Annotated in this window: 107 protein-coding genes, 1 tRNA gene and 1 pseudogene (2 of these 109 running past the window's edge); 59 read left to right on the forward strand and 50 right to left on the reverse strand. The window is 70.4% G+C overall.

Annotated elements, in window-relative coordinates; translation table 11 throughout:
* Both ACZ3I4_RS25225 and ACZ3I4_RS25230 read right to left on the reverse strand, forming a co-directional pair.
* Positions 1-1,898, reverse strand: partial view of a glycoside hydrolase family 65 protein gene (locus tag ACZ3I4_RS25225; protein ID WP_465384470.1) — the 5' portion only. 466 nt of this gene lie to the left of the window's left edge; only the first 1,898 of its 2,364 coding nucleotides appear in the window; it begins with the start codon at positions 1,896-1,898; its stop codon lies off the left edge, out of view.
* 49 nt (positions 1,899-1,947) lie between these two features.
* Positions 1,948-2,961: a LacI family DNA-binding transcriptional regulator gene (locus ACZ3I4_RS25230; RefSeq protein ID WP_465384471.1), complete on the reverse strand. Its 1,014-nt coding sequence runs from the start codon at positions 2,959-2,961 to the stop codon at positions 1,948-1,950.
* Positions 2,962-3,229: 268 nt separating this feature from the next.
* Between ACZ3I4_RS25230 and ACZ3I4_RS25235 the strand changes: the two genes are divergently transcribed.
* Together ACZ3I4_RS25235 and ACZ3I4_RS25240 are read left to right on the forward strand one after the other, a co-directional pair.
* Entirely contained in the window at positions 3,230-4,198 is a 969-nt protein-coding gene (locus ACZ3I4_RS25235; protein WP_465384472.1) for a glycoside hydrolase family 6 protein, read from the forward strand.
* 166 nt (positions 4,199-4,364) lie between these two features.
* Complete coding sequence (locus tag ACZ3I4_RS25240; protein ID WP_465384473.1) at positions 4,365-5,117, forward strand: hypothetical protein; 753 nt, start codon at positions 4,365-4,367, stop codon at positions 5,115-5,117.
* A gap of 2 nt (positions 5,118-5,119) precedes the next feature.
* Here ACZ3I4_RS25240 and ACZ3I4_RS25245 read toward each other — a convergent pair whose 3' ends face one another.
* From ACZ3I4_RS25245 to ACZ3I4_RS25260, 4 genes are all read right to left on the reverse strand, one after another.
* Positions 5,120-5,992 carry an arylamine N-acetyltransferase family protein gene (locus ACZ3I4_RS25245; protein WP_465384474.1) on the reverse strand — a complete coding sequence of 291 codons (873 nt, stop codon included), beginning with the start codon at positions 5,990-5,992 and terminating at the stop codon, positions 5,120-5,122.
* A gap of 28 nt (positions 5,993-6,020) precedes the next feature.
* The gene (locus ACZ3I4_RS25250; RefSeq protein WP_465384475.1) at positions 6,021-6,338 is read right to left on the reverse strand and encodes an STAS domain-containing protein; all 318 of its coding nucleotides are present in this window, start codon (positions 6,336-6,338) and stop codon (positions 6,021-6,023) included.
* 55 nt (positions 6,339-6,393) lie between these two features.
* Entirely contained in the window at positions 6,394-6,807 is a 414-nt protein-coding gene (locus tag ACZ3I4_RS25255) for an ATP-binding protein (protein WP_465384476.1), read from the reverse strand.
* 140 nt (positions 6,808-6,947) lie between these two features.
* Positions 6,948-7,601: a fasciclin domain-containing protein gene (locus tag ACZ3I4_RS25260; RefSeq protein ID WP_465384477.1), complete on the reverse strand. Its 654-nt coding sequence runs from the start codon at positions 7,599-7,601 to the stop codon at positions 6,948-6,950.
* A 197-nt stretch (positions 7,602-7,798) separates the two neighbouring features.
* On the opposite strand from ACZ3I4_RS25260, the gene ACZ3I4_RS25265 reads away from it, so the two are divergent.
* Entirely contained in the window at positions 7,799-8,623 is an 825-nt protein-coding gene (locus ACZ3I4_RS25265) for a DUF4397 domain-containing protein (RefSeq protein ID WP_465384478.1), read from the forward strand.
* Positions 8,620-9,300 (forward strand): class F sortase, encoded by a 681-nt coding sequence (locus ACZ3I4_RS25270; RefSeq protein ID WP_465384479.1) that lies wholly within the window; start codon positions 8,620-8,622, stop codon positions 9,298-9,300. The genes ACZ3I4_RS25265 and ACZ3I4_RS25270 overlap by 4 nt, the downstream gene beginning before the upstream one ends.
* Before the next feature lie 11 nt (positions 9,301-9,311).
* Here ACZ3I4_RS25270 and ACZ3I4_RS25275 read toward each other — a convergent pair whose 3' ends face one another.
* Positions 9,312-9,764, reverse strand: coding sequence for a MarR family winged helix-turn-helix transcriptional regulator (locus tag ACZ3I4_RS25275; protein ID WP_465384480.1), 453 nt, complete (start codon positions 9,762-9,764; stop codon positions 9,312-9,314).
* A gap of 59 nt (positions 9,765-9,823) precedes the next feature.
* Between ACZ3I4_RS25275 and ACZ3I4_RS25280 the strand changes: the two genes are divergently transcribed.
* Positions 9,824-10,942: a polyprenyl synthetase family protein gene (locus ACZ3I4_RS25280; protein ID WP_465384481.1), complete on the forward strand. Its 1,119-nt coding sequence runs from the start codon at positions 9,824-9,826 to the stop codon at positions 10,940-10,942.
* A gap of 255 nt (positions 10,943-11,197) precedes the next feature.
* The gene (locus ACZ3I4_RS25285) at positions 11,198-12,439 is read left to right on the forward strand and encodes a multidrug effflux MFS transporter (protein ID WP_465384482.1); all 1,242 of its coding nucleotides are present in this window, start codon (positions 11,198-11,200) and stop codon (positions 12,437-12,439) included.
* A 129-nt stretch (positions 12,440-12,568) separates the two neighbouring features.
* On the opposite strand, the gene ACZ3I4_RS25290 is transcribed toward ACZ3I4_RS25285, so the two are convergent.
* Together ACZ3I4_RS25290 and ACZ3I4_RS25295 are read right to left on the reverse strand one after the other, a co-directional pair.
* The gene (locus tag ACZ3I4_RS25290) at positions 12,569-13,360 is read right to left on the reverse strand and encodes an alpha/beta hydrolase (RefSeq protein ID WP_465384483.1); all 792 of its coding nucleotides are present in this window, start codon (positions 13,358-13,360) and stop codon (positions 12,569-12,571) included.
* Positions 13,357-14,388: a LacI family DNA-binding transcriptional regulator gene (locus ACZ3I4_RS25295; RefSeq protein ID WP_465384484.1), complete on the reverse strand. Its 1,032-nt coding sequence runs from the start codon at positions 14,386-14,388 to the stop codon at positions 13,357-13,359. The genes ACZ3I4_RS25290 and ACZ3I4_RS25295 overlap by 4 nt, the downstream gene beginning before the upstream one ends.
* A gap of 247 nt (positions 14,389-14,635) precedes the next feature.
* On the opposite strand from ACZ3I4_RS25295, the gene ACZ3I4_RS25300 reads away from it, so the two are divergent.
* The 8 genes from ACZ3I4_RS25300 to ACZ3I4_RS25335 all read left to right on the forward strand — a co-directional run bounded on the left by ACZ3I4_RS25300 (position 14,636) and on the right by ACZ3I4_RS25335 (position 26,961).
* Positions 14,636-15,571, forward strand: coding sequence for a carbohydrate ABC transporter permease (locus tag ACZ3I4_RS25300; RefSeq protein ID WP_465384485.1), 936 nt, complete (start codon positions 14,636-14,638; stop codon positions 15,569-15,571).
* Positions 15,568-16,389 (forward strand): carbohydrate ABC transporter permease, encoded by an 822-nt coding sequence (locus ACZ3I4_RS25305; protein ID WP_465384486.1) that lies wholly within the window; start codon positions 15,568-15,570, stop codon positions 16,387-16,389. Before ACZ3I4_RS25300 ends, ACZ3I4_RS25305 begins: the two co-directional genes overlap by 4 nt.
* Positions 16,386-19,001 (forward strand): alpha-L-rhamnosidase, encoded by a 2,616-nt coding sequence (locus ACZ3I4_RS25310; RefSeq protein ID WP_465384487.1) that lies wholly within the window; start codon positions 16,386-16,388, stop codon positions 18,999-19,001. The genes ACZ3I4_RS25305 and ACZ3I4_RS25310 overlap by 4 nt, the downstream gene beginning before the upstream one ends.
* Before the next feature lie 20 nt (positions 19,002-19,021).
* Positions 19,022-20,281: an ABC transporter substrate-binding protein gene (locus ACZ3I4_RS25315; protein ID WP_465384488.1), complete on the forward strand. Its 1,260-nt coding sequence runs from the start codon at positions 19,022-19,024 to the stop codon at positions 20,279-20,281.
* A gap of 6 nt (positions 20,282-20,287) precedes the next feature.
* On the forward strand, positions 20,288-21,508 hold the full coding sequence (locus ACZ3I4_RS25320) for a glycoside hydrolase family 1 protein (protein ID WP_465384489.1): 1,221 nt from the start codon (positions 20,288-20,290) through the stop codon (positions 21,506-21,508).
* Positions 21,509-21,595: 87 nt separating this feature from the next.
* On the forward strand, positions 21,596-24,697 hold the full coding sequence (locus ACZ3I4_RS25325; RefSeq protein WP_465384490.1) for a family 78 glycoside hydrolase catalytic domain: 3,102 nt from the start codon (positions 21,596-21,598) through the stop codon (positions 24,695-24,697).
* 60 nt (positions 24,698-24,757) lie between these two features.
* Complete coding sequence (locus ACZ3I4_RS25330; protein ID WP_465384491.1) at positions 24,758-26,347, forward strand: carboxylesterase/lipase family protein; 1,590 nt, start codon at positions 24,758-24,760, stop codon at positions 26,345-26,347.
* 146 nt (positions 26,348-26,493) lie between these two features.
* Positions 26,494-26,961: a patatin-like phospholipase family protein gene (locus ACZ3I4_RS25335; protein ID WP_465384492.1), complete on the forward strand. Its 468-nt coding sequence runs from the start codon at positions 26,494-26,496 to the stop codon at positions 26,959-26,961.
* A gap of 277 nt (positions 26,962-27,238) precedes the next feature.
* Here the strand turns inward: ACZ3I4_RS25335 and ACZ3I4_RS25340 are convergent, their stop codons facing one another.
* A complete protein-coding gene (locus ACZ3I4_RS25340) occupies positions 27,239-27,649 on the reverse strand; it encodes a hypothetical protein (protein ID WP_465384493.1) in 411 nt (136 codons plus the stop codon).
* A gap of 174 nt (positions 27,650-27,823) precedes the next feature.
* Here ACZ3I4_RS25340 and ACZ3I4_RS25345 point away from each other — a divergent pair, with 174 nt between their 5' ends.
* On the forward strand, positions 27,824-30,094 hold the full coding sequence (locus ACZ3I4_RS25345; RefSeq protein WP_465384494.1) for an ATP-binding protein: 2,271 nt from the start codon (positions 27,824-27,826) through the stop codon (positions 30,092-30,094).
* Positions 30,095-30,101: 7 nt separating this feature from the next.
* Here ACZ3I4_RS25345 and ACZ3I4_RS25350 read toward each other — a convergent pair whose 3' ends face one another.
* On the reverse strand, positions 30,102-30,701 hold the full coding sequence (locus tag ACZ3I4_RS25350; RefSeq protein ID WP_465384495.1) for a TetR/AcrR family transcriptional regulator: 600 nt from the start codon (positions 30,699-30,701) through the stop codon (positions 30,102-30,104).
* A gap of 89 nt (positions 30,702-30,790) precedes the next feature.
* Between ACZ3I4_RS25350 and ACZ3I4_RS25355 the strand changes: the two genes are divergently transcribed.
* Positions 30,791-31,540, forward strand: a complete 750-nt coding sequence (locus ACZ3I4_RS25355; protein WP_465384496.1) for an SDR family NAD(P)-dependent oxidoreductase — start codon at positions 30,791-30,793, stop codon at positions 31,538-31,540.
* A gap of 12 nt (positions 31,541-31,552) precedes the next feature.
* On the opposite strand, the gene ACZ3I4_RS25360 is transcribed toward ACZ3I4_RS25355, so the two are convergent.
* Positions 31,553-32,395: a molybdate ABC transporter substrate-binding protein gene (locus ACZ3I4_RS25360; RefSeq protein ID WP_465384497.1), complete on the reverse strand. Its 843-nt coding sequence runs from the start codon at positions 32,393-32,395 to the stop codon at positions 31,553-31,555.
* A gap of 68 nt (positions 32,396-32,463) precedes the next feature.
* Entirely contained in the window at positions 32,464-33,168 is a 705-nt protein-coding gene (locus ACZ3I4_RS25365; protein ID WP_465384498.1) for a lytic polysaccharide monooxygenase, read from the reverse strand.
* Positions 33,169-33,532: 364 nt separating this feature from the next.
* Here ACZ3I4_RS25365 and ACZ3I4_RS25370 point away from each other — a divergent pair, with 364 nt between their 5' ends.
* Genes ACZ3I4_RS25370 through ACZ3I4_RS25380 form a run of 3 tightly spaced genes read left to right on the forward strand, consistent with a single transcriptional unit; the run spans position 33,533 to position 37,495 of the window.
* Positions 33,533-34,933 (forward strand): glycoside hydrolase family 43 protein, encoded by a 1,401-nt coding sequence (locus ACZ3I4_RS25370; protein WP_465384499.1) that lies wholly within the window; start codon positions 33,533-33,535, stop codon positions 34,931-34,933.
* 14 nt (positions 34,934-34,947) lie between these two features.
* Entirely contained in the window at positions 34,948-35,988 is a 1,041-nt protein-coding gene (locus tag ACZ3I4_RS25375; protein ID WP_465384500.1) for an arabinan endo-1,5-alpha-L-arabinosidase, read from the forward strand.
* A gap of 19 nt (positions 35,989-36,007) precedes the next feature.
* Positions 36,008-37,495, forward strand: a complete 1,488-nt coding sequence (locus ACZ3I4_RS25380) for a family 43 glycosylhydrolase (protein WP_465384501.1) — start codon at positions 36,008-36,010, stop codon at positions 37,493-37,495.
* A gap of 88 nt (positions 37,496-37,583) precedes the next feature.
* Here ACZ3I4_RS25380 and ACZ3I4_RS25385 read toward each other — a convergent pair whose 3' ends face one another.
* A complete protein-coding gene (locus ACZ3I4_RS25385; RefSeq protein WP_465384741.1) occupies positions 37,584-37,847 on the reverse strand; it encodes a GlsB/YeaQ/YmgE family stress response membrane protein in 264 nt (87 codons plus the stop codon).
* Between the two features lie 231 nt (positions 37,848-38,078).
* Between ACZ3I4_RS25385 and ACZ3I4_RS25390 the strand changes: the two genes are divergently transcribed.
* A complete protein-coding gene (locus ACZ3I4_RS25390; protein ID WP_465384502.1) occupies positions 38,079-38,918 on the forward strand; it encodes an SDR family oxidoreductase in 840 nt (279 codons plus the stop codon).
* Between the two features lie 85 nt (positions 38,919-39,003).
* Here ACZ3I4_RS25390 and ACZ3I4_RS25395 read toward each other — a convergent pair whose 3' ends face one another.
* Genes ACZ3I4_RS25395 through ACZ3I4_RS25410 form a run of 4 tightly spaced genes read right to left on the reverse strand, consistent with a single transcriptional unit; the run spans position 39,004 to position 41,151 of the window.
* Complete coding sequence (locus tag ACZ3I4_RS25395; protein ID WP_465384503.1) at positions 39,004-39,222, reverse strand: DUF2795 domain-containing protein; 219 nt, start codon at positions 39,220-39,222, stop codon at positions 39,004-39,006.
* Positions 39,223-39,274: 52 nt separating this feature from the next.
* Positions 39,275-39,580, reverse strand: a complete 306-nt coding sequence (locus ACZ3I4_RS25400; RefSeq protein WP_465384504.1) for a hypothetical protein — start codon at positions 39,578-39,580, stop codon at positions 39,275-39,277.
* A gap of 27 nt (positions 39,581-39,607) precedes the next feature.
* Complete coding sequence (locus ACZ3I4_RS25405; protein ID WP_465384505.1) at positions 39,608-39,982, reverse strand: DUF2795 domain-containing protein; 375 nt, start codon at positions 39,980-39,982, stop codon at positions 39,608-39,610.
* 44 nt (positions 39,983-40,026) lie between these two features.
* Positions 40,027-41,151 carry a baeRF2 domain-containing protein gene (locus tag ACZ3I4_RS25410; protein WP_465384506.1) on the reverse strand — a complete coding sequence of 375 codons (1,125 nt, stop codon included), beginning with the start codon at positions 41,149-41,151 and terminating at the stop codon, positions 40,027-40,029.
* A gap of 165 nt (positions 41,152-41,316) precedes the next feature.
* Here ACZ3I4_RS25410 and ACZ3I4_RS25415 point away from each other — a divergent pair, with 165 nt between their 5' ends.
* Positions 41,317-41,505 (forward strand): hypothetical protein, encoded by a 189-nt coding sequence (locus tag ACZ3I4_RS25415; protein WP_465384507.1) that lies wholly within the window; start codon positions 41,317-41,319, stop codon positions 41,503-41,505.
* Between the two features lie 68 nt (positions 41,506-41,573).
* Here the strand turns inward: ACZ3I4_RS25415 and ACZ3I4_RS25420 are convergent, their stop codons facing one another.
* Positions 41,574-42,167, reverse strand: coding sequence for a hypothetical protein (locus ACZ3I4_RS25420; RefSeq protein ID WP_465384508.1), 594 nt, complete (start codon positions 42,165-42,167; stop codon positions 41,574-41,576).
* A gap of 142 nt (positions 42,168-42,309) precedes the next feature.
* Here ACZ3I4_RS25420 and ACZ3I4_RS25425 point away from each other — a divergent pair, with 142 nt between their 5' ends.
* The 4 genes from ACZ3I4_RS25425 to ACZ3I4_RS25440 all read left to right on the forward strand — a co-directional run bounded on the left by ACZ3I4_RS25425 (position 42,310) and on the right by ACZ3I4_RS25440 (position 46,902).
* Positions 42,310-43,596, forward strand: a complete 1,287-nt coding sequence (locus tag ACZ3I4_RS25425) for an erythromycin esterase family protein (RefSeq protein ID WP_465384509.1) — start codon at positions 42,310-42,312, stop codon at positions 43,594-43,596.
* Between the two features lie 124 nt (positions 43,597-43,720).
* Positions 43,721-44,119, forward strand: a complete 399-nt coding sequence (locus tag ACZ3I4_RS25430) for a ChaB family protein (protein WP_465384510.1) — start codon at positions 43,721-43,723, stop codon at positions 44,117-44,119.
* A 15-nt stretch (positions 44,120-44,134) separates the two neighbouring features.
* Entirely contained in the window at positions 44,135-46,441 is a 2,307-nt protein-coding gene (locus ACZ3I4_RS25435) for a molybdopterin oxidoreductase family protein (protein WP_465384511.1), read from the forward strand.
* Positions 46,442-46,443: 2 nt separating this feature from the next.
* The gene (locus ACZ3I4_RS25440; RefSeq protein WP_465384512.1) at positions 46,444-46,902 is read left to right on the forward strand and encodes a hypothetical protein; all 459 of its coding nucleotides are present in this window, start codon (positions 46,444-46,446) and stop codon (positions 46,900-46,902) included.
* Between the two features lie 22 nt (positions 46,903-46,924).
* On the opposite strand, the gene ACZ3I4_RS25445 is transcribed toward ACZ3I4_RS25440, so the two are convergent.
* Together ACZ3I4_RS25445 and ACZ3I4_RS25450 are read right to left on the reverse strand one after the other, a co-directional pair.
* The gene (locus ACZ3I4_RS25445) at positions 46,925-47,704 is read right to left on the reverse strand and encodes a hypothetical protein (RefSeq protein ID WP_465384513.1); all 780 of its coding nucleotides are present in this window, start codon (positions 47,702-47,704) and stop codon (positions 46,925-46,927) included.
* Positions 47,701-48,222, reverse strand: coding sequence for a SigE family RNA polymerase sigma factor (locus ACZ3I4_RS25450; protein ID WP_465384514.1), 522 nt, complete (start codon positions 48,220-48,222; stop codon positions 47,701-47,703). The genes ACZ3I4_RS25445 and ACZ3I4_RS25450 overlap by 4 nt, the downstream gene beginning before the upstream one ends.
* Before the next feature lie 174 nt (positions 48,223-48,396).
* On the opposite strand from ACZ3I4_RS25450, the gene ACZ3I4_RS25455 reads away from it, so the two are divergent.
* Positions 48,397-49,203 (forward strand): RNA polymerase sigma factor SigF, encoded by an 807-nt coding sequence (locus ACZ3I4_RS25455; protein ID WP_465384515.1) that lies wholly within the window; start codon positions 48,397-48,399, stop codon positions 49,201-49,203.
* 10 nt (positions 49,204-49,213) lie between these two features.
* Here ACZ3I4_RS25455 and ACZ3I4_RS25460 read toward each other — a convergent pair whose 3' ends face one another.
* Complete coding sequence (locus ACZ3I4_RS25460; RefSeq protein ID WP_465384516.1) at positions 49,214-50,218, reverse strand: ATP-binding protein; 1,005 nt, start codon at positions 50,216-50,218, stop codon at positions 49,214-49,216.
* 245 nt (positions 50,219-50,463) lie between these two features.
* Between ACZ3I4_RS25460 and ACZ3I4_RS25465 the strand changes: the two genes are divergently transcribed.
* Positions 50,464-52,074 carry a methyl-accepting chemotaxis protein gene (locus ACZ3I4_RS25465; RefSeq protein ID WP_465384517.1) on the forward strand — a complete coding sequence of 537 codons (1,611 nt, stop codon included), beginning with the start codon at positions 50,464-50,466 and terminating at the stop codon, positions 52,072-52,074.
* A gap of 92 nt (positions 52,075-52,166) precedes the next feature.
* Here the strand turns inward: ACZ3I4_RS25465 and ACZ3I4_RS25470 are convergent, their stop codons facing one another.
* Genes ACZ3I4_RS25470 through ACZ3I4_RS25480 form a run of 3 tightly spaced genes read right to left on the reverse strand, consistent with a single transcriptional unit; the run spans position 52,167 to position 56,032 of the window.
* The gene (locus tag ACZ3I4_RS25470) at positions 52,167-53,699 is read right to left on the reverse strand and encodes an MFS transporter (protein ID WP_465384518.1); all 1,533 of its coding nucleotides are present in this window, start codon (positions 53,697-53,699) and stop codon (positions 52,167-52,169) included.
* Positions 53,689-54,378 carry an LppX_LprAFG lipoprotein gene (locus tag ACZ3I4_RS25475; protein WP_465384519.1) on the reverse strand — a complete coding sequence of 230 codons (690 nt, stop codon included), beginning with the start codon at positions 54,376-54,378 and terminating at the stop codon, positions 53,689-53,691. Before ACZ3I4_RS25475 ends, ACZ3I4_RS25470 begins: the two co-directional genes overlap by 11 nt.
* Before the next feature lie 40 nt (positions 54,379-54,418).
* Positions 54,419-56,032 (reverse strand): phospholipase D-like domain-containing protein, encoded by a 1,614-nt coding sequence (locus ACZ3I4_RS25480; protein ID WP_465384520.1) that lies wholly within the window; start codon positions 56,030-56,032, stop codon positions 54,419-54,421.
* Between the two features lie 96 nt (positions 56,033-56,128).
* Here ACZ3I4_RS25480 and ACZ3I4_RS25485 point away from each other — a divergent pair, with 96 nt between their 5' ends.
* The 3 genes from ACZ3I4_RS25485 to ACZ3I4_RS25495 are packed head-to-tail and all read left to right on the forward strand — an operon-like array spanning position 56,129 to position 57,490.
* A complete protein-coding gene (locus ACZ3I4_RS25485; RefSeq protein WP_465384521.1) occupies positions 56,129-56,467 on the forward strand; it encodes an ArsR/SmtB family transcription factor in 339 nt (112 codons plus the stop codon).
* A complete protein-coding gene (locus ACZ3I4_RS25490; protein WP_465384522.1) occupies positions 56,464-56,931 on the forward strand; it encodes an SRPBCC family protein in 468 nt (155 codons plus the stop codon). Before ACZ3I4_RS25485 ends, ACZ3I4_RS25490 begins: the two co-directional genes overlap by 4 nt.
* Positions 56,918-57,490: a TIGR03086 family metal-binding protein gene (locus tag ACZ3I4_RS25495; protein ID WP_465384523.1), complete on the forward strand. Its 573-nt coding sequence runs from the start codon at positions 56,918-56,920 to the stop codon at positions 57,488-57,490. The genes ACZ3I4_RS25490 and ACZ3I4_RS25495 overlap by 14 nt, the downstream gene beginning before the upstream one ends.
* 37 nt (positions 57,491-57,527) lie before the next feature.
* On the opposite strand, the gene ACZ3I4_RS25500 is transcribed toward ACZ3I4_RS25495, so the two are convergent.
* Positions 57,528-57,896 (reverse strand): SDR family oxidoreductase, encoded by a 369-nt coding sequence (locus ACZ3I4_RS25500; RefSeq protein WP_465384524.1) that lies wholly within the window; start codon positions 57,894-57,896, stop codon positions 57,528-57,530.
* Positions 57,897-57,914: 18 nt separating this feature from the next.
* Here ACZ3I4_RS25500 and ACZ3I4_RS25505 point away from each other — a divergent pair, with 18 nt between their 5' ends.
* Positions 57,915-58,511, forward strand: a complete 597-nt coding sequence (locus ACZ3I4_RS25505) for a TetR/AcrR family transcriptional regulator (protein ID WP_465384525.1) — start codon at positions 57,915-57,917, stop codon at positions 58,509-58,511.
* 261 nt (positions 58,512-58,772) lie between these two features.
* Entirely contained in the window at positions 58,773-60,815 is a 2,043-nt protein-coding gene (locus ACZ3I4_RS25510; protein WP_465384526.1) for a hypothetical protein, read from the forward strand.
* A gap of 9 nt (positions 60,816-60,824) precedes the next feature.
* Here the strand turns inward: ACZ3I4_RS25510 and ACZ3I4_RS25515 are convergent, their stop codons facing one another.
* Positions 60,825-63,131, reverse strand: a complete 2,307-nt coding sequence (locus tag ACZ3I4_RS25515; protein WP_465384527.1) for a bifunctional glycosyltransferase/CDP-glycerol:glycerophosphate glycerophosphotransferase — start codon at positions 63,129-63,131, stop codon at positions 60,825-60,827.
* Between the two features lie 191 nt (positions 63,132-63,322).
* Here ACZ3I4_RS25515 and ACZ3I4_RS25520 point away from each other — a divergent pair, with 191 nt between their 5' ends.
* The 4 genes from ACZ3I4_RS25520 to ACZ3I4_RS25535 are packed head-to-tail and all read left to right on the forward strand — an operon-like array spanning position 63,323 to position 67,324.
* Complete coding sequence (locus ACZ3I4_RS25520; protein WP_465384528.1) at positions 63,323-64,861, forward strand: phenylacetate--CoA ligase family protein; 1,539 nt, start codon at positions 63,323-63,325, stop codon at positions 64,859-64,861.
* On the forward strand, positions 64,858-65,304 hold the full coding sequence (locus tag ACZ3I4_RS25525) for a DUF4188 domain-containing protein (protein WP_465384529.1): 447 nt from the start codon (positions 64,858-64,860) through the stop codon (positions 65,302-65,304). The genes ACZ3I4_RS25520 and ACZ3I4_RS25525 overlap by 4 nt, the downstream gene beginning before the upstream one ends.
* Positions 65,301-66,368, forward strand: coding sequence for a hypothetical protein (locus tag ACZ3I4_RS25530; protein ID WP_465384530.1), 1,068 nt, complete (start codon positions 65,301-65,303; stop codon positions 66,366-66,368). Before ACZ3I4_RS25525 ends, ACZ3I4_RS25530 begins: the two co-directional genes overlap by 4 nt.
* A complete protein-coding gene (locus ACZ3I4_RS25535) occupies positions 66,365-67,324 on the forward strand; it encodes a hypothetical protein (protein ID WP_465384531.1) in 960 nt (319 codons plus the stop codon). The genes ACZ3I4_RS25530 and ACZ3I4_RS25535 overlap by 4 nt, the downstream gene beginning before the upstream one ends.
* Here ACZ3I4_RS25535 and ACZ3I4_RS25540 read toward each other — a convergent pair.
* The 6 genes from ACZ3I4_RS25540 to ACZ3I4_RS25565 form a co-directional block, all read right to left on the reverse strand.
* On the reverse strand, positions 67,235-68,488 hold the full coding sequence (locus ACZ3I4_RS25540; protein ID WP_465384532.1) for a SpoIIE family protein phosphatase: 1,254 nt from the start codon (positions 68,486-68,488) through the stop codon (positions 67,235-67,237). The genes ACZ3I4_RS25535 and ACZ3I4_RS25540 overlap by 90 nt on opposite strands.
* A 136-nt stretch (positions 68,489-68,624) precedes the next feature.
* Positions 68,625-69,689, reverse strand: coding sequence for a sensor histidine kinase (locus ACZ3I4_RS25545; protein WP_465384533.1), 1,065 nt, complete (start codon positions 69,687-69,689; stop codon positions 68,625-68,627).
* A complete protein-coding gene (locus tag ACZ3I4_RS25550) occupies positions 69,689-70,351 on the reverse strand; it encodes a response regulator transcription factor (RefSeq protein WP_465384534.1) in 663 nt (220 codons plus the stop codon). Before ACZ3I4_RS25550 ends, ACZ3I4_RS25545 begins: the two co-directional genes overlap by 1 nt.
* Positions 70,352-70,420: 69 nt before the next feature.
* A complete protein-coding gene (locus ACZ3I4_RS25555) occupies positions 70,421-71,662 on the reverse strand; it encodes a mannosyltransferase family protein (protein ID WP_465384535.1) in 1,242 nt (413 codons plus the stop codon).
* On the reverse strand, positions 71,659-72,633 hold the full coding sequence (locus ACZ3I4_RS25560) for a glycosyltransferase family 2 protein (RefSeq protein ID WP_465384536.1): 975 nt from the start codon (positions 72,631-72,633) through the stop codon (positions 71,659-71,661). Before ACZ3I4_RS25560 ends, ACZ3I4_RS25555 begins: the two co-directional genes overlap by 4 nt.
* A 158-nt stretch (positions 72,634-72,791) precedes the next feature.
* Positions 72,792-73,400: a class I SAM-dependent methyltransferase gene (locus tag ACZ3I4_RS25565; protein WP_465384537.1), complete on the reverse strand. Its 609-nt coding sequence runs from the start codon at positions 73,398-73,400 to the stop codon at positions 72,792-72,794.
* A 161-nt stretch (positions 73,401-73,561) separates the two neighbouring features.
* On the opposite strand from ACZ3I4_RS25565, the gene ACZ3I4_RS25570 reads away from it, so the two are divergent.
* Complete coding sequence (locus tag ACZ3I4_RS25570) at positions 73,562-74,983, forward strand: sugar porter family MFS transporter (protein WP_465384538.1); 1,422 nt, start codon at positions 73,562-73,564, stop codon at positions 74,981-74,983.
* 143 nt (positions 74,984-75,126) lie between these two features.
* Here ACZ3I4_RS25570 and ACZ3I4_RS25575 read toward each other — a convergent pair whose 3' ends face one another.
* Positions 75,127-75,666: a GAF domain-containing protein gene (locus tag ACZ3I4_RS25575; RefSeq protein WP_465384539.1), complete on the reverse strand. Its 540-nt coding sequence runs from the start codon at positions 75,664-75,666 to the stop codon at positions 75,127-75,129.
* A gap of 148 nt (positions 75,667-75,814) precedes the next feature.
* A complete protein-coding gene (locus ACZ3I4_RS25580; protein ID WP_465384540.1) occupies positions 75,815-76,321 on the reverse strand; it encodes a hypothetical protein in 507 nt (168 codons plus the stop codon).
* 253 nt (positions 76,322-76,574) lie between these two features.
* Between ACZ3I4_RS25580 and ACZ3I4_RS25585 the strand changes: the two genes are divergently transcribed.
* The 4 genes from ACZ3I4_RS25585 (at position 76,575) to ACZ3I4_RS25600 (ending at position 81,536) form a co-directional block, all read left to right on the forward strand.
* Complete coding sequence (locus ACZ3I4_RS25585; protein ID WP_465384541.1) at positions 76,575-78,134, forward strand: pectate lyase family protein; 1,560 nt, start codon at positions 76,575-76,577, stop codon at positions 78,132-78,134.
* On the forward strand, positions 78,131-79,114 hold the full coding sequence (locus ACZ3I4_RS25590) for a pectate lyase family protein (protein ID WP_465384542.1): 984 nt from the start codon (positions 78,131-78,133) through the stop codon (positions 79,112-79,114). The genes ACZ3I4_RS25585 and ACZ3I4_RS25590 overlap by 4 nt, the downstream gene beginning before the upstream one ends.
* A complete protein-coding gene (locus ACZ3I4_RS25595) occupies positions 79,114-80,037 on the forward strand; it encodes a pectate lyase family protein (protein WP_465384543.1) in 924 nt (307 codons plus the stop codon). Before ACZ3I4_RS25590 ends, ACZ3I4_RS25595 begins: the two co-directional genes overlap by 1 nt.
* A gap of 95 nt (positions 80,038-80,132) precedes the next feature.
* Complete coding sequence (locus ACZ3I4_RS25600) at positions 80,133-81,536, forward strand: alpha/beta hydrolase family protein (protein WP_465384544.1); 1,404 nt, start codon at positions 80,133-80,135, stop codon at positions 81,534-81,536.
* A gap of 18 nt (positions 81,537-81,554) precedes the next feature.
* Here the strand turns inward: ACZ3I4_RS25600 and ACZ3I4_RS25605 are convergent, their stop codons facing one another.
* Together ACZ3I4_RS25605 and ACZ3I4_RS25610 are read right to left on the reverse strand one after the other, a co-directional pair.
* Positions 81,555-82,931, reverse strand: a complete 1,377-nt coding sequence (locus ACZ3I4_RS25605) for a sensor histidine kinase (RefSeq protein ID WP_465384545.1) — start codon at positions 82,929-82,931, stop codon at positions 81,555-81,557.
* Complete coding sequence (locus ACZ3I4_RS25610; protein WP_465384546.1) at positions 82,928-83,593, reverse strand: response regulator transcription factor; 666 nt, start codon at positions 83,591-83,593, stop codon at positions 82,928-82,930. The genes ACZ3I4_RS25605 and ACZ3I4_RS25610 overlap by 4 nt, the downstream gene beginning before the upstream one ends.
* Positions 83,594-83,750: 157 nt before the next feature.
* Between ACZ3I4_RS25610 and ACZ3I4_RS25615 the strand changes: the two genes are divergently transcribed.
* The gene (locus tag ACZ3I4_RS25615) at positions 83,751-84,236 is read left to right on the forward strand and encodes a hypothetical protein (protein ID WP_465384547.1); all 486 of its coding nucleotides are present in this window, start codon (positions 83,751-83,753) and stop codon (positions 84,234-84,236) included.
* Positions 84,237-84,258: 22 nt separating this feature from the next.
* Here the strand turns inward: ACZ3I4_RS25615 and ACZ3I4_RS25620 are convergent, their stop codons facing one another.
* Complete coding sequence (locus ACZ3I4_RS25620; protein ID WP_465384548.1) at positions 84,259-84,771, reverse strand: peptidase M23; 513 nt, start codon at positions 84,769-84,771, stop codon at positions 84,259-84,261.
* Positions 84,772-84,964: 193 nt separating this feature from the next.
* Between ACZ3I4_RS25620 and ACZ3I4_RS25625 the strand changes: the two genes are divergently transcribed.
* The gene (locus tag ACZ3I4_RS25625; RefSeq protein ID WP_465384549.1) at positions 84,965-86,572 is read left to right on the forward strand and encodes a methyl-accepting chemotaxis protein; all 1,608 of its coding nucleotides are present in this window, start codon (positions 84,965-84,967) and stop codon (positions 86,570-86,572) included.
* A 15-nt stretch (positions 86,573-86,587) separates the two neighbouring features.
* Here the strand turns inward: ACZ3I4_RS25625 and ACZ3I4_RS25630 are convergent, their stop codons facing one another.
* Together ACZ3I4_RS25630 and ACZ3I4_RS25635 are read right to left on the reverse strand one after the other, a co-directional pair.
* A complete protein-coding gene (locus ACZ3I4_RS25630) occupies positions 86,588-87,313 on the reverse strand; it encodes a hypothetical protein (RefSeq protein ID WP_465384550.1) in 726 nt (241 codons plus the stop codon).
* Between the two features lie 23 nt (positions 87,314-87,336).
* Positions 87,337-87,762 carry a hypothetical protein gene (locus ACZ3I4_RS25635; protein WP_465384551.1) on the reverse strand — a complete coding sequence of 142 codons (426 nt, stop codon included), beginning with the start codon at positions 87,760-87,762 and terminating at the stop codon, positions 87,337-87,339.
* 194 nt (positions 87,763-87,956) lie between these two features.
* On the opposite strand from ACZ3I4_RS25635, the gene fgd reads away from it, so the two are divergent.
* Positions 87,957-88,955 (forward strand): glucose-6-phosphate dehydrogenase (coenzyme-F420), encoded by a 999-nt coding sequence (gene fgd, locus ACZ3I4_RS25640; RefSeq protein ID WP_465384552.1) that lies wholly within the window; start codon positions 87,957-87,959, stop codon positions 88,953-88,955.
* Positions 88,952-90,133, forward strand: coding sequence for an MFS transporter (locus ACZ3I4_RS25645; protein WP_465384553.1), 1,182 nt, complete (start codon positions 88,952-88,954; stop codon positions 90,131-90,133). The genes fgd and ACZ3I4_RS25645 overlap by 4 nt, the downstream gene beginning before the upstream one ends.
* 823 nt (positions 90,134-90,956) lie before the next feature.
* Here ACZ3I4_RS25645 and ACZ3I4_RS25650 read toward each other — a convergent pair.
* On the reverse strand, positions 90,957-91,499 hold the full coding sequence (locus tag ACZ3I4_RS25650; protein WP_465384554.1) for a hypothetical protein: 543 nt from the start codon (positions 91,497-91,499) through the stop codon (positions 90,957-90,959).
* A gap of 196 nt (positions 91,500-91,695) precedes the next feature.
* Positions 91,696-92,310 carry a hypothetical protein gene (locus ACZ3I4_RS25655; protein ID WP_465384555.1) on the reverse strand — a complete coding sequence of 205 codons (615 nt, stop codon included), beginning with the start codon at positions 92,308-92,310 and terminating at the stop codon, positions 91,696-91,698.
* 552 nt (positions 92,311-92,862) lie between these two features.
* On the opposite strand from ACZ3I4_RS25655, the gene ACZ3I4_RS25660 reads away from it, so the two are divergent.
* From ACZ3I4_RS25660 to ACZ3I4_RS25670, 3 genes and pseudogenes are all read left to right on the forward strand, one after another.
* The gene (locus ACZ3I4_RS25660) at positions 92,863-93,270 is read left to right on the forward strand and encodes a hypothetical protein (protein ID WP_465384556.1); all 408 of its coding nucleotides are present in this window, start codon (positions 92,863-92,865) and stop codon (positions 93,268-93,270) included.
* Between the two features lie 390 nt (positions 93,271-93,660).
* Positions 93,661-94,602 carry a hypothetical protein gene (locus ACZ3I4_RS25665; protein ID WP_465384557.1) on the forward strand — a complete coding sequence of 314 codons (942 nt, stop codon included), beginning with the start codon at positions 93,661-93,663 and terminating at the stop codon, positions 94,600-94,602.
* 181 nt (positions 94,603-94,783) lie between these two features.
* Positions 94,784-95,260, forward strand: a pseudogene (locus tag ACZ3I4_RS25670) (phosphotransferase); the annotation flags it as partial.
* 66 nt (positions 95,261-95,326) lie between these two features.
* Here the strand turns inward: ACZ3I4_RS25670 and ACZ3I4_RS25675 are convergent.
* Positions 95,327-95,866 (reverse strand): GrpB family protein, encoded by a 540-nt coding sequence (locus ACZ3I4_RS25675; protein ID WP_465384558.1) that lies wholly within the window; start codon positions 95,864-95,866, stop codon positions 95,327-95,329.
* 73 nt (positions 95,867-95,939) lie between these two features.
* Here ACZ3I4_RS25675 and ACZ3I4_RS25680 point away from each other — a divergent pair, with 73 nt between their 5' ends.
* From ACZ3I4_RS25680 to ACZ3I4_RS25710, 7 genes are all read left to right on the forward strand, one after another.
* Entirely contained in the window at positions 95,940-96,116 is a 177-nt protein-coding gene (locus ACZ3I4_RS25680) for a hypothetical protein (RefSeq protein WP_465384559.1), read from the forward strand.
* A gap of 220 nt (positions 96,117-96,336) precedes the next feature.
* Complete coding sequence (locus tag ACZ3I4_RS25685) at positions 96,337-96,750, forward strand: DUF7674 family protein (RefSeq protein WP_465384560.1); 414 nt, start codon at positions 96,337-96,339, stop codon at positions 96,748-96,750.
* Positions 96,751-97,499: 749 nt separating this feature from the next.
* Entirely contained in the window at positions 97,500-98,177 is a 678-nt protein-coding gene (locus ACZ3I4_RS25690) for a hypothetical protein (protein WP_465384561.1), read from the forward strand.
* A gap of 269 nt (positions 98,178-98,446) precedes the next feature.
* Entirely contained in the window at positions 98,447-98,968 is a 522-nt protein-coding gene (locus ACZ3I4_RS25695) for an HAD domain-containing protein (RefSeq protein WP_465384562.1), read from the forward strand.
* A 392-nt stretch (positions 98,969-99,360) separates the two neighbouring features.
* Complete coding sequence (locus ACZ3I4_RS25700) at positions 99,361-99,780, forward strand: chemotaxis protein CheW (protein WP_465384563.1); 420 nt, start codon at positions 99,361-99,363, stop codon at positions 99,778-99,780.
* Positions 99,781-100,028: 248 nt separating this feature from the next.
* Positions 100,029-100,156 (forward strand) — tRNA-OTHER (locus ACZ3I4_RS25705).
* Positions 100,157-100,354: 198 nt separating this feature from the next.
* The gene (locus tag ACZ3I4_RS25710) at positions 100,355-101,170 is read left to right on the forward strand and encodes an NAD-dependent epimerase/dehydratase family protein (RefSeq protein ID WP_465384742.1); all 816 of its coding nucleotides are present in this window, start codon (positions 100,355-100,357) and stop codon (positions 101,168-101,170) included.
* A 123-nt stretch (positions 101,171-101,293) separates the two neighbouring features.
* Here ACZ3I4_RS25710 and ACZ3I4_RS25715 read toward each other — a convergent pair whose 3' ends face one another.
* Complete coding sequence (locus ACZ3I4_RS25715; RefSeq protein WP_465384564.1) at positions 101,294-101,545, reverse strand: CPCC family cysteine-rich protein; 252 nt, start codon at positions 101,543-101,545, stop codon at positions 101,294-101,296.
* Between the two features lie 245 nt (positions 101,546-101,790).
* On the opposite strand from ACZ3I4_RS25715, the gene ACZ3I4_RS25720 reads away from it, so the two are divergent.
* Complete coding sequence (locus tag ACZ3I4_RS25720) at positions 101,791-102,186, forward strand: hypothetical protein (RefSeq protein ID WP_465384565.1); 396 nt, start codon at positions 101,791-101,793, stop codon at positions 102,184-102,186.
* 226 nt (positions 102,187-102,412) lie between these two features.
* On the opposite strand, the gene ACZ3I4_RS25725 is transcribed toward ACZ3I4_RS25720, so the two are convergent.
* The 5 genes from ACZ3I4_RS25725 to ACZ3I4_RS25745 form a co-directional block, all read right to left on the reverse strand.
* Positions 102,413-102,910 carry an NUDIX domain-containing protein gene (locus ACZ3I4_RS25725; RefSeq protein ID WP_465384566.1) on the reverse strand — a complete coding sequence of 166 codons (498 nt, stop codon included), beginning with the start codon at positions 102,908-102,910 and terminating at the stop codon, positions 102,413-102,415.
* 181 nt (positions 102,911-103,091) lie between these two features.
* Entirely contained in the window at positions 103,092-103,946 is an 855-nt protein-coding gene (locus ACZ3I4_RS25730; RefSeq protein ID WP_465384567.1) for an alpha/beta fold hydrolase, read from the reverse strand.
* On the reverse strand, positions 103,939-105,036 hold the full coding sequence (locus tag ACZ3I4_RS25735; RefSeq protein WP_465384568.1) for a glycosyltransferase: 1,098 nt from the start codon (positions 105,034-105,036) through the stop codon (positions 103,939-103,941). Before ACZ3I4_RS25735 ends, ACZ3I4_RS25730 begins: the two co-directional genes overlap by 8 nt.
* A 96-nt stretch (positions 105,037-105,132) precedes the next feature.
* Positions 105,133-106,089, reverse strand: a complete 957-nt coding sequence (locus ACZ3I4_RS25740; RefSeq protein WP_465384569.1) for an MBL fold metallo-hydrolase — start codon at positions 106,087-106,089, stop codon at positions 105,133-105,135.
* Between the two features lie 25 nt (positions 106,090-106,114).
* Complete coding sequence (locus ACZ3I4_RS25745; protein ID WP_465384570.1) at positions 106,115-107,794, reverse strand: NAD(P)/FAD-dependent oxidoreductase; 1,680 nt, start codon at positions 107,792-107,794, stop codon at positions 106,115-106,117.
* Positions 107,795-107,937: 143 nt separating this feature from the next.
* Here ACZ3I4_RS25745 and ACZ3I4_RS25750 point away from each other — a divergent pair, with 143 nt between their 5' ends.
* The gene (locus ACZ3I4_RS25750) at positions 107,938-108,378 is read left to right on the forward strand and encodes a nuclear transport factor 2 family protein (protein ID WP_465384571.1); all 441 of its coding nucleotides are present in this window, start codon (positions 107,938-107,940) and stop codon (positions 108,376-108,378) included.
* A gap of 69 nt (positions 108,379-108,447) precedes the next feature.
* On the opposite strand, the gene ACZ3I4_RS25755 is transcribed toward ACZ3I4_RS25750, so the two are convergent.
* Positions 108,448-109,641: an IS701 family transposase gene (locus tag ACZ3I4_RS25755; protein ID WP_465384572.1), complete on the reverse strand. Its 1,194-nt coding sequence runs from the start codon at positions 109,639-109,641 to the stop codon at positions 108,448-108,450.
* Between the two features lie 391 nt (positions 109,642-110,032).
* Here ACZ3I4_RS25755 and ACZ3I4_RS25760 point away from each other — a divergent pair, with 391 nt between their 5' ends.
* Entirely contained in the window at positions 110,033-110,839 is an 807-nt protein-coding gene (locus tag ACZ3I4_RS25760) for a helix-turn-helix transcriptional regulator (protein WP_465384573.1), read from the forward strand.
* Between the two features lie 314 nt (positions 110,840-111,153).
* Positions 111,154-111,932: the 5' end (the start) of a beta-ketoacyl synthase N-terminal-like domain-containing protein gene (locus tag ACZ3I4_RS25765; RefSeq protein WP_465384574.1), read on the forward strand. 1,540 nt of this gene lie beyond the right edge of the window; the window shows 779 of its 2,319 coding nt (coding positions 1-779); the start codon lies at positions 111,154-111,156; its stop codon lies off the right edge, out of view.

The following is a 111,932-nucleotide window of genomic DNA, read 5'->3' on the forward strand; positions in this document are numbered from 1 at the left end:
TGCGTGCAGGCCGACAGCGAGGAGTCCCGTACGGTGATGGGCTCGTAGTAATCGACGTTGCGCGCCTTCTGCTCGGCGGTGAACTCCTCGGGGCACCAGTGCATCGCCAGCACCAGGTCGGCCTGTTTGATCACCTGGCGGCGATAAAGCTGGAAGTACGGCGCGTGCAACATCAGCGGCTCGCCCGGGTGCTCGGGAGCGAAGTCCCACGGCGCGTACCGGGTGAACCCGGTGGACTGCTGGTGCACGCCGAGCCGGTCGTCGTAGGGCACGTGCACCGCGTCGGCGGCCGCCTGCCACGCCTGGGTCTCCTGCGGACGCACCCCGAGCCGGGCGGCCGCCTCGGGCCGGCGGGCGCAGGCGGCGATCGCCCCGCGCAGGTTGCGGGCCGCCATCAGGTTGGTGAAGAGGTTGTCGTCGGCGACCCCGCTGTACTCGTCGGGACCGGTGACACCGTCGACGTGCCAGACCCCGGCGGCGTCGTGGTGGCCGTGCGACACCCACAGGCGCGCCGTCTCGACCAGGATCTCCAGCCCGCACTCCTCGTCCAGCGAGTCGTCGCCGGTGACCTGGCGGTAGCGGTCGACCGCGCGGGCGATGACCGCGTTGAGATGCAGCGCCGCCGTGCCGGCCGGCCAGTACGCCGAGCACTCCTCGCCGTGGATCGTGCGCCACGGGAAGGCCGCACCGGCCAGGCCGAGCGTGCGGGCCCGCTGCCGGGCCTGACCGAGAATGCTGTGCCGCCAGCGCAGCGCGTCGGCGGCGGCGTGCGGGGCGACGTAGGTCAGCAGCGGCAGCACGAAACCCTCGGTGTCCCAGAAGGCGTGCCCGTCGTAGCCCGGCCCGGTCAGCCCCTTGGCCCCGATGGCCCGCCGCTCGGCCCGCGCGCCCGCCTGCAGCACATGGAAGAGGCTGAAGCGCACCGCCTGCTGCAGCACCGGGTCACCGTCGATCTCGACGTCGGCGGCGTCCCAGTAGTCGTCGAGGTAGGCGCGTTGCTCGGCGGCCAGACCGTCCCAGCCCGCGTAGCGCGCCCCGGTCAGCGCGCCGGCCACCTGGTCGCGCAACGCCTCGGGGGAGCGCGACGAACTCCACGCGTAGCCGAGGAACTTGGTGATGCGTAACCGCTGACCGGGCTGCAGGACGGTGACGACGGTGGTGCGGGCCCAGTCCTCGCGGACGTCGGTTTCCTCGTCGTAGTCGCCGGGCGCCTCGACGACATGGTCCATGCCCGCGCCCATCAGCAGCTTGCTGACCCGGGTGCGGTGCAGCAGCACGGCCCCGTGCTGCTCGGTGTCCTGGGCCACCGCGGTGAGCGGGCGGTCCAGAGCGGCCGCGACCCGGGGGTCGGAGGACTCCTGCGGCTGTTCCTCGTTGGCCACCAGGCCGGACTGCACGGTGATGCGCACCGGGTGGCCGACCGCCTCGACCTCGTAGTCGATCGCCGCCACCGCCCGCTGGGTGAAGGAGACCAGGCGGGAACTGCGGATCCGCACCCGCCGTCCGGCCGGGGACTCCCAGTCGACGACCCGGCGCAGCACCCCGTCGCGCAGGTCCAGGACGCGTTCGTGGCTGATCAGCCGGCCGTGCGCCACATGGAACGGCTCGTCGTCGACCATGAGCCGGACCAGCTTGCCGTCGGTGACGTTGACGAGGGTCTGGCCCTGCTCGGGATAGCCGTAGCCGCCCTCGGGATAGGGCAGCGGCCGCTGCTCGTAGAAGGAGTTCAGATAGGTGCCGGCGATGGCGTGCGGCTCACCCTCGTCGAGGTTGGCCCGCAGCCCGATGTGCCCGTTGGCCACGGCGAAGACGGACTCGGCCTGGGCGAGCCGGTCGATGCTCAGCGATGGCTCCCGCACCCGCCATGGCTCGACCGGGAACAGGGCATCGGCGATCATGGCACCTCCGGGTCGTCAGCACGTCAGGCCCGATCTTGCCATGGCGGGCTCAGGCCGAGCCGCGCCGGACCAGCCGGGTCGGCAGGATGAGCGACGTACGTTCCTGCCCGGCGATCAGCCCGAGCAGCATCCGGGTCATCTCCTGGCCCAGCGCCTGGATGGACTGGTGGACCGTGGTCAGCGGCGGATCGGTGCGCTCGGCGATCCCCAGGTCGTCGAAACCCACCACGGCCACGTCGCCCGGCACCGAACGGCCGGAATCGACCAGCGTGCGCAGCGCGCCCGCCGCCATGTTGTCGCTCGCCGCGAAGACGCCGTCGAGATCGGGGCAGCGCTCGAGCAGGCTTCGCATCGCCAGGGCGCCGGCGGTCTCGGTGAAGTCGCCCTCGGCCACGCCGTACGGGGTGAGGCCGGCCATGACCATCGCCTCGTGGTAGCCGCGGTAGCGGGCTTCGCCGGCCTCGCTGCCGGGCTGACCCGTGATGGTGACGATGCGGGTCCGGCCCAGGGCCAGGAGATGTTCGGTCGCCAGCCGGGCTCCGCCCAGGTTGTCCGAGTCGACGTACCACTGCGGCTCGACGTGCGGCGGTCGTCCGCCGTAGACGGCGGGCAGGCCGGCCTCGCGGACGATGTCGTTGAGCGGGTCGTCCTCGCCCATCGCCATGAGCATGATGCCGTCGACGCCGCGGGTGCGCAGCAGGTTGGTCAGCCGCGACCGCCCCCGCCCGGCGCTGGCCAGGGACAGCAGCAGGTGCAGATCGGTCTCCTCGAGCACCGCCGAGACCCCGACGATGACCTGGGCGTAGAACGGATCGGCGAACAACTCGGGATCGTCGTGGGAAACGGCGAGCGCGACGATCCCGGTCTGCTGGGTGGCCAGCGCCCGGGCCGTCCGGTTGGGCAGATAGCCCATTTCCTTGATGGCCCGCTCGACGGCCTCCCGGGTCGCCCGGCTGACGTGCGGCGCCTGGTTGATGACCCGCGACGCGGCGGACCGGGACACGCCCGCACGCTCGGCCACCTCGTCCAGAGTGGGTTGCCGTCGCGGTGCCGCTGCCGCCATGTGAATGCCTGTCTTCCTCGTCCCGGCGGCCATCCGGGTCCGCCGACCGCCGGAACAGGATATCGATGTTGGCCAAACTCTGGCGACGGCGCTGGAAGCGCTCCCGGGGAATATGCCGGATCGGGCGTCACTCCTTGACATATCCGGGGCGCATGCCGAGCATAGAATCGATATCCATGGATGATAAAGGCTGGAAGCGCTTCCAGTCCGTCCGTCCGGCTTCCCACCGAGGCCGGCGCGTTCCCCCAACGCTCTGGAGATCCACCTCATGAAACGACTCCTCCGTCCCCGCACCCTGGCCGCGGCCGTGGCGCTGGCGATCCCCGCCGTCCTGCTGGCCGCGCCCGCCGCCCACGCCGACCCGGTCAGCCAGACCAGCGGCTTCTACGTCAACCCGCAATCCAGCCCGGCGGCCTGGGTCGCGTCCAACCCCGGCGACGGCCGCGCCGCCGCGATCCGCACCCAGATCGCCCAGAAGCCGATGGCCAGCTGGTTCGGCAACTGGAGCGGCGACATCTCGCGGGCGGTCGGTTCGTACGTCGGCGCCGCCGACGCGGCCGACAAGCTGCCCCTGCTGGTGGCGTACAACATTCCCGGGCGCGACGCCTGCGGCGGCCACTCCGGCGGAGGCGCGGGAAGCGTCGCCGCCTACGACTCGTGGGCCGCCTCGTTCGCCGCCGCCATCGGCAACCGCCCCGCCGTGGTGGTGCTCGAGCCCGACTCCCTGGGCGACTTCAGCTGCATGAGCCAGGCCCAGATCAACGACCGGGTCGGGATGCTGTCGCGGGCCGTCGCCCAGTTCCGGTCCAAGGCGCCCAACACGTGGGCCTATCTCGACGCCGGCAACCCCGGCTGGATCGACGCCACGACCATGGCGCAGCGCCTCAACCAGGCCGGCGTCGCCCAGGCCCGCGGGTTCGCGCTGAACGTGTCCAACTACTTCGCCACCGGGCAGAACGCCGACTACGGCAACCGCGTCGCGTCCGCGTTGCGCAACTACGGATACAGCAAGCCCTTCGTGATCGACACCAGCCGCAACGGCAACGGCTCCAACGGCGCCTGGTGCAACCCGGCCGGCCGCCGGATCGGCACACCGACCCAGCTTGGTGGGGGAGCGGAGATGCTGCTCTGGCTCAAGACCCCCGGCGAGTCCGACGGCAACTGCGGCGTCGGCCCCGGCAGCACGGCCGGCCAGTTCCTGCCCGAGGTCGCCTACAAGATGATCTACGGCTACTAGCGAGTGGCTCGCGTACGGCTGGTCGTCCCCGGCCCTGGTGGCTCGGACCGGGGACGACCAGCATTTCCCCGCTCTCGCCGGGCCGCGCCGAGGTTGACGACTTGCGGCAGGGTGTGAGGATCCCCGGCCGCGGCTTCCGGGCGAGGCCCTCTGGCAAGATCGCGGCATGACACCTTCGCCGCGCTGGCTCAGCCGCTATCAAGCCGGGCAACGGGAGCAGGTCTGGCACGAGTTGCGTCAGCTCGGAGCCGCGACGCTCGAGCCCGAACAGGCCGGGGAGGCGCAGCTGGTCTGCGACGAGATGGCGCGTCGGGCCCGGCAGAACATCGAGGCGATCGTCGACCGCTTGCGCAGCGACGGTTACCGTTTTCACGCCAACGACGATGACCAGACGCCCGTACGACCCCATGCCGCACCGACCGCGGACGCGCCGGCCTATGTCGACTGGCTGGAACAACGGTTCGGCTCCGTGCCTATGACCCTGTCGTCGTGGGTGCGCATCGTCGGGGACGTCTGGTTGGTGGGCACGCACCCGGCGTGGGCCGGTTCGGCCGGCGCCGACCCGCTCGTGATCGAGCTGGAAGGGACCCGCTATCCCGCCGGGTCGTCGCCTCGCGCCTACATCGAGGACGAGTTGGCTGACTGGAAGGAGCGGCAGGCCGAGGACCCCGGGAACGATGTGTTCGTCCTCCCCGTTGCCCCCGATCGCTTCCACAAGGACAACGTCAGCGGAGGCGAGCCGTACGGGTTCGTCCTGCCGGACGGATGCGTCGACGGGCTCTTCAGCTGGGAGACGACCATGCCGTTCGTCTCCTATCTGAACTGGGTCTTCGGCGAAGGCGGCTTCCCGTGGCCGTCCGGTGACGACAACCAGTGGCCGGTGAGGCACCGGCTCGTCCGCGACCTGCTTCCGCTGTAGCCCTATGGGAGGTCGCGAGTGCTGACCCACTGGTCGTGAGCGTCCTCCAGCCGGCGCCACAGGGTGTCGCGTTCGGCGGGGGTGACGTCGTCGAGGGTGAGCCCGAACAGGTCGGCCAGCGCAGTGAAGTAGTCGTGCGGGTTCTCGAGAAGGGTGCGGCTCTCTGCTTGTCCCACCCGGGTCAGGGTGAGGCCGCGCAGGATGTCGGCGCCGGTGGCGTCGCGGCGCTGCGCGGTCGCGGTCCGGACGAAGCCGGACTCCGGTGAGGTGGACAGATGGTGATGGTGGCTCTCGAACGCCGACATGTCGGTGGTCTGCGACCGGAAATCCATGCCGAGGAAAGCGCCCCGGGGGTCGTGGTCGAACCGCCAGCCGCCGGGTTCGGCCCGGGACGGGCTCAAGGCGTACGTGAATGGTCCTTGCCGATATTCGCCGGCCGACAGCGGCAGTGGCTCGTGCAGGCCGTCGCCCATGCCCAGGTCGACGAGCCAGTGGCCGTGCGGCGCCTCCGGTGACGGCAGTCCCGACACGGTCAGGACCAGATGGTTGCCGGTGGCTCCGGCCTGATGCGCCGCGGTTGGTTGCACCCCGCCGACGTGCCGGTCGACCTGGTATCCCAGGGAGCGCAGCAGGAGAGAGAAGGCGCCGTTGAGGTGGTAGCAGTAGCCGCCGCGGCCTCGCAGGATCCGGTCGGCCGACTCCACCGGATCGACGCTGGTCGGCCGGTCGAGCCAGATTTCCAGGCATTCGTACGGTACGCGTTCCGTGTGGGCCCGATGCAACGCGTGCAAGGCGGCGACGCTCGGGGACAGTTCCGCGGGGCTTCCCAGGCCCAGCCGATGCAGATACCGCGAAACGTCGATGGGAGAGGCCATCGGTCGAGGGTATCGATCACCGGCAAGGTCAGCGGCAGAGCACTTCCGACAGGCCGGTGATGTCGAGAACCTCCTGGACCGTGCCGTGACCGTTGACGACGGTGAAGCCGCGCTGGACCGCGGCCGCCGCCTGGTAGCCCGCCACCAGGCCGGCGACGGCGTGGGAGTCGATGAAGCGGGTCTGGTCGAGGTCGACGACCACCCGCGTGACACTCGGCCGGCGCGCCGCGTCGATCAGCGCCCGGGAGAGAGTGTCGCCGACGCTCATGTCGAAGTCGCCGGACAAGCTCACGCGCAGGACACCGGCCGGCGCCTCCCGGTGCGAGATGGTGAAGGTGGTAGTCACAACCGGAGTGTCTACCACGTGGGTATGACGACGGCGGACCGTGACCGTGACCGCCTCACCGTGGCCGGGGGAACGAAGCCCAGACGTGTTTGGCCGTGTCGGTGGCGTACCAGCACACCCGCTCGGCCACGGCCAGGCAGATCGGCAGCCCACGGCCGCCGGTGCGGATGCTCTGACGGGCGCGGGCCGGTCGTGGATGGTCGTGCACGGCGCCGTCGCTGATGTCGAGAATGTAGCAATCTTCATCGCTCAGTAGGCGGACAACGACGGGTGGTAGCCCATGGCGCAGCGCGTTGCCGGCGAGTTCGGTCGCCACGAGCCCCATCTGCTGTGCCGTCCGGTCACCCGCGCCGCCGTCGACCTGGCCGGCGAAGAACCGCAGGAGTCCATCGCGGATTCTTCTCAGGTCCGTGTCGCTCTGAATGCTCCAGGTGAGGTGCACGGAGGTCGGCGCGGGAGGGGTGAGCATCCGCAGGGACTCCATGGGCCAGGGTCATGCCCGGTAGCCGGAATCGGAAACTCCGCCACGCCCGAAGGTGACAACTTTTCGGATTGATTCGAGCATGCCGGTGGGGCGCGGACCGTCGCGATCCGCGCCCCACCGATGGCTCAGGGCAGGTCGATCGGGCGCAGGACCCGGTCGATGCCGTGGGCGATCTGCTTGTTGCCCTTGTTGATGTCGAAGCGGTTCACCCGGGGGTTGCGGTCGCTGCGGTCGGCGTCGATCAGCGCGATGCGCTTGTGCCAGTGCCCGTAGACGTCCACCTTGACCGTCGACCCGGCGGCGGTCTTGAGCTTGGCGCCGTCGGCCTTCAGCGCCGCCTTGCGGGTGATCGTGGCGCCCGGGACGACGTGGTAAAGCAGGACGGACTCGACGGTGTTGATGCCGAGCCCGGCCACGGCGGTGAAGGCCGTCTTCTCGCCGGGCAGCCGCTTGGTGTGCTGGATGTCGGCGACCAGCCGGCGGAAGGCCAGGTCGTTGGGAAGGAACGCGGTGAGCGGGGTCTTGCCGTCGGCCAGGACCTTGACCGGGCTGGCCGGCTTGGCCTTCAGGACGGCCAGGACGGCGGCGGTCAGGATGTCGTAGTCGTGGCCGTTGCGGTCGAAGCCGCTCTTGTCCGCGGTCAGCACCGCGGCCAGGGATTTGCTGCCCAGCGGCTTGGTCTTGCCATGCGCTGAGGCCGGCGCGGCGGTGAGGGCGGAGGCGACGATGGCGGCGGTCGCGACGGCGGCAGCGCGCTTGCCGGCCCGGGAAATCCTCATCTACGTACGTCCTTTCCGGATACGGAATGGTGGCTGCGGTGCCACCAACCCGTACTTCGGCCGGGGCGGGCCGGATGGATGCACCTGATCCGCGGGAGTTCCGAGCCGAGAATTTTCCGGCCCGGCTGCATCCAGCCGCTCGGGCCGCAGCGAAGGACAGGGCGTACCGAATCGACGACGATCACACAGGAGTTCGAATGCGCACTCAGCCCTTCCGCCGCGCGGCCGCCATCGGCGCGGTCTCCCTGATCAGCTTCGGTGTCGCCGCCGCACTGGGCTCCTCGCCCGCCTACGCCAAGGCGAACTCGCAGGTCACGGTGGTGCACGGCATCCCCGGGCAGGCGGTGGACGTCTACGTCAACGGCAAGAAGACCGTCCCGGACTTCCAGCCCGGCAAGGTCGCCGGCCCGCTCAGCCTGCCCGCGGGCCAGTACGACATCGCTCTGACCAAGCCCGGTGACGCCATCGGCAGCGCCCTGCTCAAGGTCGACAACGCCGAGGTGCCGGGCGGCGCCAACATCAGCCTGGTGGCGCACCTGACCGCCGACGGCAAGCCGGCGCTGACCCCGTTCGTCAACGACACGGCCAAGCTGGGGGCCGGCAAGGCCCGGCTGATCGTCCGGCACGCCGCGGCCGCACCCGCCGTGGACATCCGGGCCGGCGGCAAGCCGGTCTTCGAGGGCGTGACCAACGGCAAGGAGGGCAAGGCCGACCTGGACGCGGGCAGCGTCTCGGCCGACGTGGTGCTGGCGGGCACCGACACCCGGGTGCTCGGCCCGGCCGACCTGGACCTGAAGGAAGGCACCGCGACCATCGTGTACGCGGTCGGCTCGGCCGAGGACAAGACCCTCGACATCGTGTCGCAGTCGATCACCGGGCTGCACTCGGCGCCGGGCGGTGTGCCCAGCGGCGACGGCGGCCGGGCCGACGGCAACGGTTCGCTGCCCTGGTACGGCCTGGGCGCGGCCGGCATCCTGCTGGCCCTGTTCGGTCTCACGCGGCTGGCGACCGGACGTCGATGAGCTCGCACCGTGGCACGTCCCGGACCCGTCCGGGGCGTGCCCTGCTCGTCGTGCTGCTCGGCGGGGCCATCGCCGTCACCGCCGGGGTGGTCGCCTGTCAGTCACCGCCACCGGCGGACGACTTCGGCGCCCCGGTGGTCACCACGCCGGCCTCATCGGCGCCTGCCCCGGCGGTAGGCGTGAGCGTGCCGGTCCGTGACGGCGCGCCGCCGCGGGCCACGGCCGCCGACGTGCCCGCCCGCCTGCGCATCCCGGCCCTCGACCTCGACGCGGGGGTCGACGCCGTCGGGATCGACCCGGCGACCGGTGACTTCGCCGTCCCGCCCAGCGTGGACCAGGTCGGCTGGTACCGGTACGGGCCCGGCTTCTCGGCGGATGCCGGCTCCATCGTCATCGCCGGGCATGTCGACAGCGCGGCCGAGGGCAAGGGCGCGTTCTTCCGGCTCGGCACCCTGAAGGCCGGGGACACCGTGACGCTGGCCGGCCCCGGCGGGCGCGAGCGGGCCTTCGAGGTGATCGCCCGTGAGCGGTACCGCAAGGTGGCCATCCCGCTGGAGAAGTACTTCGCCCGGGACGGCGCCGCGCGGCTCACCCTGATCACGTGCGGCGGGCCGTTCGACACCCGGACCCGGAGCTACCGCGACAACGTGGTGATCACCGCGGCGGCCCGTTCATGACCGCGCCGCGGTCAGTCGCCGGCGTAGTCGCGCATCGCCGCAGTGACCTCCCGCAGGAACGCGACGGTGACGTCGGCCTGCTCCGGGGTCAGGCGGGCCGCGGCCTCCTCGACCCGTCGCAGCAGCGGCGCGAGAGCGTCCCGCACCTCCTCGTACGCATGGTCGGTGGCGACCACGGTCTGCCGGCGCCGGTCGGAAGGGTGCGGGGCCCGCTCGGCATGCCCGGCCGCCTGCAGCCGGTCGACCAGGGCCGTGGCCGAAGCGGACCGGATGCCCAGACGATGCCCGAGCTCGGTCGGGCCGAGCCCGTCCCGGCTGCTCAGCAGGTGGTCGAGCGCCATGGCGTCGGTGATGCCGACCCCCAGCCGGTGCGCCAGGCTGTGCGTCGCCTCGCCGTTGGCCAGCAACAAATCCCGGATCGCGATCGCCACTTCGCTGGATGTCGGCCGTTGCCGCCTGCTCACGCGAGAATCATACGACTTTCAGGTAGCAAGTTTATCTAGTTACTTGTATAACAAGATTCATGACGACTGAGCGAATCAGCCCTGTACGCGGCCCGGCGCGCTCGGTCGCCCCGCTGGAGCAGGATGACCTACGGGTGAGGATCCGTACGGTGATCGAGCAGTTCCTCGCCCGGCAGGCCGAGATCATGGCCGACGTCAGCGACGACTGCGGGCCGCTCGTCCGCTACGTGGCCGACCTCATGGAGGGCGGCAAGCGGCTGCGGCCCGCGTTCTGCTACTGGGCCTGGCGGGCCGCCGGAGCCTCCGACCGGCCGGGCATCGTGGCCGCCGCCGCCTCGCTGGAGTTCCTGCAGGCCGCCGCGCTGATCCACGACGACGTCATGGACCGCTCGGACACGCGCCGGGGCGCACCGGCGGTGCACCGGCGGTTCGCCACCCTGCACCGCGGCCACGACTGGGACAGCGACGCCGACCACTTCGGGCTGTCCGCGGCCGTGCTGGCCGGCGACCTCTGCCTGACCTGGAGCGACGAGCTCTACTCGGGCAGCGGCCTGAACCCGGCCACGCTCAGCCGGGGCCGGGGCGTCTTCAACAGCATGCGCACCCAGCTCATGGGCGGGCAGTACCTCGACCTGGTGGACCAGGCGAGCGGGGGCCGGCGTCGCCAGGGCGCCGTGGAACGGGCCCGCCGGGTCGTGCACTACAAGAGCGCCAAGTACACCGTCGAGCATCCGCTCCTGCTGGGCGGGCGGCTCGCCGGGGCGGACGACCACCTGCTGGCCCGGTTGTCGGCCTTCGGGCTGCCGCTGGGCGAGGCGTTCCAGCTGCGCGACGACATCCTCGGGGTGTTCGGTGATGCCGCCCGGACCGGTAAGCCCGCCGGGGACGACCTGCGCGAAGGCAAACGTACGGTGCTGGTCGCCCTGGCCTTCGAGCAAGCCACCCCCGTACAGGAAAAGGTGTTGAACTCGCTCTTGGGCAACCGCGCGCTCGACGCGGCCGGCATCGGCACTCTGCGCGAGGTCATCGCCGGCACCGGCGCCCTCGAACAGGTTGAGAAGCTGATCGGCGAACTGCTGGAGCACTCGCTGAGCGCGCTGGACACGGCCGTCCTCGACGAGCCCGGCGGCGCCGTCCTGCGAGCTCTGGCCGAGGCCGCCACCGACCGGAATTTCTAGGCCGCGTCTCGGATCGGAAAGGTGGCCCAGATGCGCAACCGGCCCTGAGGTCCTTCAGTTCCTGGCTGGTGTTCAGGCTCCAGGCCTCGAGTAGTTCGGCGTCGGGCGGCGGAGGCGACGTGTCTAGTTGCTGCACCGCCACTTCTGCCCATTACGTACGGGCTTCACACCGCGCCCGGCCACGGAAGGAGGTACTGCGGATACACCCATCGACGGTGACTTCCTGCTCCCGCTCGGAGCGGGTGTGCTGGACCCATGACCGTCCTCGCCGACCAGCATGTGCCCGATCAGTTTCGCCGCCGGGCCCGGCTCACCTCCGGCCTGATCGCCACGGTGATCTTCCTGACCGCGATCGCGCCGCTGGCCACCGACATGTACGTCCCCGCGTTCCCGGCCGTCGCCGCCGACCTGTCCGCGTCGGCGACGCAGGTGCAGCTGACGCTGACCACGTTCTTCGTCGGGATGGCGCTCGGGCAGCTCGTCGGAGGCCCGGTGTCGGACCAGTACGGGCGGCGCCGGCTGCTGCTGGCCTCGGTGGTGCTGATGACGATCGCGTCGGTGGTGTGCGCGCTGACCCCGTCGATCGGCATCATGATGGCGGCGCGGTTCGTGCAGGGTTTCAGCGGCGGCTGGGCGATGGTGATCGGCCGGTCCGTGATCGTCGATCTGGCCCGCGGCGCGCGGCTGGTCCGGGTGCTCAACGTGATCGCCGCCGTCGGTGGCGTCGCCCCGATCGCCGGGCCGCTGCTGGGCGCGGTCATCCTGCAGCTGTCGGGCTGGCGGGTGTCGTTCTGGGCGGTCGCCGCTCTCGGCGTGGCGATGCTGGTGGCGGTGCTGCTGGCGGTGCCCGAGTCGCTGCCGGCCGGACGGCGCCACGGTGGCGGGCTGCGCACCTTCCTCACGGCGGGACGCCAGGTGCTGGCGAACCGGCGTTACGTCGGTTATCTGCTGGTCAGCGGGTCGGCGATGGGCGCGCTGTTCGCGTACGTGGCCACGTCGGCGTTCGTGCTGCAGTCGATGAACGGCCTGTCGCCGATCGCGTACTCGGCCGACTTCGCTGCCAACGCCGCCGGCATGACCGTGGCCGCGCTGGTCGCGGCCCGGCTGGTCGGGCGGATCGCGACCCGCAAGGTCATCCTGGCCGGGCAGCTGGCCGCGTTCGCCGCGGGAGTGGCGATGCTGGCCGGCGCGCTGTGGTTCGGCACCCCACTGCTGCTGGCCATCGTCTGCTTCCTGGTTCTGATGACCGCGCAGGGTTTGATCGGGCCGAACGGCGGTGCGCTGGCCTCGGCCGAGGTGCCCGACCATCCCGGCACCGGCTCGGCGATGCTCGGCTTCGTGCAGTGGCTCGCCGCGGGCACGATCGCGCCGATCGCCGGTCTGGGCGGCGAGGACACCGCCGTGCCGATGGCTCTCCTCATGATCGGCGGGGCCGTGCTGTCGATGATCGGTCTGCTAGCAGTGGCCCGTCCCGCGTCTTCCCGCTCCCGCAAATGAGCCCAGGGCCGGGTGCCCTCGCGCTGACGGCTGTCATGCGGGCGGTGCTGAGCCCGTACGCGAGCCGGCCGTGGCTGGGTGGCCTCACGCAGAAGGCTGTCATGCGGGGGGTGCCCGTACGCGAGCCGGCTAGGGCTGGGTGATCTCGCGCAGGAAGGCTGTCATGCGGGCGATGCTGCGCAGCGCGGCCGGGCTGTCCGGGTCGTTGAGGTGGCCGTGGCTGGTGCCGGGCTCGCGCAGCACGGTCACGTCGACGCCGGCGGTGGCGAGCTCGGCGCCGAACTGCTGACCGGACGCGCGCAGGCTGTCGGCGTCGCTGTTGAGGATGAGCGTCGACGGCAAGCCGGACACGTCGTGGCCGCCGGGGAAGGCGTACGGGTCGCTCAGGGCCTCGGCGTTCGCGGTGTAGTCCGCGTTCATCCGGGCGATCTCGTCGGCCCCGAAGGCGAGATGCGGTGGCAGCTCGCGCACCTTGGCGGCCAGCTCGGCCGGCACCGGCGGCAGGGCGGCGTGCAGCACCGGGTAGGCCAGCAGCAGCGCGCAGGGCAGCGGCCCGCCGGTGTCGCGCAGGCGCAGGGCCGCGCTCGCGGCGAGGTTGCCGCCGGCGCTCGCACCGCCGAGAGCCCACATGGTGGCGGCGGAACCCGTGGCCCACAGGTAGGCCGCGGCCACTTCCTGCGAGGCGACCGGATAGGGAAATTGCGGCGAAAGCCGATAGTCCACAGTGGCCACGACGACTCCGCGCCCGGCGAGCTGGCGGGCGACCCAGTCGTTTTCGGGCATGTCGAGGTCGCCCGCGGAGAAGGCGCCGCCGTGCGCCCAGACCAGGCCCATCCACGGAGTCGCGCCGGGGGCGTAGACACGAAGCGGAAAATCGCCGTGCGGGCCGTCGATCCGGCGGTCCCGCACCGAGACCGTCATGGGCGCTCGATCGCGGCGGTCGTGCGACGGGGCACGAGCGTGGGGGAGAGCTTCATCCGCGCGGTCGGCCGGTCGCGGCTCGCGATCCGGTCGAGCAGCAGCCGGGCCGCGTTGACGCCCATCTGGTGCCCGGCCTGGTCGACGGTGGTCAGCGAGATCGGGCCGAAGGCGGCGAACATGGTGTCGTCGTAGCCGGCCAGCGAGATGTCCTCGGGCGCGGACAGCCCGGCCTCGGTGAGGGCGTCGAGCACGCCCATGGCCACGATGTCGGCGCCGGCGAAGATGGCGGTCGGGCGCACCGGGCGGGCCAGCAGCTCGTGGGCGCCGACATAGCCGCCGCGCTGGGTGTAGGTCGTGGAGGCGATGTCGATGTAGTCGCCGAGTCCGTGGGCCTGCATCGCGTGGCGGTAGCCGTCGGCGCGCTGGGCGTTGGGCATCTCCTTGAGGCGTACGGGATTGCGTTCCGCATGCTCGATGTGGGCGATGCGCCGGTGCCCGAGGGCCACGAGGTGGTCGACGACCAGGCCGGCGCCGGCGAAGTCGTCATCGGTGACGGTGTCGTAGTCGGGGGAGGTCCCGTGCCGGCCTACCACGACCGTCGGCACCGCCCGGGCGACGTCGTGCAGGTGGCGCCGGGACGAGATGGGCGCGATGAGGATGATGCCGTCCATGTTCCGGTCGATCATCGCCTCGGTGATGCGGGCCTCGCCCGGCTCGTCGTTGCAGCAGGCGGCCATCAGCACCTGATAGTCGGTGCCGCCGAGGTGTTCGGTGATGCCGTCGAGGACGTCGGCGAAGAACGGGTTGCGCATCTCGGGCAGCATCACGCCGATCGTGTACGTCTGCCCGCGCAGGCCGCGCGCCGCCGCCGACGGCCGGTAGCCGAGCTCCTCGATGGCCGCGCGCACCTTGATCTGCATCTCGGGGCTGGCCCCGTACGCGTTGCGCATGACCTTGGAGACGGCGGTGGTCGAGACCCCGGCATGCCGGGCCACGTCAACGATGGTGATGCGTCGGGATGGGGGCATGCGGGCTCCTAGGGCACGAGAAACGTTATCCACCCTAGATCAGATTCGGTGTGGCCGAGAACCAGCGTCAGTGATGGAAAACGATGACCACAGACGGTCTTGACGTGGTTGGCATCGACTCGTAGTGTCGGCGAAACATCGTGGAAAACGTTACCCACATCACGTCGACTCGCTCGACCCCCTCCCGCTCTTCCATAGCGCTCTTGAAGCCCGAGCGCGATGAAACGATTCAACCGAGTAGGTTCCCGTGACAGCTGATCTCAAGGTCCGCCCGCCCGGCCGGGCCGTCCGCTCGCCGGCGTCGCGCCGCCGCCGCGGGGTTGCTCCGCCCTGGTGGTTCATGCTTCCGGCGCTGCTGCTGTTCGCCTTCGTGGTGCTCGTGCCCAGCACCCGCGGCGTCTACTACGCCTTCACCGACTGGGACGGCCTCGACCCCGACTTCGCCGTCATCGGCCTGCGCAACTTCACCGACATGCTCGGCGACGCCGACGCGCTGCAGGCCGTCTGGCACACGCTGCTGATCGCCATCGCCATCACTGTCATCCAGAACGGCATCGGGCTGCTGCTGGCCCTCGGGGTCAACAGCATGATCAAGACCCGGAACTTCCTGCGGGTGCTGCTGTTCGCCCCGGCGGTCGTGACGCCGATCGTCACCGCCTACCTGTGGCGTAACCTGCTCGGCCCGGACGGCGCGGTCAACAGCCTGCTCGGCGCGGTGGGACTCGGCTCCTGGCAACAGGACTGGCTCGGCGACCCCGGCCTGGCGCTGTGGATGGTCGTCCTGGTCGTGGTCTGGCAGTTCGCCGGCTACTCGATGGTCATCTTCCTGGCCGGGCTCCAGTCGATCCCGCGCGAGATCTACGAGGCCGCGGCCATCGACGGCACCGGAGCCGTACGCCGCTTCTGGTCGATCGTCCGCCCGCTGCTCGCGCCGGCCATCACGATCAACCTGATGCTGTCGATCATCGGTGGCATCAAGCTGTTCGACCAGGTGTACGCGCTCACCGGCGGCGGCCCCGGCCACGCCACCGACACCATCTCGACGCTGATCTACAAGGACGCCTTCACCCTCGGCGAGTTCGGCTACAGCATCGCGCTGGCCGTCGTCCTGACGATCATCGTCGCGATCGCCTCCGCCGCCCAGTACACCGTGCTCAACCGCAACGAGAAGGCGGCGTCGTGAACCGTTACACCAGGCGCACGTTCGCCCTCGAGATGGTCATGATCGCGGTCGGCGTCGTCTTCGCCTTCCCGGTGTACGTGCTGGTCAACCTGGCCATCCGGCCACCCTCGGACACGTCGTCGCCGATCAGCCCGACGACGGACCCCACGTTCGGCAACTTCACCGGGGCCTGGCGCGAGGCCGGGCTCGGCGGCGCCCTGATCAACAGTGTGCTGGTGACCACGGTCAGCGTGTTCACCGTGCTGGCCGTCTCGGCGCTGGCCGCCTATCCGCTGGCCCGCAGCACGGCCCGATGGTCCCGCGGCACCTTTCTGCTGATCATGCTGGGCCTGATCCTGCCGTTCCAGCTGGCGTCGCTGCCGCTCTACCAGACGGTCCGCGACCTCGGCCTGCTCGGCTCGGTCTGGTCGCTCGTGCTCTTTTACGCCGGCTTGCAGGTGCCGTTCACGACCTTCCTGTACGTCGGTTTCCTGCGCGCCCTGCCCCGCGACTTCGAGGATGCCGCGTCGATCGACGGCGCCACCCCGTTCACCACGTTCCGCTACGTCGTGCTGCCCATGCTCAAACCGATCACCGTCACCGCGCTGGTGCTCAACGCGGTTGCGGTCTGGAACGACTTCTTCACGCCGCTGCTCTATCTGAGCGGCAGCGACCAGCAGACCGTGCCGGTGGCCGTGGCCGGGTTCGTCGGGCAGTTCGTCTCCGACTGGAACCTCATCTTCGCCGCCCTGCTGATCAGCATCGTGCCGGTCCTGGCGGTCTATCTCGCGCTGCAGCGCAGCATCATCAACGGCTTCGCCGGAGGACTCAAAGGATGACCCCGTACGCCCTGACGACCGAACAGCTCACCGAGCCGCTCGGCCTCGACGAACCCCGCCCGCAGTTGTCCTGGAAACTGCGCAGCACCCGCCGCGGCGCCGCCCAGAGCGCCTATCGCATCACCGCCGCCCTGCGCGAGCCCGACCTGGACGATCCCGGCCGGCTCCTCTGGGACAGCGGGCGCCGGGAAAGCGACGACACGCTGCTCGTCGCCTGGGACGGCCCGGCACTGCAGTCGGCCACCCGCTATCACTGGCGGGTCGAGACCTGGGACGAGACCGGCGCGGCGGCCGGCCACGAGCAGAGCTGGTTCGAAACCGGCCTGCTGCACCGCGACGACTGGACCGCCGTGTGGATCGGCCGCGACCCGGTCACCCTGCCGCTGGTCGACCCGCCCACCGACGAGGAGCGGACGTTCCCTGACCCCGCGGCGGCGCCGCTGTCCCTGCGCCGCACTTTCGAGGTGGCCGGGCCGCCGGTCCGCGCCCGGCTCTACGCCACCGCGCGCGGCGTCTACGAGGCGAGCTTCAACGACATCCGCGTCGGCGACCTCGAGCTGGCCCCGAGCTGGACCGAATACCGCCACCGCCTGCAGTACCAGACCTACGACGTCACCGGGCAGGTGCGCGCCGGGGTCAACCGGCTCGACGCGATCGTGGCCGACGGCTGGTGGAGCGGGCACGTCGGCTTCGACCCGAGCCGACCCGCGCGGCACTACGGCACCGCCCCGGGCTGGCTGGCCCAGCTCGTGCTCGACTTCGCCGACGGTTCCCGTCAGGTCGTCGCCACCGGCGAAGGCTGGCTGGAGGGAGTCGGCCCGATCCGCGCCGCCGACCTGCTCATGGGCGAGTTCGTCGACGGGCGCCGCGCCCCGTCCTATCGGCCCGCCGCGGTGCTCGACCGCGACCCCGGCCCCCTGGTCGCCGAGCCCGATCACCCGATCCGAATCACCGCCGACATCTCCGCCGTGGCGGTGGACGGCCGGATCGTCGACTTCGGGCAGAACCTGACCGGCCGCGTACGACTGCGCGTCCGCGGCGCCGAGCCCGGACAGCGGATCGTGGTGCGGCACGCCGAGGTGCTCGACGACGGCGAGCTCTATGTCGACAACCTGCGCCGGGCCCGGGCCACCGACACCTACGTGTGTGCCGGCGGCGACGAGGTGTTCGAGCCGCGCTTCACCTTCCACGGTTTCCGATACGCCGAGATCACCGGCTATCCAGGCGACCTGACCACCGCCGACGTGACGGCCAGGGTGCTGCATAACGACATCCCGTTCACCGGGCGGTTCGAATGCTCCGACCCGATGGTCAACCAGTTGCAGGCCAACATCGTGTGGGGCCAGCGCGGCAACTTCGTCGCCGTGCCGACCGACTGCCCGCAGCGCGACGAACGGCTCGGCTGGCTCGCCGATGCGCAGGTCTTCGCGCCCACCGCCACCCGCAACGCCGATGTGTCCGCGTTCTTTGCCCGCTGGATGCGGGATGTGGTCGACGGGCAGGACGCCGACGGCGCCTTCCGCGACGTGGCGCCGATCATGGTGCTCGATCGGGAAGGCGCCCCGGCCTGGGGCGACGCCGGGGTGATCCTTCCCTGGCTGCTGTGGCGCACGTACGGCGACCGGCGCTCGCTCGAGCGCAGCTTCGACGCGATGACGGCCTGGGTCGAGCACATCCGCCGGCACAACCCGGGCCTGCTCTGGCGGCACCGCACCGGAAACTCCTACGGCGACTGGTTGCAGGTCGACGCCGAGACCCCGCGGGACGTCCTGTCCACCGCCTACTTCGCGCACAGCACCAGGATCGTCGCCGACGCCGCGGCCATCCTGGGGCGCGACCGGGAGGCGGCCGAATACCGGGAACTGCACGCGCGGATCAAAGACGCCTTCGCCGGCGCGTACGTCGGGGAGGACGGCCGCGTCGAGGGCGGCACCCAGACGGCGTACCTGCTCGCCCTGGCCTTCGACCTCGTCCCCGCCGGGCTCGTCGCGGCGGCGGCCGGCCACCTGGCCGCCGACGTGGAGAAACGGGACAACCGGCTGACCACCGGCTTCGTCGGCGTCTCGCTGCTCGGCCCGGTGCTGACCGGGCACGGCCGGGCCGACCTGGCCTACGCCCTGCTGCACCAGGAGGAGTTCCCGTCCTGGGGCTACTCCATCCGGCACGGCGCCACCACGATCTGGGAGCGCTGGGACGGCTGGACCGAGCACGGCGGGTTCCAGTCCGCCGCGATGAACTCCTTCAACCACTACAGCCTGGGCAGCGTCGGCGACTGGCTCTACGGCCGGGTCGCCGGCATCGACCAGGCGCCCGGGTCGGTCGCGTACAAGGAACTGCTCCTGCGCCCGACGCCCGGCGGGAAGCTCACCTGGGCCCGTGCCGAGCAGGAGACCGTACGCGGCCCGGTCTCCTGCGGCTGGCAGGTGGACGGAGACCAGCTCACTGTCGTCGTCTCGGTGCCTCCGGGCAGTACCGCCGTCCTCGAGATCCCCACCCCCGACCCGGGAAGCGTCCGCCACGACGACGCCCCCGTCGCCGCCGAACCGTCCGCCCACGGCGCCACCGTGCGGCTGACCTCCGGCCGGTACACGTTCACCGCCACCTCTTATTGATCTCCAACGCGGGAGAAGACATGAAGAAAAGCCTCACGATCGCGCTCGCCGCGGTCCTGCTCACCGCGGCCTGCAGCAGCGGCACCAACGCCAATTCCGGCAGCGGCGACAGCGGCAACCAGACCCTCACGCTCGCCTCGGTCGACCAGGGCTCGATCGAGGACGTCATCAAGGCGTTCGAAGCGGCCAACCCGGGCGTGAAGGTCAACTTCACCACCAGCGGCGCCGACCAGTACCAGGCCCAGATCCGTACGCAGCTGTCGTCCGGCACGGCGCCCGACGTGATGACCGTGTGGCCGGGCAACGGCAACCCCGGCGCCACGTACGTCCTGTCCAAGCCCGGCTATCTGCTCGACCTGTCCGACCAGCCGTGGGCCGCGAAGCTGCCCGACTCGTTCAAGAGCGTCGCCCAGTACGAGGGCAAGACGTACAACGCTCTGTTCGGCCTTAACGGCATCGGCGCGGTCTACAACGACGAGGCCCTGAGCAAGTCGGGCCTCAAGGCGCCGGCCACCTGGACCGAACTGCTGAGCTTCTGCCGCGACGCCGCGGGCAAGGGCACTCCGGCCTATGCGCTCGGCATCCAGGACAACTGGGTCACCCAGCTCGTCCTCTACGGCCTGGCCGCCACCGTGGTCTTCGGTCAGGACAAGGACTTCAACACCAAGCTCGCGGCCGGGCAGACCACCTTCGCCGGCTCCGCCTGGACCCAGGCCATGGCCAAGTACCAGGAGATGAACAAGGCCGGCTGCTTCCAGAAGAACCCGCTGGGAACCAGCTACGAGGCCAGCCAGACCCTGGCCGCCACCGGCAAGACGCTCGGCATCGTGCAGGGCAACTGGATCATCAGCCTGCTCAAGGCCAAGAACCCGTCCGGCAAGTTCACGATGACCCCGCTGCCGGCCACCGACGACCCGGCCACCTTCCTCATGCCCGCGGCCGCGGGCGCCGGTTACGGCGTGAACGCCAAGGCCAAGAACAAGGACCTGGCGCTGAAGTTCATCACCTTCGTCATGTCGCCCGAGGGCATGAAGCTGTTCAACGAGAAGCAGGGCAGCCTGCCGACCCTGCCCGACGCCGGCACCACCGTCGACCCCGGCCTCAAGCAGCTGACCACGTTCGTCCAGGAGAACCGCACCGTGCCGTTCATGGACCAGCTGTGGCCCAATGCCAAGGTGCAGCAGACCATGCTCAGCGGCCTGCAGGAGGTCTTCAGCAACCAGGCCGGCGGCGACGACGTGCTCAAGGACATGGACACCGAGTACAAGAAGGGCGAGTAGCCGCTCGTGACCGAGTTTCCCGAGGACTTTCTCTGGGGCGCCGCCACCGCGGCGCACCAGGTCGAGGGCGGCAACACCAACAACGACTGGTGGGACTTCGAACACGACCCCGCCAGTGCCGCCCGGGAATCCTCGGGCGACGGCATCGACCACTTTCACCGCTACTTCGAGGACTTCGACCTGCTGTCCTCGCTCGGGCACAACGCACACCGCCTGTCGCTGGAATGGTCCCGCATCGAACCCGCGCCGGGCGAGTTCAGCCGGGCCGCGCTGGCCCACTACCGGCGGGTGCTCATGGCGCTGCGCGACGAGGGCCTGACCGCCTTCGTCACGCTGCACCACTTCACCCTGCCGCGCTGGTTCGCGGCGCGCGGCGGCTGGCTCGCCCCGGACGCGGGCGCGGTGCTCGCCCGCTACAGCGGTCGCGTCGCCGCCGAACTGGGTGAGCTCATGCCGTTCGTCTGCACCATCAACGAACCCCAGATGGTCGCCCTGCACGGCTATCTCGAGGGCTACCACCCGCCCGGCCTCGCCAACCCGGTGCTGTGGCGCCGGGCCGGCGAGGCTTTGCTGGGCGCCCACTTCGACTGCGTCCGGGCCGTGCGCAAGGAGTCCTCCTCGCTGACCGGTCTGGCGGTGCAGCTGCCACTGCTGGCACCGGCCCGCGACGACGACGCCTGCCGGTCCCTGTACGAGCTGATCCGCTACGAGATCGTCGACCGCTACCTGGACGGGCTGGCCGGCCCCGACCGGGGCGACTGGCTCGGCGTGCAGTATTACCGCAAGCAATGGGTCGACCCGGCCTCGCCCACCTGGTTCGGGCTCCCGCCCGCGGGCACCCCGACGACCCAGATGGGCTGGGCCGTGCACCCGGACGGGCTGCGCGAGATGCTGCACCGCGCCGCCCGCACCGGCCTGCCGCTCTACGTCACCGAGAACGGCATCGCCACCGCCGACGACACCGAACGCGTCGACTACCTGCACACGCATCTGGCCGCCCTGGCCCGGGCCCGCGCCGAAGGGGTGGACGTGCGTGGCTATCTGCACTGGTCGGCCTTCGACAACTTCGAGTGGAGCGAGGGCTACCGCCCCCGGTTCGGCCTGATCGGCGTCGACCGCGACCGCGACTTCACCCGCCACCCCAAACCGAGCGCCCACGCCCTCGCCCGCGTGGCCCGCACCGGCCGCCTCGACGCCCTGCGAGAACCGGAGGTGACCGTGCCCTAGATGCGCAGCTCGGCCCCCCACCCGACTGTTCGTCACCACCGACAGAGAAGGAATCTGATGTCCCCGATCAGAAGACCCTTGACCCTCTTGACGGCAGCGTTACTGCTCACCCTCGGAGCCGCCGTGCCGGCCCAAGCCCACTCCGGAGCCGGCGGCGACGTCCGTGTCGTGCGGCTCAGCGTCGACGGCCGCTACGACTCGCCGCTCGGCCTGGACGACGTCCGTCCCACTCTGGCCTGGCAGATGAGCCAGACCGGTGACTGCCGGCAGCGCGTCTGCGCCGCCGATCGGCAGACCGCGTACGAGGTCCAGGCGGCCGCCACCGTTGCCGAGTTGCAAGCCGGGCGCCTGCTCTGGCGTACGGGAAAGGTCTCGAGCGGCAGCCAGCAGGTGCGCTTCGGCCGTGACCTGCGCTCGCGCGGCACCGTGGCCTGGCGCGTCCGGGTCTGGGACGCCCACCGCGAGCAGTCCGCCTGGTCCGCGCCGTCCACGTGGACCACCGGACTGCTCGACCCGGCCGACTGGGGCGCCGCCCGCTGGATCGACTACCCGGACCGCGCCGAGAACCAGCCGATGCCGATCTTCGCCCGCCAGTTCGCGGTGCCCCGGCACAAGAAGGTCGCCGACGCCCGGCTCTATCTGTCCGGCGCCGGCCTGCATCACGCCACCGTCAACGGCCGCGAGATCACCCGCGAGGTGCTCGCCCCCGGCAACTCGAACTACCAGCTGTCCAGCGAATACCGCACGTACGACCTGACGTCCGCGCTGCGCTCCGGGGCCAACGCCGTCGGCGTCGAGCTCGGCAACGGCCCGGCCTACGTCCGCCGCAGCGTCACCAACCCGGCCGTCGGGCGCACCTCGCCCTACTCGTGGTGGCAGAGCCAGCTCAAGGGCAACGGCACCCTCACCGCCGACACTGCCGCCGGGAGCACGGAGATTCAGGTCAGCGACGTCGCCGGCTACCACGTCGGCGGCACGGTCAACGTCGACACCGGGGGAGGGGGCGACCGGCTGGAATCCCGGACCATCACGGCGATCGGCGCCGCGAGCATCACCTTCGGCCCGGCCCTGGCCGTCCCGCACGCCGCCGGGGCGAAGGTCACCGGCTCGGGCAACAACATTGCCGCCAGCGACGCCTCGGCCGGCGCCGCCGTCACCCCGCGCTTCATCGGCCGGCTCGAGATCCGCTACCGCGACGGCAGCCGCGAGACGATCGTCACCGACCGGTCCTGGCGTACGGCGCTGGGCCCGCTGGTCACCGACGCCTGGTACTCGGGCTCCGACTACGACGCCCGCCGCGAACAGCCCGGCTGGAACACCCCGGGCGCCGACCTCGGTGCGTCCGCCACCCGCCGCGACGGCACCCCGACCGGCTGGATCCCCGCCGGGTTCGCGCCGCCGCCCAACCTGGCCACCAAGCTCGTCGCCCGTACGGCCGAACCGGTCGTCGTGCGGGAACAGTTCACGCCGGTCTCGGTGACCAACCCGGTCCCCGGAACCTGGGTCTTCGACTTCGGCCAGAACATCGTCGGATGGCCCCGCCTGAACCTGGGCCGGGTCCCGGCCGGCACGACCGTCAAGATGGCCCCGGCCGAGTCGCTCAACCCCGACGGCACGGTCAACCAGGCGTCGCTGATGGGCGGCGGCGGATCCCGCGGCACGGACCTGTTCAACACCTACACCGCCGCGGGCGGCCGCACCGAGACATGGCATCCGAACTTCAACTACTTCGGCATGCAGTGGGTGCAGGTCACCGGCCTTCCCGAGGGCTTCACCCCGGGCCGGGACCTGATCACCGGCGTACGCCTGCAGGCCGACACGCCCGTCGCCGGCACCTTCACGTCGTCGAACGCCCGGGTCAACCGCGTCCACACCATGTCGCGGTACTCGTTCGCCGCCAACATCATGAGCGTGTTCACCGACTGCCCCGGCCGCGAGAAGCTGTCCTATCCGGCGGACTACACCATGCCGATGGGCGCCATCCACCGCGACTTCCAGCTCAACGCGTTCATGCGGACGACCATGCGGCACCTGATCGAGGGTCAGTCGGTCGCCGACACCCCGATGGCGGGCAACGTCGCGCTGAAGACACCGGTCTACGACTGGGGCTACAGCGGCCGCTTCGGCGACGAAATCAACTGGGGCAACGCGATCGTGCTGGTCCCGGCGATCCTGCACCAGCTCTACGGCGACACCGCCACCATGAGCGCCGCGTACGACCGGCTCGTGCGCTTCGTCGAATACATCCAGCGGCAGAAGGTCGTGGACGGGTATTACGTGGACGCCGCCCTGGGCGACTGGGTGGGCGCCGAGACGACCTCGGGGCGCATCACCGGAACGTGGGGCTACTACCTGACGATCCAGTCGATGACGCGGATCGCCGCGCTCACCGGGCACACTGCCGACGCCTCCCGGTACGCCACGCTGGCCGAGGAGATCAAGGCGGCGTACAACCGGGCGTTCTTCGACGAGGCCCAAGCGCGCTACGCCGGTCCCGAGGGGCCGACCCAGACGGCGCAGGCCCTCGCCCTCGACGCCGGACTGGTTCCGGCCGGCAGCCGCGGCAAAGTGCTCGACACGCTGGTCGGCCTGATCTACGCGTACCACCCCAACGGCACCGGGCCGCACCTCAGCGGCGGCACCATCGGCATGGGCCCGATCGTGCGGGCGCTGATGAACGGCGACCGCGACGACGTGCTGTGGGAGGTGCTGCAGCAGAACGACCAGCCCAGCTACGGCTACTTCCTGGAGCCGACGCCGGCCAACCCCGGCGGCATGACCACCATCGGCGAGCGCTGGAACCGCGGCGACTCCAAGAACCACATGATCCTGGCCCAGATCGAGGAGTGGTTCCACGCCGGCATCGCCGGGATCCAGGCCGCCCCGGGCGCGACGGCGTACGACCGGCTGGTCTTCAAGCCCAAACCCGTGGGCGACCTGACCAAGGCGAGCGGCTCCTACGAGACCCCGGCCGGCTGGGCCCGCTCGGCGTGGACCAAGACGGGGACCCGCTTCTCGTTGTCGGTCACCGTTCCGGCCGGCACCCAGGCGGAGGTCTGGGTGCCGGCCGCCGACAAGCGGGCCGTCGCCGCCTCCGGCCGTGCCGTGTTCCAGCGTTCCGAAGGCGCGTACGTCGTCTATTCCGTCCCGTCCGGGTCGCACTCCTTCACCGTGCGTACCGGCTCCTGACCTGAACGCCGCCCGGGGCAGGAAGCCCCGGGCGGCCTGGAGGAACTCATGAGTTCGAAAATGACCCGCAGAACGATGATCGGCGGTTCGCTGTCGGCGGTCGCCGCCATGAGCCTGCCGCAGCCGGCGCAGGCCGGGGGAAGCAGATCCGACGAGGCGGCCACCCGCTACGGCCGGGTCCGCGGACGCCGCGAAGGCGGCATCGTCAAATTCCTCGGCGTCCCGTACGCCACCCCACCGCTGGGCCCGCTCCGGTTCCGGGCGCCCAAGCCGCCCGCGAAGTGGTCCGGCGTGCGTGACGCGGTGAGCTTCCCCAGCCCCGCCTATCAGGCCGTGGGCGCCGAAATGGGCCCGACCGGCAACGGCCGCATGCCGGCGCCGTCCGAGGACTGTCTCTACCTCAACATCTGGACCCCGGCCGCCGACCGCCGCCGCCGGCCGGTGATGTTCTACAACCACGGCGGCGGCTACATGATCGGCTCCGGCTCGGCCACCGGGCAGGACGGCAGCCGCCTGGCCAAGCTGTACGACGTCGTGGTGGTCGAGTCGAACCATCGGCTGGGCCTGCTCGGCTACCTGTTCCTCGACGACCTGGCCCGCGGCGACTACGCCGCCAACCAGGGCATGCTCGACGTCCTCGCCGCCCTGCGCTGGACGAGCGAGAACATCGAGAACTTCGGCGGCGACCCCGGCAACATCATGGTCTGGGGCGAGAGCGGCGGCGGAGCCAAGACCGCGGCCGTCTACACCATGCCCGCCGCCGCACGGCTGTTCCACAAGGCCTCCATCGAGAGCGCCGCGCCGCTGCGCTTCCCCACCCGCGAAGGCGCGACCGCCCGGGCCGCACGCACGCTGGAACTACTGGGCCTGACCCGGCGCGACATCCCCCGGCTGCACGACATCCCGGCCGCCCGGCTGCTCGAGATCCAGCAGGCCGAGGCGGCCAACGGCGTCGCGCCGTGGGGTGAGCCACCCGCCCTGCCCGGCTTCGGGGCCTTCGTCGACGGCGTCGTCATCCCCCGGCACCCCTTCGCCGACGGCGCCGCGCCCTTCTCGGCCGGCAAGCCGCTGATGGTCGGCACCTGCCGCGACGAGACCGTGTTCTTCAGCCTCTTCGGGCCGCCGGACATCTTCCGCATCGACGAGGCCGGTCTGCGCAGCCGGCTGAGCAGCACCTACCCGGGCGCCGAACTCGACCGGATCATCGGCACCTTCCGCCGGTCCCGCCCGGACGCGACACCGGCCCAGCTCTACTTCGCGATCACGACGGCGCCGATCGTGCGCGACGCGATCAAGATTGCCGAAGCCAAGGCGGCCCAGCACGCCGCGCCCGTGTTCATGTACCAGCTCGCCTACCCGGACCCGACCGTGGTGCCGGGCACCGACTTTCCGCTCGGCTCACCGCACGCCTCGGACATCCCGATGAAGTTCGCCAACGTCGGCGCGGACGAGGCGCCGGGCAAGCGGGCGACCGCCCGGCACATGAGCTCGCTCTGGGCCGGCTTCGCCCGGCACGGCCGGCCCACGGCGAGCGGCGTGCCGCGATGGCCCGCCTACACCCCGAGGACCCGGGCCACCATGTGGATCGATGCCGACTGCGCGGTCGTCAACGATCCCGACCGGCTGGAACGGCTCTTCTGGCCGCGTTGATCAGCGCGTGCTTCAATGCCTGGCATGGATCCCGAAAGCAAGGCTCTCGTGCTCGGCGGAGGCGGCGTCACCGGGGTCGCCTGGGAGATCGGCCTGCTGTACGGCCTGCACGAACAGGGCGTCGCCTGACCGATGCCGGGCTGTTCGTGGGGACCTCGGCCGGCTGCTCGGTGGCCGCCCAGGTGCTCTCCGGCGCACCGCTCAAGGAACTCTACGAGGCCCAGCTGGCCGGCGGTGGCTCCGAGATCGCCGCCCGGATGAGCGCGGGCGCCCTGCTGAAGTTCGTGGTGGCCGGTCTGTGGCCGGGTGACCCGGCGCGCGGGCGCGCCTGGCTCGGCCGTCAGGCGCTGCGGGCCCGTACGGTGCCCGAGGCGGAACGACGCGCCATGATCGTGCGCCGGATCGGCGACGGGTCGTGGCCGCGGACCCGCCTGCTGATCACGGCGGTGGAGGCCATGACCGGCGAGGTGCGGGTGTTCGACGCGGCCGGTGGGGCCGCCCGCACCGCCATCGGAGGCAATCCGCTGGACCCGGCCCGGCGGCGCCCCGCCGCCGAGGCGGGCCGCGCCCAAGCAGCCACCGAGGCCGACCGGCTGCGCGCGGTCTGGCTTTAGCACCGGTTCGAAGGCGGCCGCACGGCCGCCTTCGAACACCTGGTTGCCGCGATCAGCAGGCCTGGCGGTACCACGCCGTCTCGACGCTGGTGCCGGCCCCGCCCACTTGTGTGCCGCTGCCGCCGGTCGGCAGAACCACCACGGTGTCGATGGATCGGCCCCGGACGTTGCCGCAGCCGCCCCCGGCGAACGGGCTGTCGTTCCTGACCCGGGGGGGTCGGGCAGGGCGAGTGCCCGAAGGACGATCCGCAAACCCCTATGGGGGCGGGCCCTCCGCTCAGATGTCGTAGATGTCGCGCGTGATGTAGGCGGCGCACCAGGCCTCCCAGTTGCCCCACGCCCCCACACAGACCTTCGCCTGATACCAGGGGTACGAGATCCGGTAGTGCTGGGCGACGCCGTTGGCCGAGCCGTTGTTGTCGCAGTAGTCGATGGCCGCGGCCTCGGAGGGCTGGATGCGGACGCAGACGGTCCGGCCGTCGTAGCGCTCGTCGGCGACCGCGATGTCCCACGTCATGCCCGAGATCCACTGGATGTGCGCGGAGCCGTACCGGGCGACCGCGTCTTGAGCGATCTTGGTCGGGTAATTCCTGATCGACGGGGCCGCGGCGGCGGGGCCGGCCGCGCCGAGCAGCACCGCGGTCAGGGCGGCCAGGCCCAGCATCGGGCGGAGCAGACTTCTGATCATGTGTCACGTCCTTCTTGGTCGCGCGGGACATGTGCCCGCCGCGCTCCGACGCTAGGGCCGTCGGAACCGGGCTCCTAGGCTCGCCGGACAACGTCGGACAACGACCGGCAGTGACCTGCGACGGAAGTGGGCCAGTGGCTGCCATCGATGGACAATGAGGGGACAATCGGCCGCATGCCGAGATCGCAGCAGCGCCTGACCGGCACCGGCCCGGTCATCCGGTTCGCGCAGCGGCTGCGGGACGCCCGGGAGGCGGCCGGGCTCACGGTGCGGCAACTGGCCACCATCGCGGGGTACGCGCGCAGCACCCTGTCGGCCGCTGAGAGCGGCGCCCGGCTGCCCGCGTGGGCGGTGACCGAGTCGTACGTCCGGGCCTGCGGCCATCGCGACCTGTCGCGCTGGCGCGGGTGGTGGGAATCGGCGCGCGACCACGAGCCGGTCGCCGATCCGCCGCCGACGGCCGCCGCCCCGCAGCAGTTGCCGGCCGACATCCGGGGATTCGTCGGCCGCAAGAGGGAGCTCGGTCTGCTGGATGCGCCGGTGCCCGTCGTGACGATCTCAGGCCCGGCCGGGGTCGGGAAGACCTCACTCGCCGTGCACTGGGCGCATCGCCAGGCCGGGCTTTTCGGCGACGGCCGGCTCTACGTGAACCTGCGCGGTTTCTCCGGCGGCGAATCGCTGCCGCCGGACGAGGCGCTGCGCAGCCTGCTCGACGCGCTCGGTGTCGCCCCGGGTGACCTGCCGGACGGGCTCGACGCCCTCGCCGCCCGCTATCGCGGCCTGGTCGCCGGCCGGCGGCTGCTGGTGGTGCTGGACAACGCCCGCGACGCGGAGCAGGTGCGTCCCCTGCTGCCCGGCTCGGAGACCGTGCGCACGCTCATCACCAGCCGCCACCGGCTGGCTGGGCTCACTGCCACCGACGGCGCCGAACCGCTCGGCCTGACGCCGCTGAGCGCGGCCGATGGCCGGGCGATGCTGACCGCCCGCCTGCCCGGCGACGATGTGCCGGCGGCCGACCGGGTGGTGCGCTTGTGCTCGGGCCTGCCGCTGGCCTTGAGCGTTGTCGTGGCGCGGGCCCGGCAGAGCGGCCATCCGCTGTCCGTCCTGGCCGATGCGCTGGCCGACGACGAGCGGGTCCTCGATCCGCTCAGCGCGGGCGACCCGGCCACCGACATCCGGACGGTGTTCTCCTGGTCGTACGCGGCCCTGAGCGGGCCCGCCGCCCGGATGTTCCGGCTGCTGGCCCTGGGCGCCGACCCCGACCTGTCCGAGCCGGCGGCCGCCGCCCTCGCCGGGGTGGCCCGTCCGGCCGCCCGGCGTGCCCTGTCCGAACTGGTCGACGCGAGCCTGCTCGAGTCGCCGGTCCCGCACCGCTTTGTGCTGCACGACCTGCTGCGGGCGTACGCCCGGGATCTGCTCGGCGAACAGGAGGACGAGGCCGGGCGCCGGGCGGCCGAACGGCGCCTGCTCGATCACTACCTGAGCACGGCCCTGGCCGCGGACAAGCTTCTGCGCCCCAGCCGCGATCCGTTGCCGATGGCCGTCATCGTGGCAGAAGTCAGCCCGTTCGCCGGTCGTGACGAGGCCGTCGCCTGGCTGGACACCGAGCGGCAGACCCTGCTGGCCGCGGTCCGGGGCGCGGCCCGGGACGGCTTCGACGCGCACGCCTTCCAGCTGGTCTGGGCGCTCAACTCGTACCTGCGGCAGCGCGGCAACTGGGGGGAATGGACCCGCACCTGGCGGATCGCGCGGGATGCGGCCGAGCGGCTGGACGAGCCGGCGGCGCGGGGCATGGCGTTGCGCGGCCTGGCCCATGCGAGCACTGTCACCGGGCGCCCGCAGGAGGCGCTCGCCGGTCTGACCGACGCGCTCGAGCTCTATCGCAAGGCCGGCGACCTGGCCGGCGAGGCGCAGACATGTCTTCAGGCGTCCGCGGTGCACAGCGACCACGGCGAGCCGGAGACCGCGCTCGGCCACGCCCAGCGCGCGCTGACGCTGTTCGACGCGGCCGGGCACCGGCGCGGGTCCGCGTCGGCCCTGAACTCCGCCGGATGGGTCCTCACCCATCTCGGCCGGCACCGGGAGGCCGCCGAGCTCTGCCGCCGGGCCGTGGAGCAGCATCAGCAGCTGGGTGATCAGCACTACGAGGCGCTCTCTCTGGACAGCCTCGGGCGCGCCCTCAGCCACCTCGGGGAACACGCCGAGGCCATGTCCTGCCATCGGGGTTCCGTCGACCTGCACCGTACGCTGGGCGACCAGGTCCACGAGGCGGGCGGGCTGGACAGCCTCGGCGACGCCGCGACCGCGGCCGGTGACCCGCAGGCCGCCCGGGCGGCGTGGCAGCGGGCTTACGACATGCTCAGCGCGATGGAGCATCCCCAGGCCACGACCGTCTGGACGAAAATCACGTCCACACCGGCTGCGGCGCCCATCGGCCCGCTCTAGCCGCCCGTCACGCCGGAGGCCAGTGGCGCAGGGCGGCGTCGGCCACCCGCTGGAGGTCTTCGCGGGTCGCGCCGCCCGACGCCTGCACCGCCAGGCCGTTCGCGACCGTCATGAGATAGCGGGCGATCATCTCCGGGTCGGCGTCGCCGGGCAGGTCGCCCTCGCGGACGGCTCGCCGGAACCGGTCGCGCAGATGCATCTGGCCCGCGGCCCGCCACTCGGTCAGGACGTCGTGTGCGACCTGGCCGGTCTCGCCGACGGCGAGCGCTCCCTGCACGCCCAGGCAGCCGGTCGGATAGCCGGGCATCGTGTTGGCCTCGATCGAGCCGGCGAGGAAGGTGGTCGCCACCTCGCGCGCGGTGGAGGACCGCAACGCCCGGACGACGTACGAGGCCGGGCCGTCGGTGTAACGCTGCAGCACCTTGCGGAAGAGCTCCTCCTTGTTGCCGTACGCCGCATACATGCTCTTGCGCGAGATGCCCATGACCTCGGTCAGGTCGGCGAGGCTGGCGCCCTCGTAGCCCTGCTCCCAGAAGACCAGCATCGCCTTGTCGAGCGCCGCGTCGGCGTCGAATGCCCGCGGGCGACCCCGTTGCACCTTCTCCACCTCGCCATCCTACCCCTTGTGCACCGATCGGTGCAGAAGTGCTACGGTCGGATTCCGCACCGATCGGTGCCGAAATTGGGGAGGCAGAGATGCGCAGGCTGGAAGGCAAGACCGCGGTTGTCACCGGAGGCGGCACGCGAGGCATCGGCCGGGCCACCGCCGCCCGGCTGGCCGCCGAGGGCGCCCACGTGTTCATCACCGGCCGGCGTCAGGCCGAACTGGACGAAGCGGCCGAGGTCATCGGGACCGGGGTGACCGCCGTGCCGGGCGACATCACGAACCCCGGCGACCTGGACCGGCTCTATGCGACGGTCGCCGCTCGCGGCCAGGGCCTGGACGTGCTGTTCGCCAACGCGGCCACCGCCTCGTTCGGCACCATCGAGACGATCACCGTGCAGGACATCGACCAGGTCTTCGACGTCAACGTCAAGGGCACCATGCTGACGCTGCAGAAGGCGCTCCCGGTGCTGAACAAGGGCGCCTCGGTCATCATCAACGCCTCCACTGCCGCCGACCGGGGCACCCCGGGATTCGGCGCCTACGCCGCGTCGAAGGCCGCCCTGCGCGCCTTCACCCGTTCCTGGGCCAACGAGCTCAAGGGCCGCGACATCAGGGTCAACGCCATCTCGCCCGGCCCGACCGACACCTCCGGGATCACCGAGCTCGTCGGCGAGGAGAACGCGGCGCCCTTCAAGGCGAGCGAGGCGGCTCGGATCGCCATCGGCCGGATGGCGCACGCGGATGAGATCGCCGCCGCGGTGGCCTTCCTGGCCTCCTCCGACAGCAGCTTCATGCTCGGCGGCAACCTCTATGTCGACGGGGGCGAGAACCAGATCTGATCCGCCCGTCGCTCAGGCGGGGGACAGGCCGGCGTCGGCGAAGACGTGCCGGGCCAGGGCCGAACTCAGGAAGGCCACGAAGGCGTCCGCGCCCACGGTGTTGACGCCGGTGCTGGGCCGGATCGCGGTGTACCGGTCGGCCAGGCTCGTGGCCTGGGTGAAGTCGACCGCCCGCAGGTCGTCGCCGGCTGCCACCACCTCTGTGCGGTAGGCCAGGGCGGCGTCGGCCGCGCCGGACCGGACCCGGGCCAGCGCGGCCGGCGCATCCGGTTCGACGCTGGCCGGCCGCACGTCGATGGCGGCCGCGGCCAGCGCCGCCCGGCTGCCGCGGCCGCACGGGGTGGTCTCGGCGCAGAGCGCCACTTTCGCGTCGCGCAGGTCGCCGATCGCGCCGATCCGGTCGCCGGTGCGGGGCAGGGCGATGACGATCGGGTTGCGGGCCACGACGGCCGGGGCGCCGCGGTCGTGCGCGGCGGTGACCAGGCCGGCGGCGGCCTCGTCGGCCGAGACGAACACGTCGACGGGCATGCCGTGCAGGATGTGCTGGGCGTGCTCGAGGCCGGCGCCGTATTCGACGGTCACCCGCGTGCCGGGGAACGCCTCCTCGAACTTGGGAACGAGCCGGCTCAGCGTGTCGCGCAGCGGGTCGGCGGCGTGCACGACGATGGCGCCCCGGGGTGCGCCCGACGGTGGCGGGCCGGCGCTGTGCCCATGGTGGTGCGGTGTGGCGGCGGTGGCGGACGCGGGCGCCGAGGCCGGAGCGGGGGCGGCGGCCGGCCTCGGGGCCGGGCCGGAGCACGCCGGCAGGCCGAGCGCGACGGCGAGGGCCGCGAGGGTGAGGATACGAGGTGTCATCGGGCTCCGCTCGGCTCGTGCCGTCCGGCCCGGACGGGGGCCGGGCCGGACGGCGAATCACATGCTGGTCAGCAGACGCCCTTGTCCTGCCAGGCGCCCCACTCGCCGGTGGTGCCGGGCTCCTCGCCCTGCGACCAGTAGCGCGCGGTGTAGGTGCGGCCGCGGTGCGAGACGTTCATGCCGCCGGTGTAGACCGCCGACGCGGCCCAGGCCGGCCCGCACGTGGTGGGCGGGTTGGTCGGGGGGTTGGTCGGAGGAGTGGTGGGCGGGGTGCCGCCGCCGCCACCGACGTTGACGTCGACGCAGGCGTAAAAGGCCATCGCGGTGTCGAGGATGTTCCAGACGGCGAGGACCTTGTGCCGCCCGCTCGGCAGGCCGGTCAGCTGGTGGCTGAGGACCTGCGGCGGCTGGGCATTGCCGTTGGTGAACGTCTGGTGCAGCCGGCCGTCCACGTAGTACTGCCAGTTCTGCGTGCGGTGCATGGCGGTGTTGCGCCAGGTGAACGCGGCCGAGCTGCCGATCGAGGTGACGCGCCAGCCCTTGTTGTCGTCGTTGAGGACCGTGTACGCGGTGCCGCCACTACAACTCATCGAACCCTTGGGCGCCTCGACGCTCTGGGGTTCGTACTGGATGGAACCGCAGTTGGCGACCACGCCGGTGGCGCACTGGTCCTGACGGCTGGGGGGACTGGTGATCCAGCCATGGGCGCTGGCCGGGCCGGCGGGGACAATGACGGCGACAAGCGGAGCAGTGAGGACGGCGGCCGCAAGCATAGCCAGTCTTCTTCGCAGGCTCATGTCGCTCCCTTCGGGGGTACGCGGAGCATCGAGCCATTAGCGAACGTCAATACAGTTAACTTTGTCAACAGTTTCGCTGGAGCTGCGGACGACGGGCATCTGTTAACGAGAACAGAGCCGAGGGATCGACCGCCGACATTGCAACTTTCCCGGATCCGCGTCTTCATATAAAGCGAGTTCAAGCCCGGTCGTACGGTCATCGCCGCCCTTGACAGGCGAGTTGTGAACGATAACACTCTCGGGAAACGTTACGCCGACAAAGCGGAAACGCCGCGGAAACGAAGTGTCGTACGGCGCGCCGGCGTCACCATCCGCGTCGCCAACTGAGAGGCAGACCCCCGTGCCCCTGCACGTGTCCCGCCGGGACTTCACCCGCCTGGCCGCGCTCAGCGCCCTGACCACCGCCACCGGTGGCGCCGCCGTCCTCGGTACGTCGTCGGCCGCGCTCGCGGCCAACACCGCGTACGCCTTCGGCTATTTCAAGGAAACCCAGGACCAGAGCGGCGACAGCTACGCCCTGCACCTGGCGGTCAGCACCGACGGCCTGAACTGGCGCCCGCTCAACCAGAACGAGCCGGTGGCCGTCCCTGCCGCCGGCACCCAGGGCCTGCGCGACCCCTTCATCCTGCGCAAGCAGGACGGCACCTTCGTCGTCCTGGCCACCGACCTGAAGGGCCGCATCTTCACCACCAACAACCAGTACCTGCACGTCTGGGACTCCGCCGACCTACGCAGCTTCACCGGTTACCGGCGGATCCGGATGCACGGCCTGGCCACCCACACGTGGGCGCCAACCGCATTCTGGGTGGCCTCGCGCAACCAGTACGCCATCGTCTATTCCGCCGCGGCCAACGGGCAGGACGTCTTCATGGTCAACTACACCTCGGACTTCCGTACGGTCGGCGCCAACGAGGTGTACTTCAGTCCCGGCTTCGGCGTGCTCGACGCGGACATCGTGGCCGACGGTTCGGCCTTCTACATGTATTACAAAAACCTCAACGACGGTTTGCTGTACGGCGCCCGTTCGTCGACGGGCGCACCCAGCAGCTACACCAATTACACCGCCGGGCTGCGCCAGGGCAACGCCATCGAAGCCCCGTTGCTGATCCGGAACAACACCGGCTCGGGCTGGCGGCTGTGGGGCGATTCCTTCAGTCCGGTGAACAACGACTACTACGCCTGGTCGTCGTCCAACATCGGCGGCAGTTCCTGGTCGGTCCTGAGCCAGCGCGACTACACCCCGCCCCTGAACGCCAAACACGGCTCCATCGTCGGCATCACCGCGGCCGAATACGACGGGCTGGTCTCGCGCTGGAGCCTGCCCGCCTGGGTGCGCCTGAAGTCCTACAACTTCCCCGACCGCTTCGTCCGCCACGCCGACAGCATCGGCCGCATCGACGCCTACCCCTTCGACCCGTACCAGGACCAGCTGTGGCGCCAGGTTCCCGGGCTGGCCGACTCCGCCGGCGTCTCCTTCGAGTCGGTGAACTATCCCGGCCGCTATCTGCGCCACAGCAACTACGCCATCCGCCTCGACCCGAACGACAACACCGCCACCTTCCGCGCCGACGCCACCTTCACCCGGGTGGCCGGCCTGGCCGATGCGGGCTGGTCGTCGTTCCGCTCCTACAACTTCCCGGACCGCTTTCTGCGCCACGCGAACTACGTGTTGCGGATCGATCCGATCAGCACGAGCTCGCCGGTCGCCGACCGGCAGGACGCCACCTTCCGGATCAGCTGAAACAGGAGGAAACCATGACCACGAACCGATTGAGTGGCGGGATGCGCCGCGCGCTGCTGGCCGGCGCCGCCGCGGCCGCGGTCGTCGCGGCCGGTGCCGTCACCGTCAACGCGCAAGCGGCCGCCCTGCCGGCCCCGATCCAGGCAGCGGCGACGCCGACCGTCCCGCCGCCCTCGTATCCCGGGCCCGGCGCCGTCTCGGGAGCCACCGGCACCCACGACCCGGCAATGGTCAAGACGCCGGGCGGCACGTACATCGTGGCCCAGACCGGAAACAACATCGCACTGACCACGTCCACCGACCGCACGGCCTTCCGGGCCGCGGGCGCCGCGTTCCCGAACGGCGCGCCGTGGACCACGACCTACACCGGGGGCAGCCGCAACCTGTGGGCGCCAGACATCTCGTACCACAACGGCCAGTACTACCTGTACTACTCGGCCTCCACGTTCGGGTCGAACCGGTCGGCGATCTTCCTGGCGACCAGCCCCACCGGCGCCTCCGGCAGCTGGACCAACCGTGGCCTGGTCGTCGAGTCGTCCACCTCGAGCAACTACAACGCGATCGACCCCAACCTGATCGTGGACGGCTCCGGCCGATGGTGGCTGACCTTCGGCTCGTTCTGGTCGGGCATCCAGCAGGTCGCGCTGAACTCCTCGACCGGACTGCGGTCGGACTCGTCGATGCGCCTGATCGCCGGCCGCAACGGCGGAGCCATCGAGGCGCCGTTCATGTTCCGGCACGGCTCGTACTACTACCTCTGGGTGTCGTTCGACCGGTGCTGCCAGGGTGCGGCCAGCACGTACCGCATCATGGTCGGCCGTTCCACCAGCCCGACCGGGCCGTTCGTGGACCGCAACGGCACGGCGATGACCTCCGGCGGCGGCACGCAGGTGCTGGCCGGGCACGGCAGCATCCACGGCCCGGGCCACCAGGCGGTTCTGGCCGACTCCGACGCCGACGTGCTCGTCTACCACTACTACGCCGACAACGGCGCCTCCCGGCTCGGCATCAACCTGCTCGGCTACGACTCGGCCGGCTGGCCGTTCGCCTACTGATCCCGACAGGAGTGACTCGATGCGTGGATTCTCGGCTCGTGCCGTCCTGACCGGCGGGGTGGTCACTGTGCTGGCCGGCGTCGGCACCGTGGCTGTGGTCACCGACGCGTCCGCCGCCACCGTCCAGGCCGGCACCCCGTACGTCCTGGTCAACCGCAACAGCGGCAAGGCGCTGGACGTCTTCGACCTGGCCACCACCGACGGCGCCGCCATCAACCAGTACGCCCGCAACGACGGCGCCTGGCAGCAGTGGAAGTTCCTCGACTCCGGCGGCGGCTGGTACCGGGTGCAGTCGGTGCACAGCGGAAAGGTGCTCGACCTGCCGACCAGCGCCGACGGCATCCAGCTCGTGCAGAACACCGACCGCAACGACGCCCGGCAGCAGTTCCGGCTGGCCGACTCGGCGGGCGGCCAGGTACGGCTGATCAACCGCTCCAGCGGCAAGGCCCTCGACGTGTGGGAGTGGAGCACCGCCGACGGCGCCATGGTGTCGCAATACCAGGACCTCGACGGGGCCAACCAGCAGTGGCAGCTGATCGCCCTGGGCGGGGGAGCGGCCCGTACGTTCACCAACCCGATCAAACGCAACGGGCCCGACCCGTGGCTGCAGTACTACAACGGCTACTACTACCTGGCCACGACCACCTGGAACTCGACCATCACGATGCGCCGGGCCACCACGCTGGCCGGGCTGGCCACCGCCGCCGACCAGGTCATCTTCAACCTGTCCGGCCGGGCCAACGGCTGCTGCAACATGTGGGCGCCCGAGTTCCACCTGATCAACGGCCCGAACGGCAACCGCTGGTACTTCTACTACACGGCCGGGCAGAACGTGTCCGACTACAACCCGACGCAGCGGCTGCACGTGCTCGAAAGCGCCGGCACCGACCCGATGGGCCCGTACACCTTCAAGGCCGACCTGGGCAGCGACTGGCAGCTGGACGCCAGCGTGCTCAAGGTGGGCTCCGGGCTCTATCTGATGGGCACCTACGGCGGGGACGGGGCCGGGCAGTCCAACTTCATCCAGCGCCTGTCCAACCCGTGGACCCTGTCCGGCTCCCGTGTGCGGCTCAGTTCGCCGACGCTGTCGTGGGAGCGCCAGACCGGCGCGGTCAACGAGGGCCCGGAACCGCTGTATCACGACGGCCGGGTCATGGTCGTCTATTCGGCCTCGGCCTGCTGGGGTCCCGATTACAAGCTGGGCCTGCTCACGCTGACCGGCAGCGACCCGATGAACCCCGCACACTGGACCAAGAAGGCGACCCCGGTCTTCCAGCGCAGCGACGCCAACGGCGTTTTCGCGCCGGGCCACAACGGCTTCTTCAAGTCACCCGACGGCACCGAGGACTGGATCGTCTACCACGCCAACGACTCGGCCTCCGGCGGCTGCGACATGAACCGCTCGACCCGGGCCCAGAAGTTCACCTGGAACACCGACGGCACCCCGAACTTCGGCACCCCGGCCCGCCTCGGAACGGTGCTGACCGCGCCCTCCGGCGAACAGTAGAGGACCGGCAGATTCCGGGCCGGGAGCGATCGGCTCCCGGCCCGGCTGTGCGGCTGTGCGAAGGGGGTGGGGGTGCGGGGCCGGCGGATCAGCGGCGGCTGCGCAGGCCGGCGAAGAGGCTGACGCCGACCGCGGCGAGCACCACCTGAATGGCCAGCTCGACCCAGTCGACGCCGCCGGTGTCGTCGACGCCCAGAGCGGCGGCGATGAAGGTGCCGATGAGCGCGGCAACGATGCCGATCAGGATGGTGAGCCAGATCGGGATGTTCTGCTTACCCGGCACGACGAGGCGACCCAGAGCGCCGATGATCAGGCCGATGACAACAGCGGTGATGATGCCGGAAATTTCCATGGGGCCCGCTTTCCCGAGCGCAGGCCGCAGCGAAACCACGACGGCGCTTATGTGTCGGGACCGCCGACTGGCCGACACGCAGTCGTCACATACGAGCCCCGGCGTCCCTGCCGTGGCCGTGGAAGAGCCGGGCGAACTCCCGGCGGGCGTACCGGAAGCAAAGACTCACGCATGGGAGCTTTCCCCGCGGGTACGCCGCGGCCACCGATCGACGATTGCGAGGCCACAGCGATGACCGACAACGAGCCGCAGCAGAAGCCGCCGGGCCGCACCCAGCAGATGCGTCGCAAGCCCGACCACGGTGAGGACAGCTATCGCGGAAACGGCCGCCTCAGCGGGAAGCGGACCCTGATCACCGGCGGGGACAGTGGCATCGGCCGGGCCGTCGCCATCGCGTTCGCCCGCGAGGGCGCCGACGTCGCGATCTCCTATCTCAACGAGGACGAGGACGCGCGCGAGACCGCGGCCCTGGTGGAGAAGGCCGGCCGCCGGGCCGTGCTGATCCCCGGCGACCTCACCTCGCGGGAACACTGCCGGACCGTCGTCGAGCGGGCCACCGGCGAGCTCGGCGGCCTGGACGTGCTGGTCAACAACGCCGCGTTCCAGATGACCCACGAGACGGTCGAGGAGATCACCGACGAGGAGTGGCAGCACACGTTCGACACCAACATCACGGCGATGTTCCGGCTGGTGCAGGCGGCGCTGCCGCATCTGGGCGAGGGAGCGTCGATCATCAACACCAGCTCGGTGAACTACGACCAGCCCAGGCCGACGCTGCTGCCGTACGCCACCACCAAGGGCGCCATCGCCAACTTCACCGCCGGTCTCGCGCAGATGCTCGGCGGGCGGGGCATCCGCGTGAACGCGGTCGCGCCGGGCCCGATCTGGACGCCGCTGATCCCGTCGACGATGCCACCGGAACAGGTCGAGGAGTTCGGCAAGAACACCCCGCTGGGCCGCCCGGGCGAGCCGAAGGAACTGGCGCCGGTGTACGTGCTGCTGGCCTCCGACGAAGCCAGCTATGTCTCCGGCGCCATCGTCCCCGTGACCGGCGGCAAGCCGATTCTGTGATTCCGCATGGGGCGGCCGGCAAAGGGCGGCACCGGCGCTGGGTTGCGCCGGTGCCGTCTATATCCGGAGAGGTGTCTGTGGCCGGCTACTGGGCCGGCATCTCGTCCGGTGGAAGGTCGACCGAACTGCGTACCTCGGAAATGTTGCGGTACGTCGCGACCGGCATCGCCCGCAAGGCCTTTACCGCCTGCGAGTCCTTGTCGGCGCCGCGCTGCACGGCGTGCTCGACGATCGTGTCCTTGTCGGCCGGGAAGTCCAGATCGTTGAGCAGCGTCTGCACCTCGGCGAATTCGTTGGTAGCCATGACGCGCGCATACCCCGGCCTGCCCGTTCCTACCGCCTGCGCAGCGGGTGGGTCAGAGGCCGGACGGGGTGCCGGGGCTGTCGTCGGTGGAGCCCTGGCCGAAGTTGCTGCGCCGTCCGGCCACCGCGGGATCGGGTGACAGGTTGGGCTGGCCGCCCTGTTCCCCGGCCTGCGGCTCGTGTTCGGAGTCCGGGTCGTACGCGAGCGGTTTGTCCTTGGTCCGGATGTCGGTGCCGTCCTGGGCCGTCGGGTCCTGCGCGGCCTTACGCTCGGCGATGTCACCGGCGCCGACCGCGGTGGGCTCGCTGCCCTCGTCGAGGGGGTTGTTCTCGTCCACGCCCCACGGCTGGTCGCTCATGATTCCTCCTCCTGGTACGTGGCGCGGTCAGGGACGTCGTTCGGCCGAGCCGCGGCCCAGGGCGGCCCAGATCTCGGTGATCGTGTTGTAGACGACGCCGTCCGGCAGCGTGTCCAGGTCGGCCAGGATGTCGTCGGGAGCCTCGAGGGTCTCGGCGCTGCGCCGCAACGCCTCGCGGTCACCGGGCATCGCCGACAGTCCGATGTAGCGGCCGAAACGGCTCAGGTCGTTGGCCGAGTCGGCGTCGATGGCCCGCGTCGCGTCGGGCTGGTCCTCGCCCGCAGGCTCGGCCATCTTCCACTCCTCGGCCCGGCCGCCCGCGATGCCCTGCACCGTGCCCTGGACCTCGTGCTTCATCTCCTCGTCGACGCGAGGGCTGTGCTTGCTGCTACCTCGTTCCATGAATCGGTGCGTTCCCCGCCCTATCCTGCCCAAACGCCCACGCCCTAGCCGGCCGCCGTGCTCGCGTCCGCGTAACGCAGGACCGCTCCGATGCCGTGCTCCAGCGGGGCCTCGCCGGGGCCGATCAGAACCAGGTCGGCGCCCGTACCGGCGATGGCGCGGACCAGCGCGGCGTCGGCGCGAACCTTGACCGGGCCGGCCACCCCCGCCTCCCGCAGCACGTGGTCGTCGACCGACACGAGCGTCGGGTCGTCCGGCGCCGTCCACAGCTTGTCGGTCGAGGATTCGTCGTTGACCAGCAACACGGTGTCGACCTGGCCGCGCTGCAGGTGGGCCACCACGTCGACCAGGCCGGTGCTCGCGGTGCCGTCGGCCTGCTGGGCCCGATAGCGGTCCAGGACGTCACGAACGTGCCGGTCGGCGGCCTCGGCGATGGCCTGGATGGTGACGTCGTCCAGCGGGGACTCGTCGGCGCCGGCATGCCGGGAGCCGGCGTCGGTCGCGACCACCCGGTCCTGCCAGCGCTTGGGCAGGCGTCCGGTCAGCGTCTGCACGGCGCGGACGTCGCCGCCGACCACGATGACCTCGGCGCCGACCGTCTCGGCGAGGTCTGCCGCCGCGGCCGCGACGTCGCCGGCGTTGCGCTTCCAGGACTCCTCGACCGCCTGCAGGTAATGGCGGTGCGACCAGCCGCCGACGTGCACCTTGCGCAACGGGAAGGTGGCGCTGCCGGCCACTTCCCGGTGCCGGGCCACGCCGCCGGCTGACAGGGCGTCGACGTCGGCGCCGGTACGGTCGGCCAGCACCCGGACGTACGGCACCTCCCCGCCGCGCTGTTCGAGCAGGGGCAGCACGTGCGGCAGCGGTTCGAGGAAGGCCATGTCGGCGGGCGGGGGAGCGGGCAGCGTCTGCACCATGGCGACGTCGCCGTCCACGGCGAAGACGGCCAGCCCGTACCGGCCCGGCTGGGTCGGATGGTCCTCGACCGCTCTCGCCACCGCGTCGAGGGTCGAGTCGTCGGCGCCCTGCCCGGCCAGCCTCTCCCGCAGGCCGCGCCAGCGCAGGGCGACCTCATGATCGGCGTTCTCGCCGGCTCGCGTCGCATCCAGATAGACGGACACCCACGAGCCCGGACGGTCGAACAGGGGACGCAGGAAGTCGAGTTTCACGGTCGGTCACCTTTCATCGTCGCTGCGGCCGTACGGTCGCTGGCTACCCCCGATTCCGGATATCTCACCAGCCATCCGGTGGCGTTTGCCGGTGGTGCCGGGGGGAATGCGACCTCGCCGGAATGATCAACGAGAGCGTTCGGCGTGACCAGCAAGGAGGCTGCGATGAGCAACCCGCAACAGCCGGAGATCCGGCGCAGTGACGAGTCCCCGACCACCAAGCAGTGGACCCAGGACGCCAACCCGACCGACGCGCCCGGTGGCACTCACGACCGCACCGGTGACCGGCCTGTCCCGGAAGGCCAGGTCTCCCCGTACGGGCCGTCCGGCCACACCAGCGCCGACGACTCCTGATCGGGGGGCCGCAAGCAGGAAGCCCGCGGAGACCGGTCGGTCTCCGCGGGCTTGTCCGGTGCGAACGGTCAGGCGAGCACGCGCAGCGCTTCAATGCTCAGGGTCCGGCCGACGGTGCCGACCTGGATCTGCCCGGCGCGGCGGGCGCACTGCCACTTCTGCCAGCCGACGTTGGCCACGTGGGCCTGGACACAGACGGGCGTACGGGTGCTCAGCCGCATCGCCTCGAGCCGCAGCGCGCGGCCCTGGGTGCCGACGGCCAGGCTGCCGCGGGCGCCGGTGCACTGGCTGCGCTGCCAGCCCTGGTTCTGCACGTGCGCCTGGGCGCAGAGGCCACCGGCGCGGCGGGTCGAGATCGCGACGGCCTCGAGCCGCAGCGAGCGGCCCACGGTGCCGGCCAGCGCGGCCTTGCGGTTGCTGGAGCAGCGCCAGCCCTGCCAGCCGACGTTCTGCACGTGGGCGTTGACGCAGACGGCGTTGCGGTCACGCCGCATCTGCAGCCTGGCCGAGGGGGTCAGCAGCGGAGCCTCGACGGTCGCGGTCGGCGCCGGTGGGGCGGCGGGGGCCGCCGAGGCGGAGCCGCCGGACACGGGGAGGAGCATCGCGGAGACGGCCAGGCCCGCCATCGCCGCTTTTCGGAGGAAATTCGGAAACTTTGCCATGGTGGTAATAACGGACAAATGCCGTGCAGGACACGGAATCGCCCTTACGTCTCCCGTACGGACGCATAGGGCCGGTCGCGGCGGGTACGCCGGATCAATGGGGCACAAATCGATCGACCGCACGCCGGTGGGCTGATCGGCGATGGGACGCTACGGCGACGAGATCACCGCGCTGGCCGCGCCGCTGACCGGCTCCGGTGACCTGGACGTGCTGCTCGACCGGGTCGGGCCGGCCCGGGTGGTGATGCTGGGCGAGGCCAGCCACGGCACACACGAGTTCTATGCGTGGCGGGCGGCGATCACCCAGCGGCTGATCGAGGAGAAGGGGTTCTCGTTCGTCGCCGTCGAAGGCGACTGGCCCGACTGCGACCGCGTGAACCGCGCCCTGCGGTGCCTGCCGGACGCGCCGGCCGACCCGCGGGAGGCGCTGCTCGCGTTCGAACGGTGGCCGACCTGGATGTGGGCCAACGAGGAAGTCGTCGACTTCACCCGCTGGCTGCGCACCCGCAACGCCGGCCTCGACGAGCCCGAGCGGACCGGCTTTCACGGCCTGGACGTGTATTCGCTCTGGGAGTCGCTGCGCGAGATCCTCACCTACCTGCGCGAGCACGACCCGGACCAGGTGCCCACCGCGCTGGCCGCCTACCGCTGCTTCGAACCGTACGGGGAGGACGCGCAGGAATACGCGTGGTCGACCCGGATGGTGCCGGCCAGCTGCGAGAACGAGGTGATCGACCTGCTCGTACGCTTGCGCGGGCGGGCCGCGGCGGACGGGGCCGGCCGGTTCGGGGCGTGGCAGAACGCCGAGGTGGTCGCCGGGGCCGAACGCTACTACCGGGCCATGGTGCGCGGCGGCCGCGAATCCTGGAACGTACGGGACCGGCACATGGACGAGAGCCTCGACCGCCTTCTGCAGCACTACGGGCCCGGATCGAAGGCGGTCGTGTGGGCCCACAACACCCACGTCGGGGACGCCCGCGCCACCGACATGGCCGCGACGGAAACGGTGAACATCGGTCAGCTCGCCCGGCAACGCTACGGCCCCGATCAGGTGGTGCTGGTCGGCTTCGGCACGCATCGCGGCACCGTCGCGGCCGCCCGCGCGTGGGGTGAGCCGATGCAGGTCATGCCGGTGCCGCCGGGCCGTCCGGACTCCCTCGAAGAGGTGCTGCACACGGCCGCGCCCGAGCAGGCGCTGTTCGTGTTCCCCCGCGACGACCGCCCCGACGTGCTGACCGACGAGCTGGACCACCGGGCGATCGGCGTGGTCTACCACCCGGACCGCGAACGGTACGGCAACTACGTGCCGACCGTGCTCGGCGACCGCTACGACGCCTTCTGCTGGTTCGACCGGTCCCAGGCCGTCCGGCCGCTGCACCTGCGCACCGCCGACGTGCTCGAGCCCGCGACCTATCCCTCCGGAGCCTGAGCCGCCCGGAACCCTCGGGTGCTGTTTGAGGCCCCCCCCGGGGCGGGAAGGCCCGTCGATGTTGATGTACGCGAGGAGATGTCGACGTACGCGAGGAGATGTCGACGTACGCGAGGAGGTAGCCATGCCGGCGAAGGATGACATGCCCAGCACGCTGAAGCGGTCGCCGAAGAAGGCGCAGGAGACGTACGCCAAGACCCACGATCACGCGGTCGAGGAGTACGGCGAGGGCGAGCGGGCGCACCGGACGGCGTTCGCGTCGCTGAAGCATTCCTTCGAGAAGTCCGGGGACCACTGGGAGCCGAAGGCCAAGAAGGGCCCGAGCGACGCCAAGGCCGCCGGTGGCCGGGGCACGAAGGCGAAGACGGCCGGCGGGGTGGACGCCAACGCGAGCAAGAAGCACCTGATGGACCAGGCGAAGAAGCTCGAGATCAGCGGCCGCAGCCGGATGACCAAGGACGAGCTGGTCGACGCGATCCAGAAGGCCAACGCCAAGAGCACCCGCAAGGCCCGCGGCAAGTAGCCCGAGGTGAAAGCGGTGGGTGACCGGATCGCCGACCCGTGGGGCGAGCGCACGCCGTACGGGCCGGGGGAGAACTGGCCCGTACGGGTCGACATGCACCTGGCCGACGGGGTGCGGGAGGCGGACGTGGACCGCTGGGTGCAGTCCGCGTCGATCCTGCATTCGAACGGCGACGCGATGGACATCGCGGTCCGCGACGACCGCATCGCCGGTGTGCGGGGCCGCCCGGACGACCGGGTCAACCGTGGCCGGCTCGACCCCAAGGACCTCTACGGCTGGCAGGCCAACAACAGCGCCGACCGGCTGACCCGGCCGCTGGTGCGCGACAACGGCCGGTTGGTCGAGACGGACTGGGACACCGCGATGGACCGGATCGTCGCGCGTTCCCGGGATCTGCTGGACCGGCCGGGCGGGTGGGGTCACTTCGGCTTCTACACCAGCGGCCAGCTGTTCCTCGAGGAGTACTACACGCTCGGTGTGCTCGGGAAGGCCGGGATCGGCACTCCGCACATGGACGGCAACACCCGCTTGTGCACGGCCACCGCGGCGGCGGCGTTGAAGGCGAGCTTCGGCACGGACGGGCAGCCGGGCTCGTACACCGATGTGGATCACTGCGACGCGATCGCGTTGTGGGGGCACAACGTGGCGGAGACGCAGACCGTGCTGTGGATGCGGATGCTGGACCGCCGCCGCGGGCCCAACCCACCCGCGATGCTCGCCGTCGACCCGCGGACCACGCCGGTCGCCCGGGAGGCCGACCTCCACCTGCCGATCCGCACCGGCACCAACCAGGCCCTGCTCAACGGCCTGCTCCGCGAGATCATCCAACGCGGCTGGTACGACGAGAAGTACGTCGCCGCGCACACGATCGGCTTCGACGAGCTGTGCCGCGTCGTGGACGCGTACCCGATCGACCGGGTGGCCGGCCTCTGCGACCTCGAGCCGGCGGACGTGGAACGCGCGGCCGAACTGCTCGGCCACGCCGACCGGCTGCTGTCCACCGTGCTGCAGGGCTTCTACCAGTCCAACCAGGCCACCGCCGCGGCCTGCCAGGTCAACAACCTGCACCTGCTGCGCGGCATGATCGGCCGGCCGGGCGCCGGGATCTACCAGATGAACGGCCAGCCCACGGCGCAGAACACCAGGGAGACCGGCGCCGACGGCGACCTGCCGGGCCTGCGCAACTGGGGCAACCCCGAGCACATCCGGGAGCTGGCCCGGCTGTGGAACGTCGACGAGATGACGATTCCGCACTGGTCGCCGCCGACCCACGCGATGCAGATCTGGCGGTACGCCGAGCAGGGCTCGATCAAACTGCTGTGGATCAGCGCCACCAACCCGGCCGTGTCCCTGCCCGAGCTGAGCCGCGTCCGCCGGATCCTGGCCCGCCCGGAACTGTTCGTGGTGGTGCAGGACCTGTTCCTCACCGAGACCGCCGAGCTGGCCGACGTGGTGCTGCCCGCGGCGACGTGGGGCGAGAAGACCGGCACCTTCACCAACGTGGACCGCACCGTGCATCTGAGCGAGAAGGCCGTCGACCCGCCCGGCGAGGCCCGCGCCGACCTCGACATCTTCCTCGACTACGCGCGGCGGATGGATTTCCGCAACCTCGACGGCGGGCCGCTGATCGACTGGAGCACACCGGAGGAGGCGTACGCGGCCTGGCAGCGCTGCTCGGCCGGCCGGCCCTGTGACTACACCTCGATCAGCTACGAGAGGCTGCGCGGCGGCAGCGGCATCCAGTGGGGCGGCGAGCGGCTGTACACCGGCGGCGTGTTCAACACCGATGCGGACTACTGCGAGACGTACGGGCAGGATCTGAGCACCGGGGCCGAGTTCCCGGCGGAGCACTACCGCGCCCGGCAGCCGGGCGGGCGGGCCTTTCTGCACGCCGCCGACTACCAGAGCTCGCCCGAGGTGCCGTCCGAGGAGTATCCGCTGCTGCTCACCACCGGGCGCACCGTCCATCAGTTCCACACCCGCACCAAGACCGGGCGGGCCCCGGAGCTGAACGCGGCGGCCCCCGACGTGTGGGTCGAACTGCACCCGCATGACGCCGCCCGGCACGGCATCGCCGAGGGCGACCTGGTCGGTATCGCCTCACCGCGGGGCGCCGTGGAAGCGCGCGCCCGGCTCGGCGGCATCCGTCCCGGGGTGGTGTTCGTGCCCTTCCACTACGGCTACTTCGACGTCGACCCGGCCCGGCGACGGCCCCGGGCCGCCAACGAGATGACCGTGACCGCCTGGGACCCGGTGTCCAAGCAGCCCCTGTTCAAGGTGGCCGCGGTCCGCATCGCGAAACTCGCCGGATCGGATGGCTGATCATGCACCTGGCCCACTATCTCGGACTGCTGCACCGCGCCCAGCTCACCCTGGCCGACGCCTTTCGGCAGGTGGCCGCCGCCCACGGCGACGAGCCGGACATCGACCACCTCTGCCGGCAGCAGGCCGATCGATGCGACGACCACGCCGCCCGGCTGGAGCCGTTCGCGCGGCGCTACGCCGAAGAGGCCCCCGGCGAACCGGAGCGGCTGCACTCCGAACTGTTCCGGGGCACCCGCACCGGCGGCATCGGCCTGCTGCGCGACCTGCAGGACCTCTATCTCATGGCCGCCGAGTGCGACGTGTGCTGGATGGTCGTCGGCCAGGCCGCCCAGGGCGCCCGCGACCGCGACCTGCTCGACGTCGTGACCCGCTGTGAGGGCGAGACGGCCCTCCAGTTGGCCTGGCTGCGTTCCCGGATGAAACAGGCCGCCCCGCAGGCCCTCGTGGTGGCCGACTGACCGGCTGCGCCGGGCCGGACGGTCAGCGGCCGCCGGGCAGCTTGGCGCCGTCCTTGTCGTAGGCCGTGAAGTCGGTCAGCTCGGCCGGAGGTCGCCCCTGGGCGAAATCGAACCAGAAGATCTGCGCCTTGTCCGACGCGCCGAAACCCGTCCAGGCGGCTCGATGCGCTTCGACGACCTTGCCGGTGGCGGCATCGCGGGCGGTGATCTTCACGGCGTCGCCGACGTAGTAGCCGAACGTGGGTGTGGTGCGGCCTCGATGCACTCGTCCCGGCTGCACAGCGTGGAAGCCGGGGGCCATCCGGCCGGCGCCCGGATCGCTGCTGACGATCTCGGCGTGGAAATCGTCGATGGTGCCGGTCCTCGTGCGCCCGAGGACCAGGCTGAGCGTTCCGTCCAGGTCATCCGGGTCGGTCGTCTCGACGTACAGGATCCATTGCCGGCCGTCGAGCCGCCGGCCGGTCTCGATGACCGCGCCGAGGACTCCGGGGGCCGACGAGCTGCCGGGCGACGGCGCCGATGCCGGCGGGTCGAGCGGCGGCGCGGACGCCGACGGATCGAGCGGCGGCGCCGACGCGGGCGATCCGGCCACCGGGCCGGCGTAGGAGCCACCCAGATCCGCCAGCTGGCTGCCGCCGGCCAGCAGAGCAGCCGCCGTCAACGTGGAAACGCCGGCCACGGCGAACCGGCGCCGGCGGCGCATCCGGCCACCGGCGGCCATCACATGCGCGAGATCCACCGGTACGGGCTCGAAGTCCGGCGGCGAATGCATGGCGTCCTTGAGTTCTTCCAGCTGAGTCACAGTCCCGCCCCTGCTTCCGTTTCGGTTCGCATCGGCGGCACCAGGCCGGCCGTGATGCGCAGTTTCGCCAGAGCCCGGGAGTTGAGGCTCTTGACCGTGCCCGCGGACAAGCCGAGTTCGCGGGCCACCTCGGCCTCGGCGGCGTCGAAGAAGTGCCGCAGCACGATCACCGCCCGTTCGCGCGGTGACAGGGCCTGTATCGCGCCGATCAGCCAGCGCCGCTTGGCCACGACGTCGGCGACATCCTGCGGCGCCTGCTGTTCCGGCATGGTCTCGGTGGCGTACTCCCGCATCGGGCGGCGCCACTGATCAGTGATCAGATTGGTGAGCACCGTGCGGGCGTACGCGTAGGGATCCTGGCGGCTGACCCGGCCCCAAGCGGCGTAGACCCGCACCAGGGTCGCCTGAGCAGCCTCTTCGGCCTGATGTTGATCGCCGGTCAGCAGGTACGCCGCGCGTTGCAGACGAGGCGAACTCGCCTGCGCGAACGCGATGAACTCCTGGTCACCGCGGGCCATACGAGGCCTCTCTCCGTTTCATGAGCAGCAAGACGAGCGAACCCCACATTTGGTTGCACATAACGCGAGTGATTTGCTCGGCCGGGAGGGGTTTACCCGGGCTCCCACCGGGGGAATAGCGGGCGACGATGTCGGCGCACGGGAGTGCGCCGGCCAGGCATGAAGGAGATCCCCGTGACGGTTGTCGCTTCCCCCACCGTAAGCACCGTTGATGCGGTCGAGGAGCCGGCGACGACCGACCGGGCCAGTGAACTGATCACCGCGCTGGCCGCGCTGCCGGCGGGTCACCCGTCCCGGCCGGCGCTGCGCGACCGCACCATCGAGGCCTGGACGCCGATGGCCCGGCACCTCGCGAACCGCTACGCCGGTCGTGGCGAGCCGATCGACGACCTTTTCCAGGTGGCGGTCGTCGGTCTGATCAAGGCCGTGGACCGGTTCGAGGCCAACCGCGGGGTGGAGTTCGCCGGTTACGCCATCCCGACCATCGTCGGGGAGCTCAAGCGTCACTTCCGCGACCGCACCTGGTCGATCCGGGTGCCGCGCCGGCTTCAGGAACTGCGCCTGGCCATCACCGGCGCGAACACCGCGCTCAGCCACACGCTCGGCCGGTCCCCGACGGTGGCCGACGTCGCCGCCTACCTGAACGTGACCGAGGAAGACGTGCTGGAGGGTCTGGAGGGCGCCCGCGCCTACAACGCCACCAGCCTGTCCACGCCGGTCAGCGCCGACGGCAACACCGAACTGGGTGAGACGCTGGGCGGCGAGGACCACGAGTACGAGCTGGCCGAGACCCGGATCGCGCTGGCCCCGGCGATGGCCGCGCTGGACGAGCGCGAGCAGAAGATCGTGAGCCTGCGCTTCTACGGCAACCTGACCCAGAGCCAGATCGCCGAGCAGATCGGCATCTCGCAGATGCACGTGTCCCGGCTGCTGACCAAGGCGCTGGTCAAGATGCGCCGGCACCTGGACGCGCCGGCCTGACCCGTTGGCCTCACGTGAGGTGCGGGACGTCGAGGTGGCGATGGGTCACCGCGTACGGGAAGTACATGCGTACGGCGGTCCGGCCGTTCTGCGTGTGGGTGAGCAGCACGTCGGCGAGTTGCCGGGCGACCCACAGCCCGGTGGGATCGGCCGGGGTCGCCGGTGGGCGGTAGCCGGCCTCGTCGGGGATGACCCGGCCCCCCTCGTCGTCCACGTGAACGACGAGCGTGGCGTCCTGCTGCCATGCGCGGACCCGCACCGGGGTCCGGCCGTGCTGAACGCCGTTCGTGATCACCTCGCTGGCCGCCGCGACGACCTGCCCGGCCGCGGTCGAAACGAAGTGTGAGCTCCGCGCCCATCGCGCGAGGGCGGCGCGGCCATCCGTGATCTCGTCCAGCTGCCGTACGGTGATGTCGACGTCGGTGACCGGCGGAGGAGTCGGCATGGGCTGCTGGGCCCGTCCGCCGAGATATTCACCGGGCGCGACGTAGCCGGGATTGCCGGCGGCGCCGTCCCCGGTCCACTGCTGCGGATGGACCTTGCGGACCTCCTCGATGATCGCGGCATGCCGCCCTCCGTCGTGCCAGATGCAGGTGATCGGGCAGCCGTAGACGGCGAAGACGTCGTTGGCGATCGCTTCGTAGCTCAGGTAGGCGCCGGCCCGGTCGACCGGTGCCTCGGGTTCGGTCACGAGCGCGGGCTCGGTGACGAGATGCACCCGCTTCAGCTGCGCGTGCTGATCCCGCAGGTAGCGCAGGAACCGGGCGTACGTGAATCCGAGCCGCTGGTAGAAACGGTCCGTCGAGGCCCACCGCAGATCGTTGGCGTCGGGGCCGAGCTTCTCCCGGACGATCGCCGCGGTCTGCTCGCCGACGACCATCAGGACGCTCTCGCGGGCGGCGAGATCGCGCCGCAGTTGCGGCACCAGCACCCGTTCGATGGTGTCGGCCCGGTCGACGACGAGGGCGTAGTGCTCGAGGCGCCCTCCCCGGCAAGGGTTGGCTGGGATGGTCATCGCGAGCTCCGAACCGCAGCCGTCACTACATGGATCAGCACCCGTCACGCCGATTGAGCCAGGATCCGTCCGGGGCGGGGCCGACCGCAACCCAGCACCACGAAAGAGGCGGGCGGGGTTACCTCGTACGAGGTGATCGGCCCGTCGCGGGCAAACGGGTAGATCGGCTCAGTAACCGCGCGAAACGGTCGAACCGAATAGCGAGGCGCCGTCCAGCAGGCGCCCTAGCGACCCTGGAGACCTGGATGAACGGGCCGAGCAGCCGCCTCAACGACATGGGAGTCGGCACCAAAATCATCGTGGCCGTGGCGGTCGTGGCTGTAGTGGCCCTCGGGACCGCCGGGGTGGCGTGGATGCGGCTCGGCTCGCTCGACGACCGGATTCAGGGCCTCAAGGACGACAACATCACCCGGCTGGACGCGCTGGTCGGCGTGCAGAACGGCATGTCGGACATGTACCGGGGGCTCTTCCTCTTCCAGGGCGCGCAGACCGACGCGCAGCGCACCCAGTACGAGAACGAGGCCAAGGCCGGGGAGGCCGCCGTGGACGCGGCCGGCGACCGGTACGTGTCCGCCCCGGACCCCTCGGAGACCTGGAAGACCCAGACTGCGGCCTTCGGCGGCGCCTGGGCGCAGTACAAGGCGCTGGTCAACCTGCTGCTGTTCAAGGACCCGGCGCCGGCCGGGATCGACCTGCCGACCACGCTGGCCGACCAGTACACGCTGTGGGGCAACGCCGAGAAGACCATGAACACCGCCATGGACCAGCTCATGAAGCTCGAACGCACGCAGGCGTTGAAGGACAGCACCCAGGCGCACGACGAGGCCACCGGCGCCCGCCGGACGATCCTCCTGCTGGTGCTGGCCGGCGTGATCCTGTCCGTGGCGCTGGCCGTGGCGATCGGCCGGAGCATCTCGCGACGGCTGACCGGCGTCCGCGAAGTGCTCGACGCGGTCGCCGACGGGGACCTGACGCGGGAGGCCGCCGCCACCGGCAAGGACGAGGTGGGCGTGATGTCCGCCGCGGTCAACCGGGCCACGACCTCGATCCGGCAGACGGTCAAGGCGCTCGGCGACTCCTCGCGCCTGCTGGCCGAGTCGTCCCGGCAGCTGTCGGCGTCGTCGGAAGCCATCGCCGGCAACGCCCGGGAGACCTCGACGCAGACCGGTCTGCTGGCCTCCGCCTCCGAAGATGTCTCGCGCAGCGTGCAGACGGTGGCCGCGGGCACCGAGGAGATGGGCTCGGCAATCCGGGAGATCTCCCAGTCGGCCAACGACGCGGCCGGCGTCGCCTCCCAGGCGGTCACCGAGGCCGCCGCCACCAACGCGACGGTGGCCAAGCTCGGCGCCTCGTCGGCCGAGATCGGCAACGTCGTCCGGGTGATCACCGCGATCGCCGAGCAGACCAACCTGCTCGCGCTCAACGCCACCATCGAATCGGCGCGGGCCGGGGAGGCCGGCAAGGGCTTCGCCGTGGTCGCCAACGAGGTCAAGGAGCTGGCCCAGGAGACGGCCAAGGCCACCGGGGACATCTCCCAGCGGGTCGAGGCCATCCAGGCCGACACCGACGGCGCGGTGGCCGCGATCGGACGGATCTCGTCGATCATCGCGCAGATCAACGACTACCAGACGACCATCGCCTCGGCCGTCGAGGAGCAGACCGCCACGACCAACGAGATGAGCCGGTCGATCGGCGAAGCGTCGACCGGCTCGGCCAGCATCGCCGGCAACATCGCGGGCGTCGCCGAGGCCGCCCGGACCACTACCGCCACGGTCGCCGAGACCCAGCGCTCGGCCGAGGAGCTGTCCCGGATGTCCTCGGAACTCGAGTCGGTCGTCGCCCGCTTCCGCGTCTAGACAGCCGTGACGAGGGCGACTGCTCCAGAGATCTGCATGCCGCCCACGCTGGACCCTGACGTTGACGTCAGAGGCAAGTGCTGCGGCGCGGGTCACGCCGGGCCGCGCGTGGCCCGCTTTCCCGCCAGCAGCAGGCCGAGCAGGGCGCCGAGCACACAGAGGCCGGCCGTGATCAGGAAGATCTCCCGGTACTGCGTCTGCAGGGCGGTCCTCAGCGCCACCTCGTACGCGGCCATCCGGTCGCGGTACACGGCCGCGTCGACGCCGAACGGCAGCGGGGTGTCGAGGGTCGCGGTCAGCGATCGGAAGCGGTGCAGGCCCCACGCGGTGAGCGCGGCGACCCCGATCAGCATGCCGACCATCCGGGACACGACCGCGGCGGCCGAGGCCACACCGTGCCGGTCGGGTGGCGTCACCCGCAGCACCGCGGCCGACAGCGGCGCGATGACCAGGCCCAGGCCGAGGCCCGCGATCACGAGGTCGGTGTCGAGGCGGGGCAGGATCCCGGCGTAGCGGGCCGCGAGCACGTCGGCCGGCCAGTACGCGATCAACGCGTACCCGCAGGCCGCCGTGAGCAGGCCGATCAGCGTGACCGGACGCTCGCCCAGGCGGGTCAGCACCGCGCCCCCGAGCACGGCGCCGATCGGCAGGGCGATCAGGAACCGGGACAGCAGCAGGGTGCCGCCGAACGCGTCCCGGCCGAGCAGGGTCTGCGCGACCAGCTGGACGTCGACGAGGGTCACCATCAGGGCGGCGCCGGTGCAGAAGCTCGCGCCCAGCGCGGCCAGGAACGGCGTCATGCGTACGCCCGCCGGGTCGAACAGCTTGGTGCGGGCCCGCCTCTCCCACAGGCCGAACAGCACGAGGACGACGACGGCCGCGCCCAGGGTCGCCGGACCCCACGACGGCAGCACCGCCCGCTCGGGATCCGGGTTGTAGAGACCGATCACGAGCAGGGCCAGACCGGCGGCGAGCAGGATGCCGCCGAGCACGTCGACGCCGGGCCGGGGCGACCGGGCGGCCGGCTCGCGGGGCAGGGCGACCAGGACGGCCACGATGGCCAGCGCGGCCAACGGGATGTTGATCCAGAAGATGCCCCGCCAGCCGATCAGCGCGGTGATCGCACCGCCGTAGAGCGGCCCGAGCACGCTGCCCAGCTCCTGCGCGGCGCCGACCGCGCCGAGGGCGACCGCCCGGCGGTGCTGTTGCGTCCACAGGTCGCCGGCCAGCGCCATCGTCACCGGCAGCAGCGCGCCGCCGGCCAGCCCCTGCAGCCCGCGCCCGGCCACCAGCAGGTGGATCGACTCGCCCGAGCCCGCGGTCAGCGCCGAACCCGCGGCGAAGCCGGCCAGGCAGGCGACGATGACCGCGCGGCGGCCGAGCCGGTCGGACAGCGAGCCCAGCAGCGGCATGCCGGCCACATAGCCGAGCAGGAAGCCGGTCACGATCGGCGTGGCCCGCTCGAGCCGGTTGAGCGGGATGTGCACGTCGTTGAGGATGTCGGTCAGAACGGTGACCACGACGTACGCGTCGAGCGCCGCGAGCAGGACGGTGGCGCCGCCGACGCTGATCGCCAGGCGCCGGCGGGCCGGGGCCGGCGCGGTGGCCAGGGTGCTAGGGGGCACTGATCTTCACCGGCACGTCGAACTCCTTGAACGTCACCGTGGCCGTGCCCCCGCTCAGCGTGAAGGTGGCCTTGAGCAGACGCTTGTCGGCGTCGGCGATCCACAACTTGGCCGGGATGCGGCCGGTGACGCCGGGGATCAGGCCGGCCAGATCGGTGCCGGTCGTGGTGACCGCGACGCGCCAGGCGTCCTTGCCGTCGACCGGCTCGGACGCCTCGGTGGTCGCGCCGGTCGCCGATCCGAGCACCTTGGCGATGCCCCGGCTCGGGTCCAGAATGGCCGACGGGTCGTAGACCGTGGCCGCCACCGTGAGCGGCAGCGCCTGATATCCGCCGGTCGGGCCCTTCAGATAGATCTTGTCGCCGACGATCACGAACTCCAGCTCGACGGCCGACCCGGCCTGCTCGATCTGGGCGGTGCCCTTCGCGCTGCCTTCCTTGGTCAGCGTGCCCTCGGCGCGGCGCAGGCTGAGCCCGGCGACCTCACCGGCCGCGGTGATCAGGAACTGCGTGGTCTTGATCTCCCGCATCGCCGCGGCGGAGTCCTTCACCAGGGTGTCACCGGCCGGCCGGGTTTCGGCCGGCGCCGCGCTACCGCCGGTTTCGGTCTTGTCAGGAGTGCACGCGACCAGCGTGAAAAGAGCGGCGGACAGCGCGAGGACGGGGCGGAGTCGGAACATACGGCGAATGCTAGACGGGCCCGCAAATCGTGTCGCCGGCTCAGCGGTCCCCGGTCTCGCGCCGCCACACCGCGGGGGAGTAGCGGGCCGGGGTCAGCGCCCACTCCGCCGGGGCGAACCCGGCCGGCACGCCCGCCCGGCGCCACGTCTGCGGCGGATGCCCCGGCGGCAGCCACTCCCGGCGCCAGATGCCCAGGGCGGTGTCCAGATCGGCCAGGGCGGGGGTGAGCTCGTCGCCGACCGGTGTGCGCAGATGCTCGGCCCACAGTTTGACGCGTAGGTCGCGGACGAGCGGGCCGGTCGTGACGAAGGTCGAGGTGATCTCGCTGTCGGTGCCGACCATCGAACGGCTGAAGAAGTTGGCCGAGCCGATGCTGGCGAACACGTCGTCGACCAGCATCAGCTTGGTGTGCACGGTGAGGTTGTCGACGCGGTACATGACCACGTTGCGGCGGGCGTCGACCGGCAGCCGGGCCAGCACCCGCCACCGCAGGTCGCGGGTGATCACCGGGTGGACGGTGCTGTCGCCGCCGTCGGCCGGATCCTTGCGTCCGGAACCGATCAGGATGATCTTGACGCCGCGGCGGGCGGCGGCGCGCAACCGCCCGTACAGCTGGAACCGGGGGTCGCCGCCGGGGGCCTCGTGGAAGTACTGGTCCTCGAGATAGATGTAGCGTTCGGCCGCGCCGATCGCGGTGGTCATCGCGTGGTAGATCTCCTGGATGCCGGCCCGCACGACGTTCGCCCGGCGCAGGCGGCGCAGCCCGCGGTGGCGATAGAGACTCCACGGCCGGTAGGAGCGCACCACCTGCACCGCGGTGCCTTCGGCCGGGTGTTCCGGCTGCTCGGGCACCGGCGGCAGGTCGCGCGGCGGGTCGAGCGGGTTGAGCACGGCGCGCTCGCCGCTGGGCAGGTGGAAATACTCCGGTGGCAGGTTCTTCGCGATGAACCGCGGCGGCAGGGCGGCGGTGTTCTGCCAGCGGAACTGAAAAGTCTCCCGCACCCGTACGGCCGCCGGGCCGTGCAGGCGCGCGGCCGCGTCGTGCCAGCCCCATCGGTGGGCGCCCAGCTTGAGACGGTGGTGCGGCGAGTGGTCGAACCGGGTCGGGGACAGATCGAGACCGCCGACGTACGCGGTGAGCACGCCACCGTGACTGAAAACGACCAGCTTCTGGTGGTTGGACCCGAGCACCGGGCCGGACCAGTCGAGCAGCACCCGGTCCTCCAGCGGCGGCGTAGTGACCTCGAGCGTCGACGGCTTCCACGCCCGGATCACCCGCGCGGCCAGGGTGTTGGCCCGGAACGGCCCGACCGGCAGCCACGGGATGCCGCCGGAGAACTCGGCCGCGCTGAGCACGATCCGCACATCGGCGCCGGCCGCGGCCTTCTCGGCGAGCACGTCGGTGAAGGGCCGGTAGCCCGCCTCGCCGGGGACGCGCCCGGTCAGGTCGAGCTGCGGGTCGGCCTGGTAGCCGGCGATGTAGACGGCGTCGCCGGCTCCGAGGGCCGCCATGTGCCCGGCCAGCTCGGTGAAGTAGGTGACCCCGTCGATGATCGGCTCGAAGCGCGAGTTCTCGGCGAAGGTCGGGCACGCCTCGGTGGCCGGGGGCAGATAACGGCCGATCAGATCGGGCAGGGAGGACGCGTGCGGCATGCCGTGATTAAAGCGGGGAGCCGCCGCCCTGTCAGCTTGCCGTCCTCGCGGCAACGGTCTAGCTTGGGTTTAAACCAACTAGTTGAAAGGTTGGCCATGCTCGCTGACACGCTCTCCCGGACGTTCGCAGCGCTGGCCGATCCCACGCGCCGCGACATCGTGGCCCGCTTGTCGGTGGCCGATGCCACGGTCAACCAGCTCGCCGAGCCGTACGCGATGACTCTGCAAGCCGTCTACAAGCACTTGCGGGTGCTGGAGGAGGCGGGCGTGGTGAGCCGGCCGCCGGGACCCCAGCCGCGTTCGGTGCGCCTCGAGGCCGGATCGCTCGACCTGATGGATTCGTGGATCGAGCTGTACCGGCGCCAGGCCGAGGAGCGCTATCGGCGCCTCGACCGCGTGCTGGCCGAGATGGACGACGAGGAGGCCGGGGCATGACACACATCGAGGCGGATCCCAAGCTGCCGATCATCCGGATCGTCCGCGATTTTCGGGCCAGTCCGGCGCGGCTGCTGCGAGCCCACACCGATCCCGAGCTGTTCGCGCGCTGGATCGGCCCGGACGACATGCAGACCCGCATCGAGCACTGGGACGCCCGTACGGGCGGAAGCTTTCGGTATGTCTCGGTCCAAGGCGCCGAGGAGTACGCCTTCCGTGGCTGTTTCCACGAGATCCGGCCGGACCGTCTGGTGCAGACCTTCACCTACGAGGGCGATCCCGACGGGGTGGCGCTCAACACGCTGTGGCTGGAGGAACTCGGCCCCGGCCGGACCAGGCTTCGTACGCAGTCGCTGGTGGACAGCTTCGAGACCCGCGACGGCTGGTTGAAGAGCGGCATGGAGGTCGGTGTGCAGGACGGATATCACAAACTGGAGAGGATGCTGAGCAATGAAGCTGGCTGACCTGACCGCCGCCGAGCGGCACCGCACCATCGCGGGCACGTTCACCGACCGGGTTCACGCCGCCAAGTCGTGGGACGCCCCGACGCCGGTGCCCGGCTGGGCGGCTCGCGATGTGGTGCGCCACCTCGTGGAGTGGTTCCCCGGGTTCCTGGCCGGCGGCACCGGCATCGAGCTGCCCCGCGGGCCGGGCGTCGACGACGACCCGGTCGGTGCCTGGCAGGTGCACAGCGACGCGGTGCAGGCGATGCTGGACGATCCGGCGACGGCGGGCCGCATGTTCTCCAATCCGCACACCGGTGATCTGCCCCTGGATCAGGCCGTCGACCGCTTCTACACCACCGACGTCTTCATGCACACCTGGGACCTGGCCCGCGCCACCGGCCAGGACGACCGGCTCGACGCGGAGTACGCGGCGCTGCTGGTCACCGGGATGGAACCGATGGAGGAGCTGATCCGTTCGTCCGGCCAGTACGGTCCCCGCGTGCCCGTGCCGGACGGAGCCGACGCGCAGACCCGCCTGCTCGGCTTCATCGGCCGCGACCCGTTCTGGACCCCCTGACCGGACCGACCTGCATCGGTGAGCCGACGGTGCAGATCTAGACGGCGGCGGGGAAAACCTGGACCTCGCCGCCGTCGGCGAACAGTTCACTGCCGGTCATGAAGCTGGATCGGTCGCTTGCGAGGAACAGCGCCGCCTGCGCGATCTCGGCGGGGTCGGCCACCCGGTGCATGGCCGTGGTGGCGGCCATCTGCGCCAGGAGGGCGGCGACCTGCGTCTGGTCATCGCCGGCGATGCCGCGCAGGCCGGGAGTGTCGGTCGGGCCGGGGACCAGGACGTTGACCCGGATACGGCGGGGGGCCAGTTCGGCGGCCCAGACCCGGGCGTACTGCCGGATCGCCGCCTTGGAGGCGGAGTAGGTTCCGAATCCGGGGTTTCCGCGGCTGGCCGAGGTGGAGCCGGTCACCACAAATATCCTGGTCGCATGGCCCGGCCCCGGAAGTTCGACGAGCAGCAGGTGCTGCACTCCGCGACCGAGGCGTTCTGGACCTCCGGCTTCGCGGCGACGTCACTGGGCGACCTGATGCAGGCAACAAGCCTGGGCAAGGGCAGCCTGTACGGCGCCTTCGGCGACAAGCAGGCGTTGTTCCAGCGGGTCCTGGACGGCTATTGCACGAACATCACGGCGGCTCTGAGCAAGCACCTGAGCGGCCCGGACTCGTCGGCGGCCACCCGCCTGCGAGCTCTGTTCGACATGATGGTCGCCGCCGGTGCTCCACCCGGCCCGCAGCGCGCCTGCCTGCTCGCGAAGTCAACCGCGGAGCTGGCCGCGACCAACACCGAGGTCGCCGACCGGGCCCGGCGGACGTTCACGACGTTCGCCGGCCTCCTGCAGGCTGAGGTGGAGAGCGCCCAGGCCGCCGGCGACATCCCCGGCGACCGCGATCCTCAGCGGACGGCCCACCATCTCCTGGCCGTGCTGCGCGGCATGGAGGCACTGACCGAGGCCGGCATGGACGAGTCGGTCCTACGCGACGCCGCCGACGCCGCCCTCGCGGCGGCCGGCCTCCATCAGGCCTGACCGCCACGCCCTCTATCGGGTCGGCTGCCTTTCTGGTCGAGGTCCTTACCTCCCGCACCGGCGGGCGTCAGTCCCGGTCGAGCCGCGACCGGCGACCGATTCCACGCCGATGGAGAGGCCGCGGCGCTCGATGCGCGCCGCGGGGGATGGGCGTACGTCGATCGAGAGTGCATCTGAGAGAAAATTTCACATTTACATCTATGAATAGCGTGTGACGTTTTTTACACTCGCCCCGACGGTGATCAAGCGGAGGGGGTTCCGGTGGTTAGATGGCGCGGACTGGCTGTGGGCTTGCTGGTGCTCGGGCTCACCGGAGTGATTCCCGCACCTCCCGCGGCCGCCGCCGCGGCCTGGAGCCCCGCGCAGGATCTGGAGGGCAAGTGCGCCACGCTCCAGGTTTTCGACGGAACCACGTCGCGCGGATACGTCCAGCGCGCGTCCGTCGGCTACGGCTTCACCGCCACCGCGTCGGGTGCCGAGCCGTTCCGGTTCGAGGCCACCCAGCTCGGCCGGTACCTGTTGCGGGACTCCACCGGCAAGCCGCCCTATCAGAGCGTGCTCGGCTGGGTGTGGGCCGGTGACACGTACGGGGACCGGGCCGACTGGACGGTCAGCGTGGCCGACGGCCGGTACCGTTTCGTGTCCACCGCGACCGGCCAGCAGCTGGGCGTGTACCTCGGCGGGCTCGGCGCGGGCAACAGTGCCTCGACCGTCGCGCTCGCCCCGGCCAGTGGATGCGCCGCGATTCCCGACATCGCCACCGGCGTCAGCGGAACCCCGGCGCCCGGCGTCGACGCCAACGGCAAGCTCGTCGGATGGATCGACGCCCACGCGCACATCACCGCGGGTGAGGCCTTCGGCGGATCCCTGCACTGCGGGGACGCGTACGCGCCCGGCGGCGCCCCGGTCGCCCTCCAGGGCTGCCCGTCACACGCGACTTTGGGCTGGGGCGCCCTGCTCGAGGCGATCATCGCCGGCACCGACCCGATCGACTCGGCCGAGGACGGCTGGCCCACCTTCGGCGACTGGCCGCAGCACGACACGATGCTGCACGAGGCCTCGTACTTCCGGAGCCTGGAACGCGCCTGGCAGTCCGGGCAGCGGGTGCTCAACGTGCTGCTGGTGGCCAACCGGGTGATCTGCGGGCTGACCCTGCAGCACACCTCGTGCGACGAGATGGACCAGATCCGGGCCCAGGCCGACTATCTGCGCAAGATGCAGGACTACGTGGACGCCCGCAGCGGCGGTGCCGGCAAGGGCTGGTTCCGGCTGGCCACCACCCCGGCCCAGGTGCGCCAGATCGCCGCCCAGGGCAAGCTGGCCGTCACCATCGGCGTGGAGAACTCCGAGATCTTCGGCTGCCGCGAGGTCGGCGACGTGCCCCAGTGCACCCGGCAGCAGATCGACGCCGGCCTCGACGAGCTGGCCGGCATGGGGGTCAGCGGCCTCTACCCGGTGCACAAGTTCGACAACGCGTTCGGCGGCACCCGCTTCGACGAGGGCGTCACCGGCGCGGCCGTCAACGTCGGCAACCTGATCTCCACCGGTCACTGGTGGCAGGCGACCTCCTGCACCGGGCCCTCCGACAACGAGCAGCCTCTGGTCAGCGACGACCTCGCCCGGCTGTTGCAGCTCGGGGTCGGCCTCCCGGCCGGCGCCATCCTGCCGGTCTATCCGAGCGGCAAGATCTGCAACGTACGCGGCCTGACCGATCTCGGCCGATACCTGGTCGAGCGCATGATGGACCGCGGCATGATCATCCACATCGACCACATGAGCGTGAAGGCCGCCTCCGCCGTGCTCGACCTGGCCGAGCAGGCTCGCTACCCGGGTGTCGCCTCGGTGCACAGCTGGTCCGACCCCGCCCTGATCAACCGGATGCTCGGGGTCGGCGGGTTCGTCGCGGGCTATGCCTTCTCCGCCTCCCCGGACGGCCAGGACACCCCCACCTTCCTGCAGCAGTGGCGGACCAACAAGGGGCTGGCCAACGGCTCGAAGATCACCGGGTACGGGGTCGGCACCGACGTGAACGGTCTGGGCACCCAGGCCGCCCCGCGCCTGGACGCCGCGTCCCGCCCGCTCACCTATCCGTTCACCGCGACCAACGGAACCCAGGTGGCCCGGCAGGTCTACGGCTCCCGCACCTTCGACCTCAACACCGACGGCGTGGCCCAGTACGGGCTCTACGCCGACTGGATCACCGACCTGATCAACCAGGCCGGCCCGGACGCCGCCGCACTGCGTAAGCACCTGCTCAGCGGGGCTGAGGCGTACACGGTGATGTGGGAGAAGGCGCGAGCCTAGGGCTGTCCCTCACGATCCTTGGTGAGCCGCCGCCCGGCCCCGTTGCGCCGGCACCACCAGAGCACCGGTGTCTTCCGCGGGCGGCGTGTCCTCCGCGACCGGGCGCAGTTCCTGCAGGGGCTCGGTCGTCACGGTCGGCACCGCCCGGCCCGCGGGCACCGGCAGGACGGGCTCGCCGAGGAACACCCGGCGCACCACCCGCTCGGACGCGTGGCCGTCGTCGAGGTAGCAGAAGCGCTTGCGGAAGACCGTACGGGCGCTCGTCGCCGCCGGGCCGGAGACCGCGCCGGAGACGAACAGGTCGGCCAGCTCGTTTTCGTCGTCGGTCGCGACCCCCGGGCCCTCGGCGAAGACGTCGAGGTAGGCGCCGCGGGTGGCCCGGTACTTGTCCCAGTCGGCCGCGTAGATCGCGATCGGCCGGTCGAGCACCGCGTAGTCGAACATGACGGACGAGTAGTCGGTGATCAGCATGTCGGCGGCCAGGTAGACGTCTTCCACCCGCGGGTAGTCGCTCAGATCGATGATCCGGGAGTGGTCGCCCGGGACGAGTGAGCGGTCGAAGTGGTGCACCCGCACCAGCAGCACCGTGTCGGACGGGAGCCGGTCGGCGAAGCTCTCGACGTTGAGCAGAGCGTCGGCGCCGAACTCGTAGTCGCGGTAGGTCGGCAGGTAGGCCACGGCGACCTGATCCGGCCGCAGGCCGAGCCGGTCGCGGGCCGCGGCCACGTCGTCCGCGGTCGCGGTGGCCAGAGCGTCATTACGCGGGTAGCCGGTCTCGAGAGTCTCGTAGCCGCACGGGTAGGCCCGCTCCCAGATCTCGCTCGTGTAGGCGTTGGGGCTGATGCTGTAGGTCCAGCGATCGGATCGCTTGAGCAGCCCGTCCATGTCCAGGTCGCCGAGGCCGGCCGGGAACTTGAGCTGGTCCACGCCCATCGCCTTGGCCGGGGTGCCGTGGTTGGTCGACAGGTGCACCGCGCCGTCGCGCTTGGTCACCCAGCTGCGGTAGTTGACGTTGGTGATCAGGTATTTGGCCCGGGCCAGCGCCTTGTAGTGCTGCTTGGTGCCGATCGTCACCGTCTCGACGCCGGCCGGAACCTCGGCCTCCGCGCCCGGCTTGATCTCCCACACTCCGCGCACCCCCGGCGCCAGCTCGGTCATCTTCTCGTAGACCGCGCGCGGGTTGCAGGCGTAGCCCTTGCCCCAGTACGCGGAGTAGACGGCCAGATTGTCGTCCATCGGCCGGCGCGTCTGGAACCGGTAGTAGAGCATGCTGAGCCGGGTCCGCAGCCGGACCTTGTTGCGCACCTCGACCAAGCGGGGCTTGGCCGCCTCGGCCAGCCGCTCGCCGAGCCGCAGGGTGCGCCACAGCGGCCACGACCCGCGGGCGGCGATCCGGTGCCGGATGCCCTCCCGGCCCCCGGGGGACGCGTAACCGCCGGCCGGGACGTGCCGGCGGTAGGCGAGCACGATCGCGCGGAAGAACTCCTTGCGGTCGCCCCGGGCAATCCGCTCGGGATTCTCGAGCACCAGCAGCAACTGGTAGAGCATGCGCTCGAAGACCAGGTTGCGGAACGGCGCGGCGCGTTCACCGATCGCGTCGAGCCGCTGGAAAAGCTGGTCCCACTGGTCGAGCACCTCGAAGTGCCGGCGACCGGGGGTCGACGTGATGGCCCCGCGGCGGCGCTGGCGGTAGTAGACGCAGACCCGCTCGAGGACGCTGATGCGATCGGCCAGCATCAGCACCGGGTAGCCGACCGGAACGTCCTCGTAGAGACCGGTCGGATAGGCGATGTCGTTCTTGAGCAGGAAGTCCCGGTTGTAAATCTTGTTCCACGCGACGTGGAAGATCCTGATCGCCCGCGGCTGCTCGGCCAGCGTGAACGTACGCGGGAAGTTCGCCGAGGCCGCCAGGGCGGAGAGCTTGCTGTGCCGGGTGGTGTTGTCCCACCACACCTTGGCGTAGTCGACCACCAGCACGTCGGGCTCGGCCGTCCGCAGCCGGTCGGCGATCGCGGCCAGCGCGCCCGGGGCGATCCAGTCGTCGCTGTCGATGAACCAGACGTAGTTGCCGCCGGTGTGCCCGAGACCGGCGTTGCGGGCCTCACCCAGGCCGACGTTCTGATCCAGGTGCACCACCCGGACCCGGCTGTCGCGCGCGGCGTACTCATCGAGAATCGCGCCGCTGTGGTCGGGGGAGCAGTCGTCGACCGCGATCACCTCGAAATCGGTGAACGTCTGCTCGAGGATCGAGTCGAGGCATTCCCGGAGGTAGGCCTGAACCCGGTAGACGGGAAGGACAATACTGAGCAGCGGCATTCGACAGAACCTCGCGACAAGCGATCAGGGCGGCGTGACGCTACCAAAAAGATCGCCGTCCGTCAGGTTCGCGTAACCTTCCCTTCACCTGCGGCGTGCTATTTAACGACCCCGACATGAGGCCGCGTACTCAGGCCGGTTGAGTAGCCGCCGGGAAGTGCCGCGAGCTGGGTTTTCATAGCGTCTTACCCGTGATCTCGACCTTCCGGCAATGGACGCTCCGGCTCGGCAGCTACGCGCTCAGCGGCCTCTACGGGCTTTTTCGGACGCACCCCGCGGTGTGGCGCTTCATGGCCCGGCACTACCGGCCGCGCCTCGCCGGTTTCGCCCGCCTGAACGCGTGGATGACCTGCCAGTTCGCCGCGCTGGACGTTCCCGCCTACGCCGACTTCCTGCGCCGCCACTCGTGGACGTTCCGCTGGTTCGACCTGACCAGCTACCCGCCCACCAGCAAGGCCTCGTACGTGCGGGCCTACCCGGAGCACGAGCGGTGCCGCAAGGGCCGGTTCGAGGTGGCCGGCAGCGTGGTCGACGAGTCGTCGGGGTCGTCGGGGCAGCCGTTCAACTGGGTCCGGAGCCGGGCCGAACTGCAGTCGGTGCACCGCAATCTGGCCGCGTACGCGACCATGGTCTTTCCCGCGAAGCGTCGGTTCGTGATCAACGCCTACTCGATGGGCGCGTGGGCGACCGGCACGAACACCGGCATCGCGATGTCCCGGATCGCCATGGTCAAGAACACCGGCCCGGACATCCGCAAGATCATCGACACGTTGCGGCACTTCGGCCCCGATTTCGAGTACGTGGTGACCGCGTACCCGCCGTTCCTCAAGCGCCTGCTCGACGAGCTCGACGCCGAGCGGTTCCCGTGGGCGGAATACCGGATCTCCGGCCTCGTCGGCGGCGAGGGGATGACCGAGGCGCTGCGCGACTATCTGGAGAAGCGCTTCCGCAAGGTCCGCTCGGGCTACGGCGCCAGCGACCTCACCATCGGCATGGCCGGCGAGACCGACCTCACCGTCTGGGTCCGCCGCCGGCTGCGCACCGACACCGAGCTGCGCGCCCGGCTGCTCGGCCCGGACGAACAGCGGCTGCCGATGGTGTTCCAGTACAACCCGCTCGAGACGTACCTGGAGACCAACGCCGACTCGGAAATCCTGTGCACGATCACCTCGACCGCCGTGGTGAACCCCAAGGTGCGTTACAACATCGGCGACGAGGGCCGGCTGGCCACGCTGCCCGAGGTCCTGGCGGCCGTCACCGATCCGCGGGCACGGGCCGAGGCGCAGGCGGCGATGCGGGCCGACGGGATGCGGCTGCCGTTGCTGTTCCTGTTCGGGCGCAAGGACAGCACGATCTCGTACATGGGGGCCAACATCTACCCCCAGGACATCGAGTACGGCCTGTACGAGGGGAATCCGTACGCGAATCTGGTCGAGGGTTTCTGTCTCGAGCTGGTGCAGGACGACCAGCTGGAGAGCCGTCCCACCATCCACATTCAACTGCGTTCCGGCGTACGCCCGGAGGCCGCGCAACGGGACCTGCTGGCCGACACCTGCCGGGCCGGTGTGCTCGCCCACCTGACCAGGACGAGCCGGGACTTCGCGGCCTCGCTGACCGAGGACCCGTCCGCCGCCGACCTGCGGGTCGCCCTCCACGACCACGGCGCCGGCCCGTTCGCCGGTGCCGCGGCCAAGCTCAAGAACGTCTACCTGATCAAGGGAAGCGCATGAGGACCACCGACTTCTCCGCCGCTCCGCCGCAGGGCCGGGCGACCGCCATGTTCATCGGGGCCACCCGCTACTCCGGGCCGCTGGCCATGCTGCACACCATCCGCACGTGGTTTCCGATGGTGCGGCAGATGAAGCGGATGGCCGGCTACCGCTGGCACACCGTGTACTACCGGTTCCCGTACACGATCGGCACCATCGCCTTCTTCAGCGACCAGGACGCCATGCTGAAGTTCGCCCGCAGCCGCCACCACCGCGACCTGATGTGCTGGCTCACCGACGAGGGCGCGACCAACGCCACAGCCGGTTTCATCCGGCTCTTCACCGCCCAGCCGCACGGCTACAGCAACGGCGCCTGGCGCGCCGAGGACGGCAGCATGTCGCACATGCCGACGTGGACGCCGCTGTCGACCGAGGCGGCCGGTCCGCCGGTGCACCGCTCATGAGGGCGACCCCGGTCCGCACCCGGGCCGACCTGCGCGACTTCTGCGAGCTGCCGCTGCGGCTGCACCCCCGCGACCGGTACGTGCCCCTGCCGGCGCCGGTCATCGCCCGGCACCGGCGCGTCGCTTCGCTCTACCTGGTGCGTGACCGTCACGGCCGGGTGGCCGGCCGCACGAGCACGCACCGCGACGCGGCCTTCGACGCCAAGGCCGGGCCGAGCCAGCTTTTCGGGCACACCGAGTTCACCGACGACGCCGCGGTCTTCACCGCGCTCATGGACGTGGTGACCCGCGACGCCGGGGGACGCCCGCTGTTCGGACCGGTGGCGTTGCTGCCCAACCAGACCGGCGGCGTCATCACCGGCGGCTTCGGCTCGCGCGGCTTCGTCGACTCGGCCTGGAACCCCGCCTACTACCCGGCCATGTACGAACGGCACGGCTTCACCCGCCGCTTCGAGGCCGACACCTGGGCGGTCGAGGTGGCGGGCTCGGCCGCGGCCTACCGGTTCGACGACGACCGCCTGGCCGCCGAACGTCTGGTGATCCGGCACGGTTCCCGCCGCGGGCTGCGCCACCAGCTGCCCGTCCTGCGGGAGATGCTGAACGCGAGTTTCGCGCAGCTCGGCTACTACACCGAGATCTCCGCCGCCCAGCTCGCCGAGCAGACCGACGGCCTGGCCCACCTGCTCGACGAGGGCCTGCTGCTGTGGCTGGAGAAGGCGGGCCGGCCGGTGGCGTTCGTGGTGGCCGTCCCGGACATCTCCGAGTTCCTGATGCGCACCGGCGGCCGGCTCGGCCCGATCGAGCAGCTTCGGCTGCTGGCCACCCGGTCGCGCTACCGCCGCGACGCGGTGCTGGTCATCAAGGGCACGGTGCCCGGCGAACAGGGCCGGGGCTACCTGACCCTGCTGAGCCGCCAGGTGCACCGGCACCTCGAGGCGAGCGGCTACCGGACGCTGCGCAGCACGTTCGTGGAACGCGGCAACACGGCGTCCGCCGCCTCCTACCGCCGGGCCGGCGGCCGGCCCCTGCACGGATACACCTTCTATCACCGAGGTGGAGCATGACCTGGGTTTCCGTTCTGCGTGAGCACGAGTCGACGGTCCGGCGGGCGCCGAGCGCGCACAACACCCAGCCGTGGACCCTCGATTACCGCGCCGACGAGATCGTCATCGGCGTGGACCCGGACAGGTCACTGCCCGGCTCCGATCCGTCCGGGCGCGACCTGGCGCTCGGCCTGGGCGCGTTCGCCGAGACCTGCCTGATCGTCGCGGCCGACGCGGGCCTGTCCGTCCGGTGCGACCTCAGCGATCCACACCGGATCCGGCTGCTGCCCGCGGCGCAACGCTACGAGACCATCTTCCACCGGGCCGACATCGAGGCGCGCCGGGTGGCCCGGGGAGCGTACGAGCCCGGGCTTCTGGATCTGGTGATTCTGGCCGGTCTGGAACCGGGGATCGTGCACGTGCGCAGCCGCGCCCTGGCCGCCGACCTGACCGTGGCCGACCGCTGGATGTTCGGCACCCCGCCGGTGACCCGCGAGCTGCGCGCCTGGCTGCGGCTGAACCCGCGTGACCCGCGCTATGACCGCGACGGGCTGACCGACCGTGCGCTCGGGCTGAGCCGCCTCGAGGCGCGGGTGTTGTCGGGTGCGCTGCGCAGCTATCCGCTGACCCGGCGGCTCGGCCTGCCCGCCCTGCTCGCGGCGAGCGGAAAGAACCTGCTGCGGTACGACGGGAGCGTGCTGGTCCTGACCGGATCGGACGACCCGCGGGAGGCGGGTCGCCGGCTGCTGCGGACCTGGCTGCGGCTGGCCCGCTTCGGGCTGGCCGTCCACCCGCTCAGCCAGCTGCTGGACTGCCCGGTCACCGCGGCCCGCCTGGCCGGCCGGGTCGGCGCGACGCCGCTCGCCGTCTTCCGGGTCGGTCACCCGCTACACGAGCCGGCCCGCTCCGCCCGGCTTCCCACCGGCCGCCTGCCCGCCGGCCGCCTGCCCGCCGGCCGCCTGCCCGCCGGCGGCTGACGGGGGGCCCGCGGGCGCGCCGAGTGCCATGATCGCGATGTCGTCCTCGAGGCCGTCGCCGAAGTCGTCGAGCAGGCCGACCAACGCGTCGACGACCGCGGTCGCACCGGCCGGGGCCAGGTCGTCCACGAACCCGAGGACGGCCTCCACCCCGTACCGGTCATCGGTTCGCTTGTCCGGCGTCGTGTGCGCCTCGGTGAGCCCGTCGGTGTAGAGGACGAGCGTGTCACCGGGACGCACGGTCAGTGACGTGTTCCGGTACGCCGAGTCGGGAAACACGCCGACCATGCGGCCCTTGGTGGCATGGCGTTCCGCGGTCCCGCCGGCCCGCAGCAGCAGCGGCTCGGGATGCCCTCCGCTGGCGATCACCGCGCTGAAGCCGCCGTCCCCCGGGGTCAGGATGCCGAAGACGACGGTGCAGTACCGGGCGTCGTTCCGGTACTCCTGATAGAGCACCCGGTTGAGGTTGTGCAGGACGGCGGCCGGGTCGGGGTCATAGACGGCCGCGGCCCGCAACGTGTAGCGGGCGAGCGAGGTGACCGCCGCCGCCTCGATGCCCTTCCCGCTGACGTCACCGAGGAAGAAGCCCCAGCGCCCGCCGTCCAGCGGGAACAGGTCGTAGAAGTCACCGCCCACCTCGTCGGCCGAGGCCATCCGGTAATGGGCCGCGGTCTCCAGGCCGGGCGGGGTGCGCAGCACCGCGGGAAGCAGGCTGCCCTGCAGCTCGGCGACCAGATGCCGCAGCCGCTCGCCCTCGAGTTCGGCCGCCCGGCGGGCATGGAGCAGTTCCTTCTCGTACGCGCGGCGCTCGCGACCGTCGAAGACGATCGTGCGGGTCAGCGGCGTCCGGCCGTCCTCCGGCGCCCGCACCAGCGAGCTGATCAGGGCGGGCATGCTGCTGCCGTCCTTGGCGCGCAGCTCGAGGGCGATGCCGCTGATCTCGCCCTGCATGGTCAGCAGGGGCGCCAGATGGGTCTCGAAGTAGATCCGGGCGCCCATGGTGAGCAGGTCCCGGAGCCGTTTGCGGCCGACGATCTCGTCCCGCGTGTAACCGAGCCAGCCGAGCAGCGTCGCGTTGACCTTGACGATCGTGCCGTCCGGCAACGAGGAGAGATTGCCGCACGGGGAGTGCTCGTACAGGTCGTCGGTGTCGTCGTCGAGCACAGCGTGGCGCCTTGTCGTCCGGGTCGGGAGGTTGCCCGCTCCGCCCGGCGGACGGCCTTCGAACTGCGGGCACCGATCATCCTACGGCAGCCCGGACGGGCCAGCTCGCGGCCTGGTAGCCGGTCCGAGGTCGGTCTCAGCTCGCGGTCTGGTCGCCGGTCCGGGGGAGGCGGACGGTGATGCGCAGGCCGCCGCCGTCCCGCGGGGCCGCGGTGATCGTGCCGCCGTGGGCCCGCACGACCGAACGGGCGATGGCCAGGCCCAGCCCACTGCCGCCGCTGTGATCGATCCGGTCGGTGGCCAGCCGGGTGAAGGGCTCGAACAGCCGGGCCACATCCTCGGCCGGGACCGCCGGACCGGTGTTCTCCACGGTCAGCGCCGCCTCCGCCGCGCCCACGGTGACGGTGACCGTGCCGCCCGGCCGGTTGTATTTGATCGCGTTGTGGACGAGGTTGCGGACGAGCCGCTCCAGCAGGACGCCGTCCCCCTCGACCTGGTACGGCTCGACGTCGACGGTGATCTTCACATCGGCGTCCGCGGCGGCCGGGGCGTGTGCGTCGGCGATGCCGGCGGTGATCCGGTCGAGCGCCTGCGGGGTCCGTACGGCGAGACCCTGGTCGGCCTGGCTGAGCACGAGCAGGCCTTCGATGAGGCGTTCGTTGCGGGCATTGGTCTCCAGCAGCTGGCTGGCGAGCAGGGCCGACTGTTCCGGCGTCAGCGGTTCGGCCATGCCGACCTCGATCAGCGTGCGCTGCAGGGCGAGCGGGGTACGCAACTCGTGCGAGGCGTTCGCCGCGAAACTGCGCTGACCCTCGTAGCCGGCGGCGATGCCGTTCATCATCGTGTCGAGCGCCCGGCCCAGCCGCTTGACCTCGTCCCGCCCGCGGCCCGGACGGATCCGGTGACCCAGGTTCTGCGGGCCGACCTGGGCGATGACCGGTAGGACCCGGCGTACGGGAGCCAGCACCCACCACACCAGCAGCGGCACGAGCAGCAGCGTCACCGCCACCACCAGGCCGTACTCCTTGAGGTTGGCGATCGGGATCTTGCGGGTGATCCGGCACCCCATGCCGTCGACCTCTTGGTAGCACGGTTCGTAGTAGGGCGCGTCCCAGGGCACCTTGCTGTAGAGGAACTGAACGATGAAGACGAAGGTCACAGTGGCGATCACCGCGACGGCCAGGCGCGCGCGCAGGCCCATCAGGGCAGCCCCACGCGGTACCCGGCCCGCGGCACGGTCTGCACGACCTGCGGTTCGCCCAGCTTGCGGCGCAGCGTCGAGACGGTCACCCGGACCACGTTGGTGAACGGGTCGGTGTGCTCGTCCCAGACCTGTTCCAGCAGGTCCTCGGTGGTGACCGCCTGCCCCTGGGCGCGCATCAACGTGTGCAGGACGCCGAACTCCTTGTGGGTCAGCGACAGCGGGCGGCCGTCCCGGCTGGCGGTGCGGGTCGCCACGTCGAGCACCACACCGTCACGTTCGAGAACCGGGGGCAGCGCCGGGGCCGTGCGCCGGGCGAGTGCCTGCACCCGGGCGACCAGCTCGGCGAAGGCGAACGGCTTGGTCAGATAGTCGTCCGCCCCCAGCCCGAGCCCCTCCACCCGGTCGTAGATGCCGCAGGCGGCGGTGAGCAGCAGCACCCGCGTCCCGAGCCGGTGATCGGCGATCCAGCGGCACACGTCGTCGCCGGTCCGGCCGGGCATGTCCCGGTCGAGCACCGCGACGTCGTACCGGTTGACCTGGATCTTGTCGATCGCCTGCCCGCCGTCGTAGGCGATGTCGACCGCCATGGCCGCCCGCCGCAGGCCCACGGCGATCGTGTCGGCGAGCAGCCGCTCGTCGTCCGCAACCAGAACTCGCACGCCGGCCATGCTGCCATGATCTAGATAAGGCGAAGGTAAAAGGTGACGGTTCCCGGACCCTTTCGCCCGTCAGGCCACCAGGAAGGTGCCGGCCATGAAGACCACCAGGAACACCGCCTGCAGGGCCGCGCCGATCATCAGAACCGCCCGGTCGACCACCTGGTTGGCGCCCATGCGGGCCAGCACCAGGAAGATCGCCACCGCCTCCATCGCGTAGCGCGCCGCCGACTGCATCGAGCGGCCGCCGACCTCGGTCGACATCAGCATGACGAGGGTGACCGCGGCCTGCACGACCAGGTATTTCTGGTCGGGCCGGAACTTGAACGGACCCCTCACGCACAGGATCAGCAGCACCACGGCGACCAGGACCGTGCCGGCGTCCAGCATCGCGCCGAGGGCGGCCTTGTCGAGCGGCCCGTGCCCGGCGATCTGCGCGACCGAGGTCAGCCAGGCCCCGCCCGGGAACGTGTACTCCCGGCCCCACTGGTCCTGGGCGATGCTGAACTGGACCGGGCTGCCGAGTTCGACCAGGCAGTAGAGGCTGTAACAAGCCACGCCCAGCGGTACCAGGGCCAGCGCCAGCACGTCGGGCCGCATCCGGCGCGGCCGCCAGCCGACCTGGCGCAGGTATTCGACGGCCAGCGGGGCGATCAGCAGCACGCCGAACAGCCGGGTGGCCGACGACAACGCGCCCAGTGTGCCCGCCAGCCACCAGTGCCCGCGGCGGCCGGCATACAGCGCTCCCACCACCAGCAGCAGGAACAGCGACTCGTTGTAGCCGATGAACAGGAAGAACCCCATCGGGAAGGCGGCCAGATACCAGGCGGCGCGCTGGGCCACCCGCGGCCCGAACTCGTACTCGGCCAACCGGTAGAGCAGGGCCAGAGCTCCGAAGGCTGCGGCCTGGGCCACGACCAGGGCGCTGACCAGCCCGTTGCCCGGCAGCACCGGATCGAGAGCGTGGATCAGCATCGGATACAGCGGGAAGAACGCCGGGAAGCCCGGGCCCAGGTGGTAGCCGCTCTCCGCGATCCGTACGTAGTGGCCGGCGTCCCACCCGTTCCAGGCCAGGGCGACCGACCACAGGTCGGGAGCCGGTCCGTCGCCCTTGTAGGTCAGCCAGGCGAGGGCGCTCACCAGAAGGTGGACGACGGCCGAGACGGACCAGACGCCGAGGGCGGCCAGCATCGCGGAACGCCACGGACGCCGGACCGGCGCGATCTGCCCGGCCCCGACTTGGCCGGCCTCGGTTTCGCCGGCCCCCAGCAGCAGATCGAAGTCGGACTCGGTCGTGGTGGACGGCGCGGTCACGAGGGCACCCCGGCCGGGCGGCGGCGGACCGTCACCGCGGAGTCGAACGTGACGACGTACGCGGGCCGGCCCTGGATCGACGTGAAGATGCGGGCCACGTACTCGCCGAGAAGGCCCAGGCACAGCAGCTGCAGCGCGCCGAGGAACACCAGCGCCACGAACATCGACGTCCACCCGGGCACGACGTTGCCCCGCAGGTACGCGGTCAGGACCGCCGCGCCCGTCACGAAGCAGAGGGCGATTCCGGCGCAGCCCAGCCACGTCGCGACCCGCAGCGGAGCGGCCGAGAACCCGGTGATACTGTCCAGCGCCAGCCGGACCATCTTGGCCAGGGGATACTTCGAGCGGCCGGCGGCGCGCCTCTCCCGGGCGTACGCCACCTCACCGCTCGGCAGGCCCAGCCACGGCACGAGCAGGCGATAGACCGGCAGGTGCTCCGGCAGCTCGGTCAGGGCGTCCACCGCGGTCCGGCTGAGCAGGCGGAAGTCTCCGGCGTTGTGCGGCACGGCGGCCCCGACGACCCGGCGGATCAGCCGGTAGTACAACCCGGCCGACCAGCGCTTGAACGGGCTGTCGGTGCTGCGATCGGTTCGTACGCCGTGGACGACGTCGAGCTGTTCGCTCTCGGCCAGGGCCAGCATCTCGGCGATGACCTCGGGCGGATCCTGCAGGTCGACGTCGATGCTGACCACGTACCGGCCCCGGGCGCGATGCAGGCCGGCGGTGAGCGCGTTCTGATGCCCGGCGTTGCGGCGCAGCCGGACGACCCGCAGTTGCGGCCAGGCCAGGCGCATCCCCTCCAGCACCGCCGGGGTGGCGTCCCGGCTGCCGTCGTCGACCGTGAGCACCTCGTACGACACGCCGAGGCGGTCGAGCACGGGACGCAACCGCTCGGCGAACAGCGGCAGCACGTCCTCCTCGTTGAAGACGGGCACGACTACCGACAGTCCCGGTACGACATCGACGCTCATCCGGCCCCTCCTTCGTGTTTGTTCACGAAAGCCACGTTGATCGTGAGCCGATAAGGCCGGGATAAAGGCGGGCCGGGTGGCACGATTCCGGGAGTTACCGCAGGTCCGGAGCGTGAATCGCGTCTCTTTCCGGGTCTTTCTGCAACCTTCCTGTGTGGCTAGCCGGCGCTTGCGGCGATGGCTGCGTATTTGCGGTCCGGGCGCTCGGGGAACTGCTGTTGCCGGCGCTCGATTTCGGTGAATCCGGCCCTGCTCAGGCGGGCCGAGAACTCGTCGACCGGCCAGCGGTACGCGGTGACGACCTTGTGGTCGAACGCCGCCACCTCGTCGTCGCTGTCGAAGAAGCCGATCACCAGCCGGCCGCCGGGAATCAGGATCCGGCGGAACTCGGCGAGTACCCGGTCCAGGTCCGGCGGCGGCAGGTGAATGGTCGAATACCAGGAGAGGATGCCGGCCACGGAACTGTCGGGGGCGCCGGTCGCGGTCATCGAGCCGAGCCGGAAGTCGGAGCCGGGGAAGTGGGCCCGGGCATGGTCGATGAATTCGGGAACCATGTCGACGCCGGTCACGTCGGCGCCCAGATCCTGCAGGTAGGCGGTCCAGTGGCCGGGGCCGCAACCGAGATCGAGCACCGGGCCGTCCAGGCCGGCCAGATGACCCCGGACGAGGGCGGTGTCGTCCTCGTGGGCCTGCCAGTCGCCGTCGAACAGGGCGATGTACTGCTCCGACATGGACGAATACGCATCACGCACCGGCTGCCAATTCACCCGGACACCCTAGGGCTTCGCCAGGCGCCTGGTGCACAGCGCCGTCGCGGCCGCTGACCGGACCGGCTTTTGGTGATCGGCTGAGCGGCATAGGCACGAAGATCCGGGGGTACACATCGATCACCTGCCGTGGGGCAGAGCATCCGCGTCAGGGGGTACCGATGAGCCGGACCAGTCAGGACGAGCCGGGAACGCGATCGGGGGTCGCCGGCGAGCGGCTCACCGGCTCGGTGATCGTGGTCGCACTCGTCTCCGCCGTCTCGGGTCTGCTGTACGGCTATGACACCGGAATCATCTCCGGCGCGCTGCTGCAGATCGGCGAGGACTTCAGCATCGGCCACATCTGGGAACAGGTGATCGCCGCCTCGATCCTGGTCGGCGCGGTGATCGGCGCCCTCACCTGCAGCCGGTTGGCCGAACGCCGGGGCCGGCACGGCACCCTGCTGCTGATCGGCATCGTCTTCGTCGTCGGATCGCTGGCGGCCTCGCTCTCGCCCGACCCGATCACCCTCTCGCTCAGCCGCCTCGTGCTGGGCTTCGCGGTCGGCGGGGCCACCCAGACCGCCCCGGTGTACGTGGCCGAGCTCGCGCCGACCGCCTACCGCGGGCGACTGGTGCTGTTCTTCCAGATCGCGATCGGCGTGGGCATCGTCATCGCGACCATCATCGGCGCGGCCGAGGTCATCGACTGGCGCGTCGCGATCGGCGCCGCGGCCGCACCGGCCGCGATCATGTTCGTCCTGATGCTGAAGCTGCCGGAAAGCCCCCGCTGGCTCGCCCGCGAAGGTCACCTCGACCGCGCCCGGGAGGCGCTGGAGCGGGTGCGGCCGCACGGCAGCGACCTGTCCGGCGAACTCCGCGAGATCGAGGACAACGCGCAGGCCGAGAAGAAGGCCGGCACCCGCGGCTGGGCCGGGCTCCGGGCGGCGTGGGTCCGGCCGGCGCTCGTGGTCGGCTGCGGGCTGGCGATCTTCACCCAGCTCTCCGGCATCGAGATGATCGTCTATTACACGCCCACGATCCTGACCGACAACGGCTTCTCGGACTCCACCGCGTTGCGAGTCTCCGTCGCCCTCGGCCTGACCTACCTGGTGGCCCAGCTCATCGGCTTGTCGATCATCGACCGCGTGGGCCGGCGCCGCCTGACCCTGCTGACGCTGCCGTGCGCCGCGGTCGCGCTCATCGTGCTCGGCTCGTTCTTCGTCACCGGCAACGACGGCAAGTCGATGATCCCGTGGATCATCGCCACCCTGATCGCGTTCATGGCCTTCACCGCGGGCGGGATCCAGCTGATGGGCTGGCTGACCGGCTCGGAGATCTACCCGTTGGCCACCCGGGCCGCCGGCGCCGCGGCGCAGTCGGCCTCCCTGTGGGGAACCAACGTGCTGATCACGCTGACACTCCTGAGCACCATGAAGGCGATCGGCACGGGCCAGACGTTCTGGCTGTACGCCGCCTTCAACATCATCGCGTTCGTCTTCCTGTACCGGAAGATGCCCGAGCTGACCGGCCGCAGCCTCGAGCAGATCGAGGACCGGCTGGCCCAGGGCAAGTTCACCCCGGCGGAGTTTGCCGGCCGCTGAGCGCCGGCGGTCCGGGCGGGGCCGACGGTCCAAGCGGGCTGACGGTCCCGGCGGGGCCGGCAACGTCCCCGCCCGCCTTTCTCCGACGGGCCGGGCGCCGAGTTTCGTGCCGGGACCGGCGGTGGCGGTGGGCCGCTCGCCGATCAGGCCCGGGTGCTCGCGGGCAGCAGGGCGGTCGCCCGCGCGGCCGCGGCCGTCAGGACCTCCAGGTCGGCGGGGACGAAGGCGCCCGGCTCGGTGTGCATGACGATCAGCGTGCCGACGATCTGGCCGCCGGCGTCGTGCAGCGGCACACCGGCGTAGGAACGCACGCCGCATTCCATGACGACCGGGTTGCCGGCGTGCGCGGGGTCTTCGTGGGTGTCGACGATGATCAGCGGGTGGTCGTGGTCCACCACCAGCGCGCACGGCGCCCAGGCGAGGGGCACGCCACCGGCCTGCACGATCCACTCGGGCATGCCGTGGGACGCCAGCAGGAGGGCGCTGTCCGTCCAGACCAGGTTGGCCGCGATGGTGGCCCCGGGGAACGACTCCGCGAGCGCGTCGACCAGGCCTTGGATCTCGGTCGTGGTGCCGTCGTGGAGGTCGGGCATGGCCGCCGCGACCGCCAGCAGGCGGGCGGGCTCGAGCAGACGCGGGCCGGGCGAAGAAGCGGAGGGCCGGGCGGACAGGCTGGTGCTCATCGCGTACTCCGTAACGGGTCGGAAAGGTAAGACGTTGCCTTGAAGTTAGGGAGCGCCGGGTGCCGTACGGGGTGGAACGGCGTTGCCGGACGGTTGCAAGCCGCGGGGGAGGCGCCGCCCGTTCGACGGGCGTACGGGCGGCGCTTTCTCATGCGGCCGGCACCGGGAGCACGTGCAGCTCGGCCGGGGTCTCGAAGAAGTAGTTGTCGGCGGCGATCGCGGTCCGGCCCGCGGCGACGCGCGTGCCGTCCCGGGTCAGTTCGATCGCGGTCGGATAGGGGCCGGTGTCGTAGGTGCGGCCGGGCCGGGTCAGGTCGGCCATCGAGAACGACTGCGCGTAGTAGGGGGAACCGCTCGCCGTGTAGACGGTGGCGCCGGTCGGATCGAGGGCCGCGCCCGCCAGGTCGGAGCCGGCCGAGACATGGTCGGTCCGGCTGACCTGGGTCAGCGTTCCTCCGGCGCCGATCGCGTACGAGTGACCCGTCCACGGGCTCAGGTCCTGCTCACCGGCGAAGAGCACCTTGTGGTTGCGCAGCGCGGTGGCCGGCCGGGGCGGACTGTCGGCCGGGTTGCCGAACGGCAGGGTCGTCCCCGGAACCTGTCGGATCGAGGACGAGGTCTCCGGCCCCTGTCGCCCCCGCCCGTCCCGGGTCACACTGTTGCTGCAAACACCTGCGGCGTGGGCCTGGCGTGAAACGGGCATAGCGGGACACCCGGCGGGGCAAGCGGCCGGGCCGATTCGTCCTGCGTGGATTCGGCTGCAACATACCTGCAAATGGAATCCATTGACCGTCGCTTATTTCTTTCCTTATCTTCGGTAATAGGTTTCGCCGATGTTTCGGATATCCGCCGGCGTCCTGGAATCGCGATCCCCGCTGTCCCCGCGCTCCCCGATGAAGGAATGAACCATGACCAGAATTAGATGGATCACCATGGCCGCGGCGGCCTTCTCCGCCATTGTGGTGAGCGCGGTCGTGACCGCGCCCGCCTACGCCGACACGCTTTTCAGCGACAACTTCGACGACGGCGACGCCAACGGCTGGAGCCGCTCCGGCGGCTCGTGGTCGGTGGTCACCGACGGCTCACCCGCTTTCCGGCAGACCAGCACCAGCGCCAACGCCCGCGTGCTGGCCGGCAGCACGTCGTGGACCGACTACACGGTGAGCGCCCGGGTCAAGCCGATCGCGTTCGGCGCCACCGGCCGCACCACCGGGGTGGCGGCCCGGGTCCGCTCCTCCAGCGAGTACTACGCGCTCGTCCTGACCGGCGGCGGCGCGGTACAGCTGCAGCGGGTCTCCGGCGGCACGGCCACCGTGCTCGGCACGGCGGCGACCGGCGGCACGACCGGCACCTGGCGCACCCTCGCGCTCACCGTGCGGGGTTCCGCGCTGACCGGGTCGGTCGACGGCGCCGCGGTCGTCCAGGCCACCGACTCCGCCCTGGCCACCGGCCGGGTCGGGCTGATCGCCTCGTACGCCAGCGCCTCCTTTGACGACGTCGTGGTGGACACCTCCGGGCCCGGGACCGACCCGACGACCCCGCCTCCCACGTCGCCGCCGCCCCCGGGCACGTGCCGGGTCACCGGCTCGCCGATCGGGTTCGCGCAGGGCACGACGGGTGGTGCGGGCGGACCCACGGTGGCCGTCGACACGGCCGCGGAACTGCTCGGCGCGATCGCCACGACCGGCCCGCTCACCGTCTGCGTCAGCGGCACGATCACCCTGCCCGCCGGCATGTACGACGTGACCAGCGACAAGTCGATCGTCGGAGTGGGCACGACCGCGGGGGTCACCGGCGGCGGCTTCAACATCGGCCTGCCGGTCTCGGAGGTCACCACCGCCCCCGCGAACGCGGTGCACAACGTGATCATCCAGAACCTGACGTTCCGTAAGGCCTCGGACGACTCGATAAACGTGCAGATGTTCTCGCACCACGTCTGGATCGACCACAACGACCTTGCCCAGGGCTACGACGGGCTGATCGACATCAAGCGCGGCTCGTCCCTGGTGACGGTGTCGTGGAACCACACCCACCACCACACCAAGAACATGTTGCTCGGCCACGACGACGGCAACGGCGCCCAGGACACCGGGCGGCTGCGGGTGACCTACCACCACAACTGGTTCGACGCGACCCCGCAGCGCAACCCGCGGGTCCGCTTCGGTGACCCCGTCCACGTCTTCAACAACTACTACTTCTACAACACCGACACCGGCGTGGCCTGCCAGAACAACGCCGGCTGCATGGTCGAGGGCAACTACTTCGAGAACGTCGAGGAACCGGTCACCAACACGTACGCCGGACCGGCCGGCCGCTGCGTGGCCCGCAACAACGTCTTCGTGGGGGAGTCGGGGGCGCCCGACTGCAGCGGCAGCGTGCAGGAGCCGTCGGCGTTCTACCCGTACACCCTGGACGATCCGAACTCGGTGAAGGCGATCGTCACCGCGGGCGCGGGAGTGCTCCGATGAGGCGCCGGGCGGTGCTGACCGCGGGCGTGGCGGCGCTCGTGCTGGCGACCTCGGCCGGCGCCGGGCTGACGAAGTCGAGGACCGCCGAGCCGGTCCTCCGGGCGGCGCCGGCGGCGGACGGATTCGCCTCCGTGTCCGGCGGCACGACCGGTGGGGCGGCCGGCCCGGCGGTCACCGTGACCACCGGGGCCGACCTCGCCAAGTACGCCGGCGCGAACACCCCGTACACCATCCTGGTCTCCGGCCGCGTCAGCGTGGACGACATGGTGACCGTGGTGGCCAACAAGAGCATCATCGGCGTCGGCGCGACCGCGGAGATCGCCGGCGGCGGGCTGCAGCTGGGCTCGACGACGCGGCCCGGCAACAACGTGATCATCCGCAATCTGCGGTTCAGCGGGGCCTCGGACGACTCGGTCAGCGTCACCAACGGCGCCCATCACGTGTGGATCGACCACAACGAGTTCCTTCCCGCGTACGACGGCTCCCTCGACATCAAACGCAAGTCGACGTTCGTCACCGTTTCCTGGAACCATTTCCGCGGCACCGACAAGACGATGCTGCTCGGCCATTCCGACACCTATACCGCCGATGTCGGCTATCTCAAGGTGTCCTATCACCACAACTATTTCGATGGCTCGAACCAGCGGCATCCACGGGTGCGTTTCGGCGAGCCGGTGCACGTCTACAACAACTACTACCGCAACGTCGGCCTGTACGGGATTGCCTCCACCGAGAACGCCGGTGTGGTGGCCGAGGGCAACTATTTCGAGAACGTCGCCCACCCGTGCCACTCGACCGGCGGATACGCCGAGAGCAATCCGGGCCGGCTGGTGCAGCGGGCCAACGCGTTCGTCAACTCCGGCCCCTGCGAGGCGGGCGGCACGGTGACCGAGCCCGGCACCTATTACGGCTACACGCTGGACCCGGCGTCGTCGGTTCCGTCGCTGGTCACGGCGGGCGCGGGCGTGGGGAGGCTGTGATGCACGCACTGATCGCGCTCCTCCTCACGGCCGGCCTGTCCGCCGCCCCGGCCGCCCCGGTCGCCGCCTCCGCCGCCGACGGCTTCGCGACCGGCACCACGGGCGGCGCCGGTGGGGCGACCGTCACGGTGGACACCACCGACGAACTGCTCGACGCCATCGACACCGTCGGCCCGCTGATCATCCAGGTCAGCGGAACCATCGGGATCACCAGCAAACAGGGGGTCCGGCCGAACAAGACGATCGTCGGCATCGGCTCCGCCCCGACGATCTCCGGCGGCGGGTTCGACTTCTACCGCTCGTCCCACGTCATCGTGCGCAACCTGACCTTCGCCGACGCCGAGGACGACGCGATCAATATCGGTCAGCAGTCGCACCACATCTGGATCGACCACAACACGTTCGTCCGGCCGGTCGACGGCTCGGTCGACATCGTGCGCGGCGCCGACTACGTCACCGTGTCGTGGAACCACTTCGCGCGCACCGACAAGAGCATGCTGATCGGCCACTCCGACGGCGCGGCGTCCACCGACATCGGGCATCTGAAGGTCAGCATTCACCACAACTGGTTCGACGGCTCGCGCCAGCGTCACCCACGGGTGCGTTTCGGTGAGCCGGTGCACGTCTACAACAACTACTTCGACGGCAACGAGCTGTACGGGGTGGCGTCCACCATGAACGGCGGGGTGGTCGTCGAAGGCAACTACTTCGCCGGTGTCGCCCACCCGTGCTACTCGACCAGTGGCTACGCCGACAGCGACCCCGGACGCCTGGTTCAGCGGGCCAACGTGTTCACCGCCTCGGGCCCGTGCGAGGCGGGCGGCACGGTCGCCGAGCCGCGAACGTACTACAGCTACACCCTGGACCCGGCCGCCTCCGTACCGTCGCTGGTGCAGGCGGGGGCCGGAGCCGGAAGAGCCTGATTCCGCGAGAGCGGCCCGGACCCGGGCGGGTCCGGGCCGCAGCGTCTTGACACCGGTCGATGTGAGGTCTGAGATGTTACCGGGAGGTAACGCCCATGCTCCGGTGTCGTGCCGCAGTCGTTCTGGCCCTGCTCATCCCCTTCGCCGTGGCGCCTGCGCCGGCGTCGGCCGCACCGTCGGCCGCCGCACCGGCCTGCGCCGCGCCCGTGCCCAGCACGACTCAGCCCGGCTATCTCGTCGCCGATCCCGGCTGCAACCTCGACGGCACGCCGTTCGCCGCCCGGCCGGGCGCGCGGGTCCACGTCGGGGTCAGGGCCGGCGCGGCCTACCGCATCGAGGTTCCGGACGCGTGGAACGGCGGCCTGGTCGTCTACGCCCACGGCTACCGCGGCACCGGCACGACCGTCTACGTCGACGATCCGGCGCTGCGTGCGCACTACGTGGCCCGCGGCTACGCGTGGGCCGCCTCCAGCTATGCGACCAACGGCTACGACGTCGGCCAGGGCGTGCGCGACTCGCTCGCCCTCGTCGACGTCTTCCGCCGGGTCACCGGCGCCCCCGCCCGCTCGGTGATCATGTCGGGGGCGTCGATGGGCGGGCACGTCACCGCGGTCGCCATCGAGGAACAGCCGCGGACGTTCGCCGGCGCGATGCCGTACTGCGGCGTGCTCGGCGACACCGCGCTCTACGACTACTTCCTCGACGCGAACGTCACGGCGGCCGCGCTGACCGGCGTCAAGATCGAGTTCCCCCGTACGCCGGACGCCGGCTACCAGCAGCGCTGGCGCGAGCAGGTGAGCCGGATCGCCCCGGCGCTCGGTCTGCCGACGGCCACCACCCCGGCCGGGCGCACCTGGTCGGCGGTCCTCGAACGACGCACCGGCGGCGACCGGCCGGGGTTCGACAGCGCGTTCGCGTACTGGAACGCGGCCCCTTCGCTGCCCCCGCTGGCCGACCTGCCGTTCCTCTTCGGCCTGTATCCCGGCCTGCAGGGCGGCACCGCGGGCATCGCGTCCGGCAACGTCGCCGACAACTGGCACACGCTCTACCGCAGCAGCGACCGGCTGTGGCCCACCGCCGCGGAGTGGCGCCTCAACCGGGACGTGCTGCGGGTGCGCCGCACGGCGCCGGCCGACCCCGGCCTGTCCGGCGTTCCACGCGTCGACGGCAAGCCGCGGGTGCCGGTGCTGTCGCTGCACACCATCGGCGACCTGTTCGTGCCGTTCTCGATGGAGCAGGCGTACGCCACCCGGGCGGCCCGCCACGGCCGGTCCGGGCTGTTCGTGTCCCGGGCCATCCGCGGTGTCGGCCACTGCGACTTCACGCAGCCCGAACTGACCCAGGCCTTCGACGACCTGACGGGCTGGATGGCCACCGGAAAGCGCCCGGCCGGCGACGCCATCCTGAACCGCCGGGCGGTGGCCGACCCGGCGTTCGGCTGCCGCTTCACCCGGGGCGCCCACCGCGGTTTCGTCGCGCCGCCGTGCCCGGCTCCCTGAGGGACGGTCAGGCGGACCTCACGCCCCGGGCCGTGGGCCGGCTGCGGGCAGGTCGAGGCGGAAGACGGCGCCGGGCGCGTTGCCGACGTGGGTCAGGTCGCCGCCGTGGGCCCGGGCCAGGCCGCGCGCGATGGGCAGGCCCAGGCCGGCGCCGCCGGTGTGCCGGGAGCGGGAGGTGTCACCGCGGCCGAAGCGCTCGAAGATCAGGGCGCGCTCGTCCGGGAGCACCCCCGGCCCGGTGTCGCCCACTTCGAGCCGCACCCGCGATCCGTGGCGGCTGACGCGAACCGAGACCACGCCGCCCGGCGGGGTGGCGTAGCGGGCGTTGTCGAGCAGGTTCGTAATGATCTGGCCCAGCCGCACCGGGTCTCCGTCGACCGGCAGACCGGCCTCGCCTCCGACCTCGTACGTCAGGCCGGTCGACAACGATCGGGCCCGGTCCACCTCGGCCTCGGCCAGGGTCGGCAGATCGACCCGCTCGACCACCAGCGGCATGCCCTGGCCGAGCCGGGCCATGGTGAGCAGGTCGTCGACCAGGCGGGCGGCCCGGCGCGACTCCCGCACCATCGCCACCGCGATCCGTTCCCGCTGCTCACGGTCGGGGTTCTCGCGCAGCATCAGCTCGGCGTTGGCCTGCATGCCGGCCAGCGGGGTGCGGAGCTCGTGCGACGCGTCGCTGAGGAACGAGCGCATCCGGACCTCGGCCGCCTCCAGCTCGTCGAGCATGGCGTCGAAGGCGGCCGCCGTCCGGCCCAGCTCGGTGTCGGACCGCGGCACATCGAGCCGCTGCCCCCGGTCACCGGCCGCGATCTGCCGGGCGACCGCGGTCATGTCCTCCAGCGGCCGCAGCGCCGTACGCGAGATGCGGGCCGCCGCCAGCCCGGCCAGCAGCAGGGCCAGCAGGCCGCCGGCCACCTCGAGCACGATCAGCCGGTTGACCGCCTCGGTGATCTGGGTGGTGTCCAGGCTCAGCGTCAGGCTCTGGTTGCCGGGCAGCACTGAGCGCACGAAGATCACGCTGCCCGCCGACTCCACGGGCACGTCGGCGGTGCGGGCCGGGCCCGGTCGCTGCGGGCGCTCGCCTCGCGGGCGTCCCACCCCCTCCGGCGGCGGGTCCGAGGCGGCCGTGGCGCAGGCCGAGCCGTCGGCCGCGCACAGCCGGACCACCACGCCGTCGCCGCGCAGCCGGTCGGCCAGCCGCTGCCGGCTCAGCGTGCCCTGCAATTGCTCGGCCAGGGCCATCCGGTCGGTCAGCCGGGTGCGGGCATCGGCGTGCAGCCGGGCCGACAGCGCCACGTCGACCGCGGTGAACAGCCCGGCCAGAATCACCGACAGCAGGACGAGCACGCCGAGGGTGACCCGTCCCCGCAGCGACGCGGGCCGCAGCGATCTCACGGCCGCAACACGTACCCGAGGCCGCGGGCGGTGTGGATCAGGCGCGGCCCGTGCTGTTCGAGCTTGCGGCGCAGGGCGCTGACGTGCACCTCGACCAGGTTGGGGTCGTACTCGTCATACCCCCAGACCTGGGTCAGCAGCTGCGTCTTGGACAGGATCCGGCCGCGGTGCCCGGTCAGATAGGCCAGCAACTTGAACTCGGTGCCGGTCAAGTCGAGCGTCCGACCGGCCCGGGCGGCGATCCGGGCGTCCTCGTCGACGACCAGATCGCCGACCTGGACGGTGGACGGCACCCGGCCCAGCCGGCGCAGGATGGCCGCGACCCGGGCCAGCACCTCGACGGTGGCGAACGGCTTGACCACGTAGTCGTCGGCGCCGGCCTGGAAGCCGGTGAGCCGGTCGGCGACGGCGTCCCGGGCGGTCACCATCAGCACGGCGCAGTCGCTGCGGCCGCCCAGCGCGCGGGCCAGCTCGAACCCGTCCCGTCCGCCCGGCAGATGCACGTCGAGCAGGGCCAGGTCGGGCCGGAACGAGTCGACCACCTCCTCGAATCCGACACCGTCGGCACACGTACGGACCTCGTGGCCGGCGGCCCGCAACGCCGCCGTGAGCGGATCGCGGATCGCCTCCTCGTCCTCCACCACCAGCACCCGGGCGACCATCGCATCACTGTGACCCGGCCGGCTGTGTCCGGGCCGTCACGAAGCTGAAGAACCGCTGAAGAAGCCGGCCGCTTCAGCTCGCCTTCAGGACCGCGGGTCAGCGTGGTGACCAGGCGCCGCGACCACGGGCGGCGCCCCGACCAAGGAGAAGCTGACGTTGAAGCTGCCCCTGCCTGACTCCGCTACCCACGCCGGCCGGTTCAGCCGGGTCGCGATCGCCGTCGTCGCCGGTGGCGGGCTCGCCCTCGGCGTCGCCGGTCTGGCCCACGCCGATCCCGCACCGGCCCCGTCCACCTCCTCGCCGGAGGCTGCTCCCGCTCCGCGCGAACACCGGCCGCACCTGGGCGGAACCGTCAAGTCGATCGACGGCGGCCACCTCATGATCGTCGACCGCGACGGCTTCACCCGCCAGATCAACATCGCCACCGTCCCGGCGGACGTCAAGGTGGGCGTCCGGGTGCACGCCGAGGGCACGGTGAACGCCGACGGCGTGTCGCTCGACGCCACGTCGGTCACCCTGGCGCCGGACCGGCCCGAGGGCGGGCGCGGCCCCGGTGAGGGCTTCGGCCGGCACGGACATCCCGGCCGCGACGGCGCGCCGCCGCCCCCGGCCGGGGCGCCGTCGCCGACTACGACTTCCTGACGCGCCTCCCGGCGGCCGGTTTTCAGACCGCGGCCGTGCAGGTGTCCGGGTGGCTCAGCGTCTCGACGAGGCGGGTGGCGGCGGGAACCCGCTTGGCGTAGGCCTCGGGGTACGCCGAGATCTGGACGGCCTGGGCGGCCTCGGTCATCCGCATCTTCTGCCAGCCGTCGGTGCGGAGCAGCTTGTCGTAGAACTTGTGCGTCTGGTAGGCCGGATCGGACAGCTGCTCGGGCGTTCCCCAGCCCTGGCTGGGGCGCTGCTGGAACAGTCCGATGGAGTCGCGGTCGCCGCCCTTCAGGTTACGCAGGCTGGACTCCTGAAGTGCGGTGGCCACGGCGATCACCTGGCCCTCGTCCGGCACGCGTCGCTCGTTGCCGATGTCGATGATGACGCGCGCGTTGGCCAGCTGCTCGTCGCTCCAGCCGTCCCGGACCGGTGCGGTGGTGGTGGCGGTGCACCCGGCATCGGCCTTCAGCGCCGGACTGATGAGAAAGCCGGCCAGCACGGCGACGGCGACCACGAATAGCGCACGCAAGACGAGGAGGTACCTTCCGGGGGATTTCGGGGGGTCCGGCGAACGCTACAAGGTCCATAATCGCCGGACCATGCGCCGCCCGGTCGGCAAGATCGAACCGGTCGGCCGAGGCGCGGTGCGCAAGAAACCGGCTCAGTTCCCTCCACTCCGGGCCGAAAGGGGAGGAGAGGTCTTTGTCGGCGAGAGGTGCCACATGGGTGACGACGGTCAAGCGGGGTCCCGGGGCGGATGGTTCGCCGATCTGCGGGTCGGCGCGAAAATTCAGATCGGTATCGGGGTCGCCGCGCTGGCGGCGGTGCTGGTGGGAGTCACCGGGCTGCTCACGATCTCGGAGCTGAACAGCAAGAACGAGGCGCTCTACAGCGACAACGTCGCGCCGCTGACCTCGCTGGCCGCCATGTCGCGGCAGCTCCAGGCCATCCGGGCCCGCTATCTCGAGTACGGCGTGGCCTCGTCGGCGACCCGGGAGAAGCTCGACGACCAGATCGCCGAGCGTGACGGGCTGCTTCAAACGGCGCTGAACGAGTACCGGCCGGGCGCGGTCAATCCGGCGACCGTGGACGAGTTCGAACAGGCGTACCAGAACCTGACGGATACGGCCCGCAACACGCTCATCCCGCTGGCCGTCCGGCGCAACGTGGCCGGATTCGCCACGGCTTACCGCGAGACGTTCCTGCCGCAGATGACCGCGGCGGCCGACGCGGTCGAGGCCGAGAACGAGGCCCAGCTGGCGCAGGCGGCCGAGCGGGCGGCGAGCAGCCGGGACGCGGCGTCGTCCGGGCGGCGCACCCAGATCATCGTGCTGATCGCCGGGCTGCTGGCCGCGGGGTTGCTCGGGGCGTACGTGTCCCGGGCCATCGTCCGGCGGCTGGACAAGGTCAAGGCGTCGCTCACCGCCATGGCCGCCGGGGACCTGACCGCCAAGGTGGACGTGCGCGGCCGGGACGAGGTCGGTCAGATGGCCGGGAAACTCGCGATCGCTCAGCAGCAGACCCGCGACGTGGTCGCCTCGGTCGGCGCGGCGGCGACGAGCCTGTCCGCGGCGGCCGAGCAGACGTCGGCCATCGCCAATCAGATCAGCGAGGGCGCGGCGACCGCCTCGGAACAGGCGCGGCTCGTCTCGCAGGCGTCGCGGGAGGTGTCGACGAGCGTCACCACCGTGGCCGCCGGTTCGGAGGAGATGGGCTCGGCGATCGCCGAGATCGCGCGCAGCGCCAACAACGCGGCCGAGGTGGTCGGCAAGGCGGTGAGCATCGCCGCGTCGGCCAACCAGACCATCGCCACCCTGGGCGATTCCAGCCGGGAGATCGGGGACGTCATCCGGGTCATCACGGCGATCGCGGAGCAGACCAACCTGCTGGCGCTCAACGCCACGATCGAGGCGGCCCGCGCCGGCGAGACGGGCAAGGGGTTCGCGGTCGTGGCCGGCGAGGTCAAGGATCTGGCCCAGGAGACCGCGCGGGCCACCGAGAACATCGCCCGGCGGGTCGAGGCGATCCAGGGCGACAGCAACCAGTCGGTCGCGGCGATCGCGGAGATCAGCGAGATCATCGGTCACATCAGCGACTACACGACCACGATCGCCTCGGCGGTCGAGGAACAGAGCGCCACGACCGCCGAGATGAACCGCAACGTGGGCGAGGCGGCCGGCGCGACCGGCCAGATCAACCAGGGCATCACGAGCGTCGCCGAGAACGCCCGCACCACGGCCGAGTCGGTGGGTGACGCGCAACGGTCGGCGGCCGAGCTGGCCCGTATGTCCAGCGAGCTGCAGACCGCGGTGTCGCGCTTCGTGTACTGAGGAGTTGCTGCCGATTCAGTCATGCCAGGCGCGAATGGCCTTCGTGGCTTGCTCGGTGAAGGTGCCGACGAGTCCGGGGTCGCTGCTGCTGCGCTCGTACTCGCTGTCGTAGAGGATCGTCACGACCGTGCCGAACCGCATGACCACCACACGGTTGGTCTGCGTGCCGCCGGTCGGGTCGCCGGGCAGGTCGAGTTGCGGTTGCACCAGGTCGATGGTCAGTGCCTCGTCCGCGGTCCGGGGCAGGGGCTTGGTCCGCACCGTGACGGTGTTCCCGCCGTCGCGGTACGACCGGCAACCGGCCAGGCCCTCGCGCGCCCGATCCATGAACCCGGACGCGCCGTCGTCGTCGTCGTACGAGCGGATCGTCTGATAGAGGACGCCCTGGGGGACCGAGCCCTCCGGGGCGTCCGGGCTCTGATAGAGGTTCATCATGGCCGCGCTGGCCACCACGCCGGCGCCGGCCGCCAGCTCCCGGCCGCACAACTGCGGCACCGCGGTGGCCCCGTCGGCCTTCCGGCGTTCGCGTCGCATGTCCCCGGGCATCGGGAAGAACGCCGTAGCGGGAATCGTGCGCGCCGCCGGAGCCGCCGCGGTTGCTGAGCTGAGCGCCGGCGAAGGCGAACCTCCGACCGGCGCCGCCTGTTCCGTGCCGGCGCCGGCGGTCGTGCTGCAGCCGGCGGCGGCCGCGCTCAAAGTCACGAGCATCCAGGACAGGTGGCGTACCGATCGGCCGGTCATGTTCGTCTCCTTTGCGGTTCCGGTCAGCGCCAGACGGTGTAGCGGACCGTCTGCGGAGCCGGCTCGATGTAGTCCACCTGGTAGAGCACGCGGAACCGGGTTCCGGCGGGCACACCGGTGGCGAGGACCGTACGGGTGCGGGGTGTGGGCGAACAGGCCTGCACCGGCTCGGTGTAGGTGGGATCGCGTCCGTCGGCCGACAGCAAGGCCACCAGGAACGTCTGGCATCTGTCGGACGGCCGGGCTACGTCGCGGACGTTCGACACCGAGATCGTGGTGCAGGCCGCGTTGTTGTCGTTGATCGGCTTCGAGGCGATACGTCCGCCGGCGTAGAAGTCCGACTGCGGCTGGACCGGGGTGCATCGCGGGGTGCCGGCGGTGGCGGCGGACGGGACGGCGATGACGCCCGTCGCGGCGGCGGCAATGATGACACAGGCAAGTTTCTTCATGAGCCCACCGTCCTCTCGCGGTCACTGAACGTACGGGATCATGGGTCTTGCTGGCACGTTGCCGGGAGACAACGGAGGGCCGGACGCACGCAATGGACCCATACCGGCGGGTCCGGCCGACTTAGGTGACGTAGTGCCCGGCGGTCCACGACAGATGGGTCCGTGCGACGGCGGCGCTCCCTAATCTCGACCGCATGATTCGATTCGGGTACAAGGCGTCGGCCGAGCAGTTCGGTCCACGCGAGCTGCTGCGCCTCGGTCTGCTCGCGGAGGAGCTCGGCTTCGACTCGGTCTTCGTCAGTGATCATCTGCAGCCGTGGCGGCACGACGGCGGCCATGCTCCCGCGGCGCTGCCGTGGCTGGGCGCGATGGCCGCCCGCACCGAGCGCGTGATCCTGGGGACCAGCGTGCTCACCCCGTCGTTCCGCTATCACCCGGCGGTGATCGCGCAGGCGTTCGCGACGCTCGGCTGCCTCGCGCCCGGCCGCATCGTGCTCGGCGCCGGCTCGGGCGAGTCGCTCAACGAGGTGCCGCTCGGCATGCCGTGGCCGGACGGCCGGGAACGCTTCGCCCGCCTCAAGGAGTCGGTCGAGCTGATCCGGCGGCTGTGGACGGAGGAGCGCGTCACGTTCGAGGGCCGCTTCTACCGCACCGAGCACGCGACCATCTACGACCGTCCGGCCGAGCCCGTCCCGATCTACATGGGTGCGTCCGGGCCGTCGGCCACGAGGCTGGCCGGGCGGGTGGCCGACGGGTTCATCACCACGAGCGGCAAGGGCCGCGAGCTCTACACCGGCACGCTGCTGCCCGCGCTGGCCGAGGGCGCTTTCAAGGCCGGCCGTACGGTCGAAGACCTGGACCTGATGATCGAGGTGAAGGTGTCGTTCGACGAAGACCTGGCCCGGGCCCGCGAGGACACCCGCCTGTGGGGCGCCCTGGCCCTGTCGCCGGACGAGAAGACCGGCGTCGAGGACCCGATCGAGATGCAGCGGCGGGCCGACGCGCTCCCGATCGAGCGGACCGTCACCCGCTGGATCGTGTCCAGCGACCCCGCCGAGCACGCCGACCGCGTGGCCGAATACCTCGACCTGGGCTTCAAACACCTGGTCTTCCACGCACCCGGCCCCGACCAGGAACGATTCCTCAAGCTGTACGCCGACGAGGTCCTGCCCCGGTTGCGGGCGCGCGCGTGACCATCCGCCGGCTGGTGGGCAGCCTCTATGGCGTGACGGGCGTGGCCAACGCCGTGTGGGGCGCCACCGTGGCGGCCAACGACGCCCGCCTCGACCTGGGCCCCGGCCGGCTCGGCCTCATCCTGTTCGTGCTGGGCGGCGGCGCTCTCGTCATGATGCCGATCGCCGGTCGCCTGGCCGACCGCTATCCCGGACGCCGCCTCCTGCAGGTGGCCGCCCCCGCTTTCGCCCTGTCCCTGACCGGACCGGCGATCGCTTCCACGTACGCCGCCTTGATCGTGGCCGTGGCCGTGCTGAGCCTGACGATGGGCGCCCTCAACGTGGCGCTGACCTTGCAGGCCTCCGAGGTGGAGCGCCGGGAGGCCCGCCCGTTCATGGCGACGGCCCACGGAATCTGGGCGCTCGGCGCCGTGGCCGGGGGAGCGCTGACCGGTCTGGCCTTGAAGAGCGGAATGGACGTACGCCCGCTGATGGCGCTGGGCGGCATCACGCTGGCCGCAGTCTTCCTGCTGCTCGTCGCCCACGTGCCCAGCTCACCGGCGGCCTCCGGCCCCGAACCCGCCGGTGGCCCGCCGCCCCGGACAGGTCTGCTGCTCGCGCTGGGCCTGCTGGGCGCGGCGGCCTTCCTGACCGAGGGCGCCGCCGCCGATTGGGCCGGTGTCCACGCCCGCCGCGTGCTGGGCGCCGACCCCGCCACCGCTTCGCTGCTCTACACGTTCTTTTTCGCCGCGATGACGGTGGTCCGTCTCGTCGGTGACCGGGTGCGGTCGGCCCTGGGCCCGTCCCGGGCCATCCGCCTGGCCGGCGCGGTGGCAACGGCCGGCTACGTCCTGATCCTGCTGACCCCGCTGACCTCCGGCATCCCCCTGGCCGTGGCCGGCTGGTCCCTGGCCGGCGCGGGCATGGCCCTGGTGTGGCCGATCATCTCGAGCACCGTGGCCGCGGCCTCCCACGGCCGGGCCCGAACCCTGTCGACGTTGGCCACCGTCAGCTACGGCGGCGGCTTGCTGGGGCCGGCTTTGATCGGCACCCTGGCCACCGCGACGTCCCTGCCGGCGGCAATGCTGTTGCCCGCCTTGCTGGCGTTGCTGGTCGCTTTGGCCGCCCCGCCGGTTCTGGTCGCCCTGAGTGCCCGGTCCACCGGCTCCTCGGCCCGCCGGTCCCGGGCCGGACTCTGAGCTCACCCGTGCCCGGATCAGCTCGACTCGCCCACGCCCGGCCGGTGGGCTGCGAGGTTCACCCCGGGCCCGAACGGCCGTCGGTCTGGCGGCCTGATCATGGGTGCCCACGACCGGATGGCCATTGCCACCCTGATCGAGCGCAGCGCTCGCTACGTCGTCCTTATGCACCTGCCGCGAGGCCGCAATGCCGCACACTTCCGCGACCAGCTCATCACCGTGTAGCCGCCCCTCCGGCGGTGCGGTGACAGTCGCTGGCCCGAGATCACGGCGTCGAGTTGGGCCGGCATGCTGAGTTGACCGCTGCCCCCAGCACACCGATTTCATGCTGCGACGCAACCAGCCCATGGCGGCGCGGCTCGGACGAGAACATCAACGATTTGCTTCGCCCGTATCTCCCCAAGAGCAGCGACCTCAGCGTGCATACCGCCGACAACCTGACCGCCATGGCGGCCGAACTCAACGACCGTCCCAAAGGATCCTCGGCTGGGACCGCACCCTGTCCAGGGGTCCAGCCGACTGCTCGCTGAAGTCTCATGATCAGGCGCCCTCTTTTGCCGATGAGAGTGCACGGGCCTTCGCCTGACGATTCGATCATATCGAGCTATGTTGGAGCGCGGCATCGGTGACGCCGGCACGAGAATGTTCCGGCGCCATCCGCCTCTGCGTCGACCCGGCGTCAAAGTCCAAACCGGCACTCCCCGGCGGCGGGCCGGCCCCGATCGGGCAAGCCCCGCGCCGCTGGTCGGATCGATCGACTGCGTCGCGCCGCCGTCGGATCGTCTCGAATGAATCAGCGTCAGTCGTGCTGAAACTCATTGGCTCACGCTACTCCGAGCCATTCGGACATATCGAAGACTTCGGTGCAGTAGTCATCTCGGCCCGCCACGGTCTCGCACGGTAACCGTTCGCCGTCCCGGAGGAGAGACGCAAGCTCTTGAGGAAGGCTTCCGTAGTCGACCGGCTGCCGAGTCCGCGGGTGTAGAAGGGGAACATCAATGCCCCAAACAGTTTGACGGCCCGTGAGGCTCACGTACAGTCGCACTCTTTCGCCGGGGCGAAGCATGAAACCCATGCTTGCATACGTGTCCTCGAACCACGGGTAGCCACCCCCATGGATCAGAATGCTGAGCAGCCCGAAAAAGCTGTGATCGAGAGCCGTCTCGCGGTGCGGATCGAAGCCGGCGGCTGAGGCGTCGACGATTGCGTTGCCATGACTGTCCAGGACGCTATCGACACTCTCGGCAAAGTGACGAATGCTGTCCGAATCAAATCCTCTGATCCAGTCGATAGCCACACCGGCGGGGAGTGGGTCTCCGGAATGTGACGTCAAAGGGAAATTGAACGCCACGCCCTCGGAAATCATGAGTTCAGGGCTGACCGCAATTCGGGCGTGCGAATCGCTCGCGCGAACGACGCCCCGTAGCCGGGGACCCATACCTTTTTGTGTGGCCATGGGCGCCATCACCAACGGGGCTATGGACCTCAGTAGGAACCCGAAAGTGTGATCCTCAGCCTCTGCCACGTATTCACTCCCCATCCGGTGCATCCATCGATCTTTGCTACTTAAGCTTGTTCAGCCAGTCAGGGCACTTCGTCTTGCCTTTGCAGTAGGCGGTGATGATACCTACGTTCGCCCCGTCCGCCGGCTTCCACTTGCCGTCGTCAGTCCGGTTGGCTGCCTGGGCAGCCATGACGACAGTTTCCTTGATCTGGGCATTGTCAAGCTTCGTGGCGTAAGCCAGGTACTCGACGTGTGCACCCTGGTCGACGGCTGGTTTAGAAGCTGCGTTGATTGCCTTGAACGGCGCAAATGTGTAGAGGTTGTGCGGTTGTGAGTAGTGATTATATCCCAGGACGGAATTCCCGAGACGCAACGGGATGTAGGTGCCTCGCTTGTCTTTATAGCTCGACAAAATGATGTCCCAACGCGCGTCGCCACCGCCAGGCGGGTCTTGAGGTACCGGCTGCTCGATGGCAGAGGCTTCGCCGATCGCATCGAGGACACTCTGTGGAGCGGACTTCTTAAATTTCTTCTCGTACAAACTGGCGTACTGCTCCGGCGACAGGAAGGCGACACCGTCGGCCGAGTCGGTTGCGCTCGCGGGAATCTCTGCAACGGCGGGAGAAGCGCCGACGGCGAGCGGCAGGACGACGGCGACCGCAACAGCGGCCATTCCGTGCAGTCTACGCCGGGGTGTTGCGTAGTGAGACTGACCCACAGTTGTTACTCCATCCAGGCATGTAAATCTGACGATTGCCGAGTGTAGGTCAGTTGATCTTGTTTGTCGATCCTTGGCTTTCCGGTCGGAATGCGAGACCGGCTGCCGGTCGTGACGTGACGCAGTGCAAGCCGGTTTCTGCGTGTCGCGGCCCCTGCCCGAGGTGTGGGAGACGAGCCTCCGGGCCGCCTCCCCGGCGGTTCGGAGGTCGCCGGCAATGCTTCCGGTCGAGCACACCTACGCATCCAATGTGTCCGATGTGGATATAGCGCCAGTTTGTTCTTACGGTTACGGTCGCTTCGCTGTCGCGCATAAGGCTCGGCCGGCCGACTCGCGTGGAGGCGAAACCGGGCGGCGGCACCCTCCTGGCTCTGGAGTTCGACTTTCTGACCGGGCTCGACCGTCGGTCCAGAGGCCAACAATCCGGCCAGGCGGGCATGCCAACGCGGTGGAGTGGCGCCTGCGAACATCCGCTTCTGCCGCGAGTCGAGCGCTAGCCTCTGCACGATGGCGGACAGCCTGGTGCGCACGCTGCTGAGAAGCGATGTTTTCAGTTCGTGTCGCTGTCAGAATGTCTATGTGGATCGCGACGACATGGCGGCAGCTGGAGAGCGTGGCAGGCCTACGGCTCAAGCGCTCCCTGCTCTGGCGGCGTGGTTGCTCACGGAGGACGCCTACGAGCGCGGCGGCGTACCCGATGAGGTCCTGACCTACATGCAGGACCACATCGACGACCTTCTGGGGCAGCACGCGACCTCAACGGCAGCCGACTTCCTGCGCCGGCACGTCGCGACCGGTGGCGATCTCGCCAGACTCGCTCATGACCGTTCCGCACTAATCGAGCTGCTCACGCTCATCGAGGGGCGCCGGCGCCAGGATCCAGAGCTGGAGTGGCGAGCGGATCGACCCCTCTGAACCATCGCGACCAGGACGGCGTAGCTGGTCTTATGCGTGATACGCGAACAGCATCCTGAATAGCCACGACCGAACCGGACCCAAGCCGCGAGACGCACTCCAGGCCGCGATCCGCGCGGACCGAGCGATTCGGTCGGTGGAGTCTGCTCGCTGACCCATCAACGGTGCCTCTCGGGCGGCCGCCCGGGTCGGGAATCCGACGCAACGAGCCGTGCCCCGGCCTCGGCTGAAGGTGCCACTCGTGTCCGCCTGCCGAGTGGTCGTCGCGGCCGGCGGAGCACCCCTGCTCCGTGGTGTAAGCCGCATGGATGATCGTTTCGGTACTCCGATGGGGCACATCGTCCTTCAAGCCCTTGCAACGCTCGGTGACGTGCGCGCACGATGTCCGGCGTGGCGGTGGGCGACGGTTCTGAAGATCTCCAGGTTCTGGCGAGACACAAGATTGTCCGTACCAGGGTCGCCGCTGCAGCGCATACAGACACACCGGCCGAGTTGCTGGCCGCGATGGCCGCCGATACCTCACCGAGGGTCCGCCGAATCGTCGCTGGGCGGGCCCGCACCCCGCCAACTGCGCTTCGACTGCTCGTCGCTGACCCGGACGCCGCCACCCGTGAAGCCTTGGCCGCTAACACCAGTACGCCAACCGAGGTCCTGAGCAAGCTTGGCGGCGACAACAACTTCGCGGTCCGCTACGCCGCTATGACAAACCCCGTCGCCGTCAACGACCTGAGCGTGTTGAAGGCGTTGTGTGCCTCGCCGCACCGCGACGTCCGGCTCATCCTGGCTCAACAGCCGCGTCTACCGACCGAGGTCGTCAGGCTGCTCGTCCAAGACCCAGTCGGGCAGGTTCGCGAATACCTGGCCGAGCGCACCGACGACTCCGCCGCACTGGAGATCTTGGTCAACGACCCGAAGCCCCGTGTCAGGGCCGGGGCAGCCCAGAACCGGCTCACCACCGCCGCGCAGCGCGGGCGACTCGTTCGAGATCCGTCGGCGCCAGTGCGAGTGTCTCTCGTGCATGCCATGGCCACTCTCGGCTGGGATATCCCCGAGCAGGACCTGCTCACGCTCGCCCGTGACCGATCAGTCAACGTCCGCTACTGGCTCGCCGGCCTACCCGGCTCCACCCGAGCCGTATACGAGGTCCTCGCCCAAGATTCGGACGACCAGATCGCCACGAACGCCCGCCAATGGCTCACGAACCCCAGCAATCCCGCGCACTTAGGAGATACGTCCGGCCTGGCCCTTGGCAGCTTCTCCAACCCCACTCAGCTGGGCCGCCCTGGACGAGGAATAGATCTCCGGCTCTGGAACCAGTACATGAATCGGTAGTACGGCACGCGATGCGCGTCCGGGGCGACTCTGACTAAGAGGCTTGTCCACCTCATTCACAACGGTGGAGTATTCAGATTGCTCCAGTAAATCGGCATAGCCTTGCCCACTGACTTGCCGCCGACCGCGCGCGACGGCCCGGGCGTGAGCCGTCACGCCGCGTGACGCATCCGATCTACGCCAGCTACGCTGGCGTCAGCCGCATAAACCCCGTGTCCAAGATCAGGGGTTAAGCCCCCACCTCCTGGACGTCCTTCCACTTCGCCGGGCATGGGCGGCGATGCGTGACCTGCCCCGGGGCGACGCCCCCGATGTGATGACTCATGGCGATCTCGTTCCGGGCAACGTCGTGGTCGCCGACGGCCAGCTGGCCGGCGTGCTCGATGTGGGCGGCCTCGCGCCAGCTGATCCAGCCGCTGACCTTGTCAGCGGCTGGCATCTGCTCGAGGACCGTCCCCGACAAACGCTGCGGAGGGAACTGGGCTGCGACGACCTTGAATGGGAGAAAGGCAAGGCGTGGGCATTCGAGCAAGCGATGGGGCTCGTCTGGTACTACCACGAGACAAATCCACTCATGAGCCGCACGGGACAGCGCACCCTGGCACGCATCATGGCCGAAGCATCCCCAGCCTTCGGCTGTCCGCCCCATCGGCGATGATCATCAAGCTATTTGGCCGGCAGGACTCGTTTTCGGATCCTGCGCACTCCATGACCACGGGTCGACTCAAGACGCTCCATCGATGATCGACGTCACGACAGCAGTCTTGCCGTCGGTATATGCCTTCCGGTCGACGGGCCCCTGCTCGGATAGCCTCAGCTTCACCGCTTCATAGCGCTCCCGAGCCTCCGAACTGCCGCGAAGGACTTCACCAAAGCGCAGGTAGGCACGCCATCGGTCGCCGTCGTAGTCAACAACGTGCAGATGGGCGACTCGATGCCATGGCCGGGACTCGAGAACGAAAACATGGCCTCCTTGGTCGCCGGCGTCGCCCCGGTAGATCCACCCATCGGCCTCTAGCCTCGCCGTAACCGACGACATCGACTGCTGGGCAGTGAGACCGACAGCCAGGTCAACAATCGGCTTGGCAAGAAGCCCCAGAACCGACGACGAGCCTACGAGCTCCACCTCCGTCGCGAGACCGTCGAGGGCTTCCGCCACTCGCGTTCTCAGCTCACCGCCGGCATCCAGCCACGCCTGAGTCGTCCTGCCGAACCGAAGATCGCTGTAGTCAAGCCCCAGACCAACCGCGGTCAACAAATCCACGGCCGGATCGTCTCACAGGAGCGGCTGCGTAACTCCCGCATGTGCCAACGCATCAGAATCTCGACAATCGCCAGTGAAGGCTTCACTCATCGACCTCAACGGCGATCACGCTGAGCTGACGGCGAACGTGATGGTCGCCTTCTTCCCGACCCGAGCTGACCCGATCGCACCCGCGCTGCGGCTCGTCGGTTTGAAATACGTGTTTAGGGCATTGCGCACCTCGGAGGGATGGGCGTCTGCTTCGCGCTGAGATCACTCCGCTGTGGCAGCAGCTTTCCTGACAATGCGGTCCGGTCAGGTTCAGAGCATCCGGATCTGCCGCGAGTCGGGCGATCGCCGGCTCCGGCGAGGTGGTGCCCGGGGCTGGTGCCCGGCTCCGCATCTGCGGGGCTATATCTGGGAGTTGGCCCGCAGGCACCTATCCGGCCGTACTGCGGCTGTCGGCCGCGTTATCGCCCTACGGTGGTGAGGTGAGCGACTACGTCCCCTCGCCGGTGGTCGTAGCGGCAATGCGACGCCTAGTGGCGAGCGTCGCCGGAACCGAGCCGGTCCTCGATGAGCATGTCAATGACAACGACGAAGTCCTACCGCACCTGCTCATGGCCGACCTTCGCCGATGGTTCGTCAACGCGGTGAAGACTGGCAACCACAGCGGCGTAAGAAACTTCCTCGCCGCTCTTGAGATCCTTTACGCCAGTTCCGACCCTGACACGCGCAACGTAGTTGAGGTTTCGTTCATGGAAGATCTGGCCGTCACGCCTGACGCCGACGAACAGGCGGCAATTGACGCCATAAGGCAGATCGCTGGACCCGCGACGTGCGCCGACTTGGCTGCGATGGAGGCATTTTGGCCCACGTCAGCTCCCCGGTCAGACTCCGTGTAAGACCGCTTCATCCGAGACGGTTAAGTGCACTCATTTGGCCGCGGATAAGGCGCGTTGGCAGCTCGAGGCGGGGCTTGCTCTCGTGTGTTGGGTCGCGTCGCGGAACGTCTGTAGTTGCGCCGTCTGCGTCTGCGCGTAGGGCGGCGCACGCGTTTGCCGGTGGTGACGGCGGCTGACGGTGGGAGCAGATTGGGAGCAGCAGGGTGCTCCCAACTGCGTTGAACTGCGCTCAACGGCCTTGAGCTGCTGCGAACCGCATTGCGTTCGTGCAGGTCATTTGCGTTTGCACTGGTCAGCGACTCGTGGGCCGTCCGTTCACACAAGAGGCGTCAACTGCACGGACCTGGACTGCGTCGTATCGCCGCTGCTCAACGTATGGATCAGCGCTGACCTGCAAGGACTCGAAGAACCACCCGGTGCTTACAACGGGGAGCAGGGTGGGAGCAACCCCTTGTGATCTCCTGTGGCTTTGGATCGAAGGCGTCGTAGGTGATCAAGTCGCTGACCTGCGGCGCTGATTTCGAATGGAAGCTGGTTGCGAACCTGCCAAACGGGTACAAGAAGGTTCCGGTATACCAGGTGAACTGCTAGTAGTGAACGGGCTCGGTCGGGATGGCAAGATACAGTCATCGCCGACCGGGCCTGCCGGGGAAAATTAAATAGAGAACGCGCTCCGCGGCGACAGCAACCTGCAACTTGACCGGTTCGGAATCAAACTTCCCAGACTTGCTCTCGATAGAGGTGAACCCATGAGTCCAGCGGCAAAACGGCAGAACGTATGGAGGGCGGCCGCCGCAAAGTATGCGCTGCCAAACCTGTCAGGGGACTGGAAAATCATGGGCAGCCGGGAGCTGATGCTTTGCCCATTCGGCTTCATCCTACGAGGCGTGATAGCGCAGGATTTTTCTCTCGTTCCTATCCTTGAGCCACTATTCATGCCTCTCAACTACCGTCAAGCGAGCTGGCTAATCGCACCAGATTGTAACGTAGGCCGGCTCTCCGTATACAAAGATCTCAAGCTTGGCGGGGAGCGCGCCGAGAAGTACATGCATGGCCTAGTTGAGATCATCAATGATACGGTGCACCCATTTCTTCTGAAGAACGGCAGCTTGGAAGGCTACTTCGAACGCTGCCAGCGAAGGAACAACACTCACCCTAATGGATTAGGAGACATTCAAGAGCTGTACAGGCAGGCGGCGACAGCTGTCATGTTGCGACGTCCGGATGATGCGCGAGAAGCGCTTGAAAAGGTACGGCAGGTAATCGACTCTGACCCGACCGATGATCGTGACGTGGTGCGAGAGCTTTATCAGCAAGCCGGTGAGTTTCGTGATCGGATTAGTGCCGACCCGGCTGCCGTCCGAGAGGAGCTAATCGCAGGTGTGGGAGAGCAAAAGCGCCGCCGAAAGATCCCGCTCTCCGGATGACACCAAGCTAGCTGCTTACCGGTTTGCCTCACGCGGGCGATACCGCGCGCCGATGAATTGCTGGCGGTCTTGCCCCTGATCGACGTACGGCGAGGAATTGCCGTTCTTACTAACGCTACAGCCACCGTGCACACCGATCGAAAAAATGAAAGAAGAGCAGTGTTGCAGGGGATGAAGCACCGTTCGAAGGTTCGCGAACCAGCGCACTCTTCTGCCGCCGATAATGCGCGGGGGCACCAGCGTGGTTGACCGTGCAGTAGGTTGCAGCGATGACCGGCCTGGCCGCCCGCCCGCTCGTCTTCCTGGACGTCGATGGACCGCTGATCCCGTTCCGCGCCCGGCCCGGGCGTAACAGGCATGCCCACAAGAATCTCGCTGGCCAGGTGAACGACGAGTCCGACAATCCCCTTCTGGACCGGCTCGATCCGGCCGATGGACACAGTCTGTTGGCGCTGGGGTGCGAACTCGTCTGGGCAACGACGTGGATGGCGGAGGCGAACGAAGTCGTCTCTCCCCGGCTCGGGCTGTCGGACTTGCCTGTCGTCGAGTTTCCTGACACCGACGATGAGCCCGTGGGTGGGCTGCATTGGAAGACGATGTTCTTGACTCGGTGGGCAGCCGGGCGTCCATTCGTATGGATCGACGACGAGTGCACGGACGCCGATCAGCGCTGGGTGGCGAGACGCCATCCCGGCTGGGCGTTGGTGCACCGCGTCGACCCGTTCGTCGGTCTGACTGACACCGACTTCCACTCGATTCGTCGGTGGCTCGCGGGCCTGCCCGAGACATGATCCGGTGCACTCTCATGGCACCGCCTAGCGTGCGCGCGGGACTGCGGAAGCGGTCACGCGGCGTGGCGTCGACACAAGGTGCGTTCCTGGCCGGGCTGCGGTCGTGGCGCCAGTACATAAGTGAGGCCCAGATGCGGGCGGTGCAGTCGGCGGCGCTGACGCCCGTGCCGACAACCACGAACGCCGTGAGCGCCAGGGCTCGGTCACGTCGAAGCGACCGGAGTAGGGACGCGTGTCCTCCCGACTACAGCCTTGACGTGACGAAAGTGGCCTCCGATCCAGGATTTCCTTGAGTGGAAGGGTGGCGAACCGAATACAGCAGGTGGTACGCCCCGGCGAAGCCTGGCGGCCAGCAAACCCCTTGGAGACCACTCATGACCAGCCGTCAGTTCGTGACCTTCGACGTGGCGAACGAGTTCTTCGGGGTCCCCGTGGAAATCGTGCAGGAAGTTCTCCTCAACGAGAAGTACACGCCGATGCCGCTCGCCCCGGACGGGTGGGGCGGCCTGTTCAACCTGCGCGGCGAGGTCATCGGGACGGTGGACCTGCAGGTCCGGTTCGGGCGGCCGCGCAGGTCAATGTCGGGTCCGATCGTCAACGTGGTCGTGCTGGTCGGCGGTGAACCGGTAAGCCTGCTGGTGGACCGAATCGGTCTGGTCGCCGATCTGGACGATGCGGCGTTCGAGTTGCCGCCGGACACACTGACCGGGCCGACCCGGGCGATGATTGTCGGTTCGTACAAGACGGAGGATCGGCTGTTGCTGGTGCTCGATGTCGCCGAATGCGTCAACACCGCTCGCGCCGCAATTTAGACGGGCCGGCGGGACCGCCCATACATCAACCCCGGCGACCGGAACTATTCGAAGGGACGCATCTGAAGGGCATGCCGTTATCGCGTGGGTCTCCCGCCTCAAAGTGGTTGACGCTGCTCCGCCTGCCGACATGCTGTCAGTTTCGACGGGCCGTCAGCACCTCCACCGGCATCCGGATTTGCCGCGATGGCGACGCGTTGAGCCGAAAATGCATGCGCGCGATGCCGGGCTGCCGCGAGACTGACTGCGGACCGGTGGCAGAGGCTGGTTATTGCGGCGACTCGAGTTGCAAGCCCGGCACGCGCGGGCGGCTCGTTGGCGCGTGGGGCCGCTGGCGTGCCATGCCCCACCGGGGGTTCGAATCCCCTCCGGTCCGCCGTGCACTCATTTGCCGCCGATCGGGTGTCGCTGGCGTTAGAGACTCCAGCCAGAGCAGCATGCTTCCGGTCGTGCCGAGTAGCGGATATACCGTCATTCGGCCGTTCGTACGGTCGGGGTCGACGGGTTTGCCGCGCCACCGTCAGAATGATCTGTGCCCGAACGACGAGATGAGCAAGAGTCGATCCGTGTTGCAGTGGTCACAGGAACCTCCGGCCGCGTTGGCGCGGCGATCGCGGAAGCCCTTCAGTCGGATGGTTGGTTCGTTCGAGGGATCGACCGAGTACCAGGCCGGCGGACCAGCCTCATGGGGGATCTACGAGACCCAGTGGTACGCCATGCCGCAATCCGGCGCTCAGACCTCGTGGTCCACGCCGCTGCCCTGCACGCACCCCACGTCGGCCAGGTCGATGACCGCGAGTTTCGTGCCGTCAACGTCGACGCCACCGAGGCGTTACTCGAAGAAGCCGACCGGATAGGCGTTCGGCAAATCATCTACATCAGCAGTACCAGTGTTTACGGGAGCGCTCTGATGCCCGCTGGCCAGGCGGTATGGGTCGACGAAGCGCTGGAGCCCTGTCCACGTGACATCTACGATGAAACGAAACTGGCCGCCGAGCGACTCGTGGCCTCGGCGGCCACGCCGTCGATCACCTTGCGCATCGCCCGCTGCTTCCCGGAGCCGTTGCCAGTGCTGGCCACTCACCTCCTGCACCGAGCCGTAGCGTTGGACGATGTCGCGACGGCCGCCGTGCGCGTCGCTGAGCAACACGCCACCGGAACCTTCAACATTGCGGGACCGTACGCCTTCGCCCGCGCGGACTGCTCGGCATTGCACGACGATGCGGCCAGCCTGATCACGGCGCGGCTGCCTGAGGTGGCTTCCGCCTTCCGAGAGAGGAACTGGCCGCTACCTCGCACGCTCGATCGGGTCTATGACTCCCACGCCGCCACGGACACCTTCGGCTACAGCCCGGCCCACGGAATCCATGAACTATTGGACTTGCGCTGAAGCGGACGTGACCCGCCGGCATCCTCATTTGCCGCCGACCGCGAGGCGACCGGCGGACAGTCGTGACGCCGACTGACGCACCCCGAAGTCGGCCGGCGCAAGCTCGTAGCCGAGGTGAGTGCATCAAACCGCTTCGGCAGGCGGCAGGTGCGGCTGCATGACTCCGCCTCCTCGTACATATCTCATGCGCGCTTGATCCAGGCTTTCTGGACCGTTGGGGCCGCCTCGAACGACGTGGCTGTCGTGATTGTCCTGGCCGACGTCCTCCCATACGCACTCGTCGCAGATTTCGTAGGCACCTCGCTCGGCCAAGGTTGCGTGGCCGCAGCATGGGCAGGTGTACGGAGCGTCTTGTTGTGGCGCGAAGACGTTCATCTGCGAGGTGTATGCCGCGAACCATTCCGTCCGCGGCGGACGAGCTCATCATCGGATATCGACGGATCGTCGTTCGGGCCACGAGTTACCGGGCGTTCTGGCACGTCACTCATCTCCAATCCTGCGAACCCTTCCAAGAGGCCGCTCCCAACGCCCGGATCTGCCGCCGATAAGGCGCGGGCCTGGCCGCTCGTCGGGACGGAAACCGCTGCTGTCCGCGACCGGCATAGCGCTACCGTGACGCGGTGACCGAGTCTGTTCCGACGCTCGTTGAGCTGCCACGACCGAGGGCGCTCACCGAGGCCGAGCATGCGTTGATGGTCCGGCTGGTGACGTTCGCCGATGTCCCGAAACTCAGCGAACAGGTCGCGACGGTGCGGGTCGTGTCCACCTGCGACTGTGGCTGTGCGTCGGTTGGACTGAGCACCGAGGGACCGCAGGTGCCCGCAACGGCTGTTGCGCGGCTCAGCGACACCGGGCGTGACGACTACTTCGCTGTGTCCGCGTCTGGCGGCGGCGACGTCAGCGTCGTACTGCACGTCCTCAGCGGGTTCGTCGGAGAGCTGGAGATCTTCGCGGGCGAGGGCGTACCGGTAGCCGCGCCACTCGCCGCCACTGTGATTGACATCTGGATCGGATGATGTCCGCACTACCGGCAGGACGCCAGGCATCGACGAAACGGGCAGCGACCCCCCTCATGCAAGGTCACAGCGCGGCGAATAGCAGCAGCATGACCACCGGATCTGCCGTGAGTCGCGGGCGAACCGGTGCGCAGCGTTGAGTCGCCGTGCCTTTGGAAGCGACCGGCGGTCCGCCGCCATGGCGTTGCATTGGCTCCTCGATGTTCGGTCGTCGGTTTCCCGAACGCTAAGGGTTGATCCCCTGCACCTGGCGGCCGTTCTCCAGATAGCGCACCCGCTTCGCCTTCCAGGCGGCGCGTACCCGACGCCGGACGGGTCCGCTCAGCAAAGGCAGCGCCGCGTCGATCGACACGATTCGGCTTTCGGAAATCTCGACCGGTTGGGTGACCACGGTAGCCAAGACGGCGTCGTCGAAGACGCCGCAGTCGAAAAGGAAGCGCATGCCACCCGGACGATCAGGCCGTGGCCGGAGGAAGTCAACACACTTCAGCCGCCCCGTGGTGACCTCGAGGCCACACTCCTCCCTGGTTTCGCGGCGACATGCATCCCAGGGTGACTCGCCGATCTCAACAACCCCACCCGGGATCGTCCAGCCACCCTTGTACGTCGGCTTCAGGATGAGTAATCGCCCCTTGCGGCCACGTACCAGAGCGCCGGCCGAGGCCGGGATGGTCGGGAGTGCGAACGACAGCTCGGGTAGCTCACCGGCGTTGACGTCGCTCATGGAGACCATGCTAGATCCGGCGTGACCGATAGTCCGGATCTTCCGCGATGCGCGCGCCCGGGCTGGCCGTGGCGGATCGTTACTGACGCAGTCGCCGGACTCGGGCTGTAGTCGTTCAACAGCAGTGTTGCGACGACCGCCTGAAGACGCCCGTCGGGACGAGACCATCTCGGCCGGTGAATCATTGGTCCGAAGTCGAGTGTTGCGGAGCCGTGTGGCGTAGCACGGCGGGAAGAACGACCGCCCAGTCGGCGGGGTACAGGTCGTGGCCGGCCTCCGGCAGCAGGAGGAGCTCGGCGTCGGCGAGTTCGGCGGCCAGCGCCCGGCCGTGGGCCGCGGGCAGCAGCGGGTCGGCCGCGCCGTGGATAACCAGCGCCGGTGCGGTCACCGCGGGCAACCGATGCCGCCACGACGGACCCGGGTCGAGCATTGCGTGGCTGATCGCGGCCGCCTCGAAGTCGCCGCCGTGGGTGACCATGCGCTCGGCGGCGGCCCGGGCCGCCGCGCGGTCGAACGGGCGGCCGGCGCCGGAGCGCAACCGGGCCAGCTCGACCAGATGCTCGACGACGGCGGCCGGCTCGGTCCAGTCGGGCGAGTCCACGTCCTCGAGGGCGCGGCGCAGGCGCAGCGACGGCCCCGGCAGGTCGTCCGGCGCGCCGGGGCTGGTCGAGATCAGGGTCAGCGACGCGACCCGGGACGGATGCCCGACGGCGACCAGCTGGGCGATCATGCCGCCCATCGACGCGCCGACCAGGTGGGCCCGGCCGAGGCCGAGCGCGTCGAGCAGGGCCACGGCGTCGGCGGCCAGGTCGGGCAGGCCGTACGGGGGGCCGGGTGGGGTGGTGGAAAGGCCGGTGTCGCGGTGGTCGTAGCGCACGACGTGGCGGCCCGCGGCGGCCAGGCCCCGGCAGAACTCGTCCGGCCAGGCCGCCATCGACGCGGCCGAGCCCGCGATGAGCAGGATCGGCGTGGCGGCGGGTGGCCCGAAACGCTGCACCGCGAGCCGCCCCGGCGGTATCTCGACGATCTCAAGCACGGTCGGGCGTGGTGAAGGCGGACGCGAGCGCGGGAAGCGACGGCGGCGTGAAAGCCGGCGCGGGCGCGGGGAGCGACGGCGGCACCACGGCGGACAGGCCGGCGAACAGGTGAAGGTACGCCTCCCGCTCGTCCGGCATGCCGTGCGTCGACCGGACGAAGTCCCCGGCCCGGCGGCCCAGCCGGGCGGCCAGGCCGGGCTCGTTCAGCAGCCGGGTGGCCTGTTCGCGGAATCCGGCGGGGTCGCTGAAGACCAGGCCGGTCGAGCCGTCGCGCACCAGGCACGTGTTGCCCGCTATGTCGCGGGCCAGCACCGGCCGGCGCAGCCACATGGCCTCGAGCAGCGCGTTCGGGCTGCATTCGCTGATCGACGTGTTGAGGACCGCGATCGACTGCACCATCGCGGCCAGCAGGTTGGGGCGGTCCAGCGAGCCCGCGTAGCGCACCCCGGGGGCCGTGGCCAGGCGCCGCCGCGCGATGGCTTCGAAGTCGTCGTCGTAGGAGTGCCCGGCGATCACCAGATGGATGCGCGGGTCGTCGCGGTGCCAGCGCTGCACCTCGTTGACCAGCATCAGCGGGTCCTTGACGGGCCGCAGCCCGGCCGGCAGCAGGAACACCTGCGCGTCGGCGGGCAGTCCGAGACTGTCGCGCATCGAAAAGGTCGGGTTCTCGATCGCTGCCACACCCTGCGGGATCAGATGCAACCTTTCCCGTACGTGGGGCCACAGCGCCAGACATCGGTCGGCGAAGTCGTCGTTGAACGCCACCAGGGCCACCGCGCCGTCCACCGCCTTGGTCATCACCTCGAGCGATTCCGGATCGTGCACGAACTCGTTGAGGTCGGTGCCGCCGAACGCCAGCACGTACGGCAGCCCGGTCTCGACCAGAGGCCCGCCGCCGATCAGCGCGTGCGAGCCGATCAGCACGTCGGCCCGGTGGGTGTGGGCCAGGGTGGCCAGGAAACCGGGCCGTCCGTTGTCGGGGGCGAGCACGACCGAGTGGCCGGCCGCGCTCAGGTGGCCGGCGATCCGGCGCATGGTGGTGTCTCCGCCACTACCGGCGGGGCTGTGCAGCACGGCGAGGATTCTCATGATCCACCCATCCAGGAAATGTGCACCGAGAAGGTCGAGAATCACGCTAATGTCGGTTGGTATCGATGCCCGGACATAGGTACGTACTGCGTCAGGTCAGAGGTCCGCGTGCCGGTGGGCCGATGTGTAACGTTCGATCGCCTCGACCGCGGTGGGCTGCACCAGTTCCTCGAACTGGCGGAACGCGGCCGCGAAGGTGAGCACCAGCCGGTCGCGGTGCCGCCACGAGCCGAACGCCTCGGGGATGACCATCCGGGCGGCGGCCTCCTCGGCGGGCAGCCCGCCGGCGTGCGCCCGGCTCGCGTGCTCGCCGACCAGTTCGAGATAGTCGCGCACGAGCCGGACCCCGGCCCGCCCGGTCACCGGCCCGTGCCCGGGCACGAACACCTCGGCCCGGGTGTCGAGCAGCCGGTCGCACGCGGCCACCCAGTTGGCCAGCGACCCCGTCCACGAGATCGGGTGATCGTCGGTGAACACCACGTCGCCGGCGAAGATCACCTTGGCGTCCGGCAGGTGCACCGCCACATCGCCGTCGGTGTGCGCCGGTCCCAGCTCCAGCAGCTCCACCGGTCGCCCGCAGACATCGATCTCCAGCCGGCCGTTGAACGTGCGTGTCGGTGGCGTGAGGGTGATGTCGGTCAGATCGAACACGCCGAAATGCTTGCGGAAGAACGCGCCCAGCGGCGATCCCGGCGAGCCCGGCCCGCTGAGCGCGCTCAGCTCGGCCGGCTGGATGTCGCTGAGCATTTCGCGGGCGGCGCTGTCGGACGCGATGATCTCGGCCGCCGCGAACAGTTCGTTGCCCCAGCAGTGGTCGCCGTTGGCGTGCGTGTTCACTACCGTCGTGACGACGGCCGACGGCACCACGGCCGCGATGGTGTCGATGAGCGTCCAGGTGGAGGCCAGGTCGAACTGCGTGTCGATCAGCAGCGCCTCGTCGTGGCACACGATCAGCCCGCAGTTGCTCAGCCCCCAGGAGCCGGGCGGGTTGAGATAGGCGTACGCGTCCGGGGCGATCTGGTGCAGGCCGGCGGTGTAGGGAAGGTGGGTCATCAACGACTCCGATCTGCGGGGGAGGTCACTGACCGTCGAGGTAACGGTGGACCTGGGTGACGGCGAGGGCGCCCTCGCCGACGGCGGAGGCGACGCGTTTGACCGACTGCGCCCGTACGTCTCCCGCCACGAACAATCCGGGAAGGCTGGACTCCAGCAGGTACGGGTCCCGGTCGGGTTCCCAGCCCGCGGGCCGCCGCCCGTCCGAGATCAGGTCGGGTCCGGTGAGCACGAAGCCGGCTCCGTCGCGCCGTACGGCCGGGGGCAACCATGCGGTGTACGGCTGAGCGCCGATGAACACGAAGACGTGGGTCGCGTCGAGCACCTCGGTCCGGCCCGACTCGCCGGCCAGCTCGACCCGGGACAGCCGTTCGTCACCGAGACAGCGGGTCAGCACGGTGCCGGTGCGGATCTCGATGCCGGCCGCGTGCATCACCTGGTCGACCAGGTACTGCGACATGGTGCGGCGCAGGTCGGGGCCGCGTACGACCATGGTCACCTTCGCGGCCTGCCGCGCGAAGAACAACGCCGCCTGCCCGGCCGAGTTCGCCCCGCCGACGATCACCACGTGCTCGCCGGCGCACTCGCTGACCTCGAAGGTCGGCGAGCCGTAGTAGACGCCCCGGCCGATCAGCGCGTCGGCCCCCTCGGCGGGCAGGTGGCGATAGGCCACCCCGGTGGCCAGGATGACGGCGCGTGAGGCGATGGCGGCGCCGTCGGCGAAGCGCGCCACCCGCTGCGGCCCGTTCACCTCGATGCCGGTGACGGCGCGTCCGGTGAGGATCTCGGCGCCGAACTTGGCCGCCTGCCGCCGCGCCCGGCCGGTGAGCTGGGCGCCGCTGACCCCGTCGGGGAATCCGAGATAGTTCTCGATGCGGCTGCTCTGCCCGGCCTGCCCGCCGGTGGCCTGCCGCTCGATCAGCACCGTGCGCAGCCCCTCGGAGGCGGCGTAGACCGCCGCGCCCAGGCCGGCCGGTCCGCCGCCGACGATGACCACGTCGTAGAAGTCGCCCGCCGGCATGGTCGGCAGGCCCACCCGGGCGGCCAGTTCCTCGACGCTGGGCGCCGGCAGCACCGAACCGTCCGGGGGCAGCACCAGCGGCACGGCCTCGGGTCCGGCGCCCGCGGCGGCCAGCAACCGGCGTCCCTCCGGCTCGTCGGCGTTGAACCAGTGGAACGGGACCGCGTTGCGGGAGAGGAATTCGCGGACCTCGTACGCCGGTCGCGACCAGCGGTGCCCGACCACCTGCACCGCCGTACGGGCCCGGTCGCCGCTCGCCTTCCATGCGTCGAGCAGCTCGTCGATGACCGGATAGAGCTTTTCCTCCGGCGGTTCCCACGGCTTGAGCAGATAGTGGTCGACGTCGACGACGTTGATCGCCCGGATGGCGGCCTCGGTGTCCGCGTACGCGGTCAGCAACGCCCGCCGGGCCTGCGGGAAGAGGTCCATCGCCTCCTCCAGGAAGTGGATGCCGTCCATGTTCGGCATCCGGTAGTCGGCCAGCATCAGAGCGACCCGGCCGCCGCGCCGGCGCACCTCCTTGAGCGCGATCATCGCCTGGCCGCCGGAGTCGGCCCGCAGCACCCGGTATTCGGCGCCGTACCGGCGGCGCAGGTCGCGGGCGACCGCGCGGGACACGGACGGATCGTCGTCGACGGTCAGCAGCACCGGGCGCGGCTGCTCGAGCTTGGTCGTCTCACTCATCGGGGGTACGCCTCCCGGAACGAAGAAACAGGTCGGTACAACGTCGGCTTCGCCTGGAACCCGGATCGGCGCTCCCGCACGCTGGCCGCAGACGCGCACCGGGCGCGTCGCGCATCAGCAACAGCAGAGACGAGGTGGCGAACGTGGAGACGACCAGCGACGGCCGGACGGTGCTCACCGCGACGGACGCGGGCAGCGTGGCCCGCGGTTTCCTGGCCGCACTGAGCGCCATGGACATCGAGGCCGCGGTCGCCCTGTTCGGCGACGACATCGTGCAGGAGATCACCTTTGCGCCGCCCGGCCTGCCGTCCCGGCGTGAGGGCGCCGAGCAGGTCGCGGCGGTGTTCCGGGCGCTGCCCGGGATGGCCCGGGCCATGCGGTTCGACGTCACCGAGACGTTCCCGCTGGCCGACCCCGAGTGGATCCTGCTGGAATACCGCGGTCACGTGGACCTGATCGGCGGCGGGGTCTACGCCAACCACTACTTCGGACTGTTCCGGGTGGTGGGCGGCCGGATCCGGGTGTTCCGCGAGGTGTCCAACCCGCTCGTGGCCATCGAGGCGATGAAGTCGGCGCAGGGCTGACAGCCCGGTCCGGCCGGCCGCGGGCTCCTCCGGAGGGAGGGGCCCGCGGCCGGCCACGGTCCGGCTCATCTAGCCGGCCCGATACTGCTGGACCAGCGAGTGCGTGCGGCTGCGGCACATGCCGCGGAAGGCGTGCGCGACCGAGGTGAGCGTGACGTGGTGGTGCCAGCCCCGGAACGAGCGTCCCTCGAAGTGCTGCAGCCCCGACTCCTCGTTGATGCGGGCCAGGTCACGCCGGGCGCTGTTCTGCAGTTGCAGCAGCCGGGCCAGCTCGGCCAGGCGGCTCGTGTTCAGGTTGGTGAGCCAGAAGCCGGTGGGCCGGGATCCGCCGAGCGGCCACTGCACGACCAGCCGGCGGGTGCGGCGCCACTGCCCGCCGGCGACCAGGGCCGGTCCGGCCGCGCCGGGAACCGGGGCGACCACGAAGTGCGAGCGCACCACCTTGCCGGTCGGCCCGGTGGGCAGGGCCAGCGTGATGCGGGTGCGGGCGGCCATCCGGGCGAGCTCGCCGACCTGCAGCGGACGCAGGCCGGGGGCGCGGGGCGGCGCCACGGAGGCGGATTCCCGCACGCGTACGGCGTACCGCAGTCCCCGCTCGTCCAGACCGGCCAGCAGCGGCTCCAGGTCGGCGTCGTGTTCGGCGTCGAGCAGGAGCGGGCCGGGCATGAGGTCCCAGCCGACGGCGGTCTCGTCGAGCAGGTCGAGCACGTGGTGGCGGAACGAGCGGTGGTGCTCGGTGTCGGGCACGTGCGCGAGCCGGCGGCGCGGCGCGGCGGCCTCGGTGTCCCAGCTCGGCGGGAGCATCAGCCGCCAGTTCACCGGGTACGTGTCGTCGTCGCTGACCAGGCTGAGGGCCAGCGCGAGCTGGCAGTTGACGGTGCGGCCGAACGACGGCACGAACTGGCGGCTGACGCCGACCGAGTTGTTGCCGTTCTTGGGGAACACCACGTTGTCGATCACCCAGGCGGTGACCGGCTGGTCCTGCACCAGCTCCTCGGCCAGGCGCTGGCGCACCGGGGACCAGCGCCACGGGCTCTGGTTGACGAACTGCTGGAGGCACTGGTCGGCGTGCCCGCCCACGACCATCTCGGAGATGCGGCGGATCGATTTGCGCCCGGGGACGTTGACCAGCCCCCGGACGTACGTTTCGCCCCATCTCCGTTGATCCGCGCGAGGCAGGGAGACCAGCACGCTCTGGCACAACCGGCCGAGCGTGAGGCGTTCGCTGGTTCGAGTGGTGAGGTCAGTGATCTGAGTGGGCACCGTGAGTCCTTCCCCCGTCACCGGCCGTTGACCGGCCGTCAGGACTCATGCTCACCGCAATAAAGCGCGGCACACAGAACGCATTTGTGGTGGCACTGCCAGTGCCAGGCGGGGAGTGCCACCATTCCCGGACGCGAAATCGGGGGAACTCCCGGATGCGGGCGCCTTTTCTGTCGGGTACCCGACTACGTTTTGCCCCGAACGAATGTTGTCCCCGGCCGCGTCAGTCTGCTGCTTGGCAATTGATCTGTGAGCTTTCGCGCAATGTGAGCTGCGCGGATGACACATAAGCAACTGATAGAGTACGGAGCGTTGATTTATTTGACACGACGGCCCTCGGTCGCCCCGACGGGCGTCCAATCGCAGCCGGACACGATCGGGGGACGTGCGGATGGCGGACGAGCTGAGCCGGCGCGAACTGGCGCACTTTCTGCGCAGCCGGCGCGAGCGTGTGCCGCCCGACTCGGTCGGCCTCCCGATCGGCCCCCGGCGCCGCACCCGGGGCCTGCGCCGCGAGGAGGTCGCCGTCCTGGCCGGTCTGAGCCCGACCTGGTACACGTACCTCGAACAGGGCCGTGACATCCGGCCGTCGTCCGAGGTGCTCGACAGCCTGGCGCGGGTGCTGAGCCTCAGCGAGGACGAGCGGCTCTATGTGCACAACCTGGTCGCCCGGCGCGGCATCGGCCCCGACCCGGCGATCGGCCGCGAGGCCGCCGGCCTGGTCCGCGAGATCGTCGCGATCGCCGCCGTGGGCCCCTATCCGGTGTACGCCTTCGACCACCTCGGCTACATCCTGGCCTGGAACGAGGCCGCCGGTGAGTGGTACACCGACTGGGGCCGGTTCGCGCCCGAGGAGCGCAACATCGTCTGGTGGATGGTCACCGACGCGAACGCCCGGGAGCAGATAGCCGACTGGGACACCGACGTGCGCGACATCGTGGCCCGGTTCCGGGCGGCGTCGGCGCGCTACCCGGCCGACGGCCGCATGCTCGACCTGGTGCGCCGGCTCAATCAGGCCAGCACCGACTTCGCGCACTGGTGGGCCGATCACGAGATTCGTGGTCAGCGGCAGCGCGCCCGCACCTTCCGGCGCGACGGCGTGCTGCGGCCCATGCGGCTGGTGGTGGCCCACCCCAGCGACTACGACCAGGTGTCGCTGGCCTACCACCTGCCCGTCCGATCGCCCGGGGACGCGTGAATTCCGTACGTCCGAAATATCGGCTTTTCTGATGTCAACATATTGTTGGTAGCCAATTGCTGGGCCGATAATTCGGTGACCGCGGTTCGGCACCGGTATTACGTCAATTCCTCGTTGACTCGTCTGGCGGCTGTGGACACTATTTCCCAGTCACGATCGGTAACGGCCTGATGTCCGGGTGTCGGCACGGCGAATTGTTTCGCCGGGGAATATAACGCCGTCAACCACGGGGGCCGGGGAGCGCCGTCGAAGTCGCTCATACCTTTTCCAGCGTTTCGCGCCGGAGTGATCCGGCATCGGGGAGGCGTAACGAAATGACGGTAGGAACGCGGGCGGATCAGAGTGAGCGGGACGACGTGGCCGTGGTCGGCATGGCCTGTCGCGTGCCCGGGGCACGCGGACTGAGCGACTTCTGGGAGCTCATGGCCGGTGGCGTCGACGCGATCACCACCGGTCTGCCGCAGCGACTCGGGCTCGACTGGTCGGCCGTACGCACCCTTCCGGTGCAGCCGCGCCACGACCGGTGGGGCGGCTTCCTCGACGGCGTGGACGAATTCGACGCCGGCTTCTTCGGTATCTCCGCGAAGGCCGCGGTGCGGATGGATCCGGCGCAGCGCCTGCTGCTCGAGACGGTGTGGGAAGCGGTCGAGGACGCCGGGCAGCGGCCCAGCGACCTGGCCGGCAGCCGCACCGGGGTCTACGCGGCCTTCGCCGTCTCGTCGGAATACTGGGAGATGCTGCTGCGGTCCGGGCTGGCCGATCTCTACTCGGCCGTCGGCGCCGGCTCGCGGGCCTGCGTGGCCGGCCAGATCTCGCACCTGCTCGACCTGCGCGGGCCCAGCCTCGCGCTCGACGCGGCCTGCGCCGGCTCGCTGCTCGCGCTGCACCAGGCGAGCCAGGCCCTGCGCGGCGGCGAGATCGACTCGGCCCTGGTGTCCGGGGTGAACCTGCAGCTGAGCACCGCCTACACGCTCGCGTTCGCGCGGGGCAGGCTGATGTCACCCAGCGGAGCCTGCCGCTTCGGCGACAGCGACGCCGACGGCTACGTGCGCAGCGAGGGCGTCGCCGCGGTGATGCTCAAGCGGCTGTCGCA

This window comes from Actinoplanes sp. NPDC021490, from assembly GCF_055562135.1.

Bases quoted from the DNA above. Each gene is read 5' to 3' on its own strand.
- ACZ3I4_RS25230 (WP_465384471.1), bottom strand. From the start codon at position 2,961: ATGGCGGCAGCGGCACCGCGACGGCAACCCACTCTGGACGAGGTGGCC.
- ACZ3I4_RS25235 (WP_465384472.1), top strand. From the start codon at position 3,230: ATGAAACGACTCCTCCGTCCCCGCACCCTGGCCGCGGCCGTGGCGCTG.
- ACZ3I4_RS25240 (WP_465384473.1), top strand. From the start codon at position 4,365: ATGACACCTTCGCCGCGCTGGCTCAGCCGCTATCAAGCCGGGCAACGG.
- ACZ3I4_RS25245 (WP_465384474.1), bottom strand. From the start codon at position 5,992: ATGGCCTCTCCCATCGACGTTTCGCGGTATCTGCATCGGCTGGGCCTG.
- ACZ3I4_RS25255 (WP_465384476.1), bottom strand. From the start codon at position 6,807: ATGCTCACCCCTCCCGCGCCGACCTCCGTGCACCTCACCTGGAGCATT.
- ACZ3I4_RS25260 (WP_465384477.1), bottom strand. From the start codon at position 7,601: ATGAGGATTTCCCGGGCCGGCAAGCGCGCTGCCGCCGTCGCGACCGCC.
- ACZ3I4_RS25265 (WP_465384478.1), top strand. From the start codon at position 7,799: ATGCGCACTCAGCCCTTCCGCCGCGCGGCCGCCATCGGCGCGGTCTCC.
- ACZ3I4_RS25270 (WP_465384479.1), top strand. From the start codon at position 8,620: ATGAGCTCGCACCGTGGCACGTCCCGGACCCGTCCGGGGCGTGCCCTG.
- ACZ3I4_RS25280 (WP_465384481.1), top strand. From the start codon at position 9,824: ATGACGACTGAGCGAATCAGCCCTGTACGCGGCCCGGCGCGCTCGGTC.
- ACZ3I4_RS25285 (WP_465384482.1), top strand. From the start codon at position 11,198: ATGACCGTCCTCGCCGACCAGCATGTGCCCGATCAGTTTCGCCGCCGG.
- ACZ3I4_RS25290 (WP_465384483.1), bottom strand. From the start codon at position 13,360: ATGACGGTCTCGGTGCGGGACCGCCGGATCGACGGCCCGCACGGCGAT.
- ACZ3I4_RS25295 (WP_465384484.1), bottom strand. From the start codon at position 14,388: ATGCCCCCATCCCGACGCATCACCATCGTTGACGTGGCCCGGCATGCC.
- ACZ3I4_RS25310 (WP_465384487.1), top strand. From the start codon at position 16,386: ATGACCCCGTACGCCCTGACGACCGAACAGCTCACCGAGCCGCTCGGC.
- ACZ3I4_RS25315 (WP_465384488.1), top strand. From the start codon at position 19,022: ATGAAGAAAAGCCTCACGATCGCGCTCGCCGCGGTCCTGCTCACCGCG.
- ACZ3I4_RS25330 (WP_465384491.1), top strand. From the start codon at position 24,758: ATGACCCGCAGAACGATGATCGGCGGTTCGCTGTCGGCGGTCGCCGCC.
- ACZ3I4_RS25340 (WP_465384493.1), bottom strand. From the start codon at position 27,649: ATGATCAGAAGTCTGCTCCGCCCGATGCTGGGCCTGGCCGCCCTGACC.
- ACZ3I4_RS25345 (WP_465384494.1), top strand. From the start codon at position 27,824: ATGCCGAGATCGCAGCAGCGCCTGACCGGCACCGGCCCGGTCATCCGG.
- ACZ3I4_RS25355 (WP_465384496.1), top strand. From the start codon at position 30,791: ATGCGCAGGCTGGAAGGCAAGACCGCGGTTGTCACCGGAGGCGGCACG.
- ACZ3I4_RS25360 (WP_465384497.1), bottom strand. From the start codon at position 32,395: ATGACACCTCGTATCCTCACCCTCGCGGCCCTCGCCGTCGCGCTCGGC.
- ACZ3I4_RS25365 (WP_465384498.1), bottom strand. From the start codon at position 33,168: ATGCTTGCGGCCGCCGTCCTCACTGCTCCGCTTGTCGCCGTCATTGTC.
- ACZ3I4_RS25375 (WP_465384500.1), top strand. From the start codon at position 34,948: ATGACCACGAACCGATTGAGTGGCGGGATGCGCCGCGCGCTGCTGGCC.
- ACZ3I4_RS25380 (WP_465384501.1), top strand. From the start codon at position 36,008: ATGCGTGGATTCTCGGCTCGTGCCGTCCTGACCGGCGGGGTGGTCACT.
- ACZ3I4_RS25385 (WP_465384741.1), bottom strand. From the start codon at position 37,847: ATGGAAATTTCCGGCATCATCACCGCTGTTGTCATCGGCCTGATCATC.
- ACZ3I4_RS25390 (WP_465384502.1), top strand. From the start codon at position 38,079: ATGACCGACAACGAGCCGCAGCAGAAGCCGCCGGGCCGCACCCAGCAG.
- ACZ3I4_RS25395 (WP_465384503.1), bottom strand. From the start codon at position 39,222: ATGGCTACCAACGAATTCGCCGAGGTGCAGACGCTGCTCAACGATCTG.
- ACZ3I4_RS25400 (WP_465384504.1), bottom strand. From the start codon at position 39,580: ATGAGCGACCAGCCGTGGGGCGTGGACGAGAACAACCCCCTCGACGAG.
- ACZ3I4_RS25405 (WP_465384505.1), bottom strand. From the start codon at position 39,982: ATGGAACGAGGTAGCAGCAAGCACAGCCCTCGCGTCGACGAGGAGATG.
- ACZ3I4_RS25415 (WP_465384507.1), top strand. From the start codon at position 41,317: ATGAGCAACCCGCAACAGCCGGAGATCCGGCGCAGTGACGAGTCCCCG.
- ACZ3I4_RS25420 (WP_465384508.1), bottom strand. From the start codon at position 42,167: ATGGCAAAGTTTCCGAATTTCCTCCGAAAAGCGGCGATGGCGGGCCTG.
- ACZ3I4_RS25425 (WP_465384509.1), top strand. From the start codon at position 42,310: ATGGGACGCTACGGCGACGAGATCACCGCGCTGGCCGCGCCGCTGACC.
- ACZ3I4_RS25430 (WP_465384510.1), top strand. From the start codon at position 43,721: ATGCCGGCGAAGGATGACATGCCCAGCACGCTGAAGCGGTCGCCGAAG.
- ACZ3I4_RS25440 (WP_465384512.1), top strand. From the start codon at position 46,444: ATGCACCTGGCCCACTATCTCGGACTGCTGCACCGCGCCCAGCTCACC.
- ACZ3I4_RS25450 (WP_465384514.1), bottom strand. From the start codon at position 48,222: ATGGCCCGCGGTGACCAGGAGTTCATCGCGTTCGCGCAGGCGAGTTCG.
- ACZ3I4_RS25460 (WP_465384516.1), bottom strand. From the start codon at position 50,218: ATGACCATCCCAGCCAACCCTTGCCGGGGAGGGCGCCTCGAGCACTAC.
- ACZ3I4_RS25465 (WP_465384517.1), top strand. From the start codon at position 50,464: ATGAACGGGCCGAGCAGCCGCCTCAACGACATGGGAGTCGGCACCAAA.
- ACZ3I4_RS25475 (WP_465384519.1), bottom strand. From the start codon at position 54,378: ATGTTCCGACTCCGCCCCGTCCTCGCGCTGTCCGCCGCTCTTTTCACG.
- ACZ3I4_RS25480 (WP_465384520.1), bottom strand. From the start codon at position 56,032: ATGCCGCACGCGTCCTCCCTGCCCGATCTGATCGGCCGTTATCTGCCC.
- ACZ3I4_RS25485 (WP_465384521.1), top strand. From the start codon at position 56,129: ATGCTCGCTGACACGCTCTCCCGGACGTTCGCAGCGCTGGCCGATCCC.
- ACZ3I4_RS25490 (WP_465384522.1), top strand. From the start codon at position 56,464: ATGACACACATCGAGGCGGATCCCAAGCTGCCGATCATCCGGATCGTC.
- ACZ3I4_RS25495 (WP_465384523.1), top strand. From the start codon at position 56,918: ATGAAGCTGGCTGACCTGACCGCCGCCGAGCGGCACCGCACCATCGCG.
- ACZ3I4_RS25505 (WP_465384525.1), top strand. From the start codon at position 57,915: ATGGCCCGGCCCCGGAAGTTCGACGAGCAGCAGGTGCTGCACTCCGCG.
- ACZ3I4_RS25515 (WP_465384527.1), bottom strand. From the start codon at position 63,131: ATGCCGCTGCTCAGTATTGTCCTTCCCGTCTACCGGGTTCAGGCCTAC.
- ACZ3I4_RS25525 (WP_465384529.1), top strand. From the start codon at position 64,858: ATGAGGACCACCGACTTCTCCGCCGCTCCGCCGCAGGGCCGGGCGACC.
- ACZ3I4_RS25530 (WP_465384530.1), top strand. From the start codon at position 65,301: ATGAGGGCGACCCCGGTCCGCACCCGGGCCGACCTGCGCGACTTCTGC.
- ACZ3I4_RS25535 (WP_465384531.1), top strand. From the start codon at position 66,365: ATGACCTGGGTTTCCGTTCTGCGTGAGCACGAGTCGACGGTCCGGCGG.
- ACZ3I4_RS25545 (WP_465384533.1), bottom strand. From the start codon at position 69,689: ATGGGCCTGCGCGCGCGCCTGGCCGTCGCGGTGATCGCCACTGTGACC.
- ACZ3I4_RS25560 (WP_465384536.1), bottom strand. From the start codon at position 72,633: ATGAGCGTCGATGTCGTACCGGGACTGTCGGTAGTCGTGCCCGTCTTC.
- ACZ3I4_RS25570 (WP_465384538.1), top strand. From the start codon at position 73,562: ATGAGCCGGACCAGTCAGGACGAGCCGGGAACGCGATCGGGGGTCGCC.
- ACZ3I4_RS25575 (WP_465384539.1), bottom strand. From the start codon at position 75,666: ATGAGCACCAGCCTGTCCGCCCGGCCCTCCGCTTCTTCGCCCGGCCCG.
- ACZ3I4_RS25585 (WP_465384541.1), top strand. From the start codon at position 76,575: ATGACCAGAATTAGATGGATCACCATGGCCGCGGCGGCCTTCTCCGCC.
- ACZ3I4_RS25590 (WP_465384542.1), top strand. From the start codon at position 78,131: ATGAGGCGCCGGGCGGTGCTGACCGCGGGCGTGGCGGCGCTCGTGCTG.
- ACZ3I4_RS25595 (WP_465384543.1), top strand. From the start codon at position 79,114: ATGCACGCACTGATCGCGCTCCTCCTCACGGCCGGCCTGTCCGCCGCC.
- ACZ3I4_RS25600 (WP_465384544.1), top strand. From the start codon at position 80,133: ATGCTCCGGTGTCGTGCCGCAGTCGTTCTGGCCCTGCTCATCCCCTTC.
- ACZ3I4_RS25610 (WP_465384546.1), bottom strand. From the start codon at position 83,593: ATGGTCGCCCGGGTGCTGGTGGTGGAGGACGAGGAGGCGATCCGCGAT.
- ACZ3I4_RS25625 (WP_465384549.1), top strand. From the start codon at position 84,965: ATGGGTGACGACGGTCAAGCGGGGTCCCGGGGCGGATGGTTCGCCGAT.
- ACZ3I4_RS25630 (WP_465384550.1), bottom strand. From the start codon at position 87,313: ATGACCGGCCGATCGGTACGCCACCTGTCCTGGATGCTCGTGACTTTG.
- ACZ3I4_RS25635 (WP_465384551.1), bottom strand. From the start codon at position 87,762: ATGAAGAAACTTGCCTGTGTCATCATTGCCGCCGCCGCGACGGGCGTC.
- fgd (WP_465384552.1), top strand. From the start codon at position 87,957: ATGATTCGATTCGGGTACAAGGCGTCGGCCGAGCAGTTCGGTCCACGC.
- ACZ3I4_RS25650 (WP_465384554.1), bottom strand. From the start codon at position 91,499: ATGATTTCCGAGGGCGTGGCGTTCAATTTCCCTTTGACGTCACATTCC.
- ACZ3I4_RS25655 (WP_465384555.1), bottom strand. From the start codon at position 92,310: ATGGCCGCTGTTGCGGTCGCCGTCGTCCTGCCGCTCGCCGTCGGCGCT.
- ACZ3I4_RS25660 (WP_465384556.1), top strand. From the start codon at position 92,863: ATGGCGGACAGCCTGGTGCGCACGCTGCTGAGAAGCGATGTTTTCAGT.
- ACZ3I4_RS25690 (WP_465384561.1), top strand. From the start codon at position 97,500: ATGAGTCCAGCGGCAAAACGGCAGAACGTATGGAGGGCGGCCGCCGCA.
- ACZ3I4_RS25695 (WP_465384562.1), top strand. From the start codon at position 98,447: ATGACCGGCCTGGCCGCCCGCCCGCTCGTCTTCCTGGACGTCGATGGA.
- ACZ3I4_RS25715 (WP_465384564.1), bottom strand. From the start codon at position 101,545: ATGAACGTCTTCGCGCCACAACAAGACGCTCCGTACACCTGCCCATGC.
- ACZ3I4_RS25725 (WP_465384566.1), bottom strand. From the start codon at position 102,910: ATGAGCGACGTCAACGCCGGTGAGCTACCCGAGCTGTCGTTCGCACTC.
- ACZ3I4_RS25735 (WP_465384568.1), bottom strand. From the start codon at position 105,036: ATGAGAATCCTCGCCGTGCTGCACAGCCCCGCCGGTAGTGGCGGAGAC.
- ACZ3I4_RS25740 (WP_465384569.1), bottom strand. From the start codon at position 106,089: ATGACCCACCTTCCCTACACCGCCGGCCTGCACCAGATCGCCCCGGAC.
- ACZ3I4_RS25745 (WP_465384570.1), bottom strand. From the start codon at position 107,794: ATGAGTGAGACGACCAAGCTCGAGCAGCCGCGCCCGGTGCTGCTGACC.
- ACZ3I4_RS25760 (WP_465384573.1), top strand. From the start codon at position 110,033: ATGGCGGACGAGCTGAGCCGGCGCGAACTGGCGCACTTTCTGCGCAGC.